The 115,343-nt window shown below is 52.4% G+C and carries 92 protein-coding genes, 1 tRNA gene and 1 pseudogene (1 of these 94 cut by a window edge); 72 read left to right on the top strand and 22 right to left on the bottom strand.

The window, feature by feature from the left end:
* Positions 1-570: 570 nt before the first annotated feature.
* The 6 genes from HMPREF2958_RS10450 to HMPREF2958_RS10425 all read left to right on the top strand — a co-directional run bounded on the left by HMPREF2958_RS10450 (position 571) and on the right by HMPREF2958_RS10425 (position 9,683).
* Positions 571-4,062, top strand: coding sequence for a bifunctional proline dehydrogenase/L-glutamate gamma-semialdehyde dehydrogenase (locus HMPREF2958_RS10450; RefSeq protein ID WP_070697926.1), 3,492 nt, complete (start codon positions 571-573; stop codon positions 4,060-4,062).
* Positions 4,063-4,355: 293 nt separating this feature from the next.
* Entirely contained in the window at positions 4,356-4,742 is a 387-nt protein-coding gene (gene gcvH, locus HMPREF2958_RS10445) for a glycine cleavage system protein GcvH (protein ID WP_004004367.1), read from the top strand.
* Positions 4,743-5,192: 450 nt separating this feature from the next.
* Positions 5,193-5,969 carry a transcriptional regulator FtsR gene (locus HMPREF2958_RS10440; RefSeq protein ID WP_070619856.1) on the top strand — a complete coding sequence of 259 codons (777 nt, stop codon included), beginning with the start codon at positions 5,193-5,195 and terminating at the stop codon, positions 5,967-5,969.
* A gap of 588 nt (positions 5,970-6,557) precedes the next feature.
* Positions 6,558-7,145 carry a MerR family transcriptional regulator gene (locus tag HMPREF2958_RS10435; protein WP_070524424.1) on the top strand — a complete coding sequence of 196 codons (588 nt, stop codon included), beginning with the start codon at positions 6,558-6,560 and terminating at the stop codon, positions 7,143-7,145.
* A gap of 189 nt (positions 7,146-7,334) precedes the next feature.
* Positions 7,335-8,147, top strand: a complete 813-nt coding sequence (locus HMPREF2958_RS10430; RefSeq protein WP_070523413.1) for a ParA family protein — start codon at positions 7,335-7,337, stop codon at positions 8,145-8,147.
* A gap of 99 nt (positions 8,148-8,246) precedes the next feature.
* The gene (locus HMPREF2958_RS10425) at positions 8,247-9,683 is read left to right on the top strand and encodes a mycothione reductase (protein ID WP_070697925.1); all 1,437 of its coding nucleotides are present in this window, start codon (positions 8,247-8,249) and stop codon (positions 9,681-9,683) included.
* A gap of 75 nt (positions 9,684-9,758) precedes the next feature.
* Here the strand turns inward: HMPREF2958_RS10425 and HMPREF2958_RS10420 are convergent, their stop codons facing one another.
* Both HMPREF2958_RS10420 and HMPREF2958_RS10415 read right to left on the bottom strand, forming a co-directional pair.
* Entirely contained in the window at positions 9,759-11,864 is a 2,106-nt protein-coding gene (locus HMPREF2958_RS10420; protein WP_070697924.1) for an AMP-dependent synthetase/ligase, read from the bottom strand.
* Positions 11,865-11,892: 28 nt separating this feature from the next.
* Complete coding sequence (locus HMPREF2958_RS10415) at positions 11,893-12,756, bottom strand: alpha/beta hydrolase (protein WP_070697923.1); 864 nt, start codon at positions 12,754-12,756, stop codon at positions 11,893-11,895.
* Between the two features lie 338 nt (positions 12,757-13,094).
* On the opposite strand from HMPREF2958_RS10415, the gene HMPREF2958_RS10410 reads away from it, so the two are divergent.
* Complete coding sequence (locus HMPREF2958_RS10410; protein WP_070627651.1) at positions 13,095-13,844, top strand: lysophospholipid acyltransferase family protein; 750 nt, start codon at positions 13,095-13,097, stop codon at positions 13,842-13,844.
* Between the two features lie 119 nt (positions 13,845-13,963).
* The gene (locus HMPREF2958_RS10405; RefSeq protein ID WP_013398830.1) at positions 13,964-15,325 is read left to right on the top strand and encodes a class II 3-deoxy-7-phosphoheptulonate synthase; all 1,362 of its coding nucleotides are present in this window, start codon (positions 13,964-13,966) and stop codon (positions 15,323-15,325) included.
* A gap of 80 nt (positions 15,326-15,405) precedes the next feature.
* Here HMPREF2958_RS10405 and HMPREF2958_RS10400 read toward each other — a convergent pair whose 3' ends face one another.
* Positions 15,406-17,070, bottom strand: a complete 1,665-nt coding sequence (locus tag HMPREF2958_RS10400) for a serine/threonine protein kinase (protein WP_070697922.1) — start codon at positions 17,068-17,070, stop codon at positions 15,406-15,408.
* Between the two features lie 197 nt (positions 17,071-17,267).
* On the opposite strand from HMPREF2958_RS10400, the gene HMPREF2958_RS10395 reads away from it, so the two are divergent.
* Positions 17,268-17,636 (top strand): Rv2175c family DNA-binding protein, encoded by a 369-nt coding sequence (locus tag HMPREF2958_RS10395; protein WP_013398832.1) that lies wholly within the window; start codon positions 17,268-17,270, stop codon positions 17,634-17,636.
* Positions 17,637-17,744: 108 nt separating this feature from the next.
* Here the strand turns inward: HMPREF2958_RS10395 and HMPREF2958_RS10390 are convergent, their stop codons facing one another.
* Positions 17,745-18,887, bottom strand: coding sequence for a polyprenyl synthetase family protein (locus HMPREF2958_RS10390; RefSeq protein ID WP_013398833.1), 1,143 nt, complete (start codon positions 18,885-18,887; stop codon positions 17,745-17,747).
* A 168-nt stretch (positions 18,888-19,055) separates the two neighbouring features.
* Here HMPREF2958_RS10390 and dinB point away from each other — a divergent pair, with 168 nt between their 5' ends.
* From dinB to nrdR, 24 genes and pseudogenes are all read left to right on the top strand, one after another.
* Positions 19,056-20,390, top strand: a complete 1,335-nt coding sequence (gene dinB, locus HMPREF2958_RS10385) for a DNA polymerase IV (RefSeq protein ID WP_070697921.1) — start codon at positions 19,056-19,058, stop codon at positions 20,388-20,390.
* 256 nt (positions 20,391-20,646) lie between these two features.
* On the top strand, positions 20,647-21,066 hold the full coding sequence (locus tag HMPREF2958_RS10380; RefSeq protein WP_004004380.1) for a DUF3040 domain-containing protein: 420 nt from the start codon (positions 20,647-20,649) through the stop codon (positions 21,064-21,066).
* 246 nt (positions 21,067-21,312) lie between these two features.
* Positions 21,313-21,744, top strand: a complete 432-nt coding sequence (gene mraZ, locus HMPREF2958_RS10375; RefSeq protein WP_004004381.1) for a division/cell wall cluster transcriptional repressor MraZ — start codon at positions 21,313-21,315, stop codon at positions 21,742-21,744.
* Between the two features lie 86 nt (positions 21,745-21,830).
* On the top strand, positions 21,831-22,910 hold the full coding sequence (gene rsmH, locus HMPREF2958_RS10370; RefSeq protein WP_256370927.1) for a 16S rRNA (cytosine(1402)-N(4))-methyltransferase RsmH: 1,080 nt from the start codon (positions 21,831-21,833) through the stop codon (positions 22,908-22,910).
* Positions 22,911-22,994: 84 nt separating this feature from the next.
* Positions 22,995-23,972 carry a cell division protein FtsL gene (locus tag HMPREF2958_RS10365; RefSeq protein ID WP_141755812.1) on the top strand — a complete coding sequence of 326 codons (978 nt, stop codon included), beginning with the start codon at positions 22,995-22,997 and terminating at the stop codon, positions 23,970-23,972.
* A gap of 50 nt (positions 23,973-24,022) precedes the next feature.
* Positions 24,023-25,870, top strand: coding sequence for a peptidoglycan D,D-transpeptidase FtsI family protein (locus HMPREF2958_RS10360; RefSeq protein ID WP_070697920.1), 1,848 nt, complete (start codon positions 24,023-24,025; stop codon positions 25,868-25,870).
* A gap of 127 nt (positions 25,871-25,997) precedes the next feature.
* A complete protein-coding gene (locus HMPREF2958_RS10355) occupies positions 25,998-27,716 on the top strand; it encodes a Mur ligase family protein (protein ID WP_070697919.1) in 1,719 nt (572 codons plus the stop codon).
* A 9-nt stretch (positions 27,717-27,725) separates the two neighbouring features.
* The gene (gene murF, locus HMPREF2958_RS10350; RefSeq protein WP_070697918.1) at positions 27,726-29,333 is read left to right on the top strand and encodes a UDP-N-acetylmuramoyl-tripeptide--D-alanyl-D-alanine ligase; all 1,608 of its coding nucleotides are present in this window, start codon (positions 27,726-27,728) and stop codon (positions 29,331-29,333) included.
* Between the two features lie 2 nt (positions 29,334-29,335).
* On the top strand, positions 29,336-30,541 hold the full coding sequence (gene mraY / locus HMPREF2958_RS10345; RefSeq protein WP_048754838.1) for a phospho-N-acetylmuramoyl-pentapeptide-transferase: 1,206 nt from the start codon (positions 29,336-29,338) through the stop codon (positions 30,539-30,541).
* On the top strand, positions 30,541-32,142 hold the full coding sequence (gene murD, locus HMPREF2958_RS10340) for a UDP-N-acetylmuramoyl-L-alanine--D-glutamate ligase (protein WP_070697917.1): 1,602 nt from the start codon (positions 30,541-30,543) through the stop codon (positions 32,140-32,142). The genes mraY and murD overlap by 1 nt, the downstream gene beginning before the upstream one ends.
* 102 nt (positions 32,143-32,244) lie before the next feature.
* A complete protein-coding gene (locus HMPREF2958_RS10335) occupies positions 32,245-34,221 on the top strand; it encodes an FtsW/RodA/SpoVE family cell cycle protein (RefSeq protein ID WP_070697916.1) in 1,977 nt (658 codons plus the stop codon).
* 133 nt (positions 34,222-34,354) lie between these two features.
* Entirely contained in the window at positions 34,355-35,449 is a 1,095-nt protein-coding gene (gene murG / locus HMPREF2958_RS10330; RefSeq protein ID WP_070697915.1) for an undecaprenyldiphospho-muramoylpentapeptide beta-N-acetylglucosaminyltransferase, read from the top strand.
* Positions 35,450-36,934 carry a UDP-N-acetylmuramate--L-alanine ligase gene (gene murC / locus HMPREF2958_RS10325; protein WP_070697914.1) on the top strand — a complete coding sequence of 495 codons (1,485 nt, stop codon included), beginning with the start codon at positions 35,450-35,452 and terminating at the stop codon, positions 36,932-36,934.
* Positions 36,935-36,936: 2 nt separating this feature from the next.
* Positions 36,937-38,157 (top strand): cell division protein FtsQ/DivIB, encoded by a 1,221-nt coding sequence (locus HMPREF2958_RS10320; RefSeq protein ID WP_246828132.1) that lies wholly within the window; start codon positions 36,937-36,939, stop codon positions 38,155-38,157.
* A 209-nt stretch (positions 38,158-38,366) separates the two neighbouring features.
* Positions 38,367-39,578, top strand: coding sequence for a cell division protein FtsZ (gene ftsZ / locus HMPREF2958_RS10315; RefSeq protein ID WP_070697913.1), 1,212 nt, complete (start codon positions 38,367-38,369; stop codon positions 39,576-39,578).
* A 94-nt stretch (positions 39,579-39,672) separates the two neighbouring features.
* The gene (locus HMPREF2958_RS10310) at positions 39,673-40,491 is read left to right on the top strand and encodes a purine nucleoside phosphorylase YfiH/LACC1 family protein (protein ID WP_070697912.1); all 819 of its coding nucleotides are present in this window, start codon (positions 39,673-39,675) and stop codon (positions 40,489-40,491) included.
* A gap of 54 nt (positions 40,492-40,545) precedes the next feature.
* Positions 40,546-41,367 (top strand): YggS family pyridoxal phosphate-dependent enzyme, encoded by an 822-nt coding sequence (locus HMPREF2958_RS10305; protein WP_048751954.1) that lies wholly within the window; start codon positions 40,546-40,548, stop codon positions 41,365-41,367.
* Positions 41,368-42,179: 812 nt separating this feature from the next.
* Positions 42,180-42,491 (top strand): annotated as a pseudogene (locus tag HMPREF2958_RS11200) (cell division protein SepF); the annotation flags it as partial.
* 3 nt (positions 42,492-42,494) lie between these two features.
* Entirely contained in the window at positions 42,495-42,797 is a 303-nt protein-coding gene (locus HMPREF2958_RS10295; protein ID WP_004004398.1) for a YggT family protein, read from the top strand.
* Positions 42,798-43,071: 274 nt separating this feature from the next.
* A complete protein-coding gene (locus HMPREF2958_RS10290; RefSeq protein WP_013398846.1) occupies positions 43,072-43,656 on the top strand; it encodes a DivIVA domain-containing protein in 585 nt (194 codons plus the stop codon).
* Between the two features lie 170 nt (positions 43,657-43,826).
* Positions 43,827-44,450, top strand: a complete 624-nt coding sequence (gene lspA / locus HMPREF2958_RS10285) for a signal peptidase II (RefSeq protein WP_070697910.1) — start codon at positions 43,827-43,829, stop codon at positions 44,448-44,450.
* 66 nt (positions 44,451-44,516) lie between these two features.
* On the top strand, positions 44,517-45,425 hold the full coding sequence (locus HMPREF2958_RS10280) for an RluA family pseudouridine synthase (protein ID WP_246828134.1): 909 nt from the start codon (positions 44,517-44,519) through the stop codon (positions 45,423-45,425).
* Between the two features lie 56 nt (positions 45,426-45,481).
* Positions 45,482-49,024, top strand: a complete 3,543-nt coding sequence (dnaE, locus tag HMPREF2958_RS10275; protein WP_013398849.1) for a DNA polymerase III subunit alpha — start codon at positions 45,482-45,484, stop codon at positions 49,022-49,024.
* Positions 49,025-49,275: 251 nt separating this feature from the next.
* On the top strand, positions 49,276-49,887 hold the full coding sequence (gene nrdR / locus HMPREF2958_RS10270) for a transcriptional regulator NrdR (protein ID WP_070697908.1): 612 nt from the start codon (positions 49,276-49,278) through the stop codon (positions 49,885-49,887).
* Between the two features lie 111 nt (positions 49,888-49,998).
* On the opposite strand, the gene ppgK is transcribed toward nrdR, so the two are convergent.
* The gene (gene ppgK, locus HMPREF2958_RS10265; protein WP_172461400.1) at positions 49,999-50,790 is read right to left on the bottom strand and encodes a polyphosphate--glucose phosphotransferase; all 792 of its coding nucleotides are present in this window, start codon (positions 50,788-50,790) and stop codon (positions 49,999-50,001) included.
* Positions 50,791-50,913: 123 nt separating this feature from the next.
* Complete coding sequence (map, locus tag HMPREF2958_RS10260; protein WP_048751947.1) at positions 50,914-51,810, bottom strand: type I methionyl aminopeptidase; 897 nt, start codon at positions 51,808-51,810, stop codon at positions 50,914-50,916.
* Positions 51,811-52,067: 257 nt separating this feature from the next.
* Here map and HMPREF2958_RS10255 point away from each other — a divergent pair, with 257 nt between their 5' ends.
* Positions 52,068-52,262 (top strand): hypothetical protein, encoded by a 195-nt coding sequence (locus HMPREF2958_RS10255; protein WP_004004406.1) that lies wholly within the window; start codon positions 52,068-52,070, stop codon positions 52,260-52,262.
* A gap of 106 nt (positions 52,263-52,368) precedes the next feature.
* Here the strand turns inward: HMPREF2958_RS10255 and panB are convergent, their stop codons facing one another.
* The 3 genes from panB to HMPREF2958_RS10240 form a co-directional block, all read right to left on the bottom strand.
* Positions 52,369-53,292 (bottom strand): 3-methyl-2-oxobutanoate hydroxymethyltransferase, encoded by a 924-nt coding sequence (gene panB / locus HMPREF2958_RS10250; RefSeq protein WP_070697954.1) that lies wholly within the window; start codon positions 53,290-53,292, stop codon positions 52,369-52,371.
* Positions 53,293-53,389: 97 nt separating this feature from the next.
* Complete coding sequence (locus tag HMPREF2958_RS10245) at positions 53,390-54,922, bottom strand: hypothetical protein (protein WP_070697906.1); 1,533 nt, start codon at positions 54,920-54,922, stop codon at positions 53,390-53,392.
* Positions 54,923-54,987: 65 nt separating this feature from the next.
* Positions 54,988-56,640 (bottom strand): hypothetical protein, encoded by a 1,653-nt coding sequence (locus tag HMPREF2958_RS10240; protein ID WP_070697905.1) that lies wholly within the window; start codon positions 56,638-56,640, stop codon positions 54,988-54,990.
* Positions 56,641-57,122: 482 nt separating this feature from the next.
* Here HMPREF2958_RS10240 and HMPREF2958_RS10235 point away from each other — a divergent pair, with 482 nt between their 5' ends.
* From HMPREF2958_RS10235 to HMPREF2958_RS11275, 4 genes are all read left to right on the top strand, one after another.
* Positions 57,123-58,463 carry a glutamine synthetase family protein gene (locus tag HMPREF2958_RS10235; RefSeq protein ID WP_004004410.1) on the top strand — a complete coding sequence of 447 codons (1,341 nt, stop codon included), beginning with the start codon at positions 57,123-57,125 and terminating at the stop codon, positions 58,461-58,463.
* Between the two features lie 27 nt (positions 58,464-58,490).
* Positions 58,491-61,880, top strand: coding sequence for a bifunctional [glutamine synthetase] adenylyltransferase/[glutamine synthetase]-adenylyl-L-tyrosine phosphorylase (locus HMPREF2958_RS10230; protein ID WP_070697904.1), 3,390 nt, complete (start codon positions 58,491-58,493; stop codon positions 61,878-61,880).
* Between the two features lie 110 nt (positions 61,881-61,990).
* Positions 61,991-62,956, top strand: coding sequence for a hypothetical protein (locus HMPREF2958_RS10925; RefSeq protein ID WP_141755811.1), 966 nt, complete (start codon positions 61,991-61,993; stop codon positions 62,954-62,956).
* 177 nt (positions 62,957-63,133) lie between these two features.
* Positions 63,134-63,301 carry a type II toxin-antitoxin system Phd/YefM family antitoxin gene (locus HMPREF2958_RS11275; RefSeq protein WP_371441430.1) on the top strand — a complete coding sequence of 56 codons (168 nt, stop codon included), beginning with the start codon at positions 63,134-63,136 and terminating at the stop codon, positions 63,299-63,301.
* 53 nt (positions 63,302-63,354) lie between these two features.
* Here HMPREF2958_RS11275 and HMPREF2958_RS10225 read toward each other — a convergent pair whose 3' ends face one another.
* Both HMPREF2958_RS10225 and HMPREF2958_RS10220 read right to left on the bottom strand, forming a co-directional pair.
* Positions 63,355-63,993: a hypothetical protein gene (locus tag HMPREF2958_RS10225; RefSeq protein ID WP_070697903.1), complete on the bottom strand. Its 639-nt coding sequence runs from the start codon at positions 63,991-63,993 to the stop codon at positions 63,355-63,357.
* A 119-nt stretch (positions 63,994-64,112) separates the two neighbouring features.
* Entirely contained in the window at positions 64,113-64,742 is a 630-nt protein-coding gene (locus HMPREF2958_RS10220) for a hypothetical protein (protein ID WP_070697902.1), read from the bottom strand.
* A 140-nt stretch (positions 64,743-64,882) separates the two neighbouring features.
* Here HMPREF2958_RS10220 and HMPREF2958_RS10215 point away from each other — a divergent pair, with 140 nt between their 5' ends.
* Positions 64,883-65,137 (top strand): type II toxin-antitoxin system Phd/YefM family antitoxin, encoded by a 255-nt coding sequence (locus HMPREF2958_RS10215; protein ID WP_070697901.1) that lies wholly within the window; start codon positions 64,883-64,885, stop codon positions 65,135-65,137.
* Positions 65,138-65,139: 2 nt separating this feature from the next.
* A complete protein-coding gene (locus tag HMPREF2958_RS10210) occupies positions 65,140-65,400 on the top strand; it encodes a Txe/YoeB family addiction module toxin (protein WP_070697900.1) in 261 nt (86 codons plus the stop codon).
* Positions 65,401-65,489: 89 nt separating this feature from the next.
* On the opposite strand, the gene hrpA is transcribed toward HMPREF2958_RS10210, so the two are convergent.
* From hrpA to HMPREF2958_RS10190, 5 genes are all read right to left on the bottom strand, one after another.
* Positions 65,490-69,929 carry an ATP-dependent RNA helicase HrpA gene (gene hrpA, locus HMPREF2958_RS10205; RefSeq protein ID WP_070697899.1) on the bottom strand — a complete coding sequence of 1,480 codons (4,440 nt, stop codon included), beginning with the start codon at positions 69,927-69,929 and terminating at the stop codon, positions 65,490-65,492.
* Between the two features lie 512 nt (positions 69,930-70,441).
* Positions 70,442-70,645 carry a hypothetical protein gene (locus HMPREF2958_RS11030; RefSeq protein ID WP_168165970.1) on the bottom strand — a complete coding sequence of 68 codons (204 nt, stop codon included), beginning with the start codon at positions 70,643-70,645 and terminating at the stop codon, positions 70,442-70,444.
* Between the two features lie 81 nt (positions 70,646-70,726).
* Positions 70,727-71,671 (bottom strand): NADP-dependent oxidoreductase, encoded by a 945-nt coding sequence (locus tag HMPREF2958_RS10200; protein WP_070697898.1) that lies wholly within the window; start codon positions 71,669-71,671, stop codon positions 70,727-70,729.
* Between the two features lie 222 nt (positions 71,672-71,893).
* Positions 71,894-72,415, bottom strand: coding sequence for an HXXEE domain-containing protein (locus tag HMPREF2958_RS10195; protein WP_246828131.1), 522 nt, complete (start codon positions 72,413-72,415; stop codon positions 71,894-71,896).
* Positions 72,416-72,465: 50 nt separating this feature from the next.
* Entirely contained in the window at positions 72,466-73,083 is a 618-nt protein-coding gene (locus tag HMPREF2958_RS10190; RefSeq protein WP_070697897.1) for a TetR/AcrR family transcriptional regulator, read from the bottom strand.
* A 116-nt stretch (positions 73,084-73,199) separates the two neighbouring features.
* Here HMPREF2958_RS10190 and HMPREF2958_RS10185 point away from each other — a divergent pair, with 116 nt between their 5' ends.
* Both HMPREF2958_RS10185 and HMPREF2958_RS10180 read left to right on the top strand, forming a co-directional pair.
* A complete protein-coding gene (locus tag HMPREF2958_RS10185; protein ID WP_070697896.1) occupies positions 73,200-74,444 on the top strand; it encodes an ABC transporter permease in 1,245 nt (414 codons plus the stop codon).
* Positions 74,441-76,222: an ATP-binding cassette domain-containing protein gene (locus HMPREF2958_RS10180; protein WP_070697895.1), complete on the top strand. Its 1,782-nt coding sequence runs from the start codon at positions 74,441-74,443 to the stop codon at positions 76,220-76,222. Before HMPREF2958_RS10185 ends, HMPREF2958_RS10180 begins: the two co-directional genes overlap by 4 nt.
* 218 nt (positions 76,223-76,440) lie before the next feature.
* Here HMPREF2958_RS10180 and HMPREF2958_RS10175 read toward each other — a convergent pair.
* A tRNA-Arg gene (locus HMPREF2958_RS10175) sits at positions 76,441-76,513 on the bottom strand.
* Between the two features lie 118 nt (positions 76,514-76,631).
* On the opposite strand from HMPREF2958_RS10175, the gene argS reads away from it, so the two are divergent.
* The 10 genes from argS (at position 76,632) to HMPREF2958_RS10130 (ending at position 89,659) form a co-directional block, all read left to right on the top strand.
* Positions 76,632-78,296 (top strand): arginine--tRNA ligase, encoded by a 1,665-nt coding sequence (gene argS, locus HMPREF2958_RS10170; RefSeq protein ID WP_210400895.1) that lies wholly within the window; start codon positions 76,632-76,634, stop codon positions 78,294-78,296.
* Positions 78,296-78,451, top strand: coding sequence for a hypothetical protein (locus tag HMPREF2958_RS11025; RefSeq protein WP_168165929.1), 156 nt, complete (start codon positions 78,296-78,298; stop codon positions 78,449-78,451). Before argS ends, HMPREF2958_RS11025 begins: the two co-directional genes overlap by 1 nt.
* A 27-nt stretch (positions 78,452-78,478) precedes the next feature.
* A complete protein-coding gene (gene lysA, locus HMPREF2958_RS10165; RefSeq protein WP_070697893.1) occupies positions 78,479-79,993 on the top strand; it encodes a diaminopimelate decarboxylase in 1,515 nt (504 codons plus the stop codon).
* Between the two features lie 206 nt (positions 79,994-80,199).
* The gene (locus HMPREF2958_RS10160) at positions 80,200-81,483 is read left to right on the top strand and encodes a homoserine dehydrogenase (RefSeq protein WP_070697892.1); all 1,284 of its coding nucleotides are present in this window, start codon (positions 80,200-80,202) and stop codon (positions 81,481-81,483) included.
* A 79-nt stretch (positions 81,484-81,562) separates the two neighbouring features.
* Positions 81,563-82,663 carry a threonine synthase gene (gene thrC / locus HMPREF2958_RS10155; RefSeq protein ID WP_013398873.1) on the top strand — a complete coding sequence of 367 codons (1,101 nt, stop codon included), beginning with the start codon at positions 81,563-81,565 and terminating at the stop codon, positions 82,661-82,663.
* 195 nt (positions 82,664-82,858) lie between these two features.
* Positions 82,859-83,839, top strand: a complete 981-nt coding sequence (gene thrB / locus HMPREF2958_RS10150; RefSeq protein ID WP_070662764.1) for a homoserine kinase — start codon at positions 82,859-82,861, stop codon at positions 83,837-83,839.
* Positions 83,840-84,224: 385 nt separating this feature from the next.
* On the top strand, positions 84,225-86,312 hold the full coding sequence (gene rho / locus HMPREF2958_RS10145; RefSeq protein WP_070697891.1) for a transcription termination factor Rho: 2,088 nt from the start codon (positions 84,225-84,227) through the stop codon (positions 86,310-86,312).
* 163 nt (positions 86,313-86,475) lie between these two features.
* The gene (gene prfA / locus HMPREF2958_RS10140) at positions 86,476-87,558 is read left to right on the top strand and encodes a peptide chain release factor 1 (RefSeq protein ID WP_004004426.1); all 1,083 of its coding nucleotides are present in this window, start codon (positions 86,476-86,478) and stop codon (positions 87,556-87,558) included.
* A gap of 17 nt (positions 87,559-87,575) precedes the next feature.
* Positions 87,576-88,517: a peptide chain release factor N(5)-glutamine methyltransferase gene (gene prmC, locus HMPREF2958_RS10135; protein WP_070697890.1), complete on the top strand. Its 942-nt coding sequence runs from the start codon at positions 87,576-87,578 to the stop codon at positions 88,515-88,517.
* A gap of 92 nt (positions 88,518-88,609) precedes the next feature.
* A complete protein-coding gene (locus HMPREF2958_RS10130) occupies positions 88,610-89,659 on the top strand; it encodes an L-threonylcarbamoyladenylate synthase (RefSeq protein WP_070697889.1) in 1,050 nt (349 codons plus the stop codon).
* A gap of 123 nt (positions 89,660-89,782) precedes the next feature.
* On the opposite strand, the gene HMPREF2958_RS10125 is transcribed toward HMPREF2958_RS10130, so the two are convergent.
* Positions 89,783-90,793 (bottom strand): NAD-dependent epimerase/dehydratase family protein, encoded by a 1,011-nt coding sequence (locus HMPREF2958_RS10125; protein ID WP_013398879.1) that lies wholly within the window; start codon positions 90,791-90,793, stop codon positions 89,783-89,785.
* 307 nt (positions 90,794-91,100) lie between these two features.
* Between HMPREF2958_RS10125 and HMPREF2958_RS10120 the strand changes: the two genes are divergently transcribed.
* The 13 genes from HMPREF2958_RS10120 to HMPREF2958_RS10060 all read left to right on the top strand — a co-directional run bounded on the left by HMPREF2958_RS10120 (position 91,101) and on the right by HMPREF2958_RS10060 (position 104,196).
* Positions 91,101-93,020: a glycosyltransferase gene (locus HMPREF2958_RS10120; protein ID WP_246828129.1), complete on the top strand. Its 1,920-nt coding sequence runs from the start codon at positions 91,101-91,103 to the stop codon at positions 93,018-93,020.
* Positions 93,021-94,931 carry a polysaccharide biosynthesis protein gene (locus HMPREF2958_RS10115; protein ID WP_070697888.1) on the top strand — a complete coding sequence of 637 codons (1,911 nt, stop codon included), beginning with the start codon at positions 93,021-93,023 and terminating at the stop codon, positions 94,929-94,931.
* A 151-nt stretch (positions 94,932-95,082) separates the two neighbouring features.
* Positions 95,083-96,189, top strand: a complete 1,107-nt coding sequence (locus HMPREF2958_RS10110; RefSeq protein WP_070697887.1) for an MraY family glycosyltransferase — start codon at positions 95,083-95,085, stop codon at positions 96,187-96,189.
* A 134-nt stretch (positions 96,190-96,323) separates the two neighbouring features.
* Positions 96,324-96,677 (top strand): hypothetical protein, encoded by a 354-nt coding sequence (locus tag HMPREF2958_RS10105; protein ID WP_239664734.1) that lies wholly within the window; start codon positions 96,324-96,326, stop codon positions 96,675-96,677.
* A 39-nt stretch (positions 96,678-96,716) separates the two neighbouring features.
* Complete coding sequence (locus HMPREF2958_RS10100) at positions 96,717-96,971, top strand: DUF2339 domain-containing protein (RefSeq protein ID WP_048751857.1); 255 nt, start codon at positions 96,717-96,719, stop codon at positions 96,969-96,971.
* A gap of 99 nt (positions 96,972-97,070) precedes the next feature.
* Complete coding sequence (gene atpB, locus HMPREF2958_RS10095) at positions 97,071-97,868, top strand: F0F1 ATP synthase subunit A (protein ID WP_004004435.1); 798 nt, start codon at positions 97,071-97,073, stop codon at positions 97,866-97,868.
* A 129-nt stretch (positions 97,869-97,997) separates the two neighbouring features.
* Entirely contained in the window at positions 97,998-98,189 is a 192-nt protein-coding gene (gene atpE, locus HMPREF2958_RS10090) for an ATP synthase F0 subunit C (protein ID WP_004004436.1), read from the top strand.
* Between the two features lie 50 nt (positions 98,190-98,239).
* Positions 98,240-98,797 carry a F0F1 ATP synthase subunit B gene (locus tag HMPREF2958_RS10085; RefSeq protein ID WP_013398885.1) on the top strand — a complete coding sequence of 186 codons (558 nt, stop codon included), beginning with the start codon at positions 98,240-98,242 and terminating at the stop codon, positions 98,795-98,797.
* Positions 98,797-99,612 carry a F0F1 ATP synthase subunit delta gene (locus tag HMPREF2958_RS10080; RefSeq protein ID WP_013398886.1) on the top strand — a complete coding sequence of 272 codons (816 nt, stop codon included), beginning with the start codon at positions 98,797-98,799 and terminating at the stop codon, positions 99,610-99,612. Before HMPREF2958_RS10085 ends, HMPREF2958_RS10080 begins: the two co-directional genes overlap by 1 nt.
* Before the next feature lie 152 nt (positions 99,613-99,764).
* Positions 99,765-101,390: a F0F1 ATP synthase subunit alpha gene (gene atpA, locus HMPREF2958_RS10075; RefSeq protein ID WP_037230835.1), complete on the top strand. Its 1,626-nt coding sequence runs from the start codon at positions 99,765-99,767 to the stop codon at positions 101,388-101,390.
* 79 nt (positions 101,391-101,469) lie between these two features.
* Positions 101,470-102,414 (top strand): F0F1 ATP synthase subunit gamma, encoded by a 945-nt coding sequence (locus HMPREF2958_RS10070; protein WP_070697885.1) that lies wholly within the window; start codon positions 101,470-101,472, stop codon positions 102,412-102,414.
* Positions 102,415-102,469: 55 nt separating this feature from the next.
* Positions 102,470-103,912 (top strand): F0F1 ATP synthase subunit beta, encoded by a 1,443-nt coding sequence (gene atpD, locus HMPREF2958_RS10065; RefSeq protein WP_013398888.1) that lies wholly within the window; start codon positions 102,470-102,472, stop codon positions 103,910-103,912.
* Between the two features lie 2 nt (positions 103,913-103,914).
* Positions 103,915-104,196 carry a hypothetical protein gene (locus HMPREF2958_RS10060; RefSeq protein WP_004004442.1) on the top strand — a complete coding sequence of 94 codons (282 nt, stop codon included), beginning with the start codon at positions 103,915-103,917 and terminating at the stop codon, positions 104,194-104,196.
* Positions 104,197-104,309: 113 nt separating this feature from the next.
* Here HMPREF2958_RS10060 and nucS read toward each other — a convergent pair whose 3' ends face one another.
* Positions 104,310-105,023 carry an endonuclease NucS gene (gene nucS, locus HMPREF2958_RS10055; protein ID WP_070524436.1) on the bottom strand — a complete coding sequence of 238 codons (714 nt, stop codon included), beginning with the start codon at positions 105,021-105,023 and terminating at the stop codon, positions 104,310-104,312.
* Between the two features lie 124 nt (positions 105,024-105,147).
* On the opposite strand from nucS, the gene HMPREF2958_RS10050 reads away from it, so the two are divergent.
* Positions 105,148-105,474 (top strand): ATP/GTP-binding protein, encoded by a 327-nt coding sequence (locus tag HMPREF2958_RS10050; RefSeq protein WP_070523535.1) that lies wholly within the window; start codon positions 105,148-105,150, stop codon positions 105,472-105,474.
* 66 nt (positions 105,475-105,540) lie between these two features.
* Positions 105,541-106,359 (top strand): alpha/beta hydrolase, encoded by an 819-nt coding sequence (locus HMPREF2958_RS10045; protein WP_070697884.1) that lies wholly within the window; start codon positions 105,541-105,543, stop codon positions 106,357-106,359.
* 82 nt (positions 106,360-106,441) lie between these two features.
* Here the strand turns inward: HMPREF2958_RS10045 and HMPREF2958_RS10040 are convergent, their stop codons facing one another.
* On the bottom strand, positions 106,442-107,677 hold the full coding sequence (locus tag HMPREF2958_RS10040) for an AI-2E family transporter (protein WP_070523541.1): 1,236 nt from the start codon (positions 107,675-107,677) through the stop codon (positions 106,442-106,444).
* A 300-nt stretch (positions 107,678-107,977) separates the two neighbouring features.
* Between HMPREF2958_RS10040 and HMPREF2958_RS10035 the strand changes: the two genes are divergently transcribed.
* The 5 genes from HMPREF2958_RS10035 (at position 107,978) to HMPREF2958_RS10015 (ending at position 114,200) form a co-directional block, all read left to right on the top strand.
* Positions 107,978-108,934: a co-chaperone YbbN gene (locus HMPREF2958_RS10035; RefSeq protein WP_070697883.1), complete on the top strand. Its 957-nt coding sequence runs from the start codon at positions 107,978-107,980 to the stop codon at positions 108,932-108,934.
* Positions 108,935-109,232: 298 nt separating this feature from the next.
* Complete coding sequence (locus HMPREF2958_RS10030; RefSeq protein ID WP_070697951.1) at positions 109,233-110,081, top strand: ABC transporter ATP-binding protein; 849 nt, start codon at positions 109,233-109,235, stop codon at positions 110,079-110,081.
* Positions 110,057-111,712 (top strand): transporter, encoded by a 1,656-nt coding sequence (locus tag HMPREF2958_RS10025; protein ID WP_070697882.1) that lies wholly within the window; start codon positions 110,057-110,059, stop codon positions 111,710-111,712. The genes HMPREF2958_RS10030 and HMPREF2958_RS10025 overlap by 25 nt, the downstream gene beginning before the upstream one ends.
* Before the next feature lie 160 nt (positions 111,713-111,872).
* Positions 111,873-112,172, top strand: a complete 300-nt coding sequence (locus tag HMPREF2958_RS10020; RefSeq protein ID WP_004004450.1) for a DUF3039 domain-containing protein — start codon at positions 111,873-111,875, stop codon at positions 112,170-112,172.
* Between the two features lie 237 nt (positions 112,173-112,409).
* Positions 112,410-114,200: a DEAD/DEAH box helicase gene (locus HMPREF2958_RS10015; RefSeq protein ID WP_210400894.1), complete on the top strand. Its 1,791-nt coding sequence runs from the start codon at positions 112,410-112,412 to the stop codon at positions 114,198-114,200.
* A gap of 28 nt (positions 114,201-114,228) precedes the next feature.
* On the opposite strand, the gene HMPREF2958_RS10010 is transcribed toward HMPREF2958_RS10015, so the two are convergent.
* The gene (locus HMPREF2958_RS10010) at positions 114,229-114,855 is read right to left on the bottom strand and encodes an isochorismatase family protein (RefSeq protein WP_070697881.1); all 627 of its coding nucleotides are present in this window, start codon (positions 114,853-114,855) and stop codon (positions 114,229-114,231) included.
* Between the two features lie 41 nt (positions 114,856-114,896).
* Positions 114,897-115,343 carry the end of a nicotinate phosphoribosyltransferase gene (locus HMPREF2958_RS10005; RefSeq protein ID WP_305793674.1) on the bottom strand. Its footprint extends 861 nt past the window's final position, so 447 of the gene's 1,308 nt are visible here — the last part of the coding sequence; its start codon lies off the right edge, out of view; it ends in the stop codon at positions 114,897-114,899.

The following is a 115,343-nucleotide window of genomic DNA, read 5'->3' as shown; positions in this document are numbered from 1 at the left end:
TCCTTAAATTAGCGCGGTCGTGGTTGGTTTAGTGGAGTAAGGGTGCGCTGTTCGCATAGGTCTTGCTGCCTCTCATTTTGCGGAGTACTAGGCTGCCTGATGCGGTATCTTAAACCACCTTAAGCTTTTCTTCATGGTATCGAAATAGGTACTTTCTGTGTCGCAGAAACGACGGACGCAACGATAAAGTTTTCATAAACATTTTGGGATGTCATTCTCTTGTAATAAATGAACTCTGTTCGTTTTGTCCAGTACTAAGTACTGTATTTTGATTGCAAACAAGTCGGGTTTAAGGCCGTAAATCTTTAAGATTTAAAGTGCTTGTTGAATGTTGGATGAGGTGGGGTTGGATGGTAGTTGTTTGGCTTGTAGTGCGCTCATGCCCTTCCGCCTATTTCATGGGGTTTAGTGGGGATTTGCGGCCGTCAAAAATATTTAGATATTCTAAAACATTATTGGCAAAAACATTCAGTTTTTCTAATGAGGTATTCAATACCCTTTTGTGGTGAAATAGAGACATCAATACGCTTCGTGTGCTTATAGCACACCGTAGTTAGTTAGGAGTCAAGGATGACGCATCCTTTCGCATCTGAGCATTACCAGAAATTGGCTCAGGACGCTCGTGCACTCGTTCGTCAATGGGTGACTGAGTCTCAGTCCATTAAGCCAACTTATGCTGCCAAGCAACTGGCTGGTGTTTTGAAAGACCCAAAGGGTCTGCCCTTTACCGTTGGATTTGTCGATGGCGTCATTCGCCCTGAGGACGACAACGTTTCGGGTCGTAACCTATCTCGTATTTCTGGTCTAGCTCCTTCCTTCTTGCCGTGGTACATGAAGTCCGCCGTTGGCTTCGGCGGTAAGCTGGCCGGTAAGGTGTCGTGGCCTACCGTTCCTGTGGCGCGTCGCGTATTGCGCGAAATGGTAGGTCACCTGATCGTCGATGCTTCCGAAGAGAAACTGGGAGATGCCATCGCAGAACTTACCAAGAGTGGTAACCGTTTGAACGTTAACCTGCTGGGTGAGGCAGTGTTGGGTGATAATGAAGCCGAGCATCGTCTCTCTGAGACTAAGCGTCTGCTCGCTCGTGACGACGTTGATTATGTTTCTATTAAGGTATCTGCTGTCTCTGGTCCTCATCAGCACTGGGCATTTGACGAAGTTGTCGAAGAAGCAGTTCGACGTTTGACTCCGCTGTATGAGCTGGCCGCATCCTCTTCCCCCAAGAAGTTCATTAACCTGGACATGGAAGAGTACAAAGACCTCGATATGACCATTGAGGTCTTTACCAAGATTCTGGATCAGCCTCATCTGAAGGATCTTGAAGCAGGCATCGTGCTTCAGGCATACCTGCCCGATACTCTCGCCGCAATGCAGCGGTTGCAGGCGTGGGCAGCGGAGCGCGTTGCTAACGGCGGTTCTTCCATCAAGGTTCGTCTGGTTAAAGGTGCCAACCTCTCCATGGAAATCGTGGAAGGTGTTATGCATGGTTGGCCTGTCACCACCTGGGACACCAAGCAGGCTGCAGACACCAACTACAAGCGCATCCTCGATTACGCACTGCGTCCCGAGCATGCGAAGAACATCCGCCTAGGCGTTGCCGGGCACAACCTCTTTGACGTTGCGTTTGCGTTGCTTTTGGCTGAAGACCGCGGCGTTAAGGATCGCGTGGAGTTCGAGATGCTGATCGGCATGGCCGAGCAGCAGGCAGAAATCATTCGCCGTCGTGTAGGACACCTGCTTCTGTATGTGCCCGTGGTGAACCCCAAGGAATTCGACGTTGCTATTGCATACCTGATTCGTCGCCTAGAAGAGAATGCATCTTCCGAAAACTTCATGTCGGGTATTTTTGATCTCGCAACTGACGAAGAAATCTTCAAGCGCGAAGAAGACCGCTTTATGCGCTCACTGAACTCGGTCACTGATGAGGTTCCGGAAGGCAAACGCCATCAGAACCGTCAGACTGAGAACGCAGATAACGTCTTCGTACCCGCAGGTCGTTTTGAGAACACACCCGATACCGACCCATCGCTGTCTGGCAACCGTGAGTGGGGTCGCGCAATCCTTGAGCGTTCCAAGACCACTCAAATCGGTATTGCTACTTTGAAGGAAAACGAGCTAACTTCTGCCGCTGAGGCTGAACAGCTTGTTGCTGATGCTGAAGCATCGGGTAAGGTTTGGGGTCGTCTCTCTGGCGCTGAGCGTGCTGCTGTACTGCGTAACGTTGGTAAGGAAATCGCCCTGCACCGTGCCGAGCTTCTGGAAGTTATGGCTGCTGAGGCTGGCAAGACTCTGGATCAGGGTGATACCGAGGTTTCTGAAGCTATCGACTTTGCCTACTACTACGCAATGCTTGCTGAAGACTTGGAAAAGATTGACGGTGCTCAGGTACAGTCGGTTGATTTGACCGTGGTTGTTCCGCCGTGGAACTTCCCGACGGCTATTCCCGCCGGTGGTGTTCTTGCCGGTCTGGCTGCAGGTTCGGCTGTTATCTTCAAGCCTGCAACTATTACTGCACGTACTGGTGCTCTGATTGCTGAGATCATGTGGAAAGCAGGCGTTCCCAAGGACGTTCTGAAGCTCGTCAAGGTTGTTGACCGTGAGGCTGGCAAGGTTTTGATCTCTCACCCCGAGGTTGATCGTCTGATCCTCACCGGTGGTTACGAGACGGCAGAGCTCTTCCGCTCCTGGCGCGATGATCTTCCGCTATTTGGTGAGACCTCCGGTAAAAACTCTATCATCGTGACCCCCAACGCTGACATCGATCTTGCTGTCAAGGATGTTGTATACTCGGCATTTGGACACGCAGGTCAGAAGTGCTCCGCAGGCTCTACCGTCATCTTGGTAGGCGCTGCCGCACAGTCCGAGCGTTTCCGTCGTCAGCTTCTTGACTCCGTCAACTCTCTGCACGTGGCACATCCGCAGGATATTGAAGCTCAGATGGGACCTGTTGCACAGAAGCCTGAAGAGAAGCTTCTGCGTGGTTTGACTACTCTAGGGCCGGGGGAGCGCTGGCTCATTCAGCCTAAGGAACTTGACGATACCGGTCGCCTATGGAGCCCTGGTGTTCGTGAAGGTGTTAAGCCTGGATCTGAGTACCATATGACCGAGTATTTTGGTCCGATCCTGGGCATCATGACCGCGGATACTTTGGAAGAAGCTATTGAGCTTCAGAACGCACCGGATTACGGCCTCACCGCTGGTCTGCATTCGCTGGATGCAGAGGAGCTTGAGCTCTGGCTCTCCAAGGTGCAGGCAGGTAACGTCTATGTGAACCGTGGTATTACCGGCGCTATCGTTCGCCGTCAGCCCTTTGGCGGATGGAAGAAATCCACTGTTGGTTCTGGTACCAAGGCAGGCGGTCCTAGCTATCTCATTGCACTGTCCGACTGGGAACGCACCGAGGCTACCGCAACCGCTGTTCCTCAGTCAGTTGCTGTACGTGAAGTTCTGGCAACAGCAGATAATGCCGATTTGTGCACCGCAGAAGATTTCGCCTTCCTGACCCGTTCGGCATCCTCGGATGCTGAAGCTTGGGAGAGCGAGTTTGGTTACGGCTACGATCCCTCGAAGCTTGGCGTTGAGCGTAACATTCTGCGTTACGTTCCCACTCAGGTTCTGGTACGTGCTGACGAATCCGCCTCTGTGGCAGATGCTGTTCGTGTGGTTCTTGCTGGCTTGGCTGCGGGTGCGCCGATGGCTCTGTCTGTGGGCAAGGATCTGCCGGTCGCTGTACGCGGTATTCTCGAAAACAAAGGCATCAAGTACTTGGTCGAGTCCGATGAAGCATGGCGCACATACTTGGCTTCTAACGCTAAGACTCCGGTTCGCGCTCTGGCTGGTACTCCGCTTGAAGGTACTCGTATCCGTTACATCGGTGATGACGTCAAGTCCGTGTACACGGCCCTGGGTGGTCGTCCCGATGTTGCTGTGTACTTCCACCCCGTGACCGAGGCTGGTCGTATCGAGATGCTCCCCTTCCTGCGTGAACAGGCCGTTTCGATTACCGCACACCGCTTCGGTAACCCGAACCCCTTCTCAGAGAGTGTTATCTCCTCTCGATAAGTGAGGTTCTAGCCTGAGTTGGGCTAAATAGAATGAGATGCCTCGTCTCTGCTATACGTAGAGGCGAGGCATCTCACTATATTCTGTCTGGTTTTCAGAGTGTGAAGTTTTAATGAGGTACGTTTTCAACCTTATAGAAATTGCTTCTAAGAACCCATGACACGATTCGGAAAAAACGTGCTCAACATTACGTATCTATGAGATAATTTGTGTATTGCCTCTCGTATCCCACACCGTGAGAGGTTCGCACAGAACCGTGCGTAGCAAGAACACACTGAAAGGAAATCGCTGCTATGAGCAACGTTCCCGCAGAACTTCTGTACACATCTGATCATGAGTGGGTTTCCCCCCTTTCGGCTGAAGGTACTGTTCGCGTCGGTATTACCGATCACGCGCAGGATGCGCTGGGTGACGTGGTTTATGTAGACCTGCCCTCTGTCGGTGACTCCCTCGATGCTGAGGGTAGCTTTGGCGAGATTGAGTCCACGAAGTCCGTATCCGATCTTCTGTCACCAGTTGCTGGTGAGGTTGTCGCCGTCAATGAGGCGCTGGCTGATGACCCTGCACAGGTGAACTCCGATCCTTACGGCGAAGGCTGGCTTATCGAACTTCGTCCTGAAAATGCTGATGATGTGGCAAAGCTTCTTTCAGCGGAGGCTTATCAGGCTGAGTTGGACTAATTACTGGTACCTAGGCGTAGATATATCCGGTGATTACCGCCAAAAAGACGGTAATCACCGGATAATTTTGTAAAATGTGACGAAAAATAAATACAAATAATTCTAAAAATTTATCAATACCTATACTTATATATCGCGTGGAAAAATAAGGGTTTTTGGATGAATTGGTATTGTTTTACTACTTGATGGTTAAAGTTTTGTAATCTTTCGGCATCGAAAATGCCGTTATTCGGCGGTTTTCTAATGGAATTCTGAGACGGAACACTATAAGATTGACTCAAAGGTTCAGTGTTTATCATTTTGTGATAAATTATCTGAACCTCACTCACTCACAATACAAAAGAACAAGTAACGCCGTCTGCGAAGAAGCCGATTAGGTACTATGCAGCACGCCGAGGCGGTCTGCGCATCGGCGTAACTTTGACGAGCACAATTTCTCAAAGGAATACTATGAACTCCCGCATTGATGACAATCTCGCTCGGGCAGAGGCTCTAGTAGAGAGCGCTGAACGTGGCAAAGATAGTCGTGACCCCCGAGATATTAAGAGCCGCACTATAGGACAGGTTTTAAGTCAACTGGATCTTGATTTTCCGGGGATCAGCGCCTCTAAGATTCGTTTTTTGGAGGAGCGTGGTTTGGTCCACCCCAAACGTACCGATACTGGGTATCGAAAGTACTCCCAAACCGACATCGAGCGCCTGCGGTATATCTTGACGATGCAACGCGACTACTACATGCCGCTCAAGGTTATTCGTCAGCATCTTGACGATCTTGAGGCGGGGCGCGCCATTAACTCTGTACCTGCACCCGTTTCGGACGAGATGTTGGATCAGGTTTTAGGATCCACCAACGTTGCGGAAGGGCGTACATACAGTATTCGTGAACTCGCAGAGTACTCGGGTGCGCCCGTTGAGCTTATTCGTGAGCTTATTGACTTCGGCCTTCTGGATGACGAGGCAAATGCGAAATATACTGAATATGATGTGCTTATTGCCCGAGCTAGCGCTGAACTTATGGGACATGGCATTCAGCCCCGTCATCTGAGAGCTTTCAAATCTGCAGCAGACCGTGAAATCTCTCTTGTTGAGATCGCGGTAGCTCCTTTAGCTTCGCGCCGTGACGCAGCTTCTCAGACGCAGGCTCAAGAGCGAGCCGATAAGATTCGCAAACTTTGTCTGCAGTTGCATGCAACCCTTGTAGAGTCTGCAATGCCGACGTATAACTAGGGCTTTCTGCGCGCATGTAGTTAGAAACTTGCGCTGGCTTCTGCGTCTGTCTACGAAGTAGGGGCTAGTCCTGCCAAGAAAAATATCACTCAATCTCAGTGTTGGATGCGTGAAAGTTTGATCGCTTTTGCGCATCCATTTTTAATGGTTTGTTGCGGATATAGTGCTCAATATGAGTGAGGTTTACCTGTTTCTATGACCGTATTCTAGGCGCGCTTAGACGTTGTATGGGCGGAGAATAATCTACTAAAGCTCAACTCCCACCCTGAAGATGTGCAAGTTTTATGCTAAAGGGAGAGATAGGTTAAACTATAAAGGCTGCCGTAGCTTTCAGAAGGCGCGGTTCCTCTTTTTATCCCGTAATGTATTTGCTCTCTAAACGTGTAAAAACTGCTGGAGCTTAGTGCCCGGTATTTCCGTGCATTTGAACGGGTAACAAGGTAGGATAACAAACAGAAGTAACCCGTTCGGCTACGGACATCGGATAAGAAGGAGGTATTGCCAATGGCGCGATACGGCGTCGGTGACAAGACCACACCAGGGAATACCTCAAAAACTGGATCTCGTTCTTCTGAGGCTTACCATGATATGCATGGTACAGCCGAGCAGCTAGAAGGGTTTGAAGTTCTTCTTCCGATGGAACCGCCTCCGCGTGGTGAACAGGGGGTTCTTTTTAAAGATCCTGTATCAATCGTCGACGAGAACCTAGGGTACCGCGGGTCTGTTGCCAGGAAAGCTGCCGGGATTAGCTATCGGCAGCTTGACTACTGGGCTCGTACGGAGCTTGTGGTGCCTACTGTGCGCTCCGCCTCAGGGTCTGGGACTCAACGGCTCTATAGTTTCCGCGATGTATTGGTTCTCAAGATCGTTAAGCGCCTTCTCGATACCGGAGTATCTTTACAACAGATTCGTACCTCTATTGACCATCTTCATACTCGGGGGATCGAGGACCTTGCAGGAATCACCCTGATGAGCGATGGAACCACCGTTTATGAGTGTACGTCGCCGAGCGAAGTTATTGATCTCGTACAGGCTGGCCAGGGTGTCTTCGGAATTGCTATTGGGCGAGTCTGGCGTGAGATTGAAGCGAATCTGAATGGGCAACCTGGTGAAGAGATGCAGACGGTATCGGACGCGGAAGACGAACTTGCCGCACGCCGCGCCCGTAAAGCCTGACGTGCACTAAAACCTCAATACTCTAGTAGAGTGGTTTTAAAGACATACGCTGTGGCACCACATATGCGTGATATACACGAGTGTAAAGATTATTGGGAAAACTTGCGATCGAGAGTTATCGAACGCAAGTAATTTCGATAAAATAAGAGTGCACTCATTCAATTGTTGAACTTATAACTTCGGAGCGCCATGCCTAGAATTGTCAGTGTTAGTAGCCTCAAAGGTGGCGTGGGTAAGACCTCCATTGTGTTAGGTCTTGCATCAGCAGCGTTGCACGGTGGGCTCAAAACCCTTGTCATAGATCTCGATCCCCACGGGGATGCTAGTACCGGACTTGCCGCAGAAGGTGGGTGCCCGGACATTGCCTCTATCCTGCTTACCCATGACACCGATGCGCTCACCCGCCTTGTGAGCCCGTCAGCTTGGAATAACCTGGTGGGTACACCTACGCTGCTCACGAGCAATCCTATAGAGGGCGGCGAAATTCATGTAGCTCGTGGTTCGGCGCGTTCGGCCCTTCTCGATACGAAAGAGCCCGCACCCTTCATTGAACGGTTGCAGAACCTTATCGAAAATACTGGGAGCACATACGACCTAGTCCTCATCGACTGCCCACCGTTTTTAGGGACCCTTACAGCAACTGGATGGGGCGCAAGTCAGCGAGTGCTTTCGATTGCGGAGCCTTCACTTTTCTCCGTGGCGGGTACTGAGCGTACCCTCCGTGCGATTGTTAGGTTCCAGAAGGACGAGAATAGTTCTGTTGAGGCTGCTGCCGTTGTCGTGAATAAATTACGTGCCGACGATCCCGAGCACAGCTATCGGTACGAAGAATTGAAGGCACTCTTCGGGCAGCTTGTTGCTGAGCCTACGTTCAACGAGGAAGCTGTTATTCAGCGTGCTCTTGGGGCAGCACATCCGATTCACTTCTGGCCCGACGAAGAAGCTGTGGAACCCTCCATACGATTTACACGTCTGCTTGCCGGACTCATGGCAGCACTGTAGAGCCTAGAGACGGATGTCCTGTCCCCGGAATAAAACCCGGGGTATAGCGTTGTAACGTACGTATTAAGACTCAGTAATCTTTATTGCATGTGAGGGACTATGAGTATCAAAGAGCTCGAAATTATTGATGGCGTAGCACAGTACGACCTTATCGTCATCGGCTCGGGATCGGGGAACACCCTGATAGGACCGGAATGGGATAACAAGAAAGTAGCGCTTATAGACGGTGGTACTTTCGGCGGAACGTGCCTGAACGTTGGGTGCATCCCCACGAAAATGTTTGTGTACCCGGCAACTACTGCGCAGAAAGCACGTGAGCTCAATAAGTTAGGTATTGAGGCTGAAATTACTGCGATTAACTGGGCACAGATACGCGATCGTATTTTCCCTCAGCGCATCGATAAGATTTCTGCTGGTGGGCGTGACTGGCGCGCTGGTCTGCCTAACGTGGATTACTATCCCGAATACGTTCATTTTGTTGATGCTCATACAGTGCAGACAGAGTCCGGGCAGAAACTTTATGGTCACCAGGTTGTAATTGCTGCGGGTTCGCGGGCGGTTCTTCCTGCGGTTCCCGGTATTGACTTACCACAGGTTCATACAAACGACACGATTATGCGTTTGGAAGAGTTCCCTCAACGTCTTGTGGTGCTTGGCGGCGGGGTTGTCGCCGCCGAGTTTTCGCATGTATTCTCTGCTTTGGGGGCACAGGTTTATCAAGTTGTTCGTTCTAACCGTATTCTCCGTGAGGTAGATAAAGAAGTTGTAGACCGGTTCGTGGAAGCCGCATCTCACCAGTGGAACATTCTCCTGGAACGCTCTCTTGTTGAGATTCGCGAGAACGGCGATGGAACCGTTACCGTCGTAGTTGAACACGATGGTGAGGTAGAGGAGATTGTTGCGGATGCCGTACTTGCCGCAACTGGTCGTCGTTCCAATAGCGATACTCTTAAGGCATCCAGTTTCTTTGACGTCGATAGCCGCGGGTTTATTGGAACCGATAAATACCAGCGCGTACTGTATAACGGTTCTCCCGTACCTGGAGTATTCGCGCTAGGTGATGTCTCCTCGCCGTTCCAACTCAAGCATGTGGCAAACCATGAGGCACGGACCGTTCAACATAACCTTAGCCATCCCGATAGCTTCGTTGCCAGCGATCATCGTTTTGTCCCTGCTGCGGTTTTCAGTAATCCGCAGATAGCAACTGTAGGGCTCTCGGAAGAGAACGCTCGGAAGCTGGGAGAGCGTGAGGGCTTCAAAGTTACAGTGAAGAGCCAGAACTACGGCGATACCGCTTATGGATGGGCTATGGAAGATTCCGTGGGACTGGCGAAACTTATTGCCCGTAAGGACACAGGACAGCTCTTAGGCGCCCACCTTGTAGGGGAAGAAGCCTCAGTACTGATTCAGCCGCTTATTCAAGCCATGAGCTTCGGATTGGGTGTGAAAGACATGGCCCGTGGTCAGTATTGGATTCACCCTGCTTTGACTGAAGTTATAGAAAATGCTCTTCTTGGGCTAGATGTAGATAACTAGTTTTCATATATAAAGCTGTGGAGGCTCTCACCAATCTTGGTGAGAGCCTCCACAGCTTTTAGCCTCTTTTCGCGTTCAAGAGCTACGATTCTTCCGAAGAGATTCGTGGAGCTTTTTGTTGTTTTCTAAATCTCCGCGCACGTGCTCTTTACCATCAGGGTATGTACGCTCTTCATCTGAAGGTGTGGCTCGGACTGGCTGATGCTGAGATAACTTTTCTGCCGCTTGTCCTTTAAACTCTTCAAGGCGTTCAGTCGCTTCGACCTTTAGATCATGAAGTTTTTCTGTCTTCTCTGTTTTGAACTCATGGAGCCTATCAGAAGCTTGCTCGGCGTAGCTTTGCAGACGTTCGAGTTTATTATTAGCGCTTTCCGAAACACGGCTATAGATGTCATCCACATAAGCAGAAAAATCCTGCAGAATCTTAGCCCGTTTGAGCTTTTGAGAAGGTGTTAAATAGCCGTCCGCCTCCGTCAAATCCTTACCCATAATGCGGAATTCGCGGATAGCTTCTGCGCGAGATACCAGTTGATTAGCCTCGTCAATAATGCGCTGGATCGCGGCACGCACGGCAGGATGCACGGCGGCCTCCGGCATGGAAAGGGAACGCGGAAGCCCCAAATGTTCAAGCTGATCGGGGAGAGTATCGGGATCGAGAGTAACTAAAGCCGCAATAAAGGGTTTCTGATCTCCCACGAGCATAGCCTGAGATACCAAGGGAGAAGTTCGTAGATGGTTCTCCGCAGTGCCCGGAATAACATTCTTGCCCCCGGCCGTCACGATGATTTCTTTTTTGCGCCCCACAATTTTGAGGAGCCCTTGATCATCGAAACGGGCTAGATCACCGCTCTTGAACCATCCATCGTCAGTGAAAGACTGGGCATTTTCAGCGGGGTTTTTGTAGTATTCCTTCATCACGCCGATTCCACGCAGTTCAAGCTCGCCATCTTCGGCAAGACGGCCTTGAGAACCTGGCAGAAGCGGACCAATAGCCCCGATCTGAAAATTGCTGATGCGCCCGGCAGCAATCGGCGCACATGTTTCCGTGAGACCATAACCCTCAACCACTCGGACTCCTACCGCATGGTAGAAATGATTCAACCGTGGGGAGAGAGGCCCGCCTCCGCAGACTGCGTAACGTAATTTACCGCCCATAGCGGCGCGCAATTTTGTGTAAACTAGCTTATCGTAGAGTGCATATTGTGCCGCCAACTTGAGGGGGAGTCGTCCAGAAACTTTAGCCTCAGACCAAGCGATGGCGACCTTAACCGCTCGCTTAAAAAGATTTTCGTTTATGGTTCCGCCACGAGCCGCCTTAGCCAATGCTCCCTCATAAATCTTTTCAAAGACACGCGGTACCACCAGCAACATGGTGGGCTTAAAACTATCCAGATCAGCCGCAAGATTCTTGATGGTAGGGGAGTGCCCAACAACAACCCCGGAATCCAAAGCAAGAACCTGAATAAACCTTGCCAGAACATGCGCTAAAGGTAAGAAAATAAGGGAAGAACTACGCGGATTAGCGATCTCCGGCTCCGCGATGCGCGTGTTAAGACTCAGATTAAGAAAGTTTCCGTGCGTGAGCGCACATCCTTTAGGCTTACCTGTTGTTCCAGACGTGTAGACGATGGTTGCAAGCGAATCGGCATGGGCATGTGTGCGGGCCGCTTCAAGTTCGGCATCGGAGACATCTAAACCTGCTCTGATGAGCATATCCAAATCCCCATCTTCAATAACCCAACGATTTTTAATATTGAGCGGGTGAAATTTATGCGCCTTATCAGTAATCTGAACCAGTTTATCGTTCTCCACAAAAATTGCTTGTGCCTCAGAATGCGATAAGGCCCAGGCAACTTGTGCGGGTGCGTTCGTCTCGTAGATAGGTACCGATATGGCTCCGGCATACCAGATAGCAAAATCTATTACAGCCCACTCAAAGCGAGTGCGGCTCATAATACCTACGCGATCACCAGGTTTAACGCCATGCGCAATGAGTCCCTTGGCTACGGAAACTACCATGTCATGAAACTGATGTGCGTGAATGTCCTGCCAATTGCCAGGCGACATCTGCCACCGATACAGCACGGGATTTGAGGTGTCGGAGGCATGGCGTTCCACAATACTGGTGAGATTCAACGCTGGATCTACCATAGCTTCTGCGGGTACGGAGACAATTTGCATACAAGGCCTTTCAACGCTGTAGCTTGGATTATGCTTCACAGTCAACGACAAAATCTTGTATCACGGATAAGACAAGTTCCGCGTCGTAGTCTAGAGTCGGCACATGGTAACTGTGAGTCAACCATTTAAAGTTTACCGGTGCTGAGCAGTGTTCTAGAAAATAGCGGTGCGAACTATCTGAGACAACATGATCGTGGAGGGAACGCAGATAAAGCACCGGAGCTCGTAGCAAGGGTATCAGCTCACGAGTCTCTCGGCCCAAAAGGTGAAGCTGCCGTACAGAAACGGTAGGAGTTCGCGGATATGCACCTTCATCAACTCCAGGACGGGCAATGTCAGATCCAACAGACTTGAGCGAAGGAAATATAGGGGCAACTCGGTGTGCCACTTTCATCATGGGGTTTACATCCACAAAATAGGGGTTAATGAGCACCATGCCTAGAACATCATGCCGAGCCGCTAAATTGGCAGCAATGCACCCGCCCATAGAAATACCGATTACGATAACCCGATAGCCTGCATTGAGGAGTTTCCAATATCCTTCATCGACACCATCAACCCACTCTTTATACTCGGTCGCCACCATGTCTCGCCAGTGTGTGCCATGCCCAGCAAGACGAGGCATCTCAACAGGGTAGCCGAGCTTAATAAAGTGATCTGCTATAGGTCGCATACTGTGCGGGGATCCTGTGAAGCCATGAATGATGAGAATGCCAACATCACCCTCATAGAGTTCACGGTCAGCCGGATGGGAAATAGGATCGTGGTTGAACTCCGACTCTAAAGAGCTTTGCGCACGCATTATTGAGGGCTGGATGGCAAGCTCACGACGCTGACGTGCCTGACGGCGGATGCGGCGCAACGGTTCACCTGCATTCTCGAAAATATTCATGGCTTCCTTTCAACAGTACGCTCTCACTTTGAGACTTGGAACCGTTCAAGAGCTGAATAGGTTCGTGGTCAATTATTACCTACAGCTCTGGGATAACACCGTCTGAGCTACGCTAAGAGCGCGAAAACGATAATATTCACAGATAACTATCAGACAAAAGTCACCTTGGCGTCGGGAAAGAGGGGATTTCGGCACGGTACTGCTAAAACCGTTACAATCTAATCACGTAGAGGTTTCGCATTGTTGCCGTCCTCTCGTGATATGTGCTCGCTAACCACATCCGTCATATACGGGTACGCGTGCCTATCCCGCATTTATTGTTTTATGACGGAAGAGTTATGACCCTCGCCTACAGCACCCTCAAATTTCTTAGTACGCCCATTCTGCATAGTCTCTATCGGCATGAGATTATCGGGCTTGAGAACATACCCCAGGGACCGGTCATTATTGCAAGTAACCACCTAGCATTTTGCGATTCAGTTTTTATACCTCTTGCGCTCGATCGCCCTATTAATTTCTTGGCGAAAAGTGATTACTTCACAACATCCGGTGTCAAAGGTCGCGCTATGGCTAAATTTTTTACAAGCATGGGTCAGCTTCCCATGGATCGTTCCGGTGGGGTCAAAAGTCAAGAATCTCTTGCCAGAGGCCTTCGGGTGCTAGAATCAGGCGGCATACTGGGGATCTATCCCGAAGGCACCCGCAGTCCTGACGGGCGTGGCTACCGTCCGAAAGTTGGAGTAGCAAGGTTAGCCCTTGAATCTGGAGTTTCTGTTGTACCAGTAGGGCAGATTGGTACGGACCTGGTGCAGCCGCTGGGAACAAACAGGCCGCACCTGCGCAATCGCGGACAAAAGATAACAATCCGTACAATTTTTGGAAAGCCGCTAGATTTCTCCAGCAGAAGTCACGAAGCGCATCTTTTCTCCGTACAGCGTGAGATTGCGGATCGTGTAGGTGTAGCTATTCGTGAGCTTAGCGGGCAAGAATATGTTGATGTGTACGCGGATGCGGTGAAAAAACTCATGGCGTCCGACAGCTTAACCGCCGAACAGGCTGTAAACCGTCTGTGTGCAGAGTGCCCATAAACTTATCTAAGACTGCGCCATATGCTCAGATACGGCATTTTAGGAAGGTACAATAATCTTTATCCTTGTAACGCCGCGTCAGCGTGCTGAACCATACAGAAATTCTGGAGTACACACCCATGAGCAACGCGAACCATAACCACCAGCTTGGCGCAGATTACGGGTTGGATACCTGGCGGAATCTGCATATAGATCAGCAGCCTACATGGGCAAATCACGCTGATTTTGACGCAACTGTTGCCGAGCTGAGCTCTCTGCCCCCGCTAGTTTTTGCTGGTGAGGTAGATTCTATGCGCGAACAGCTGGCGGAAGTAGCCGAAGGACGTGCGTTCTTGCTACAGGGCGGTGACTGTGCCGAAACTTTTGAAGGTGCCACAGCCTACAAAATCTCTGGTCGCATCAAAACTCTTCTCCAGATGGCGGCGGTTCTTACCTACGGCGCTTCGATGCCTGTGGTGAAGATGGGTCGTATGGCTGGCCAGTTCTCAAAGCCACGTTCCTCGGATACGGAAACACGTGGCGATGTTACTTTGCCTTCCTTCCGGGGCGAAACCGTCAACGGTTTTGAGTTCACGCCTGAAGCTCGTGAGCATGATCCTAAACGTATGCTGCGCGGCTACCACACCAGTTCCGCCACCCTTAACCTTGTGCGTGCTTTTACAAAAGGTGGCTTTGCAGATCTACGCGCAGTACATCAATGGAACCGTGGGTTTACTTCAAACCCAGCGCATGAGCGATACGAACAAACAGCTGATGAAATCGGCCGCGCCCTCAAATTCATGGAAGCCTGTGGAGTTGATTTTGATGCGCTCAAAACTACCGATATGTATGTGGGGCACGAGGCTTTAGTCCTTGACTATGAAAGGTCCCTCACCCGCATCGATTCACGAACCGACTTGCCCTATGACACCTCAGCCCATTTCTTGTGGATTGGTGAGCGAACTCGTGGGATTGATGATGCGCACGTGGATTTCCTCTCTAAAGTGCGTAACCCCATCGGCGTAAAACTCGGTCCCACAACCACCGCCGAAGATGCACTGGCCCTTATCGATAAACTTGACCCGAATCGTGAACCCGGTCGCCTCACTTTTATTACCCGTATGGGGGCTAAGAATATTCGAGAGAAGCTGCCTCCTATCGTCGCAGGGGTACAAGCTGCTGGTGCACAGGTTATCTGGGTAACCGATCCTATGCACGGTAACACAATTTCCGTTCCTTCCGGCTATAAGACCCGCCGTTTTGACGATGTACTCGATGAAGTTCGCGGTTTCTTCGAGGTACATGATGCTCTCGGCTCATTCCCTGGCGGTATTCACGTTGAGATGACCGGGGATGACGTTACTGAATGCCTAGGTGGCTCAGACGCTATTGATGAAGAAGCCCTAGCTGATCGTTATGAATCTCTTTGCGATCCCCGGCTGAATCACTCGCAGTCGCTTGAAATCGCGTTCTTGGTATCCGAGTATCTCAGGAACCGATAAGCAATCTAGTTTTAGCTTTATGCTGAAGGTCGCATAGAACTTTACAGAGTTTCTATGCGACCTTCGCATATGGGATTACTCTATAATCCGCCGAAAAGCCTGGAAAAATCTTGCCACCAGGCGGCCTGCAGCACTGATGTGGCGAGCATCCAGCCCGTAAAACCAGCCGCCATAAAGAGAACGACCACCACTAATGCAGCGAGGCTCCACGCTGTAGCTGAAGGTGGTTCGGCAAGAGACTCGGTAGGGAATCGAGGATCAAGAATGTGCCGACGTTCGCGCTCCTGCGTTTGAGAAATCCAGCTTTGTTCAGAGTCTAGAGAGGAATTTTGCTCCTGGTTTGCTTGGACAGGAACACTTGAATTCCGGCGATCATATATTCGTTGCGGATCTGCATAGGCAGAGAATGATTCATCATCCAGCTGCTCTTTGGACATAGACTTTTCTTGCTGAGGAACGTGCTGAGTGGAAGGTGATTCTGATCGTGGTACTGGCGATGGCTCTGGTTGTAGCGCGTTATGGAGATTCGCTGGTGCACTAGGGGTTGAAGATGGGGGAGATATTAGGCTCTCGTCGGGACCATGTGGTTCTGGACCAATACCGATATGCCCTTGTTCATGGACAGCAGGGGAGAGAGGGACACCAAAATCGTCAATTACCGAATTCTCTGCATCTACGTCGAGAATCAAATCTACCGCGCTGCCGTACGCGCTAATAGGAGTATCACGCACCATTTGCGCCATGCCGCTGCGCTCAGCAATATCACCCACCTCATCCCAAAGCGCAAGCTCGGGAGGTTCAAGATGCGGGGAACGCCATGCACGATCTTTAGGATTCAGCCGCTGGGCTATCTCGGATAAAGCAGTGAAAAGTTCCGTGGCGTCCTCGGGGCGTGCATCCGCTTGTTTACGTGTGCACCACCTGATAATCCCCGCTATATCGGGGTCGATTCCCGGAGCTACTTCCGTAATTGGAGGCATCTCAATGTTGGCGTTGTGGTAGAGAACCTGTTGATCGTTGTGTAAACCGGTAAACGGTAAACGACCGGAGAAAATACGGTACATCATAACGCCCAGCGCGAAAATATCCGCTGGAGCACCAACACGTCCTTGCGGGTCTAAAATTTCGGGCGCCACATAGGCGGGGGTACCCATAAGAACCCCAGAGTCATATTGGTCATTGCGGCGCGTAAGACCAAAATCTGCTAACTTAATGCGCCGCTGAGTATCTAAAAGAATATTCCCCGGCTTCATATCGAGGTGAACATACCGATGCGCATGCACCTCTGAAAGCCCCTCAACAACGGGAAGCAAAATTTCAAGACCTTCCCCCATAGACAGCGCTTGGCGAGAGCGAAGGAGCTGGCTGAGCGTACACCCATAAACGTACTCCAAAGCGATATACATAATGCGCTGCCCCTGAAGATACTCGGTACCTGAAGACAACACACCTACTGTGTGACCCCCGCCAATTTTACGCAGAGAGCTTTCCTCACGATGGAATTTTTGCCTGTTCTCCGCTTGTTCGGCAAGTTCGGGCGTAAGCACTTTAATAGCTACGGGATTATTCGACCACAAGTCAGAAGCGTAATAGACTTCACTCATGCCTCCGCGGGCTATCATTCGTCCCATGAGGTAGTGCTTTTCGAGCACTTGACCGGTTAACCGCAGCGGCTGCTTATGATTCGTTTGGGGAGCAGGACCGGGCACAGAGGAACCGGAATTAGGCTGTGGAGTATGACTCATAGTGATAAAAATTTTAGGCGATGCATTTGAATGATGCGACCCTATTTGTCATGTCGGAACCTAACCCTCAGCAGATTTTCAGGAAAGGTGTATACCTGTGATTTAGTCGTAGGCTAGATGAGCACGCTACTTGCAACACACCAGCTTGCGGTACGGAATAAGTGGTAATTGATTAGGCTCTCTGGCACTCTTAAAGGGTGACTAACGAAAATATTGCTCAGACCTTTGCCCTTGTAGGCGAGTGGGTCACTATTCCAGAGATCTCTGAGATCCTCGATCTGAAGATCACTCGCATACATAATCTTCTTTCTGACGGGTCTTTGATAGCCTTGCGCGATCCCGAAACCAACGTGCGTAAAGTCCCCGCACTCTTTTTGAATGGGAACCGCGTCTTGGAATCTTTAAAGGGAACTCTAGTCGTACTCAAAGACTCAGGGTTCAGCGATGAAGAAGCAATCGTCTGGCTGTACACGGATGATGACTCTCTTCCTGGGCGCCCTATTGATGCTTTGAAAGACGGACGCAAGACAGAGATCCGCCGTCGCGCGCAGGCGCTTGCCTGGTAAAACAAAACTAAGAAGAGTTTTTATCAAGATCGAGTTCCAACGGTACCCGAAAAATATATAGTTATGCGGCGCATCTAACAGCTTGGATGCGCCGCATCACCATCCTCTCTAAGCTTTACGGTGCAGCGCCTTAGCCGCTATCGCGCTGAGCGCGCAGCGTATCGGCTCGGATACCGGCAGCGCATGAAGAGCAGTATCTACAGCTTCTGACTTCTGAGCGATAAGCTCTTCGACATGCTCTAGAGCCCCAGAGCCTATCATAAGCTCTCGGATTTTAGAGATTTGCTGGTTTGTGAGTTCCGGGTTCCCTAAGGCGCCTTCAAGCATCCTGCGGTCTTCAGCAGAGATATTTTGTGTTGTTAGCGCTATGAGAACGGTGCGTTTTCCCTCACGAATATCATCTCCGGCGGGTTTGCCTGTGGCGCTAGGTTCTCCAAAGACACCAAGTTCATCATCACGAAGCTGAAATCCTTCTCCCAGCGGAAGTCCGAAAGCACGATATTTCCCAAGAATCGGGTGGTCTTGATGCGCGATTGCGGTGAGTGCTAAAGCCCCTCCTAAGACGAGTGGGTGCTCACAGGAGTACTTTGCGGATTTGTATTGAATAACACGGTGAGCACGAGCGAGGGCGTTCTCAGGAGTCTCTGCTGGAATAACTTCGGAAAGCACATCAAGGTATTGGCCAGCCATAACTTCGGTACGCATAGTATCGAAGATGTTTCGCGCTTCGGTGCCGGATAAAGCACCTTCTCCGATGGATGAGAACATCTGTTCCGACCACGAAAGGCACAGATCGCCCGCGATGATTCCACCGGTTAGGCCGTAGTTGAAAGTATCGCCCACCCATGAGTTCTGGATGTGCTGCGTTTCAAACTTTTTATGTACTGAGGGCTTTCCGCGGCGTGTATCAGAGCGATCGATAATATCGTCGTGAATAAGAGCCGCTGATTGAAAGAGCTCAAGGGCAGCCCCTGCTCGAATAATAGGGGCAGGAGCCGACCCTTCGAGTATGGAGTCTCCTCCAGCACCTCGCCATCCCCAATAGCTCAGAAGAGCCCGGAGACGTTTCCCCCCGGAAGAGAGCGACTCGATAGCTTCAAGAAGGGGCAGTGCATCGTGAGATATAGCGGTCAGCAGAGTGCGTTGTTGTGCGAAAAATTCTGACATAGTAGCTTCGACTGCGCGTAGGTAAGCTTCTTGCTCAGACTTAACGCCGTCGCTGAGATTTTCAGGTTTCGGCTGTTCTGCCATGTTTGTGTTCCTTAGGGGAGTGCGCGCGAATACTCCTCTAGAGTAAAGCACCGGTCGATATTTGCGAATATTATAACCTTCCTAAGGTCTGAGGTTTCTATAATGTAGAATACAAGTACTAATTATAGAATATATATGCTATTATATTGTGAATTGGGAAGGAGGGGTATGAACCAGCAGCAGGGACGCGTTGTTATGCATCTTGATATGGACGCTTTTTTCGTTAATGTGGAGCTTCTGGAGAGCCCCGAATTACAGGGTGCACCTATTATCGTTGCTCCACAGGGGCCTCGCGCCGTGGTGTGTTCTTCCTCGTATGAGGCTCGCATATATGGAGTTCGTTCTGGTATGCCCCTTTCACGAGCTCTTTCTCTATGTCCTGCTGCTGTGGTCATGCCTCTTCGCGGTAACTATAGGTATTATTCGCAGGCTGTTATGGATATTTTGCGTGCAGAAAGCCCGTTGGTAGAACAGGTAAGCGTGGACGAAGCTTTTGTGGATCTCACGGGTGCAGTTATCCATGGAACGAGTCCTGTAGATATCGCTCAGCGTGTGCGTTCACGAATTGCGGAGGAACTTCATCTACCAAGCTCGGCAGGGATTTCCGTCAATAAACTTATTGCCAAGATGGCTTCGACCGGTAGTAAACCTAACGGGCTATGGGTGGTTCCTCCCGCAAAAGTCCGTGAGTTTTTAGATCCACTTCCTGTCTCAAAGCTCTGGGGTGTAGGGTCTAAAAGTGCTGCAGCCCTCGGTAAATACGGTATTACAACAATTGCTGGTTTACGCGAACTCGACATAAGCTGGCTGCGTGCACGGTTCGGACGAGCTGCTGGAGAACACCTTTGGGCTACATCTCGTGGGATCGATAGCCGTGATGTTGTGCCCTATCGTGAAGAGAAAAGTATAGGCGCTGAGCACACATTCGGGACTGATACTACGTCGGGGTATGAGATTACAGATGCTTTGCGCTCGCTTTCGTTTAAAGTGGGTATACGTTTGCGCCGTGCACGTAAGCTGGCAGGTTCTCTCAGCCTCAAAATTCGGTATGAAGGATTTGAGACTCATACGAAATCTGTGCCGTTGTCAGTTTCTTGCGATTCAGGTATGGAAATTTATCGGGCATCTCATGCTGCACTGCGCGGGATGGGGCTTTTGGCCTTTTCTGCTGAGCAGTCTCAGGAGTATGCGACACGCGCTATTCGCCTCATTGGTGTTCGCGCCGAAAAACTTGAACGTAGTGAGCTCGGAGTGCAGTATCCACTCTTCGACGATGCAATACTGTTAGATTTAGAGGCAGGTTCTAAACATCTTGAAGATACTGTGGGTGATGATAGATTCAGGCCTGGTGCTTGGAATGGAATCCGCAATGCTCCTGACTGGAGCGCAGTGGAACATGCTCTCGATAGTATCCGTCAGAAGTTTACTGATGCAGCTGTTTCTAGTGCTTCTGATCTTTCATATATTCACAAGAGCAGCCCAGAAAAACAGAAAACTTCTTAGGGGAGCGCTCTGGAGTATAGGGGAGTAAAAAGTGGAGGGGATCGAAGAATCTGGGGTAGAAAAATCTGTCCTGAGGTGAATCTTCCCATAAAGAGCGTAAACAAGACCATATTTGGTTAGAGAAGAAAATTTTCACGCGAGCGAGCGGTAGGTATCTTAAAAAAGGATTGCGGGGTAGTATAAAAGCAACGGAGTGTTGTAGGTTTAGGATAGACGAATAAGCACTCATGTCACCGGTTCGTTCAAGGAGAATGAAATGGCACTTTCTGAGCGTGAACAGAAGGTTCTCGACCAGCTCGAAGAACTGATGAGCGCTGAGGATCCACATTTTGCGTCATCAATGTCATCAACGGGTAATACAGCTCCCGTATTTAGTGCCCGACACATGGCTCTCGGCATTTTGGGCGTGTTAGCTGGGTTGGGTATTATTATCGGTGCCGTTGCCTCAAAGATGATATGGCTGGGCATTATTGGATTTATTATTGCTGCCGGTGGTGTTTATTTGGCGACAACAAGTAAGAAGACTCCGGTGGATTCGTTCTTAGGAGACAAGGCGCAGGGAGCAACCCAAGCTCGCCAGGAAGGTGCGGGTTCTTCTGAAAAATCTACAAAGCAGTCGAAGTTCATGTCTCGCCTCGAAGAGCGTTGGGACGATCGTAACCGTGGTGAAAACTAACTTTTGATGATTTAAATTTTACTAATAAGTTTAAAGAAACGTCCGAGAGGGCGAGTGGTTTTTGATAAACCACTCGCCCTCTTTGGCGCTTAAAACTAAGGAAAAGCTGTGTTCTTCCTGAGAAAAATCCTCATGAGGTAGGAATAGTGGAGCAAAATGGAGTAAAGTGGAGGGGAAGATAGTTTCAGGGGTAGACATGCCTAATTGGAGTCGCGGGTATTCCGCTTGTCAGGAAAGGGGTGCCGCATGTTTCTTGGAACATATACACCCCGCCTGGACACCAAGGGGCGCATCATCCTGCCAGCGAAATTTCGCGATGAGCTATCAGCTGGTCTCGTGCTAACACGCGGTCAGGAACGCTGCCTATACGTGTTTCCTGTCGCCGAGTTTGAGCGTATCCACGAAACGATGCGAAGCTCTCCGCTTCCTGGGCGGCAAGCACGTGACTTTATGCGCATGTTCCTTTCGGGAGCTTCTGATGAGGTGCCTGATAAGCAGGGACGTGTAACGATCCCGCCTGTGCTGCGTGAGTATGCAGGTCTGTCGCAAGAGCTGACTGTGATTGGTTCAGGAAGCCGTGCGGAAATCTGGGACTCCAAAGCATGGGAAGAATATATGGCACAGACAGAAGCAGAATTTGCGTCGTTGGACGAAGATCCTTTCGCCCCGATTCTGTAATGACTATGTCACCACACAGTTTTGTTGCCCCAAACGTAACCTGTGATCCGCTGTGAACGACCGCTAGAGCTATGGGAAGGAGCATCATGAACGCCGAGTCTCACTCACTTACCGGCGTGGTTGCCCCAACGCACGATGTTTCGACATCCCCCAATGCTGTATCTGGCGACCCTGGATATCGGGAAGGGCTTTTGGGGCAGCTTTCACAACGACAGGCACAGGAACGCCATGTTCCGGTTATGCTCGATCGTTGCCTGGAGCTGTTGGAACCCGCTATTTCGCGCCAGGATGCGGTTGTCATTGACGGGACTTTGGGCATGGGGGGCCATACAGAAGCAATGCTTGAAAGGTTCTCCAACCTAACGGTTATCGGCATAGACCGTGATGCACAGGCGCATGCTATTGCTGCCGAACGTCTGGCGCGTTTTGGAGATCGCTTCGTGCCTGTGCACACCGTATATGACCATATAGAAGATGCGATGTCTGCGGCGGGAGTCACCTCTGTAGATGGCGTTCTTCTAGATCTAGGCGTGTCTTCGATGCAGCTGGACGAACGTTCCCGTGGGTTCGCGTATTCCTATGATGCACCTTTGGACATGCGCATGAACGGTGATGATGAGCTAACTGCCCGCATCGTTGTCAATGAGTACAGCGAGAATCAGCTGCGTCGCATCATCAAAAACTGGGGTGAAGAGAAATTCGCTGCCCGTATTGCCCAGCATATTGTGGAACAGCGAAGGCACACACCCTTCACCACGACTGGGGAACTGGTAGCTGCCATTCAGAAGGCTGTACCCGCTGCAGCACAGCGCAAGGGCGGTCATCCGGCTAAGAGAACTTTCCAGGCTTTGCGTATCGAGGTTAATCATGAGCTAGAAGCTCTTGAACGGGCGGTTCCTGCGGCTTTGGATGCTCTGAGACTCGGCGGTCGTTTTGTCGCTATGAGCTATCACAGCCTTGAAGACAAAATCGTCAAACGTGCTTTGACCGAGGCTGCTACGTCGAAGGCCCCTAAAGGCTTTCCCGTGGAGCTTGACGAACATCAGCCGACGATAAGAGTTATCACCCGCGGTGCAGAGCCGCCTACAGAGGCTGAAATCGCCGAAAACCCGCGTGCAGCAAGCGCTAAACTGCGTGCCGGAGAAAAAATCAAAGTATCCAGCTGACATCTCTAAGACAGCTTAATTTAACTCTCCCGGCACATCTACCTAATTGGCATAACAACAGATACAGACTTGAAAGAGCAGGATATGACCCCTCCGCAACACTCTCCGAGCGTTACCACTCCCGAAGCGCCGACTGTAACCGGCGTAGAGGAGACGCCCCGCACTGCCACTCAGCGCAGGGGAACTCGGAACGCTAATTTGCGTATTATCCCTGAGCATAAACCTGCTCAAAAACACCCAACGCGCCGGGGTGTACCAGGGCGGAATAAACCTGCGTCAAATGTGAAAAGCCGTGTTTCTCAAATCCAGGTTCCACGTACTTCTGTAACTTCTGATACGCACGCTCGAATTGCTCATCGTGCGCAGAACCGGTTGTCGGAACATGTAACCGCATACGCTGGTCCGCGCACTGGCGGTGCTCAGCATCCGCGTACTATCGGATACCCGGCGAAATCTGCATACCCAGCTCGTTCGATTGCGGCTAAGAGCTCACGAGTAAAAGCTCAGGCTCGGGAGACTCGTCGTGTACCGCTTGCCCTGTCACTGGTACGTCCGCGAAGCTGGAGTCCTGTGGCGTTGGTGGGTGTATTTGTTGCTATCCCGTTGACCTTGGTCTTTATCTTGATGCTCAATATCTTGATCGCAACCCGTCAATACGACCTTGTGGACTTGCGTACCCAAGAGCAAACACTGACCCAAGAGAACCAAGCCCTGCAACAAGAAATTGGGTACCAACAGGCCCCGCAAAACTTGGCGAACCGTGCAAGCTCACTGGGTATGCATGCGACGGATATTCCGGCAACTTTGGATATCAACAGCGGGCAGATTAACGGCACGGCTACTCCTGTAGCGAAGCCTAAAGATGATGCCCCGGGCGCTCGCAACCTCGTGGATGCCCCCGCCGTTCCCAGTCAGGGGAGCCGCGCTTCGACATCTGCAACACCGAGTGCAGCACCGTCTGCATCGGCAGATAAACAGCAGCCGGCTTCGAGTGCGTCTGCTTCATCGTCGGCGTCTGCAAAACCCTCGGCATCCACTAACCCTTCAGCATCTCAACGATAGTATATTGGTGGAGACTGGAACGAACTGTTTAAGAGTTTGAAAGGACACCTTTGAGCTTTCATGAGAATGCGCCCGTGCCGCCCGAGCCTCAACAGCTTGGGCGTCGCGGGTTTGTAGTGGGTGCTTTGGCTACTGGCGGCTTGGCCGCCGTGGGTGCACGGCTTCTCTATCTACAGGGGTTTGATCCACAGCATACTGCCGAGAAATCGCGTGAGAAACGCATGCGCTCTCAGACTGTTCCAGCGGTTCGAGGTCAGATTCTCGATATTAACGGAGTGGTGCTTGCTCGAAGCGTGCAGCGGTACAACATTATCGCGGATCAGACTATTGTTGCTTCGTATAAGCGCTACGATAATGATCGCGATACTAAGAGTGAAATCACTCCAGAACAGTTGGTGTATGAGCTAACCGACATTCTGCATACCGTTGACCCTACGATTACCGATGAGTTTATCAAGTCTAAGCTTGACGGAGACTCAAAATATGCCGTCGTGAAATCAAATGTCACCCCTGAGATATTTCGCCGTATTGATGCTCTAGGAGCCCCGTTCCTTTATGGGGAAGCCATCTCTGAGCGCCTGTACCCAAACGGACCCGTGGGTGGCTCTGTTGTGGGCCGTTACCGCATTGTTGATGAGGCAACCGGTAACGAGAACGAGACGATCAAGAAGAATTTATCTGTAGGTATTGAGCGCGTCTTTGAAAAAGATCTTGCGGGCGTGGACGGTCAGCGTACCTACGAAATTAGTGCCGATGGTGTGCGTATTCCTGTTACTAAAGAAGAGGCGACCGATGTAGAAAATGGGAAGAACGTACGTTTGACCATTAACCAGGACATCCAGTATTTCGCGCAGCAGATTGTCAAAGCGCGTGTGGACGAGCTCAAAGCGGAATGGGGCACCGCTATCGTTATGGATGTGCGGGATGCCTCGATTTTGGCGATGGCCGATTCTACGATGATGGATCCCGGCGCTGAGAAAGTTAAGAACGAGCAGGATACAAGCCCACGCGCTATTTCCCAGGTTGTTGAGCCTGGCTCGACTGAGAAGATTCTGACTGCATCAGCTTTGATCGAAAGCGGCATTACGACCCCTACCTCGGCGTATGATGTTCCGGAACGTTTAGTGATCAACGGGCAAACATTCACGGACGCCTTTGACCACCCCGCACAGCGCCGGACTTTTTCAGGTATTATCACCGATTCAATGAATACCGGAACGGTACTTGTCGGGCAGAAACTCCCCAAGGAAGACCGCTATAACTGGCTCAAAAAATACGGTATGGGGGATTATACGGGTATTGAGCTGACTGGCGAACAGCAGGGGTTAGTAACTGATTGGCATGAGTGGGACGGTCGTCAGGAATACACAGTTTTCTTCGGGCAGGGTATTGCCCAGACCCCTCTACAAACCGCCATGATTTTTCAGGCACTCGGCAATAACGGTGTGAAGCTTAAACCGCGCATCGTTGACGCTTTGATTGATGCCGATGGTACGGTGCATAAACGCGATGTGGAACCCGGCACCAGGATGGTGAGCGAAAAAACTGCTGAACAATGTCGAGAACTAATGGAGAATGTTGTACTTCAAAGCCATGCGAAAACAGCCTCGGTCGAAGGCTACCGAGTCGGCGGTAAGACGGGTACAGCTGAAGCTCCCAGCGATAAAGGCGGATATGACGGATACACCACATCCTTTATAGGGCTTGCGCCTATAGACAACCCGCAGTTTCTCGTAAGCGTTACTCTGCAGCGCCCTCAGGGTGATGTGCGTAGTGTGGGAGCAACAAGCCAGTTCTCACAGATCATGGAGAAAGTACTGCACACGTATAACGTGCCTAAATCCACCACAGATCCAGTAAAAATTCCTATTTTTGCGGATGGGAAATCTAACGGGTAAGTCACATGCGGTCACCCGACTGTGCAGAACTTATTACAATAGGAACGTACCTTGGCGTTGATCGAGGACGATAACAATAAAAATCTCGGCGGCAAGAAATGCGTATGACCGTCAGGAAAGAAGGATAATGGACAGCGAAACGCGCTTGGCTCAAGACGCTCGTCGCACCCCGCACTTGGGCGGCGATGCGCAGAGTCTGCGACCTCGGAACCCACGAGGGAGCACGGTTACTGAGCTCGTGGAGTATCTAGAGGCCTTAGGCGCGCATCCTGTTCTAGAACATCAAGGCTCTGAAGAAGATGTGCGAGGGATCAGCATGGATTCTCGCGCGGTTCGTCTTGCAGACCTATATGTTGCTCTTCCAGGCGCGAAAGCTCATGGTGCACAATTCGCGCAAAAAGTGCTGGAGGCCCAGGCTCACGCTATCCTCACGGATACTGCAGGCGCTCGGATGATTCGGGAGGCAAATCTTTCTTTAGATGGGTGCTCCCTGCTGGTCTGTGACTCTTTACGTCCTGTTATAGGATCACTCGCCGCTTTGATCTATGGGTCACAAGATTACAAGGGTCTGAATCGCTACGCTGTCACAGGAACCAATGGAAAAACGACGACTACCTACATGCTGGAGTCGGTATTCCGAACTGCTCTCAACGCTAAAACCGGTCTTATCGGTACTATCCAAATTCTTGTTGATGGTGTGAGCGTTCCTTCAGCTCTAACCACCCCAGAGTCTGTTCACGTTCATTCGCTCCTTGCGATTATGGGGGAGCGCGGTGTGTCTCATGCAGCAATGGAAGTTTCCTCGCATGCTATCGACTATCACCGCGTGGATGGTGTAGTTTATAAGGTTTCTGGGTTTACAAACCTCACCCAGGATCATTTAGATTTGCACGGCACCATGCAGAATTATTTTGATTCTAAAGCACAGCTTTTTACGCCCGAGCGGACTGAGCGCGCTGTCATCACTGCCGATGACGAGTGGGGCGAGAAGATGCTTCGCCACGCCCAGATTCAGCTGGGGACCGGTAATGCTGTTCGGCTTGTTACTGAGTACGGCATGGGTCTAGCCGAGGTTCCAGCTGAGTTCGGTCCGCTTGATTGGGCGGTAATCAACGTTGAACGTGATGGGTTAGGGCATCGTTTTACGTTGGCTAACGGCGCGGGAGACACTATTCCCTGTTGTACCCATCTTCCGGCAGATTTCAATGTCTCAAACGCCGCGCTCGCCGCGCTGATGGTATATATTGGTGCTTCTGAGGAAGAACGCATTATCCTACGACCTGCCCTAGCTGATGGCACGGCACTAACCCCTATAGTGCCCGGGCGTATGCAGCTTATTTCTCTGGCACCGCATACTATTGTCGATTTTGCCCACAACCCTGACGGGCTCACTCGGGCGCTTGAAGCCATGGACCGACCAGGTGGTGGGCGAGTCATTATTGTTTTCGGGGCAACAGGTGAACGCGATCATCTCAAACGTCCCCTAATGGGAGAAATTGCTGCACAGCACGCCGATATTGTGATTGTGACCGATGACGATCCGCACGGTGAAGACCCCGCCCCAATTCGTGAGGCTGTTGTTGCCGGGGCTGAACGAGCTAATGCCGAAGGTGCGCGAGCATCCCAAATCCTTAATCTTGCTCCGCGAGAAGTGGCGATTGCTCGGGCAATTGAACTCGCAGATGCGAGAGATGCTATTCTTATCGCCGGTCGTGGACATGAAACGGCACAGGATGTTGCCGGTACCGATGTGCAACTTGACGACCGCGTGGAGACCGCGAAAGCGCTTGTCTTCAACGACTTCGAAATTCTTCCGGATTATCGACGCATGCTTGAAGAAGCATAAGGAGCATAGATGATTAAGCTTTCCGCCGCCGAAATTATTACGGCAACAGGCGGCTCACCGCTCGGCTTAGCCGGGCGTGAGAGCGAGCTAGGTGCTACCTTCGCGACCACCGATTCGCGTGAGGTTATACCAGGCACCCTATTTGTTGCTAAGCCAGGTGAGGTGACCGACGGACACAACTTCGTGTCAGGAGCCTTCGACAAAGGTGCTGTCTTAGCGCTTGTCGAACGCCCTGTTAAAGATGAGCGGGGTATTCTGTACCCCAGCATCCAGGTTGATGATGTGGTTCTCGCCATGGGTAAGATCGCACAGTATGCTATTGAAAAGATGCGGTCTCTAGGCGATCTTACGGTTATTGGTATTACCGGTTCTGCGGGGAAGACTACCACAAAAGATTTATTAGCAGCGATCCTAAGTTCTCAGGGCGAAACTATAGCCCCTGTAGGTTCGTACAACGGCGAAGTTGGCGTACCTTTGACTGTATTCCGCGCTGACGAAAGTACTCGCTACCTTGTGATTGAGATGGGTGCCGATCATGTGGGGAATATCGAATACCTGGCAAATATTGTGCACCCTGACCATGGTGTGATTCTTAAAGTTGGCACCGCACATGCTGGCGAGTTTGGCGGGGTCGACAACATCGAACGTACTAAAGGGGAGCTTGCCGAAGGTATTCATACTGGCGGAACCTTGGTCCTCAATGCTGATGATGAGCGTGTTGCACGCATGTCAGCTCGTGCAAGTGTGCCGGTAACCTACTTTGGGGTGGGGGAGAAACCGCAGTACGAACGCTATGTTGCCGCTTTGGGGCTGCATACTAATGATGCTGGTTGTCCGGAATTTACTCTTCGCCTTCCCGACGCCAGCGAATATGAGATTTCCTCCAAACTCATTGGTGAGCATCATGTATGCAATATTCTGGCGGCTGCTACGGTAGCCTATAACGCTGGTGTTCCTGGAGACGCTATTGCGCATGCCCTTAATAACACCGGTGCGCTGTCTAAATGGAGGATGGCTCGCACAGACCGTGCAGACGGCGTGACTGTTATCAACGATGCCTATAATGCTAATCCCGAGTCAATGACAGCCGCTTTACGCACTTTGGCCCAACTGGGACGAGGCGCGAAGCCACGACGGACTTGGGCAGTTTTGGGGGCCATGCTCGAACTGGGCGAGGCCTCTTTGGAGGAGCACGATCGACTCGGTCGTCTGGTGGTACGCATGAATATATCAAAGCTTATTGCGGTTGGTAATGAGGCGAAACCAGCCTACAACGCCGCGCATCTTGAAGGTTCATGGGGTAACGAAGCTACCTGGGTAGAGACACCGCAAGAAGCACTAAATATTTTGCGTGCAGAGTTACGTTCTGGCGATATCGTGCTGTTTAAATCTTCAAATGGCGCTAAACTAGGTTCTTTGGGCGATGAGGTTGCCTTCTGCACCGAAACCTTTGGCGAGGCTCAAGAACAGGCTCCAGCTTGGCTGAGTGCTGGCGATTTTGTTGAGGTAACGGATTTAACGGGCGCCGCTCTGAGCACGGTATCAACTGGTAGTTCTGCAGCGCAAACCTCGACGACCGCCCTAGACCGTAGCCATCTTCACGAAGGAACACATTAACCATGATTACTGTGCTTATTGCTGGAATCCTAGGGTTTATTATCTCCTTCTCAGCAATACCGCTCTTCATCAAGCAGATGCAGAAGCTCAAGTTGGGGCAGCTGATTCGTGAAGAAGGCCCCGCCGCGCATCAGCATAAGGCGGGGACGCCCACGATGGCAGGTCTTATTTTTATCCCAGCCGCCGTTGTTGCCTACTTGCTTGCGTTGCTGATTAACGCTGCAGTTTTTGGAACCTCGCCGGTTCCTAGTGCGACGGCTTTATTGACCCTCGGGTTTACACTAGGAATGCTCGGAGTCGGGGCCGCCGACGATATTATGAAGTTCCGCAACCAGGGGAACGAAGGACTTACCGAGAACCAGAAGACTATTGGTCTGCTGGCGGTGACTCTTCCTTTTGCGTATTTGGTGTTTCAATTTCCTAATGCGGCGGGAGTGACCCCCGCCTCGACGGCGATTTCGTTTGTGCGTGATCTTCCGTTCGACTTCATGGCTGCCGGGGCTATAGGCGGTACTATTCTCATGGTGTTGTGGATTACCCTGATTTCTCTTTCGGGCACTAACGCCGTGAATTTCACTGATGGTCTCGATGGACTTGCGGGTGGCGCAACGATGACCATCTTTACTGGATACCTTGCCATGACTATCTGGCAATACGTACATGCCTGCAGCGGCGGGGCGGGAAACGCATGCTATGATGTGCGGGATCCAGGGTCGCTGGCGCTTATTGCAGCCGCACTTGTTGGTTCCCTCGCCGGGTTCCTATGGTGGAACGTTTCTAAGGCACAAATCTTTATGGGAGACTCTGGTTCTCTTGCTTTGGGAGGCGCGCTGGTTTCCTTTGCTATTTTCACCCGTACCGAGCTTCTGCTTCCCATTATCGCGCTTGTGCCGGTTCTGGAAGTGTTCTCGGTGATTGTGCAGAAAGTTGTCTTCAAAGTTAGCCGTAAACGTTCTGTATCTGTTGGCGATAAAATTCCTCATGCCTACCGTTTCTTCCGCATGACTCCTTTCCACCATCATCTTGAGAAAACCGGTGCAAACGGAAGATACTCCATAGATAAGAAGGGCCTTGTCCCCGGCTCTGTCAGCAGTGGTGAAGTGAACTCGGTATTCCGTCTGTGGATTGCAAATGCGCTTTGTGTGCTGGTTGCTCTTGCAATTTTCTTTGGAGATTGGTTCTCACAGACGTCTGGAGTGATTCACTAATGCCTGACGCTAAGAACTCGCAGCGGGCCTCCAAATATCAGGCACAGCGTGCCCAATATGCAGATGCTATCGCCGTCAATCCAGTCGTCAATAATCCTCGGCTTGCTGAGCTCACTACCTGGGACGGGCCTTGGGCGGGGCTGAAGGTTGTCGTGATAGGCCTCGGCACCAGCGGCGATGCTGCAGTGGATGTGCTGGCTCAGAAAGGTGCCCACATTACCGCTATTGATGCGCAAGATACGCAGGAAAAGCGAGAGCGCATCCGAATTTACCAAGAAGCCTATGGAAACGTGGCGGGTTTATTTGGTGAGGAATACATGGAATGTGTGCCTCGTGTCGATGATCAAGACCCGGATGTTATCGTGACTTCGCCAGGAATCCGTCCAGATAGCCTGGTCATGCTCGATGCTTATGAACGGGGTATCCAAATTTGGAGTGAAATCGAACTGGCATGGCGTCTGAATCAACGTCAAGGTCGGGTTACTCCAAAGTGGCTGTGCCTGACGGGAACCAATGGGAAAACTACGACCGTGGGTATGGTCGATTCGATTCTTAAAGCAGCCGGTAAAAAATCTCTGCAGGTTGGGAACGTGGGCATGCCAGCAGTCTACGCTGTTGCCGACGATGAACCCTATGAATTTTTTGCGGTAGAGCTTTCGAGCTTTCAGCTGCATTGGACTTCTTCACTGTCGCCATACGCTTCCGTGGTGCTTAACGTAGCGGAAGATCACGTCGATTGGCACGGTTCTTTTGAGGCTTACAAGTCCGATAAAGCACGTGTGTACGAAAATACTCAGGCAGCGTGTATCTTCAATACCGATCATGCTGATACTTTGCGTATGGTTGAAGAAGCAGATGTTATAGAAGGTGCCCGTGCCATCGGTATTAGCTCAACCGAGATCCCCTCAGTCTCCATGTTGGGCTTGGCGGAAAACATTATTGTTGACCGTGCGTTTTTGAAGAATCGATACAGCGAGGCACTTGAGCTTGGTGTTCTTGAAGATTTAGCGCCCGTTCCCGGTCAAGCTCCCGCACAGCACACCGTGGAGAATGCGCTAGCCGCTGCCGCATTATGTCGTGCTGCAAATATTGCTCCTGAGGCTGTGCGGGATGGACTGCGTTCTTATAAGCCTGGTGCGCATCGTAATCAGACGGTGCTTTACCGCGATGGAATCCAGTGGGTCAACGATTCTAAGGCTACTAACCCACATGCCGCTAACGCTTCAATGAGCGCTTATCCTTCGCTGATTTGGATTGCTGGAGGTCTTTCTAAAGGGGTGGAGTATGATGATCTTATAGCTCAGCATGCTTCACGTTTGAAAGCAGTATTAATCATTGGCACTGATACGGCGGGACTTAAAACATCTTTGGCGAAGTATGCAAGCCATGTTCCTACCTATAATATGACGGCTTCGGCGAATGATCCCTCTGACGGGGTTACTGTTATGGAAGCTGCCGTAGTCAAAGCAGAAGAGCTAGCCACTGAGGGTGATACAGTGCTCATGGCACCTGCCGCTGCTTCGATGGACCAATTTAACAATTATGCCGTTCGTGGTAACGCTTTTGTGGATGCGGTCAAATCTCATATTGTCGGTAACTGAAGGCATATTGATTGCTCTGAAACGATAAACGCCGTGTAGACTTTTCTGCTGTAGGAAAAATCTATTGAGTTTGTCGTGTTAAGACACAGAAGAGGAGAACGCATGAGTAATGCACCCGGTCAGACTCACTCGTCGGCCCGTGGAGGCGTAAGTCATGCACAGCGCCAGGGCAGGAACGGCTCAACGAGGCTCGGTTCTTTTCTGTATAACGCTATCTCGTCTCTTTATAAGCGTTCCGCATCGCGCGATTTAGCGGATGTGCCGCGACTGATTCTTTTAGTATGCGCTGGTCTCACAGTTTTTGGCGTGATCATGGTACTGTCTGCATCATCTGTGAGCATGATTTCACAGGGAATGTCCCCTTTCTCGCAGGTAACCCGTCAGGTAATGTTTGCCGCTCTAGGCGCCGCTGCATTAGGGGCTATAGCAGTATTGAAAGTACAGCGGTACCGCAAAATGTGGGTCGTTAATATCCTCTTAGCCCTGGCGATTCTTGCCCAGATTGCTGTTCTTGCTATTGGTACCGATATTAATGGCAACCGTAACTGGATTAGGTTCAGCGGCATTCAGATTCAGCCTTCGGAATTCTCTAAACTCGCTATTGTGCTGTGGATGGCGATGGTCATGACTCGGCAGGGCACTAAACTCAAAGAGAAGACATCTCGTGCAATTTTTCCCGCACTTTTTGGACTCTTGCCCTTGATGCTGCTTATTCTGGCAGGTAAAGATCTCGGTACCGTGATCGTCTACGCCTTTATCTTCTTGGGTATGGTATATATTGCGGGCGCAAACCGTAAGACTATGGTATGGCTTTCGATTATTCTGATCGTGAGTGCCATAGTGGGGTCAATTTCAAGTTCAAACCGTCGTGAACGACTGATGAGTGTTTTCGGTGTATGCACCGGTTCTGTCTGTGATCAATCTCAGGCTGGCGGGGTTGCGTTGGCAACCGGTGGGTTCTGGGGGGTTGGGCTAGGACAATCCCGCCAGAAGTATAACTATTTGCCCGAAGCACATAACGATTACATTTTCGCCATTATCGGCGAGGAACTGGGGCTTTTGGGTACGCTTACCGTGGTGCTTTTGTACCTGGGCCTGATCTATTGCGCATTACGCATTATTGCCCGAACAGCAGACCCGTTTATTCGTATTGCAACGGGCGGTATTATTGCGTGGCTTTCTACCCAAGCTATCGTGAATATGGCGATGGTTTCCGGTATTCTTCCCGTGATTGGTGTGCCGCTTCCCTTTATCTCATACGGCGGTTCATCCTTGATTTCATCAATGCTTGCCGCAGGGATGCTTTATGCTTTTGCACGTCAAACTCCACTTGTCGGCGGGCCTATACCAGCCGCCGATTTAACGAAACAGACACCTCGCGAAGTGCGACGCGCTAATGAAGACTGGAAGCGACGACTGTCTCTTCAAGCCATCGTTGAAGATGAGCGGCTTCAACTGCAAGAAGCCGGTGGAGCTCTTGGTAAAGATTACTGGGGTGGGGGCTTACTGCGTAGAGTCAAAGAACTGCCATCCTGGTTGGGCATAACCCAGCGACAGCGTGAGCATACTCGCAAGACGTATGAGCAGCGCGCTCAAGCACGCGCCGATCGTGCTGCTGAGCGCCGCCGTGAGGCGGAGCATCAGGAAGCTCTCGCTCATGAAGAGCAGCGTATTCAGCGTGAACGGCAGCGACTTCGTGAGCAGCGGTTCCAAGAGGAACATCCAAATGGATTGCATACCCATGAACGGGTTCCCCAATTGCGCCGTAAGGGAGATGTGCAGCCTACATCTCGTCCCTCGCAGGGCAGGCAACGGTCAACCCCAGCAGACCACGAAGATACGATTCCCCTGCAGAACCTGCAAAAGCGCACAAACGCCAATCGAGCGCGTCACCGCTCTTCGTCATCGGGACGTTTGCCAGCCGGGTTGCGACCTTTGCACCCTCAACCGGGCTCCCAAACATCCTCTTCAGGGCAGCCTCCTGCGGGATCCTCACGTCAGATACGTCGGCAGCAGCCTTCACAGAGTCAGCAGAACCCGCGAGGCCGTAAACCTGGTCAGGGTGGTTCACGCTCATAGCCTCTGAAATAGGGAAAGGAGGAATACCAGGCTCGGGACGTGGGTATATACCCGACTTCATATTCTTTCACTACGGGGTTAGTCCTGCTATGTCGTAAAATGAGGTGAATGTATTTGTTGGGAGTTATTATCTATGTCTAAGGCACCCTCTGTGGTTCTCGCTGGCGGCGGCACCGCTGGTCATATTAACCCGATGCTTGCTATAGCACGCGAAATCCGCCGGATTGAGCCGGAAGCTAATATTCTGACTCTTGGCACCAAGGATAAGATGGAAGCTCAATTAGTTCCTGAAGCTGGATTTGATATTGAGTTTATTCCGCGTGTAGCTTTCCCCCGAAGTCTATCGCTTAACGCATTAACCTTTTTCCCAAGATTCGCAAAAGCAATTTCGCAAACCCGTAAAATTCTCAAAGATGCGAATGCAGATGTTGTAGTAGGCGTAGGCGGTTATGTGTGTCCGCCAGCATATCTTGCCGCTTTTTTCTCCCGCATTCCTGTTGTTATTCACGAGGCTAATGCAAAGCCCGGTTTGGCAAATAAACTGGGTGGTCCTCTAGCGAAGTTTGTGGGTGTGGCTTTCTCCAACACCCCTTTCCCTCGTGCCAAACTTGTGGGTATGCCCATGAAAGATGAGATCGCGCATCTGAACCGTCGAGCGGCACGAGCACAGGCGAGGCATACTTTAGGTCTTGACCCCGATAAGCCCGTTCTGATCGTGACGGGCGGTTCCTTAGGCGCGCAAAGTCTTAATAATGCCGTCGCTGAGAACATTACGAATTTTGAGGACTGGGGTTTTCAGGTTTTGCATATTACTGGTAAAGGCAAAGCTATTGTGGATGATTCAGGCGAGCCCGTTACAGCCCCAAATTATCGTCAGATTGAGTTTAGCCACGGCATGCAGGATGTTTATGCCGCCGCCGATCTTTTGATAGTCCGTGCTGGAGCCGCAACCGTAAGCGAAGTTGCTGCGGTGGGTGTACCCGCAATTTTTGTTCCGCTCCCGTTTGGTAATGGTGAACAAAGTCTCAATGCTCGTTCTCTGGTTATGGCAGAAGCCGCGCTTCTCATCGAAGATAAGAAAATGACCGGGGCGTGGTTTGCCCGTGAAATTCCATCGTTGATGGCTGATGCTCAGAAGTTAAAAGAAATGGGTCGTCGAGCATATAAATTGGGCATTCGTGATGCCGCACATGTTATGGCTGAGGCAACCCTGAAGGTGGTTAAATAAATGTCCGAACTGATGAACCTTAACATGGTGCTTCCTGAGCCCCTGAACCCGCCGTTTCCCGCGCGCGCATCCCTGCAGGAGTTGGGACGTGTGCATTTTGTAGGGATCGGCGGTGCCGGTATGAGTGCTATTGCAACGTTGATGCTGAAAGCTGGTATTCCCGTAAGCGGCTCTGACCGAGCAGAAACGGCGACTATTCAGGCTTTACGCGAAGCGGGTGCTCGTGTTTATACTCCCCAAGATGCTGCGAATATTCACGATATTGATACCGTTGTTATCTCAACGGCCATTCATGAAGATAACCCCGAACTGATTGCGGCTCGTGCTCAGAACCTTCGGGTATTGCACCGCTCTGAGGCTTTGGCTGCTGCTATGGGCGCATCACAGGTTGTAGCGGTTGCTGGCACGCATGGTAAGAGCACAACCAGTTCCATGATTGCCGTCATGCTGGATAAGTTAGGGTTTCACCCGTCTTTCGCGGTAGGAACAGTTATTGCGGGATACGGCAGCAACGCGCGATTAGGGGCCACTGGTGAAGGCTCTTGGTTTGTAGCAGAGGCAGACGAATCCGATGGCTCTTTTGTCCGCTATCGACCCGCAATCGCAGTGGTTACCAACGTCGAACCTGACCACTTGGATTTCTACGAAACTCCCGAACGCGTGTATGAGGCGTTTAACCGTTTTGTTGCCTCTATGGCCCCCGGGGGCGTCTTGGTGACATGCTGGGATGATGAAGGCGCTCGTGCGCTTGCAGAACGTGCGCGCGATGCTGGGATTGAAGTGGTAACTTACGGTCAGTCTACTGAGGCTGATCTACGGGTTTCACGCATTACGAGCCACGGCTCGGAGTCTTCGGCAACACTGCGCTGGTCTTTCGAGTGCGCAAGTAAGCATTACGAAGGCGAGCAGGATGCTCAGCTGCGTGTACCCGGTATTCACAATCAGTTGAACGCAGCGGCAGCTTTTATTACCGCTCTTCTCGCTGGAGCACAACCTGAGGATGCGGCCACCGCGTTATACGGCTTCGTAGGAGCAGATCGACGTTTTACTCTGCGTGGTGACGTAGCGGGTATTAAAGTCTTTGACGATTATGCTCATCACCCAACAGAGGTATTCCGTGCGCTTGAGACCGGCCGCACGGTTGCCGATGGGCATAACCTCTATGTGGTTTTCCAACCGCATCTGTTCTCACGTACCCAAGAATTTGCCGCCGATTTCGCGCAGGCTCTTTCGAAGGCTGATCGTTCGTATGTACTGGATATTTATCCTGCCCGGGAACTTCCGATTGAGGGAGTCACGAGTGAACTTATCACCGGTGCTGGATTCTCTGAGGTACATTATGCGTCGGATGCAGCTGCAGCCATTGAAGATATTGCTATGTGTGCTGTTCCAGGCGATATTATTATGACCGTTGGTGCAGGTGATGTTACCGCATTAGGAGAGCGTATTCTGCATGAGCTACATGCCCGTTACCCTAAGGAGTAATAGTGGCTAAAGGACGTCAAGAGCGAAAACCGGGCACGGAAGCGTTTGCGACTTCACCGGTACGTACTCCGAAGTTACCGGTTGTTCGCGGCAAAAAGAAAGCTAAACCTGCTGAAGATACGTCAAAATCTTTTGAAGGTATGAGCCCTCAGAACCAGACGAATCCTGTTGAGCAAGAAACTCATACCGAAAGTAAGAGCCAGACGGGTTCTTCCCGTGCAACGTATTCTGAATCTTCAGAGCTCAAGGACCGTGGTATACGTCTGGATGCAGGGGAATCTGAACCGGATGAGTTGGATTCACAATCGGCGAAATCTACGTCTAGTACCTTTGGCCGATGGCGTCGTGAACGTGAGAAGGAACGTCAAACCGAGATAGCGCGGGAACAGGAGATCCGCGAAGAGCAGGGGCGTATCACCCAATTACGCAATGACCCTGGGCTCGACGGGCTTCTGGCAGAAGACCAAAGTAAGAGTCAGACTACGAAGCGCCGACGTCCGCTCACTCGCTTGCGGAAAATCCTTTATGGCGTTGGTGCGTTTATGTTTGCTGTGCTTCTATATATCGGTTTGGTCTTTTATTCTCCGCTGCTCTCTGTTCAGACTATTCGAGTTGAAGGCGCTTCGCTATTGGATAGCGTGCAGGTTGAGCAGAAACTGGAACCACTCAAGGGCACGCCGCTGACTCGTATTAATGATCAGAAGGTGCGTGAACTTATCGACCAGGAGCATGTACTGCGCGGCGTGCAGATTGAGGCGCATCCTCCGCATGAACTAGTTGTAACCCTCAAAGAGCGTACCCCTGTTGCCGTCATTCATCAGGACGGGAAATATGTGGTTGTTGATAGTGAGGGAATCAAACTTCGTGAAGTTGAGAATGCTGATGGAATCAATGTTCCGCTTGTCGATGTTGGACAGGAAGCCCCCCAGGACTCTGCGGCCTTCCGCACGGTTGCAAATGTGCTTTCTGCTTTGCCCTCGTCAATCCTGACGCAGGTGAAAGAGGCGCGAGCAAGCTCAACCTCAAACATTAACTTAACATTGAAGGATGGGGTTGTCGTGCAGTGGGGTACAGCTGAAGAGAGTGACCTTAAAGCTAAGGTTTTAACTAAGCTGATGGAGGCGGTACGTGAGGACCAGTCAAAGAGCGCACAACAAGGACAAGCCGCTAATAAAGTAAACACTTATGATGTTTCTTCGCCGCGTGTTCCGGTTACTCGTTAGCCTTTAACCTTATGGTTAAGCATCGGGTAAAAAGATAGATTTTTTATAAAAATCTATAAATAATGCACGTCAAATACCTCAGGCAACTAGGAACCTGGTGAAACTGTTGGTATCCTTGCAGATAAAGTCACTATGAGGTTAGGAAGACTAAGGTTCTACTTGAACCTTTGGGTTTTTCTAGAGATTTACACGAAATAATCGAGGGATAAATGGACGCTGGAACTCCCCAGAACTACTTGGCAGTCATCAAAGTCGTCGGTATCGGTGGCGGTGGCGTCAATGCAGTCAACCGTATGATCGAGGTTGGCCTGCGAGGCGTAGAATTCATCGCTATTAACACAGATGCTCAGGCACTTTTGATGTCTGACGCTGACGTCAAACTTGATGTTGGTCGTGAACTAACTCGCGGTCTCGGAGCGGGCGCAAACCCCGAGGTCGGTCGTCAGGCTGCTGAAGACCACGCCCAGGAAATCGAAGAGGTTATCAAGGGCGCAGACATGGTCTTCGTGACTGCAGGTGAAGGCGGCGGCACCGGTACCGGCGGTGCTCCCGTTGTAGCACGTATTGCACGCTCTTTGGGTGCCCTCACGATCGGCGTGGTAACTCGTCCCTTTACCTTTGAAGGTCGTCGCCGTTCGAACCAGGCGGAAACTGGCATCGCTGCACTTCGTGATGAAGTAGATACCCTCATTGTGATTCCGAACGATCGTTTGCTCTCTATCTCTGATCGCAACGTTTCGATGCTTGACGCCTTCAAATCGGCAGATCAGGTTCTTCTCTCCGGTGTGCAGGGTATTACCGACCTTATTACTACTCCGGGTCTGATCAACCTTGACTTTGCAGACGTTAAGTCTGTTATGCAGGGGGCTGGTTCGGCTCTGATGGGCATTGGCTCTGCCGCTGGTGAAGACCGCGCTGTTAAAGCCGCCGAGCTCGCTATCGCATCCCCACTTTTGGAAGCATCCATTGATGGGGCACACGGTGTACTCCTCTCCATTCAGGGCGGTTCCGATCTCGGTCTATTTGAGATTAATGAGGCTGCACGCCTGGTCCAGGAAGTCGCGCATCCTGACGCAAATATTATCTTCGGTGCTGTGATTGATGACGCCTTGGGTGATGAAGCACGTGTGACCGTTATTGCCGCTGGATTTGACGCCGTCAATCCTGAGACTAACACCAACGCTAACAGTTCAGCTTCGGCAAATACTCAGGCGCAGCGTACTCAGCAGGCATTCGGCGGCTCTGCGCAGGCCGCTCCTGTGGCTCCCGCATCAACCGGATATGGTTTCGGCGGTGCGCAGAATGGTACTCAGCAGAATGATGTTCCTGCCGCAGCTGGCTTTGATGTTGATCTACCGCCCGTCGTGGAAGAGTCCCCGGCACGGCGCGATACCCTCGATGTGCCCGACTTCCTGAAGTAAGTCGCACACATCCTTTTTAGACATAAGGGAGCCAAGGACATATACGTCCTGGCTCCTTTGTGTATGCTTTGACCTTATGACAGCAGAAAGAACCATGAGTACCCTCCTCAACCCGTTCTACTCCACAGGAACTTATACCAGCGGTCCATATACCGTGCATATCGGATTTACTTCACGGTCGGCCGGTAATTTGGGGCTTCATGTTAATGCGGGCGAGCCCCATACCGCAACGCTGAAAAACCGTGCTGATGTACAAAGTCTCTGCGGTTCAGCTCCTTTCCTCTACCTCAATCAAGTACATGGTGCAGATATTGTATGCGCCGATCATATTCTGACTACACAGATTTCTCCGAATGACGAGCGTGGGGTATATACGTTGAAACGTGCCGATCAATTACGCGAGCAGGCTCCGCAAGCAGATGCTGCCTACAGTACAACAGGTCAGCCTCTAGCTATTATGGTTGCTGACTGCATTCCACTCGTGTTCGTGGGAGAGAGATCTACCCCACATGACGTGCCCATTATTGCTGTGGCGCATGCAGGGCGTCCTGGGCTACTTGCAGGAGTTATTCAACGCACAGTTGCGACGATGCGAGAGCAGGGCGCAACACAGATTCACGCGTGGTTAGGGCCTAGTATATGCGGAAGTTGCTATGAGGTACCCGAAGATATGCGCGAACATGCGACACGGCAGATTCCTGAAACATACGCTCAGACAAGCCAAGGAACACCGGCTTTAGATTTGCCAGCGGGAGCGATTGCTCTCTTGAATAAGCTGAAGGTAGAGGTTTCTACCGACTTGGCAGCCTGCACTTATGAAAGCACCAGCCTCTTTTCGCATCGAGGATTTATGAATCGAGGTGAAGCACCCGGACGTATCGCTGGGCTCGTATGGGTGACGAAACCTTCCTAAGATCTTAAAATCGAAGAAAAGCTGAGTATGAGGGTATATCGGTAAAGGGGACTGATGATGAGCGAAGAACAGACATTGACGTACACCTCGGAACGCGCGCAACAGCTTGCGGATAACTACGCGCGGGTTATGGCGCGCGTCCGCGATGCTGAAGCCGATACCAGTGGTGTGCGCACCGAGCATAGCCCTGCAGTTCGCCTTGTCACCGTGACCAAGTTTTTCCCTGCCTCTGATGTAGCAGCGCTTTACACCCAGGGGGTACGTATTTTTGGTGAGAATCGTGATCAAGAGGCGGCTCCTAAAGCTCGTGCTCTTCGAGCCATCGAAAAACCTGCCGACCCCGCTTACTGGGCGTTTATTGGGCAGTTGCAAACAAATAAGGCAAAGTCCGTCGTAAAATATGCCCATCAGGTACAGTCCGTAGATCGTGCGTCTCTGATTGATTCTTTAGCAAAAGCCTATCGCAACCAAGTAGCTCGCTATGAGGCGGGGGAGCAGGACGCCCCAGCGGCTCTATCCCAAGGAGCTCTAGAATGTCTGATTCAGGTTTCGCTTGAAGCGCAGGCAACGGCCGGACATGCATCGGAAGGGGCGCGCGGTGGAACGGACCAAGACGAGATTTTAGAGCTTGCTGAGCGTATCGAAGCTCAAGAAGAATTACGCTGTGGGGGTATTATGGCGGTGGCGCCACTGGGTGCGAACCCTGACGAATCCTTTGAAAAACTCTGGGAATTGGCGCAGGGTCTGCGCGCCGAGTTCCCGCATGCAGATCAGATTTCGGCGGGCATGAGTGCAGATTTAGAAGCCGCTATTCGCTGGGGGTCTACGTGTGTGCGGGTAGGAAGCGACATCATGGGGAAGCGAGATTACCCCTAGATTTTTACCAGGTTTTGTTGTGCAAGGCATGCAGCAGATGAGAAATACGCTGATAGGATTTTCAAGCGCTGGTAGAATATACACCTGTGAGGGCTGGTTGACGTCGTCTTTAAGAATATGCATCATCGTCAATAAAGCCCGTGGGAATACCCCCAAAATTCTCTGTGAACATATATAATCGGTGTCGAACCGACAGCATGTGCGGTGCTATTTCCCACGTTAGAATCTCAGGTATCGGTGGAGCGAATCTCCCGCATATATGTGAATGTACGACTGCGAAACGAGAGTAAAGAATGGCGAAACAAGGCGGTGGCAAACTTGCCAATAGCCTCGGTTCTTTCTTCGGCGTGACTCGTTATGGGTCGGAAACTGAAGAATTATCGGAAGGTATGCAGGATGTCCATAGTCATGATTCGACGGATGAGGCATCTATTCCTTCCACTGAAACTCCCGCTCCATCACCTGGAATCCGGCTGAATGCATTACCCACACCAGCATCTGCTAACCCTGACACCGCAGCTATACCACAGGCAACGGGCGCTGCGGAGCCACTATCTGTAGAATCAGAATCGATTACGGCATCGTCTGCTTATCAAACTTCAGCTCAGCGGCAAGAAACCAACCAGTTTGCCGCGACTTACACGCCAATCCCACACCGGGAACAGAAAACTAACCGAGAGGAATACCAGGTGCAAAATCACTACGAGACCGACGAGTACCCCTACCCTTCCTCCGGCTACGATCAAGTTCATGAGCTTGATGTGAACTCTTACGGCATTGACGAGGGTCTTGGTGCCGGATACCCCTACGAGGAAGATGAGGACGAATTGCGCCGCATTACAACAATCCACCCCCGCTCATACAACGACGCCAAAATTATTGGTGAAGCGTTTCGTGAGAATATTCCTGTGATTATGAATGTCGCTGAAATGAGCGATTCGGATGCTAAACGTCTTGTGGACTTTGCCTCCGGACTCGCGTTCGGGCTCTCAGGTCGCATTGAACGTGTGACCGGGCAGGTATTCTTGCTAACCCCCGAAAACCTAGAGGTACTGGGGGCTGACACGACTCCGGCACCGGGCGCTTTTGAGGCTGAGGGCCCGTTTCCTTTTGACCAGGGGTAATGCATGGGGTACATCTTCGCCATCATTACCATAGCCCTGCACATTCTCTACATTGGGTTGCTCTTGCGGATGCTTCTGGACTGGGTGCGTGTCTTTGTGCCGGGGTGGCGTCCGCGAGGGATTGCCCTGCTGTGCGCCTCTGGAGTATATGCTCTGACGGACTGGCCTATGAACCAGCTTCGCAAGGTTGTACCGCCACTGCGTATTGGTAATTTCGCCCTTGATACTGGGTTTCTGATTCTGATTTTAGGCGTGGGACTTTTATTGTCAGTGATGACCTCTTTGACACTAACTTTTTCACGCTAAATAACAGTTATATTTCCTGGTCAAAGCATAAATTTTTCTGATATGCATAAAGATGTATGAAGCAATAACGGCGAGGCAGACTTTCCGTCAGGAAATACATTTACTATGATGGTAAGAGGTTCTCTGCGCCGAATTCCTGGAAAATCGGGTCTTGAAGTGTAGAGAAGAGTAGAATAATGGGCGGTACCCTAGCCAGCACCGTAAGTTTATTTAATAAATTTATGGGCATCCCAAAACCTATTCACAGATAACTTTATTCCAAAGGAGATAAGCTGTGGCTATCACCCCCGAAGATCTGATTAACAAGAGCTTCAAAATTGTGAGAAACGAATCCGGGTACGACCGCGATGAGGTTGATAATTACCTTGATGAGCTTGTTGTTGAGCTCCGCGCGCTGTACACCGAAAACGAATCCCTCAAGCGTAAGCTTGCAGCCGCCCAGTCTGGTTCGGCAACTCCGGCGACCAACAATACGTCTTCTTCGTCCGCAACGGCTAAGTCCGCTGCACAGGATAAGACCAGCACCCCAGCACCCGTTGCTGCTGGCGGCGCTCAGGATGCAGCAGGTCTGCTTGCCATGGCCCAGAAACTCCATGACGAATACGTCTCTCAGGGTGAAAAAACCCGTGCAGAACTCGTTGCTAAGGGTGAGAAAGAAGCTAAAGATCTGGTGGCAGCTGCACGTTCTCAGCGTGATGAGGTTCTTTCCAAGCTCACCGACGAGCGTGACAGCTTGGAAATCACCGTGGAATCCCTGCGTGGTTTTGAGTCGCGTTACCGTTCGAAATTGCAGGAACACCTCACCTCTCAGCTTGAAGAGCTGAAGACTCTTAAGTCCTTTGAAGCAGATGCTCGCTAAGCTCTAAGTTTCGATACCTTTTTATAAACACCGTCCGCATCCGTGGCAAGAAGAACTTTGCTACTGGCTTTGCGGGCGGTTGTTTATACCTGGCTTAAGATAAGCTAGAGGAGGGCGAATTCAGGTACAACATCCGCCGCCCCGCTCATTGCCCTTCACCGAGGAGATACATGGAATCTGAAGAGACCACTGCGTCTGCCGCTGGTTCAACAGCATCGCATAAATCTGTTACGCGCATACTCTCATCACGCGGCGCATGGGTAGTTGGGATTCTAACGGCTCTTATTATTTTTTTCATTGACCAGGGCACAAAGCTTCTGGTGGTTACCAAGATGCAGATTGGGGAGCGCATCCCCGTGATCGATGGTCTTCTGTGGTGGTATTCCATCAGGAATTCTGGAGCTGCCTTTTCTCTCGGCGAGAATGCAACCTGGATATTTACGGTTATTATGGCGCTTGCCGCTGCAACCGTCCTTTACCTTTTCCGAAGGACGCGGGCTCTGAAATGGACCCTTGCCCTTGGAGGGCTGCTGGGCGGTGTTCTCGGAAACCTTTTTGATCGTCTTTTCCGTGAGCCAGGATTCGGTATGGGACACGTGGTGGACTTTATTTCGGTGCCTAACTTTGCCATCTTTAATATTGCCGATTCGGCGATCTGCGTTTGTATGGCTTTAATCGTACTGCTTAACTTCCGTGGCATAACGCTGCTTGGTACACGTGCTAAATCCTCTGCGAAGAAGGCTTCCGCACTATCTACCCACGTGAAAACTCAGAAGATCTCCGAAGGGGAATAATTGACCGATAATGTTGCGCCAGCAGGCATAACCGCCGAGTTCGACGTTTCTGAGGCTTTAGTAGGTATGCGATTGGACGCTGCTCTCGCCGGTGCCCTTGAGATACCGCGTACCCGCGCATCCGGCTGGATTCGCGACGGGCATGTGCGTGTGGTTCAGCGTGGAAATGAGCTGAAAATCGGTAAGTCGCATAAACTGTCCGCGGGCGAGACTGTGTTTGTGAATGCGCCTGCTCCGCGTGACCTTGCCGATATTCAGCCCGAAAAGGTAGATGGCTTCGGCATAGTCTATTGCGATGACGATATTGTGGTGGTCGATAAACCTGCTGGTGTTGCCGCGCATCCTTCTCACGGGTGGCATGGGCCCACTGTTCTTTCGGCTCTTCTGGGAGAAGGCGTTACCGTGGCTACCTCCGGGGCGGCGGAGCGTCAGGGGATTGTGCACCGGCTGGACGTCGGCACTAGCGGGCTTATGGTGGTGGCGCGCAGCGAGCGGGCATATACCGAGCTTAAACGTGCCTTTAAGGATCGTACCGTTGAGAAGGTATATCATACCCTGGTACAAGGACTGCCGGATCCTCTCATGGGGACTATTGATGCTCCTATCGGCAGGCATCCCGGGCATGAATGGAAATTCGCCGTTATTGAGGATGGACGTTCTTCTATTACCCACTATGAAACTTTGGAATCTTTCGGGTCTGCCTCTCTTGTTGAGGTGCATTTAGAAACGGGACGGACTCACCAGATCCGTGTGCATTTCTCTTCATTACAGCACCCCTGTTGCGGCGACCTCACTTATGGAGCCGATCCCCGGTTTAGCGCCGAACTTGGCCTGACCCGGCAGTGGCTGCATGCGCATCGTCTAGGGTTCACTCACCCTACCACCGGAGAGCGCATTGAATTTGAGAGCCCCTATCCGCAGGATTTAGACTATGCACTTGAGGCGCTTCGCACCGGGAACATCACCAGAGCATGACTAAAACTCAGTCAGCACACTAAGAGACCAACAACCACAGCTAACGAGGAGAAAACGTGGCTAAGAAGGGCTTCGCGCATCTGCACGTGCATACCGAATATTCCATGCTGGACGGCGCTGCCCGCCTAGGCGACCTCTTTCAATACGCACGGGAACTCGGAATGGACTCGATGGCCACCAGCGATCACGGGTTCCTTTTTGGTGCTTTCGACTTTTGGCGTCAAGCGAAGGCCAATGACATTAAACCCATTATCGGTGTGGAAGCGTACCTGACTCCCGGAACCCACCGTACCGACCGTTCACGTGTGCGCTGGGGCGATGGCTCTCGCGACGATGTTTCCGGTGGTGGTGCATACACCCACATGACTATGTGGGCGGAAACCACCGAGGGCATGCACAATCTTTTCCGCGCATCATCTGTCGCCTCACTGGAAGGTCAGCTGTACAAGCCGCGTATGGACCGCGAAGTACTGCAAACCTACTCTAAAGGGCTCATCGCCACGACCGGATGTCCTTCCGGAGAAATTCAGACTCGTCTGCGTTTGGGTCAGTACCAAGAGGCAGTCGCAGCGGCAGCAGAATTCCGTGACATTTTTGGCAAAGATAACTTCTATTGTGAGGTCATGGATCACGGGCTTGATATCGAGCGTAATGTGCAAGCAGATCTGCATCGTCTGGCCAAGGAACTCAACCTGCCGTTTGTCGCGACGAACGATCTGCACTACACTCGCCAAGAAGATCACACCGCGCACGCTGCACTTTTGTGCGTGCAGTCCGGTTCGACCCTGACCGACCCTAAACGCTTTAAATTCGACGCGGACAACTTCTACCTGCGCTCGCCGGAAGAGATGTATCAGATATTTGGCGATGTTCCGGGTGCCTGCGAAAACACTCTTGAAATCGCCGAACGATGCAACGTCGAGTTCAATACCAAAGCGAACTATATGCCAAACTTCCCTGTACCCGAGGGAGAGAACGAAGAATCCTGGTTCGTGAAGGAAGTTGAACGAGGACTGCACTACCGATTCCCCAATGGCGTGCCCGATAAGGTACGTGAACAAGCCGAATATGAGGTAGGCGTTATTACCTCCATGGGGTTCCCCGGATACTTCCTGGTGGTGGCTGACTTTATCAACTGGGCAAAGAACAACGGTATCCGTGTGGGCCCAGGGCGTGGCTCCGGCGCAGGCTCGATGGTCGCCTACGCCATGCGTATTACCGATCTGAACCCGCTCAATCACGACCTGATTTTTGAGCGCTTCCTCAATCCCGACCGCGTGTCAATGCCCGACTTCGACGTGGACTTTGACGATCGCCGCCGTGCCGAAGTGATCGACTATGTGACCGAGAAATATGGCGAGGACAAGGTTGCACAGATCGTCACCTTCGGAACTATTAAGGCGAAGCAGGCGCTCAAAGATGCTTCTCGCGTGATGGATCAGCCTTATTCGGTAGGTGAGCGCCTCACGAAGGCGATGCCGCCGGACGTTATGGGTAAGAACATTGCACTTGCCAATGTGTATAACCCCGAAGATAAGCGCTACTCCGAGGCGGGCGATCTGCGTGCACTTATCGAGGATCCGGTCGATAAGATTTACGGCGAAGTCTTCGAGACCGCAAAAGGTCTGGAAGGTCTGAAACGTCAGTGGGGCGTGCACGCCGCGGGCGTTATCATGTCGAGTAAAAACCTGACTGACGTGATTCCTGTGATGCGCCGCGAGGCTGATGGACAGGTTATTACCCAGTTTGATTACCCCACCTGTGAAGGTCTGGGTCTTATCAAAATGGACTTCTTGGGTCTTCGCAACTTGACGATTATTTCTGATGCGCTAGATAACGTCAAGATGAACCGCGGCATAGAGATAGACCTTGAAAACCTAGAGGTTGATGACAAAGAGTCCTACCGCCTACTGGCGCGTGGTGACACCCTAGGTGTATTCCAGCTCGATGGCGGTCCAATGCGCAGCCTGCTTAAACTCATGGAGCCCGAAGAGTTCGAGCATATTTCCGCTGTGCTTGCCCTGTACCGCCCTGGACCTATGGGCGCGAACTCGCATACGAACTATGCCCTTCGTAAGAACGGTAAGCAAGAGATTCAGCCGATTCACCCCGAGCTTGAAGAGCCTCTTGCCGAGATTCTTGATACTACCTATGGTCTGATCGTATATCAGGAGCAGGTGATGGCGATCGCCCAGAAGGTTGCAAATTATACGCTGGGTGAAGCGGATCTGCTGCGTCGCGCGATGGGTAAGAAGAAGAAAGCTGAGCTGGATAAACAATATGAGGCTTTCCACGATGGCATGATTTCTAACGGGTACTCGGAGGGCGCAGTTAAGGCCCTGTGGGATATTCTGCTTCCGTTTTCCGATTACGCATTCAACAAAGCCCATACTGCGGCATACGGTTTGGTATCGTACTGGACCGCCTATTTGAAGGCGCATTATCCGCAGGAATATATGGCGGCTCTGCTAACGAGTGTGGGCGATAACAAGGATAAGCTGGCTCTGTACCTCAACGAATGCCGTGCCATGGGTATTACCGTGCTGCCCCCGGATGTGAACGAATCCACCCTGACCTTTGCGCCTGTGGGGAAGGATATCCGTTTCGGTATGGGCGCTATTCGTAACGTGGGCGCAAACGTGGTCGACGGTATGATTGCAGCCCGCGAAGAGAAGGGGCACTTCGAGTCTTTCAACGACTTCCTGAAGAAAGTGCCGCTGGTTGTGTGCAATAAACGCACCATAGAATCGCTGATTAAAGCAGGTGCTTTCGACGAGTTGAAACATACTCGCCGTTCGCTTTCGCTGGTACACGAGTCGGCAGTAGACGCGGCGGTCTCCGTGAAACGCAAAGAGGCAGCAGGTCAGTTTGACCTCTTCGGATCCCTGGGTATGGATGATGCACTCGGTGACGATCTTTCGGTGACAGTTCCAGATATTCCCGACTGGGAACGCCGCGAGAAACTGAATTTCGAACGTGAAATGCTGGGTCTGTACGTTTCCGATCATCCACTGCGCGGTCTGGAACGTGCGCTTTCGGACGCGGCAACCGCATCCGTGCACGATATTATCGACGAGGACTCGCATATTCGCGACGGCGAAGTGGTAACGATCGCGGGCATGCTCACGAGTGTTTCGCGGCGTATTGCCAAGTCAAGTGGTAATCAGTATGCCTCGGTAGAGCTTGAGGACTCATCGGGCGCTACCCTGACCGTCATGTTCTTTTCCCGTGCATATGAGACGATGGGCAACGCCCTGGCAGATGACCTGATTTGTTCTATTAAGGGTCGTATTCAGCGGCGTGATGACGGCAGCGTGAATATGAGCGCCCAGGAAATGCAGATTCTTGAACTGAGCGATGATGGTCGCGGCGCCCCGATTACGATTTCGGTGCCCGAGTACCACGTGACGGAGGACCGTCTCAAGGAACTGAAGGACGTTCTGCGTGATCATCGCGGGAATGTGGATGTTCGAATGCTCCTGCGCACTCGCGATAAAGAACAGCTGGTCCTTCTGGATTCGAGTGTGCGAGTCGATCCCAATCCCAGCCTCTTTGGTGAGATTAAGACGATTTTCGGTCCCAGCTGCATTCGCCGGTAGGGGAGAAGCCCTCAATATCTAGCGGTATGGGTAAGGCTTATTCAGGAGGGGTAATTCCCCTGGATAATCCTTACCGAACCGTTAGGTCAGCTCTTCAGAGATCTACACGGCGGGCTAAAACTGGGTGTTAAACCATCGTGGGCGTGGCTAGGATGGACATAAGCCTCTGACGGTTCTCTTGACGGCATCTGTAAAATAGGAATGATGATGCTCGACGCGGGTGCTGCACAGTGCCCACCTGAGGAGACACCATGTATTGCCCGTACTGCAAGCACACAGACTCTCGCGTAGTAGATTCGCGAACCACCGACGACGGCGCGGCTATCCGCCGCCGCCGCCAATGTACCGCGTGCAGTCGGCGTTTTACAACCGTCGAAACAACCACTATCTCCGTCATTAAACGCTCCGGCGTGACCGAGCCATTCGACCGTTCTAAGATTGCTGCCGGTGTGCGCAAAGCCTGCCAGGGGCGTCCAGTGGGCGAAGACGATTTGGCAAAACTCGCCCAAGAAGTCGAAGAACTTATTCGGGCCCGCGGACTCGCCGAAATTAACGCGCACGAAGTGGGACTTACCATCCTTGAACCGCTCTCCAAACTGGATGCGGTAGCCTACCTGCGCTTTGCCAGCGTTTACCAAGCGTTCGAGAACCTTGAAGACTTTGAATCTGCGATCGCTCTTCTGCGTGAGGACCGCGTGGGAGATGCCGAGCCTCCAGAGGACGCGGTAGCCTCTTCGGATAAAACTTCCCAAGACAAACGAAATAAAGACGCGAAGCCTGCGAAGAAAAATACCACCAAAACTACCAAGGCTCGCTCTGGGAAATCAAACGAGAGTAACCCGCTTCAGGGTACATTCCTCTAAAACTTCAACAGCTACTCCTCGCGAGCAGATAGTATTTTGACGAGCAGATAGCAATCAGCTATCTGCTCGTCAAAATACTATCTGCTCGCGCTTTATGAAGTTTTACAGGCTTTAGAGTTCGCCGCGCCGCTGACGTTCGGAAGGCATTCCGCCAGCCCAAAGCGCAGCGCCCACAATGCCTGCATTATTGCGCAGAGTCGCCATCACCATAGGGGTGCGAATCTCGTCCTCGAAGTAGGGCATAAATTTCTCGGGGTTCTTTGAGATGCCTCCGCCAATAATGAAAAGGTCGGGGGAGAACAACGCTTCAACATGCTGGAAATACCGGCGCAGACGCTTTTTAGCGTACTTCTTCCACGAAAGATCATGAACTTCGCGTGCTCGCGCGGATGCGCGGGATTCCGCATCGTACCCGTCAATTTCAAGGTGTCCGAGTTCGGTGTTCGGCACCAAAACCCCGTTGTTAATCAGGGCGGAACCAATACCGGTTCCTAAAGTGATAACGGCGATGAGCCCCGTCTTGTCTCGTCCTTGCCCGTAGGTGGCTTCGGCAAGACCGGCGGCATCAGCATCATTAATGCCGTAAACAGTCCTTGAATCCAGGGCGTCACTGATGAGCTGCTCAAGGTTAGTGTTAATCCAGGCGGGATCAACATTTGCAGCTGAGAAAACCACACCATTCTTCACGACGGCGGGGAAATCAACGCCGATAGCAGAATAAGGCTCTGGCGCTATCTCACGTGATTGAAGCTCATCAACAATCTGGCGTGCCACCTGTGCGATAGCCTGTGGGGTTGCTGGTTGCGGGGTGGGAATACGAAAACGCTCGGATACCAGATTACCGGTTCGCAGATCGACGATACCGCCTTTCATACCGGTACCGCCAATATCAATACCGATCATCAGATCTTTGGGAGTGGGCGCCGGAACATCGACGTATTCTACCGAGCCTTCGACCGGAGGAATTGCAGCAGTAGTCTCGTTCATAGGTCTCTCTTTCGTCGTGTCTGTGTTATTGGGAGGAAACTAAGGCAGGGTGAGAACATCCACGCCGTCTGCTGTGACAACCATGGTGTGCTCAAATTGGGCGGTACGTTTGCGATCACGGGTGACCACAGTCCAATCATCATCCCACAGATCCCATTCGATCGTGCCGAGGGTCAGCATGGGCTCGATGGTGAAGATCATGCCCTCTTTGATCTCCATATCATAGGCGGGAGCTGCATCGTAGTGAGGAATAATAAGGCCCGAGTGGAATTCGCGCCCCACGCCGTGCCCGGTATAGTCACGCACTACACCGTATCCAAAACGCGCCGCGTATTTTTCAATCACGCGACCGATAACGTTGATTTGACGGCCTGGTTTAACCGCCTTCATCGCGCGGTTGAGGGCTTCTTCAGTACGTTCTACCAGCAGACGGGATTCTTCATCGACATTACCCACCAGCAAAGTTTTATTGGTGTCGCCGTGCATTCCATCAAGGTATGCGGTGACGTCAAGGTTTAGGATGTCGCCGTCCTCAAGTACCGTGGAGTCGGGAATGCCGTGACAGATTACCTCGTTCAGCGAGGTGCATACCGATTTCGGGTAGCCGCGATAATCCACGGTGGAGGGGTAAGCGCCGTGATCGCAAATATACTCGTGGATCAGCACATCGATCTGATCGGTTGTCGTGCCCGGGACGGCAATCTTTGCCGCCTCCACAATAGCGCCTGCAGCAACCTTACCCGCTGCACGTACTCTCTCAACCTCTTCAGGGGTGTACATATTTGAATCGTTGCCCTCATTGGGGGTTTTCTTACCCACGTATTCGGGGCGAACAATATCTGCCGGTACAGTGCGCATGGGGGTAACAACTCCGGGGGTCAGGCACCCTATGGGTGCGGCACCCGGTTCTGCGGGAAGATTATGAGAAGTATCCATAAAATTATCTTACCGGCAGAACACAGGTGTATCGCTAGGTACCCCATACAAAACCCGAACCTTTTTCCATATACGCAGAATATTTTTCATCATGCGCGCACAAGCTCTAAAACGGCTATAGAGTAGTCCACGAAAAATAGTGAAAAACGGTACATGAGGATGTAAAAGATGTGTAAATACGTTACTGTAAAGGACATAGAAAACCCGCATAGTTTTCTGCCACCAAAGCACAAGCGTGGGCATGCTGAAGGAGAATAATGAGCATTACCGAAGACATCACCCCCGGTCCGCACCCGGTGCAGTACTGGTACAACACCTTTACTGGGCAGGTAGAAGAAGGGCAGCAGAGTAAGATTACCCACCTGTGGGGTCCTTATGCGACACGCGAAGAGGCCGAAAAAGCCATGGAGACGGCACAGAAGCGTAATGAAGAATGGGATAACCAGGACTAGCTGATTTCCGCGCAAATCTTAAGAGCCAGACTCACCGCGTGTGAGGCTGGCTCTTGTGCTTTGTAGATTTTCCACTGCTCCCTAAGACGGTTTTTCTGAGGAGATCCTACTCGAAAGTGTGCTCGTGTGCGGGGAATTCGCCCGAACGCACCTCGGCGCGGTAGGCACGTGCCGCGTCCTCAAGAAGCGAACCGATCTGCGCGAATTGTTTGACAAACTTGGGGAGTTTACCCTCGCGCATTCCCATAGCGTCTTGCCAGACGAGAACCTGGCCGGTAGTGACGTTACTTGCGCCGATACCGATAGTAGGGACTGCGCCCACCGCCTGATCAACGCGGCGCGCGGTCTCTGTAGTCACCATTTCGAGAAGCACGCAGAATGCGCCAGCTTCGGCGAGAGCGCGTGCATCCGCAACAACGGCATCGCTTTTTTCGCCGCGGCCCTGCACCCGGAAACCGCCGAGAGCATGCTCCGACTGCGGGGTGAAACCGACGTGTGCTACAACTGGAATACCTGCACGAACTATGGCGCGAACCCACTCGGTCATAGCGGCGTTAGCCTCGATTTTGATAGCGTGTGCCCCGCCTTCTTTCATGAGGCGCGCCGCCGATGCGACCGCTTGTGCGGGAGACTGCTCGTAACTGCCGAAGGGGAGATCGGCGACCACCATAGCGCGGGATGCGCCGCGTGCTACCGAGGCTACGAGCGGAATCATCTCGTCAAGAGTAACGGTGAGGGTGGACTCATATCCGTAGACGACATTAGCGGCGGAGTCACCGATAAGAAGCATATCGATTCCCGCGCGGTCAAAAATCTGGGCTGTTAAGAAGTCATAGCAGGTGAGCATTGAGAACTTTTCGCCCGCAGCTTTGGCTTGTGCGAGGTGGAGGGTACGCACTTTTTTCACCGCTTCAAGGCTGAAAGGCTTATCCCCGGTTCCTGTGGGTGCGGCGCTCGTCGCGTTGTGCGGGTGCTGTGTAGATGTGGCAGACGCGGATGGTGCGTAAGGGGCGTTTTCGTTCTCGCTCATGGGGTCTATTTTATCGTGGTTGCTCCGGCATTGCTGGGGAGCGGTTCGCTGATAGATAACGCCTGATGCTATGGCGGCCAAAACACCCATCATCTGGTTAGTACAGGGCACGTAATGGAGAGTAATTACCTCTGACCAGGGATTTTCGCCAGCCCCAGCGCCAACCGTGACGTTCTGCGTGGAAGAGGAAAACGGTATCCTGTGTGAGAGCAGGGGGCCAGTACACGAGTGGGTCGGTACCGGAGTCTCGTTTCTCAGCGGCGAGCGCATCGCATTGGAATTGTTCAAGACAGTGTTGTGCTTGGGCTTGCAGTTCGGCTGAAGACCGGGTCAGAGCCTCCGTTACAGTCGAGAGAATTTCTTCATGCGTAAAGGCTGAGAATTTTTCGTGATATTCAGTGCGGGCGCGATGGTGCAGCGCAGATGCGGATTTCATGAGGCGTTCACACTCGCGGACCATCTGGCTAAGCGACATCATCTCGTAGAGTTGGGGTACCTGAACATGTGCCTGAGAGAGGGCGGCGCGAAGCTCTGGGCTTATAGGCAGAAGGTGACCGAGTGTGTACACGTTGGTGCGGGCTAGATTAGCAGAGATAAGTGTTTCGGTAGTGGTGCTCAGGAGGGCTCGCGCATCGTTTTTAGTGTCTGCGGAAAATGCGTATCCGAGAGCTTTGACAATATCGAGAGTAAGCTGTGTTGCCTGTACTAGCACGGTGATGGGGTCTTGTGATGGCACCGCCGATTGTAGCTCGGTGAGCCTTGCACGATATTCGGTAAGTGTCTGAAAATGCTCTGATGCGTGGTCAGTATCAATCTGCTGAAGCAGACGCTCAAGGGTTTTCAGCGTTGGGCTCAGCTGTGATTGTGCGGAGTCGAATGCATCCATGAGCAGAGTGAGGTGTCGATAAATCGTCTGGGCACCTTGGAGATATCGGTCATGGTGTGTATTCTCGTGTAGCGTTTGGGCTAGGCGAAGGTGCCTATGTAGTACATCAAATGGGAATGAGACGATGGCTGGATAGCGTGTCTCAAGATCGTGAATTTGGCGCGATAAAGCCTGTTGGTGCTCCCGAGCACGGTCGACGATATGCGCGAGTTTTTCATCGTTGAGATAACTCTCGGGAACGGGTAAATAGGCGATGCTCAAGAGTACTCCGAAGGAACAGCTGAGAGACTGCGCTACGGCGGTTTTGAGGGCTTGATCGTCTCTGTGCACCGTAGTCGCGAAAGCATAATATACAGAGTGCATATTCTGGATGAAACTATCGGTATCTTCCAGATAGTCACGACTGACGGCTTTGCTGACTCGAACTTGGGCTATCTGCGCCCGTTCTCGTAGCAGCTGAAAATATTGGGCGGCGTATACAGCTTCGCGGTACCAGGCGGTGCATCTGTGCATGAGTTCCGCCTGCGATAGCTCGAAAATTGAGGGGTGAGCGTTGGCAGGGGCGAACCCTTGGGGAGAGAGTGCTACTGCCGAGAGCGCATACGGATCGGCCACGATAAACTCGGGCTCATAGACTCCATTGGGTAAAGGACAGGGCTCTTTGAAAGAAGAGATATAAGAAATAAGCCAGATGATACTGAACATAACGAGCATGAAGGCGCCGCTGAAAATAAGATACTCCACAATTATTCCTTCCTGGTTTTACGAAGGGCAGCTTCGCCACTTTATACGACGTGATGAACCGAGTATCAGACTTTCAGATAGTCCGGTCGTGGGTAGCCTGGCTCCTCCCACCCCTTGTGCCAGGGTACAAAAAAGTCATCCTTATACAGGGAATAATAAAACCAACTAGGGTTTTGCAGCATCCAGTAATGATATTCCTCTGAATCGGGCTGCAGTCTGCTGCGCTTATCGCGTTCGAGCATACGCTGGCATTCGTCATATGCCGCATACATTTCGGTGTCAGAGACAAGAAGCTCGTAGCTTAGCGCAGTCACAAACCGTTTTTGGCTTGGGGAATCTGGTGTCATATCGGGAAAGTAGAGGTCATATGTTTGCAGCATTTCCTCTCGTGTATGCCGTAATTGTTTTACCAGGTTTACCAGGTACTCTAAAGAACCCGATAGATCATCTTCACCCTCCAGAAGTATTTGGCAAGCATACTGATTCAGCATAGGCGTGCAGAGCTCATGTGCGTTCAGGGGAGCGTATTCTCCAGCGAGAAGGAGCTTCGTGTAACCGTATTCGCGGCGTATCTGCGTTATGCATAGGCGTTGAATAAGGCGCTCGCAGCGTGTATAAGATTCTTCTGAAAGTACCGGCTTCAACTCGGCAAGAAGATCTATGAAAAAGCTCGTTATGCGGTCTCGAAGCCCTTGACTTTGTGACAGATCAGCGTGTGCCTTGCCGGTTGTCGCTAGGAGTTCTTCGAGCTGTTCGGCACGGTGGCTAACAATTTGCCGATAAAAACGGTTGCGGCGTTCTTCGGCTCCGTGCTTCGCTGCTTCAAGAAGTTCAACGGCAGCCTGTGTTTCGGGGGCGGCACGGCAGTACTCCCTGTATGTGTCAAGGGCTTCTTGCAGCGCCGTCAATATAGTCCTAACGCCGCATATTGCACGCTGAATTTCGTGGTGCAGGTAAGTGCGTGCTGCATCCCCTCGAATATGCGGATGTTCGGCGAGTTTATGCTGCGCTGCCTCTAGAACCTGTGTTGCGGCGGCAAGCACCGCACAAGCAATCTGTTGGGGAAAATCACTGTTCTTATGCTGCGATAGTGTGGTGGAAAGATGCTGTTCGGTTTCATTACGGATGCCGTAAAGTTCTTGTACCTTAGCTTCTTGCCCTTTAAAGATTTTTGCGGATATATTTCGCGGTTCTTTCCAATCTCCAAGTATCAAACCTGTCTGACGTATAACACCCCGAGAGTATCCGAGAGCGTCGGTACTCGCCTGACGGAGTTTCTGCGGTTGAGGGGATTTAGCCTCTAGTGCGCGTTCGTACCTGTTTAAGGCCGTGTAGGCTCGCAGAAGGTCAACACGGACAGCTTCAGAGTAGGCATCGTCCAACGCGGGTTTTTTGAGGGTATCAGGGCGGATAGCGATATTGAGGTAAATACGATGCGCCCACCGTACGTACAGTTCATGCCGGTCGCGCAGTTGGCGAGGCGATAGAGCCCAGGTAATTTCGTCGAGTTTAAACGGGTTTTTGGGAGTCTCTGGAATCGGGGTGGGGTTTCGGTTGCGGAACTTGTCTATAACCCACAGGATTGGCGTGAGGGGTATAGCAAGAAGGGCGCATACGATAAATCCAGCGAAAATGAGAGCGGGAATTCCTAAAACGATAAAACATACGATGTACATGAACGCTATAGCTATCATTCTGCATATTTCTGCAATGCTCATGTGTATTTCCTCTGGAATGTATTCAGTGATTTCGTGGTTGGGCTGTACACAAAATTTTGAAGTGATGGGAGTCACCCAGCAACTTCTATCTTAGATGACTCGCCGGGCAGTCCAGCGTCCGTTAGCGTGAATTGAACATGAATTTTGAGGGAATAAACTACTGTGTGCATATGAAGCGGGCTTTTTGGTTGGGAACGAGAGAGAGGTCTACTTTCTCAGCCAAAAGCCCGCCTCTTGTGGTTCAGTTTTCAAAGGTGGGTAAAACGCGGAACATACAACAACTGAGCTACACCCGCCTACCTGACCCACAGAATTTACATAAACGAAACCTGAACATCGGGCGTTTGAGGGAAGAAACCGATAGTCTAGAAAGAGACATAAAACCGTGCCAGCGCACTCGCGTCTTGCGGCACCAACATATGCGTGAGCACGGCATCACTCACCGCCGAGTCAGCTACCGCCCGGAATACAGGGAGATATCTATGGACCGTCAACAGGAATTTGTACTGCGCACCATCGAAGAGCGCGACATTCGCTTTATTCGGCTGTGGTTTACCGACGTGGTGGGAACCCTCAAATCCGTAGCATTAGCCCCTGCTGAGGTTGAAAGCGCCTTCGAGGAAGGGCTCGGCTTTGACGGTTCCTCTATTGAGGGTCTTTCGCGCGTGTACGAATCCGATATGCTGCTTCAACCCGATCCCTCCACATTCCAGATATTGCCTTGGCGCGGGATTGAAGACCATACCTCCCGCATGTTCTGCGATATTCTTACACCTGATGGTGAGGCGAGCGCATCCGACACTCGCGGCGTACTCAAGCGAACCCTCAATAAAGCGGCTGAAATGGGATTCACGTGCTACACCTCGCCCGAAATTGAGTTTTATCTGCTCAAATCTGCTCAGCTGGGTGATGACGGTTTTCCGGTACCGGTAGACTATGAATCCTATTTTGATCACACACCCGGCGGGATTGTGCAGGATTTCCGTCGCAAAGCAGTGACCATGCTTGAAGAGGTTGGTATCTCGGTGGAGTTCAGCCACCATGAAACTGGTCCCGGACAGAACGAGATCGACCTGCGCCACGCTGATGCCCTGCAGACCGCCGATAATGTGATGACGTTCCGTACCGTTATCAAAGAGGTTGCGTACACGCGGGATCTTTACGCAACGTTTATGCCTAAGCCTTTCACCAAATATGCTGGCAGCGGTATGCACACCCATTTCTCGCTTTTCGAGGGCGATACCAACGCGTTCTTCGAGGCCGGGGCTGAGTATCGTCTCTCAAAGACGGCGCGGCACTTTATTGCCGGGGTGCTCAAGCATGCCCCGGAGTTTACCTCGGTCACCAATCAGTTCATCAATTCATACAAGCGGCTGTGGGGCGGCGGGGAAGCACCCAGTTACGTTTCATGGGGGCACAATAACAGGTCGGCGCTGGTGCGTGTACCGCTCTATAAACCGAATAAGATGCAGGCGGCGCGTATCGAATACCGCGGGCTTGATTCGGCCTCGAACCCTTACCTGGCATATGCGGTAATTCTTGCCGCAGGGCTCAAAGGTATTGAGCACGAGTATGAGCTCATGCCTGCCGTGACTGAAGACCTTGCCGCCATGACAACCGCAGAACGCCGCGCTATGGGCTACAACCCGCTGCCTGCTTCTCTGCGTGAGGCTATTAACCGTACCGAGGATTCCGAGTTCATGGCAGAGGCTCTGGGGGAGCAGGTTTTCGAACAATTCTTACGCAATAAGCGTGCCGATTGGGAACAATACCAGGCGCAGGTCACTCCGTATGAGCTCAAGCATAATCTGGGTATTCTCTAGCGGATAGGCGAGTTTCGGGAGGGGACCATGCCAGAGCAGCAACCTACTGAAGGAACAGAGGCGGTACCGGCGGATGCGGAACGTCAAGAACGCGCACGCAGGCGCAAGCGCATGGTTGCCGCCGGTTTCTATGATGCCGCAAAGAGCGAGCGCTGGCTTGATTCCCCCGAACTCGCCCAGGTTAATACGGATGCCCTCTTTGCCGGGCTGCGCTGGTCACCCTCGCCGGATATCGCATTACCTTCGCTGGTGAGGCTTATCGAAAAGCACCCCGCAACGGCGGAGCGCGCGAACCGCGGGGATGCCGAATTTAGCATGTTCCGGCTTTTGGGCTCTTCGCAAGCGCTGGGCGATTTTCTGTACCGCAACCCGCATTTAATCGACCATGTTCTCGACAGCCACGGACTAGACTCTGAACCCGAGCTTATCGCCACTCAAGAGCCTAGCACCGTTCAGGCGGAGGATATTGAGCCGCAGATAGACCCGCACGATGTTGAAGAAACCCCGCATATTCGCGGGTACAGCGGTACTGCCGGGGGTAAAAAGCTCGACGATATTGATGAGCCTACGGCCCCGCTGGCAACCGCATACCGTACGGAGCTGTTGGAAGCGGTGGGTGCAAACCCCGACGATGAGCGGCCGCGCGCATCACGTGAGATGACGAGTAAAGACGGGTATACAGCGTTGCGTGTGGCGTACCGTGCCGCACTCACGAAAATTGCGCTTGTTGATGTGTGTTCGCCCGATCCTGTGGAACTTATGCCCACGGTTGGGCGGCATCTTGCTGATCTTGCCGCCGCTGCGCTGGAAGGAGCGCTCGCGATAGCCCGCACCGAGGTTGCCGAGGGACTGGGCGGTGGACTGTGCGCGGCACCCGCGCGGGGCGCATCCGTAGATGCCCTGGATTTGGCGATTATCGGTATGGGCAAATGCGGGGCGCGCGAGCTGAACTATATTTCTGATGTAGACGTGGTGTATGTGATAGCACCCGTTCCCGCCAGTGAACTGCCCGAGGGAGTAGAACCCCTTACCGAGCAGGACTGTGCCCAGATCGGTACTGAGCTGGTGCACGCGCTGACGAAGGCGATCATGGCGCCTGCCTCCGAACCGCCGCTGTGGGAGGTAGACGCGAACCTGCGCCCCGAAGGCAAGGACGGGCCGCTAGTGCGCACCGTCGAATCCTATGTGCGGTACTACAAGCGTTGGGCTGAGAACTGGGAGTTTCAGGCGCTTTTGAAAGCCCGACCAATCGCTGGGTCTGCGCATTTGGGTGAAAAATATGCGCGCGCAATCGAGCCGTTCGTGTGGGAGTCAGCCGCTCGGGATTCCTTCGTGGAATCTGTGCAGGCTATGCGCGCCCGCGTGACCGATAATATTCCTGCCGCCCAGCTGGAACGTCAAATAAAGCTCGGCCCCGGCGGTCTGCGCGATGTCGAGTTCACAGTTCAGCTTTTGCAGCTGGTGCACGGGCGCACCGACCCCGCCGTGCGCACCAAATCTACTCTGGATTCGCTCGCTGCACTCACCCGTGCCAGTTACATTAGCCGTTCCGACACCGAAGCTTTCTCACGCGACTACAAGAAGCTGCGTCTGCTGGAGCACCGCATTCAGCTTATGCACCTGCGACGTACCCACCTGATGCCCGACCGCGCCGGGGAACAGCGTGCCCTCGCCCGCTCCCTGGTGCCCGCCGAACGTATGGGGACGCTCTCGACCGAGCAGATGCTCAAAGCATGGCAGAAACTCAAACGCAATGTGCGTTCCCTGCACGAACGTATTTTCTTCCGTCCGCTGCTGGCCGCGGTTTCAACGCTGAGCCGCGACGAGGTAGCGCTTTCTGACCAGGCGGCACAGGACCGTCTGGCTGCGCTCGGCTACCGCGACCCGCGCGGAGCCATGCGGCATATCGAAGCACTTACCAACGGAGTCAGCCGCCGCGCTGAGATTCAACGGCATCTGATGCCCGTGCTCTTGGGCTGGTTTGCGGAGGGCGTGGATGCAGACGCCGGGCTGCTGGGGTTCCGCCTGGTCTCAGAGTCTTTGGGCACCACGAGCTGGTACCTGCGTATGCTTCGCGATTCGCCCGCCGCGGCGGAGCGGCTGTGCCATATACTCTCAAGCTCGCGGTATATTACCGACCTGCTGGAAGACGCGCCCACCTCCATCACCTGGCTTGATAAGGTTGCCGACCTGCAGCCGCTGAGCGCGGGCGCTCTCAAGGCCGAAATTACCTCGCTCCTGTCACGACACGAGGACTCTGCGGACGCTATGCGCGCGGTACGGTACCTGCGCCGCCGCGAGATTTTGCGCATTGCGATGGGGGACGCCCTGAACCTGCTGAGCGTGCAGCAGGTGTGCACCGGGCTGGCGACCGTGGACGAGTGTACCATCGGTGCGGCGCTCGCCCTGGCGGAACGCGAAGAGATCAACGCAGGGGAGCGTGACGAGAAAACCGTGCCTCAGAAGAATGACGCACCGCAGCGCGATTCTCAAGAGGCAACGGGGAAGAAGAGCCCCGAAGACGAGCAGTGGAACCCGCTGCTGACCGAGATCACAGTAATTGCGATGGGTCGTCTGGGCGGCGCAGAGAACGGCTTCGGTTCGGATGCAGACGTGATGTTTGTACACCGCCCCGTGGAGGGAATCGATGAGAAAGAAGCCCAGGCGCAGGCAAACCGCATTGTGAACCGGCTGATGCAGCTGATTAAACAGCCGGTACGCCCTGCGATTCGTGCTGAACGCCCGCTTGAGGTAGACGCGGATCTGCGCCCGGAAGGTAAGCAGGGTGCGCTGGTACGCTCGCTGGATTCGTACCGCGCTTACTATGAGCGCTGGGCAGAGACATGGGAGTTTCAGGCGCTCTTGCGGGCTCGCCCGATCGCCGGTTCTGAGGACTTGGGGCGTGCGTTTGTTGAGCTGATTGACCCGTACCGGTATCCGCGTGAGTTCACGGTGGAACAGGCGCAGCAGGTGCGGCGCATGAAGGCGCGCGTGGAGCATGAGCGCATGCCGCACGGGGCAGACCGCACCCGGCAGCTGAAACTGGGGCGTGGCGGGCTCTCTGATGTGGAGTGGCTGGTTCAGCTGATTCAGCTGCAGCATGCCCATGAGGTGGAGGGGCTGCGTACTACCTCAACCCTGGAGGCACTGGATGCCGCCGTGCAGGCTAACCTGGTGGCTGCCGAAGACGCCGAGGTTCTGCGGGATGCGTGGCTGCTGGCGACCAAGATTCGCGGCGGCAATGTGCTGCGTGGCGTGCGTCAATCCGATCTGCTGCCCACCCTGCGCGATGCCCTGGAGGCGGTAGCCCGCTGGAGCGGCTACACCCCAGGCAGCGCCCGCCAGCTGGAAGAAGATTATTTAAGGGCTACCCGAAATGCTAGGAAAGTTTATGAGAGGCTTTTCTTTGAGGGGTAATTATTTGATATATAGAATGTATCCGTAAGATTACTTGATTAATATCTCAATATGTGGTTAATATATGATTTAGCTAGAAAATGATACATAACCATAGAAAAGGTGTTGTAATGTCCTCGTTATGGAGGCAGAGTCGGTCTCTAAAAAATGAGTCAAAACTATCTTCAGCCACCATAAATAAGTCTAAAGAACCTAAAGGTCCTGTCGGTATTTTTTTTGACTTCATAAAGCAGTGGTGGATTTTTATTACAATTGGGTCATATTTATTTATGGTTTCCGTTTTGGTTTATGCTTATACAGACATATTTTCAGGAGATATCGTTAATGCTACTGACTATGTTCAGTACTACGTTATAAATAATTCCTACCGTGTGATTCTATTCTTAGTTATTACTATAATACCGATCTCGCTATTTTTCTATCCCTGGTTTTCCCTGAGCTATATGGTTTATAAAGAACCCAAAAGCGAAAATAAGAACAAATTTGAAAAATTCTATAAATTAATAAATATGTATATTAAATCTTTTGGACCTATTTGGGTGATATCTATAGTACTTGCAATTCTCTATTATATATTATCATTATCTTCATATTCAACTAAATATCGAAATGGGAACCAAATACTTAGCTCGGATATTGAAAAAAATATGTCTTACATAGTCATTTTTATGGTGATAATATTCTTCCTTTCTTTAATGATTTTCGGATGTATGTATTTAACTCTTTCAGATTTATCAAATGGAATTATTTTTATAACAAGTTTCTTTTCAATATTATTATATATTGGTTCTATATTCCTTGTATTTAGAATGGTTATTTTTAGTTATAGTGGTGTTTCCTGTGTTGTAGATTCGTACAATTCTAAAAATAGTGGACGTACTTCATTGCCCGTATCTTACGATACAAGAGGAGTTCATGTTTTTACAGGGAACTATGATCCTGGTACTGGAAAATGGATAAACGTACACCGTGAATACTTGCAATTTGAGAAAGGTTATAAAGTTACCTCCGGTGTTTGTGAATCTAGTTCTAATGCGTCTTCAATATCTCCTCCGCAGGGGCAACAAATTCCGTAGTAAACAGGTCGTTAGATATTCATCTTTAAGAACTATTCTTACCCCCAATAGCGAGACGTCACCCTATGGAAACTTTTTCCTATAACGGTTCCGCCGAGCAGTTTACCGAAGTTATCGACTACGTCGAAGCGCATCCGTGAGGAAGCCATAATTACCCATGCTGGGCACAAACCCACTGTGGTTTTGCCTCTCTCCGAGCATGAATCACTCCGAGAAACTATGTACCTGGTGAGTTCTCCAGTAAACACTCGTCACCTTATGGATTCTATAGCCCATCTTAAGCAGCATATTCATAAAACGGGAGCGGTTTCTTTATCCAAAAGCGGTTCAAATGCTTTCGGATAAAGAAACCGCTCCCGGAATGGGCGACGACTCTATGTATATGTCCCTGCTGAACATTATGCCTGTTGACCGCTTAGATTTTGACCAACTGGGTTCTCCATAAGATATTGCGGAGCGGCTGCCAATGAGGCTTCCTGCACTAAAACCTGTTGATCCTCGGGGCTCGTTGGGGAAGGCCAGCGACCATTAATCTGACGAAATACCAGCGCACACATAACCCGTTCACCTCGCAGATACCGGGACGTAAATGCAATCTTACGCTTATCTGCTGTTTTGAGAACCAGCCATCCACCAGGGTGCCCTGAGCTATACGCATACGAATCAATCTCGTGAAAGGGGATGCGGGTAACTTTGCCATACCATGTGCACTGCTCTATGTAATCTACGCCGGTTTCAACATACTGACGTTGGCCCATGAGAATTGCCCAGACGCCAAACACTAAGCAGATTCCAATAACCCCAAACGCCATATATGGAGGCATTGGATTACTGCCCGAGATCAATGCTGGGGTGATAAGGGTAAAGAGCACTCCCACAGCAACAAGGAAGTAACCACAAAATCTATACCAACCGGGCAGCTTTGCCCTGATCGTCCCATCGGGTTGAGGCTTTACCTGTGCGGCATGTTTTCTATAGAAGTAGCCGCTAACCGCACCGATACACACCAGAAGAATCGCAGTAATAATAAAAGTCATATATCCATAATACGTGTTCAAAAACTGAGGAAGGGGAGACCAGATACGTGCGGGACCGATCTTAGAGCAAGGTTTTCTTGCCCACCTCCGAGTCTCTTGACGTTGTAGGCACTAATCCGTCACCTCCGCAAGCCCCGAGCTTTCGGAGTCTTCGCAAGGTACTGCTGAGCGGCTCTCAGGGATGATTCCTCTCCCAAGATTCGTTGTTCCTCCTGGTTGTATGGGGAGGGCCAGCGGCCATTAATCTGGCGAAACGCCAACGCAGTAATCACCCGTTCACCCCGTAGAAAACGAGAGTTAAACGCTATCCTGCGTCTATCCGCCGTCTTAAGAACCAGCCAACCGCCAAGGCCCGCTGGACTATACGAGTACGAGTCAATCTCATGGAAGGGAATTCGGGTCACTTTGCCGTACCAAGCGCGGCGTTCGATATAGTCCACGCCGGTTTCAATGTATTGGCGCTGACCCATAAGAATCGTCACGATACCAAGACCGAAGGTCATAGCGGGAAAGCCAATCGCCATGTTTAGGGGCATAGGATTGCTGCCTGAACTTAAAATAAGTGAAGCAAAGGCTAAGAAGACTCCTGCTGCAATGAGAAAATAACCAAACGCGATGTACCAGCCGGGCAGCTTCGCTCGGACGGTTCCATCAGGCTGAGGTTTTATCCGCGCGGCATGTTGTCTATAAAAATAGCTGCTTCCCGCACTAATACCTATCAGAAGAACCAACGTAGCGATAAAACTCATACCATCATCATACGTGTTCAAAACTTTCGGACTGGCGCAGAAATAACTGGAGAAACCAGTCTAAATGTATGGTAACCGAGCTTTATTGCTTTCCTGTCAAGCCCTCTGTACATTATACTGTACATAGAAAGAAGGTGTTTATGAAAACCATGTCTTACACCGAGTCTCGGGCTCGGTATGCTGAAGTACTTGACCACGTTGAAGACCACCGTGAAGAAATTGTTATTACTCGATCGGGGCACGAGCCAGCAGTTATCCTCTCCTTGTCTGAATATGAATCTCTTCAAGAGACTGCCTACCTTATGCGCTCCCCGGCTAATGCACGTCGTCTTATGGAAGCTATCTCTCGTCTTGAAGCTGGTCTTGGGTCTGAGCATCAGCTGGTTGAGGAATAGCCGTGAGAATTATTTTTGACGATTCAGCTTGGGACGATTATCTCTGGTGGCAGATGCAAGATCGGAAGGTTCTCAAGCGCATTAATCTACTGATCAAAGATGTTGAGCGAAATGGTAATGAAGGTATAGGGAAGCCTGAAGCTCTCAGACATCAATTTTCAGGCTGGTGGTCACGCAGAATTACTGATGAACACCGTCTCGTATACAAGCTTACTGATGACTCTATTGCCATAGCTTCATGCCGATATCACTATGGCGCGTAGAAGGGTTGGGTGTTGCCACAAGATTCAGAATCTTGTGGCAACACCCAACCCTTCGAGGAACGAAAACCTAGATAGAGCTCGCCGAAAACCTACCTTTTCACTTGCTCCAGCGCCTCGCGTTGCGCCTTGGTGATGCGCTTCTCAGAGACCGTGTACGCCGTGCCGAGTTCCTGGGCGAAGAAGCTCACGCGCAGCTCCTCAAGCATCCAGTTCACGCGGGCGAGCGCATCGGGAATAAGAGTCCCCTCGGGGAGTGACTTGACGGCGGAATCGTAGGAGTCTTCCAAATCCTGCACCGTGAGCATGAGCTGATTATCTCGGTTCAGGTTCGGCCCCAGCTTCGTCAAGCGTATCTGCGCGGCTTTCAGATAGCGCGGCAGGTGAACCAGCTGATCGTACCCGGTACTTGCCACGAATCCGGGGTACACCAGATTATCGAGCTGCCCCTTCACATCTGAGACGGCGTGCATGGTGCTCAGCGAGGTTGCCTTCTTAATGGCTTTGCGCAGCGCCGCCGCCTCTGAGAGGATTTCGGCAACCAGCTTGGTGACATCAAAGACGGTATCGATCAGCTCGGCGCGCACATGCTCGAACAGCTCACGGTACTCGACGCGCGTGAACACGGGCTTATGCGGAACAAGCTTGTCGAGTGCGGCAACCGTGCAGTCCCGAATCAGCTCGTCAATCGAGCCGTGCGGGTTCTGTGTGAACACAATCTTCTCTTTATTCGACAGGTGATCGCCCACGTACCGCTCAGGTGAGGGTACCTGCAGCTGCAGAAGACGAATAATACCGCGCCGCTGCGAATGTACCTGCTCGGCCTCGGTGGGGAAAATACGGATACCCACACTCGTTTTTTCGTCCACCAGCGCCGGGTATCCACTGACCGCCTGGGTAGCAATAATGCGCTGTACCTTGCGTGGAATCTCCTCGCCAGGAAAGTCGGTCAGACCCGTGGTCTCACGGATAGAATCTTGAGAATCTGCGCCCTGAGTGGCGGTTTTCCCGGGTTTTGCGCCCGATCCTGCGCTGTTTTTCTTCACGCCCTGCTGCGCCGAACCGGTTCGCGATGAGGCTCCCTGAGCGGAGTTCCCGCCTGCGAGCGCCGCCATCTTCGCCACCGTATCTTCAGAAGCGCCCAGCGAATCTGCTAGGGCTGAGCGAATCTGCGCATGGAGTTTTTGCTGCAGCTCACGAATATCTTTGCCTTCGCCCAGAATCTTATTGCGGGCATCGCGCACCTGGAACGTGAACTTCAGATGATCCGGCACGGAGTCCCAGTCGAAGGCATCCGGCTCAACCACCACACCGCGCAGACGGCGCAGCACCAGCGCGAACGATGGCAGAAGCTCGTCAGTCGCGGGGGAGTAGTCCGCCTCTAAAGACTCCAGCGCCATGCGTGCAACATCCGGGGCGGGCACAAAATTACGGCGAATCGCCTTCGGCAGCGACTTAATGAGCGCCGTTAAAAGTTCATGGCGCATCCCCGGAATCTGCCAGCGGAACGGCTCGGGGGTCAGCTGGTTCAAGAACAGAACCGGTACCTGAACCGCCACGCCGTCGCGTTTTGCCGCATCCGTGCGGGCACCGCCCAACCCTGCACCCGGGGCGTATTCGTACCGCAAATCCAGGGTAAGTTCACCGCCGTCGGTACGCTGCACCCACTGGCGCGAGAACTGCGAATCGTCATAATCGGCGGCATCCTCATTAATAAGGTTTTCCGGGTTGAAATCGAGCAGGTTATCGTTTTCTAAACGCGCGTGCTTCCACCATTTATCGAAGGACCAAACGTCCGTCACATGCTCGGGGATGCGCGCATTATAGAACTCGAAAAGCACGGCATCATCCACCCGCAGATCGCGGCGGCGCAGGCGGGCCTCAAGCTCCTCAACCTCAGCCAGGGCACGCAGGTTGCGCTTGTAGAACTTGTGCTGGGTGCGCCAGTCGCCCTCCACCAGGGCGGAACGAATAAAAATCTCACGTGCAGCGGCGACATCTACCCGGGAATACTGCACTGGGCGGTCGGCATAAATCGTCAGCCCGTACAGGGTACCTTTCGTATACGCCACGGCGGCACCTCGGCTTGCCGACCAATGCGGCTCGGAATACTGCTTCTTCAGCAGGTGCCCGCCCACTTCTTCAACCCATTGCGGCTCAATCGCGGCGTTTGTGCGTGCCCACAGCCGGGAAGTCTCTACAAGCTCGGCAGAAAGCACCCAGTCAGGGTTCTGTTTGAAAAGCCCGGAACCTGGGAAGATAGCGAATTTTGTGCCGCGTGCCCCCAGATATTCGCGCGGACCACGCGGGGCTTTGCCGTAGGTTTTCTCACGCTCCTCCTTAGCGCCCACATGCGAGAGCAGACCCGAAAGCAGGCTCTTATGAATCTCAACCTCACGCCCCGAAGCGTCAATATCGCGCCCGTTCGACACGCGGATATTCGCGGTGCGCCCCATCTCGCGCAGCTGGGCGAAAAGATCCTGCCACTCACGAATACGCAGAAAGTTAATAAACTCGCGGTGGCACATCTTTCGCAGCTGTGAAGAGGAAAGCTCAGCCTGGCGCTCATTAATGTACTGCCACAGCAGCAGGAACGACGAAAAATCAGATTTATCGTCCGTGAAACGGGCATGCATCTCATCGGCGGTGCCACGCACCTCAGCCGGGCGTTCCCGCGGATCCTGAATCGTCAAAGCGGCGGCAAGCACCATCATCTCTTTAGCACAGTCACGGCGCGAACCCTCAATAATCATGCGCGCCAAGCGCGGATCAACCGGGAACGCACTCATTGCACGCCCCGTAGCAGTCAGTGTCGAGGCAGCACGATGATGCTTCCCCCTCTTATCCGTGCGCGCCGGTTTTTCAGAAAGCGCCCCAAGCTCACGCAGCAGATTCACGCCGTCATTAATCGCGCGTGATGCGGGCGGCTGCACAAACGGGAAACGCGCAATATCGCCGGGCTCACGCACCACGCCGATCGCAATCATCTGCAAAATAACGGCCGCCAGGTTCGTGCGCAGAATCTCCGGGTCGGTAAACTCGCTGCGCGACGCGAAATCCTCCTCAGAATACAGCCGAATCGCAATACCATCGCTCACACGACCGCACCGCCCCGAGCGCTGGTTCGCGCTCGCCTGAGAAATCCGCTCGATCGGCAGACGCTGCACCTTCGTACGCGCCGAATACCGCGAAATGCGGGCGGTACCGGTATCGATCACATACTTGATACCCGGCACCGTCAGCGAAGTTTCCGCAACATTCGTCGCCAGTACGATGCGCGGCCGACTCCCCGGCGTAAACACGCGGTGCTGTTCCGCGAGAGACAGACGCGCGTACAGCGGCAGAACCTCATAGTTCATACGTGGGGACTTGGCGACCAAAGATTCCAAAGCATCGTGAGCATCACGAATTTCGCGCTCGCCCGAGAAGAAAATCAGGATATCGCCGGGTGCTTCCTTCGATAACTCCTCAACGGCGGCCAGGATTCCATCGGTTGGGTCACGGTCTTCGTCGCCTTCATCTTCATCAGCGTAGCCGTCCCCATCGAGCGGTCGGTAGCGAATCTCCACCGGATAGGTGCGCCCCGAAACCTCAATAATCGGGGGAGCGTCATCGGGAAGAATCTGCTCGGCAATCTCACGTTCCTCATCGCTAAGAGAATCGTCTACCACACCCTTACCGGGCACGAAACTCGGCGCGAAATGCCGCGCGAACCGTTCAGGGTCAATGGTTGCGGAGGTAATAATGACCTTCAAATCCGGGCGCTTCGGCAGAATCCGCTTCAGATACCCCAAAATAAAATCAATATTTAGGCTGCGCTCATGTGCCTCGTCAATAATGAGCGTGGAGTACTTGCGCAGCAACTTATCGTGCTGAATTTCGGCGAGCAGAATACCGTCCGTCATGAGTTTGATGGCGCTATTCTCGCCCACTTCAGAGGTGAAACGCACCTGGTAACCCACGGTCTCACCAATTTTCTGTCCCAGTTCTTCGGCGATGCGCTCCGCCACCGAACGCGCGGCAAGGCGGCGCGGCTGGGTGTGCCCAATCATGCCTTTTTCAGCAAGACCGAGTTCCAAGCACATCTTGGGCAACTGTGTGGTCTTACCCGAGCCGGTCTCGCCAGCAACAATGATGACCTGATGATCACGAATGGCCGACTTAATGTCTTCGCGGCGCTCGCTGACGGGCAGTTCTTCGGGATAGGTAATAACCGCAGGAATTAGCGGGTTGTAGGGACGCTGTTCGGGCCGGTCCCGGTGGTTCTTACGGTGCGCGCGTTTTTGCGGATTTTTGGAGTGTGAAGCGTTATTTTTACGCAAGGAATTCTTGTGGGCATTACGCCGTTTCGAGCTTGGCTCTGCCGTGGAGGTATCGTCGGGCTTCTCACCGGATATTTGGGATGTGCGCGCGGGCTTTTGAGGTGCGCGCATCGGCGCCACATGAATGGCAGCCGCCATGCTTGCCATACTGGGTGCGGTTCGAGCGGTCTTAGGAGTATCTGTGTGTTCGGTGGGTTTCTGCTCAGACATATTGTTACTAGTTTACTCTTCTGTATTTGGTGCCCAAGAAAGCCGTTTTTTCGGCGAAGTCTTGTGTAATCTTGGAGCAGATACTAATAATCTCAAACGCAAAGGCAGGTCATGAAAATAACACTGCGGGCTTGGCGGGAAGATGATGCCTCAATACTCTATGACATATACCGTGCAACGCCCGATCTCGTATACCAGATGCCAGCTCTCGGTAATGTAGAAGATGCGCGAACTCTCATCTGCGAAGAGCTTCTTCCATCTTCTGAACACATAGCATGGTGTTTGGAAGTTGATAACCAAGTTGCCGGATGCGTAGGTTTCAGATGTATGGGGCGCCAGCCTTCTGGAACCTAGGATAGAGCTTGAGTTTACTACTGGATCTCGGCAGAAACCCGAGGGCTCGGTATAACACGTCGATGCGTGCGTGCGGCGTGCGACTGGGCACAGAATATAGACATATCGAATGATAGCGCTGTATCACCCAGAAAACCTGCAGAACAAGCCAAGATCAGCTACGATTTCTCAGCTCTTACATCCGCAAGGTCCCCACGTGTTCGTCGTTTAGAGCTTGGGTACCGCACCAATAACCCGGCGTCAGCGGCAGTGGCGCGCCTGCGGGGTTCGTGGTTGAGGGCGTAGAACGTGAAAAGTTCTGCTACGACGGCGTGCTCTATGATGCCGCCATAGCTGCGCGCCTTCACAGAGACGTGGACCATGTGCTGGCAGCCACCTCATCGTCTGGAGCGTCGGCAGCCCTATAAAGATTCAGGTTCTTCTTCCAGAGAACACGTAGAATCCTAAGGAACAAGCACCACTTTGCCGCGCACATGACGGGAGCCCACAAGCTCATGAGCCTTCGCTGCCTGCTCTAGCGGGAAAGTCTGATCTACGTGAACTTTCACAATCCCCAGCGACATGAGTCGAGCAATCTCACCCAGCTGATAACGGTCGGGATGCACCGTCAGCCACTCTGCCGTAAACCCGCGCTCGCGTGCAGTCTCTAAAGGATCGGGGCTTGTGAGGGTCACGATTCGACCGCCCGGAACCAGTACATCCAAAGAATCTACGAAGGTTTGTGCACCCGTAGAATTCAGTATCACATCAAGGGTAGGACCTAGAACCTGTCGGAAATCCTGGGTTGTATAGTCGATAAATTCTGCGCCCAAAGACTGTATAAACTCACGGTTTTTCTCAGAAGCCGTAGCGTAAACTGTAGCGCCAGCGTCGAGGGCAAGCTGAATCGCGAGATGACCAACACCGCCTGCGCCCGCATGGATCAGCACGCGCTCCCCAGCGCTAAGGTTCGCAACCTCAAAAAGTACCTGGTATGCCGTCAAGGCTGCCAGGGGAGCGGCGCCCAGCTGTTCGTCGGGAATATCTGCAGGGGCGCGCACAAGCTGATGGGTAGGAGCCAAAACGTATTCGGCATATGTCTTACCCGGATGCGGAAACTGCACCAGCCCGAAAACCTTCTCGCCTGGCTGGAATCCCGTGTAATCGCCCGCCGTTTCACAAACCAAACCGGCAACATCCCATCCTAAAACGGCGGGTTCTTGGTCAAGATTAATCAATGATGCTGCAGGGCCCAATCCCTTGCGCGTTGTAAGGTCTATAGGGTTAACACCAGCGGCGGTAACTTTGAGAAGAACATGCCCGCGAAGGGGTGAAGGCATAGGAGCCTCTGCAAAATGCAGGTTCTCGGGCTCACCCCATACGGTGAGCTGTACCTGGTGCATGGTCATGGTGAACCCCTTCTGCCTTGACGATAACGGTTGGAAACATTCTCTCAAGCGCAAGTCACGGGGCAAAATAGCATGTCATAAAAGGCAACTCTCACACGTGCCGTTCTCATGACGAGTATGTGCATATCTAGCTAAATTGAAGCCCTATCAGTTCCTGTAGTAGAGAGATATCAGCGTCGTGAGGGCTTATTGTCTAACTATAGAAACCCGGGAAACCCTGTATTACGCGATCTTCTGAATGAACGTTTCAATCTTTCCCGATAGCCGGTAAAGCATCTGTAGGTTAATAAGAACTACAGCACTCAAGACCACGGTCAAAATAACTAATTTGAGGTAATCGATATGCTGGGTAGCAAAGATAGCGTATAAGGTAATAGCGTTAAGCGGCATCGTAAATACTGCGGTCCTGCTGCCCGGTGCCCATCCAGGAAAGATAAACGCCTCACGGATATGAAGGATAAGATGCAGGATATAAGCGATAAAGATAGCTGTGACGGTCTCAATGGAATCAAATATGACCCCGCTAAAAAGGATCAGACAAGCAACAATAAATTCCTCACCGATCATGGCGGCAATAGCTGCGGTTGAGGGGTAATGGTCTTGCCCCGCTATAAAGATTTCGTCGTGGTACCGGTTATCGCTGGAGTACTTCTCGATGTAGCGGCGCACGAAGATGATCTCCTCAAATTCGTGCACCATAAACAGCGCAATGGTGATAAAAGCAAAACCTCCGACGGTCATCATGGTGACCTCCTAGAATTTCCGGACTATTTTATGGTGGGTTGCTAATTAGGCTAGATTTCTAAATCGCCGCGCATATATCGGTCTAAGGTGGGTCCGATAAGCTGCGCCGTCTGCTCAATAGAGAGCTTGGTTAGGGGTGGGATTCGTAGGATGTATCGGGTATAAATAAGCCCAAAAATCTGGGTTCCGGCGAGCGCAAGCCGCGTTTCGGCATTTTCTATCTGAAGCTGTGAGGCGAGGCGATCTAGAAGTTCTTCGTTAACGAAGCGGAGAAAAACTTTTTGTGACTCTTCGTGGGTACCAAGGTTACGAATCAGCCCGGTGAAGGCGGTGCCCACAGTAGGGGTTTCGATAGTTGTCAGTACGGCACGTATGTAGTGAGTACCGGGTGAGTCCGCCGCATCGGGCTGGTAGTCCGAGAGAATGTCAGGCAGCCCGCGAGAACGGAATACCTCAGAGATAGCGGCGGTGAACAGGTCTTCTTTGGTGCCGAAATAGTAGTGAATGAGCTTTGCATCAACGCCTGCGGCCTTACCAATTTTTCGGATGGTGGTTGCCTGGTAGCCGTGTTCGCTGAAGAGCTCGGTGGCAATCTGCAGGATGTGCCCTCGTTCGACTCCTCCTGCTCTGGGCCCGCGGCGTGGTAGGGGGTTCTCTGATGAATTCACGGTTTTACCTTCCCGCTTTCTGGTGGTTTTAGCCTAACAGCGGGGAAGTGCTTGCACAACCGAAAAAGCGGCTGTATGGTTAATTTCATCAACTGATGAAATAGGGAGGTGGGGTAGTGCAAGCCCTGATCATCAAGGAATTTCGCGAGTTGGCGCGCGATCGCCGCACCCTGGCGATGCTGGTGGTTCTGCCCGTGATTCTACTAATTGTTTTCGGTTATGCGGCGAATTTCTCGGTGGACAAGGTCTCGGTAGCTGTCATTGGATCGGAAGCACAATCTGCCGCCGACAAGCTTGATGATTACGGTGCCGCACGTGACAAACTTGATATCACTCAGGTGGATCACAACCGAGGGGTGGAAGACGCAGAGCAACTATTGCGCGATCGAAAAGCCGATGTGGTCGTCGTCGCTGACCGACCGGGCACCTCAGACAAACCCATATCGGAGCAGATGCGGGTCTATGCGGACGGCAGTAACCTTTTCATAACGCAAACGGCGCAGGGCACCTTCGTGCAGCTTTCCGCCGAGGATGCACAAAACCGCATTGCCGCAGCAAAATCCGCATACCGCAACGCGGCCGAACAAACACAGCGTGAACCTGCACCCGTGGCGGCGCAGGATTCTGCTGCAAGCCCGCAACCACGTTCGGGGTCTGGCGCAGCACTACCGGACTTTACGAATATGGAGAGTCCCACGTTCAATCCTGACGATCTTGTTACGGTGTTGTTTAACCCCGAGCTGAAAACATCGTGGGTCATGGTGCCGGGGCTTATCGGGCTGATTCTCTTGTTTATTGGCACGCTCATCACGAGTATCGGGCTAGTGCGTGAACGAGAGACCGGTACGCTGGAACAGCTTGCGGTCATGCCGCTTCGCCCTGTCTCTATCATCATGGGAAAGATTGTTCCCTACTTTATGCTTGCCATACTCGATATGGCGGTGATTACCACGCTTGGGGTGTGGCTTTTCGGTGTACCTTTCAACGGCAGTCTATGGCTGTTCGGACTCGCCGCCTTTGTATTCCTTTTCGTCGTGCTCGGTATTGGCGTGTTTATCTCCTCGATCTCGCAAAATACCGGGCAGGCTATTCAGATGGCAATTCTATTTATTGTGCCGCAGACTTTGCTCTCTGGGTTGATTTTCCCATTGGATTCGATGCCGTTGGGTATTCGGTGGATCAGCTACGCTCTGCCCTTGACCTGGTTCCGCGAAATTGCCCAGGGTATTATGCTCCGCTCAGCAACTCTAGAGGGAATCTGGTTCCCGCTCGTCATCCTGATTGCTATGGCGATTGTTGTCTTTGGCGCCGCAACGGCGCGGATGCGGTACACGCTTACACACGGAGGGGCACGCTCATGAAAACGGCTAATATTCGCCTTGAGCAGGCCACGGTGCGTTTTGGTACTCATACTGCACTCGATAGCTTCACGGGTGAATTCACGCCCGGAACAGTAACGGCGCTTATCGGCGGGGACGGCGCTGGCAAAACGACGCTTCTGAAATTGCTCGCCGGGCGTTTGAAGATGCACGAAGGACACAGTGACAACCTTCCGTTTAATCGAAATAACGTGGGATATCAGCCTGCAGACTCGGGCGTATGGCGTAATCTCTCGGTCGCCGAGAATATCGAGTTCATCGCACATACCTACGGTCTTGATTCTATGCAGACCCGTGTCCGTTCGGAAGAGCTTCTGCAGAAAGCCGGGCTAGATCACGTGACCGACCGGCTGGCGGGGCGGTTATCGGGTGGGATGCGGCAGAAACTCGGGGTGGTTCTCGCCACGCTACACCGTCCCGGACTGGTACTGCTTGACGAACCGACTACGGGAGTGGACCCCATCAGCAGGGCTCAACTGTGGAATCTCATGGCAGCCACGGCGGCCGATGGGGCAACCGTCGTCTTCGCCACCACATACCTTGACGAGGCAGAACGTGCCACACGGTTGTTCCTGCTCAACGACGGGCACCTGCTGGGATCTGGTACGCCCGACAAGGTAATATCACGCGTTCCTGGTTCAATCTGGCAGGCACCGGTGAACCTAGAAGCCGCGCAACAAGTACTCACCAGCCCATCCGCGTGGCGTCGGGCTAATACTGTCTACCGCTGGGATAAAGATGCACACCCCGCCCATCCCAAGGGTTTTACTCCCGCCCCCAAAGACCTAGAGAATGCAAACATTGCGCTGCTGCTGGGGAAAACTTCGGACAGTCATGATTTAAATACCCTACCTGCTGAGGCAGAGCGCAGCGAAAAACACCGAATAGCAGATAGCCTCAGCAGCGATACCTTAGTGCTGGCGGATAACGTGATCCGCGATTACGGCTCTTTTCGGGCGCTGAACGGCGTATCCTTGAGCGTTAAACCCGGTGAAATCGTGGGGCTGCTCGGGGGAAACGGTGCAGGTAAGACCACACTCATGCGGGTTTTACTTGGACTGGAAACCGCAACCTCAGGGAAAGCGACGTTATTCGGAAAGAAACCATCGCTTAGTAGCCGACGATATATCGGATACGTGGCACAGGGGCTTGGGCTGTACCCGTCACTATCTGCCCTGGAAAATCTGGAGTTTGCGGCTTCCGTTCAAGGAGTCGCCCTGAATAGGCAGGCTCGTGCTTTCGCAGAACGCTATGGCCGCGCCTCTGTCGCGAACCTGCCTTTGGGTACTAAACGCACTCTTGCGTATCTTGCTGCAGTGGGGCATGACCCTGCCCTTCTTGTGCTTGATGAGCCCACCTCCGGCATGGATGCGCTCACCCGTGCACGTCTCTGGGAGAACCTGCACGCCTTGGCCGATCGCGGTACAGGAATTTTGGTGACGACTCACTATATGCAGGAGGCCGCGCAATGCGACCGCCTCGTCATGCTTGCCGCAGGTGAGGTGACCGGCTCCGGAACCGTTGATGAAATCATAGCCGGGCATAGCTCGCTCGTCGTCACCACAGAGCACTGGGATGAGGCGTTTAAATTACTCCAAGATGCCAGTATTCCCGCGCTTTTGGACGGGCGCACCCTGCGGTTGCCCGGCGCTCGGCGCGACCCTGTCATTAAGGCCCTTAAACCGCTCGGTGAGAGCGTGCACATTCAAGAAGGCTCCGCAACGCTCGAAGAGACCATGATGCTTGATGCGGACACCTAACGGTAGTCTGTCGTTAAATACTCTTCAACACATGTGGTCTGTCTAAATAGTATTTAGACAGACCACATGTGTGTCATTGATTTGTGCCCTTAAAGGCTGAGGGGAGGAAGGTTCGAGCGTGCGAGAACTAAAGAGTCGACCGAAGGCGCTAAGCGCAACCTTCGACTTTTGAGCATATATAAGGTCTACCCGCTGAAGCGGATAGGCCAATAAAAAAGTGCCCTTGAAAGGATTCGAACCTTCGACTTCTTGCTCCGGAGGCAAGCGCTCTATCCACTGAGCTACAAGGGCTGACATATGAAATTTTGGCGACCGCCTTGGCCCCTCGACCGAAAACTAGGCGTTTCAGCCGCATACGGCGCACAAGCGAACCTCTATATCCTATCAGATGTTGCTAGAATATGTAGCTATGACTCCCGAAGAATTATCAGCAGCAATTGCTCAAGAACTCGATAAAACTATCGCATCCGGTCAGCTTACCCTCGCAGATAACGCAGAGCTTCCCCTCGCGCGCGTGGAACGCCCGAAATCTCGCGAACACGGTGACTGGGCGACTAATATTGCGCTGCAGCTCGCCAAGAAAGTTGGCAAGAATCCTCGCGAAGTAGCAGCCGTTCTCGCCGATAAAATTGCCTCAATTCCGGGGGTGTCAACGGTAGATATTGCTGGCCCCGGCTTCCTCAATATAACCCTGGATGCGGCTGCGGCAGGCACTCTCGCCGCCACCATCGTTGAAGCTGGAAAAACATACGGAACCAGCGATAAATTCGCGGGAAAAACCATTAACCTTGAATTCGTCTCGGCTAACCCCACCGGCCCCATCCACTTGGGCAGCACCCGCTGGGCGGCCGTAGGTGATGCGCTCGCCAATATCCTCGAAGCCGAGGGCGCAAATGTGGTGCGCGAATACTACTTCAACGATCACGGCACCCAAATTGATCGGTTCGTAAACTCGCTTCTTGCCGCTGCCAAGGGAGAGCCTACCCCTGAAGACGGCTATGCGGGCGCCTATATTACCGATATCAAAGATCAGATTCTCGCCCAACGCCCAGACGCGCTCGACGCCGAAAACCCCGCAGAAGTTTTCCGTGAAATCGGAACCGAGCTTATGTTCGCACAGATTAAAGAGTCTCTGCACCGTTTCGGTACCGACTTTGATGTCTTCTTCCACGAAAACTCGGTATTTGAATCTGGCGAGGCCGACCGCATCATTGAGCAGATGAAACAGGATGGTCAGCTTTTTGAATCCGAGGGCGCGTGGTGGATGCGCACCACTGACTACGGCGATGACAAAGACCGTGTGGTCATTAAATCGGATGGTAATCACGCCTATGTTGCTGGAGATATTGCGTATTTCCGCAATAAAATGACCCGTCCTGAGAACCCTGCGGACATAGCCATCTATATGCTTGGTGCAGACCATAGCGGCTACGTAGGACGACTCAAGGCTATCGCTCAAATTTTGGGGTACCGGACCGAGCAGATTGAGGTCATGATTGGGCAGCTGGTGAACCTTGTCAAGGACGGCAAACACGTGCGTATGTCGAAGCGCGCCGGTAACGTCGTCACCCTTGAAGACCTTGTAGAGGCTGTGGGTGTGGATGCGGCACGTTACGAACTGATCCGCTACTCGGTAGACAGCACAATTGATATCGATCTTGATCTGCTGGTGCAGAAGAGCAGCGATAACCCTGTCTATTATGTGCAGTATGCGCACGCCCGCACTGCGGCTGTAGAACGTAACGCCATTGATGCTGGCGTGCATCTTGTCGATGGCGTGGACACAGGGCTTCTGAATACGCCCGCAGATACTGAGCTTCTTGCAGTGCTGGGGCAATACCCGGCAACCGTGCGTACCGCAGCGGAATTCTACGAACCGCACCGCGTGAGCCGTTATCTGGAAAACCTTGCGGCGGCCTACCACAGCTGGTACGGCCTCTCGCGCGTGGCTCCGAAGGGCGATGAGCCAGTGACTGATCTGCACCGTACCCGTTTGCTTCTCAACAATGCAACACGTCAGGTACTCGCCAACGGATTGGGTCTGCTGGGGGTCACCGCCCCCGAGCGTATGTAATGCCGAACCGACCGGAAGCTGCGTACCCCGCCAACACGATGACGGGGCACGCGGCTTTTGTCTATCGGTTCATCCGCTATCTGAACACCACCTATGAGCAGCATCGTGGCAGCAAGGCGTTCCGATATAGTGGTGATGGCATCACGAATCTGTGACCGTGACACAAGACCCGAGGACTATGCATGAGCGACGCACAATCCCTGTACGCCCCCGACTGGCTTACCTGCCCCGAATATCCGGCCGAGCTGAACCGTACCATCTGGACGGACTCATTTCAGCGTAATCATGGGGGAGAGCTAACCATCGACGGCATTGCAGCGAGTGAGCTTGTCAAAGAGTTCGATACTCCGCAGTACGTATTTTCGGAAGATACATTCCGAGCTAGGGCACGCGGGTACCGCCAGGCATTCGAGGATGCTTTCGCCCGGTATGGCGCGCAGGTGAGTGTCTACTACGCGGGAAAGTCATTCCTGTGCACATCCGTGGCGCGGTGGGCGCATGAAGAAGGTTTGTGTCTTGATACGGCATCGGGAGGGGAACTGGCGATTGCCCTGCGGGCTCAGGTTTCCGGGCAAAATATCGCGCTGCACGGTAATAACAAGTCGCGCGGCGAGATTGCGCGCGCCATCAAACACGGGGTAGGGCGTGTGGTGGCAGATTCCGTTGACGAGCTTAAACTCATCGCGGATGTGCATGCCGAGCTGAACGCAGAACGCGCCGCTGCGGGGCAGGAGCCGTATCCGGCGGTTCCCGTGCTCGTTCGGATTACGCCCGGTGTACATGCCTCCACCCACGAATCTATTGCTACGGCGCATGAAGATCAAAAATTTGGGATGTCGCTTCAGCCTGGAACCGCGCGTCTTGCCGGGTTAGAGACAGATGAACTTGAGTATTGGTCAACCACTGAGGACGAATCCTACGCGATGCTTGCCGCCGGTATCCTCACCGCCACAGACTCCATGGATTTTCGGGGGATTCACTGCCATATAGGTTCGCAGATTTTTGAGGCGCAGGGCTTCGAACAAGCGGCAGATACTGCCCTTACCTTTATGCATGCCGTGAACCAGAAATACGGTATCGGTCTGCCTGAGCTTGACCTGGGCGGCGGCTACGGTATCGGTTATACCGAGGCCGATACCCCGCGCAGTATTGAGCAGATTACTGTCTCGATTGCGGATGCGGTCGCGGCAACCTGCGAGCGTCTTGGCGTGACAATTCCGCATATGTCTTTTGAACCTGGCCGCTCGATTTCAGGCCCCTCAGGGGTGACGCTCTACACCGTCGGCACCATTAAAAACGTGAGTATTGAGGATGAACACGGTCAGATTCGAGTGCGCCGGTACGTCTCGGTGGACGGGGGCATGAGCGATAATGCGCGCCCGGTGCTCTATGACGCCGACTATGCGGTAACCTTGGCGAACCGCGCCCCGGCGGGAGAGCAGGTGCTTTCACGCGTGGTAGGTAAACACTGCGAATCGGGTGATATTGTGGTGCGGTATTGCTATCTTCCTGCTGACCTGCGTTCGGGGGATATTCTCGCGGTGCCAGCTACCGGTGCGTACTGTTATGTGCTGGGATCGAACTATAACTATCTGAGCCGTCCGCCGGTTATTGCTACGTCGGCGGGGGAGGCGGCGCATCCTATTATTCGTCGACAAAGCGAAGATGAGATGCTTGCTCTCGATACGGGCTTCTAGTACGGGCACCAAATCTTTTCCGCATGATGACCCCGCATGGCGTATGTTTGGGTAAGAAACTGCTTGTAATATAACGACACCCCCGTAAATGGCGGTAATGTTGGCGTCTTGACCGCGTCCAGGCGCCGCTCTCTTGATACAGTTGATGATGACGTCGCCCGTTCGTACAGGCGCGTTCACCACTCGGTCAAAATGTAGGAGATAACGTGACTGACACCATTAAGGTTGCTCTGCTCGGCGCTGGGAACGTTGGTTCTCAGGTAGCGCGTATTTTTAGTGAGGATAGCGCGGTTCTCAAAGAACGGATAGGTGCGCCTGTTGAGCTGATCGGTATAGCCGTGCGTGATACTGCGGCTAAACGCCACTGGGATGCCGACCCAGGGCTGTATACCACCGATGCAGACGCCCTGATTGATGCTGCCGACGTGGTGATTGAGCTGACCGGCGGTATTGAACCTGCACGAACCCGCATTCTGCGCGCTCTAGAGGCAGGTAAATCGGTGGTTTCAGGGAATAAAGCGCTCCTGGCAAAGCACGGTGTTGAGCTTCAGGCTGCTGCCGATAAGTCCGGTGCACAGCTTTCCTATGAGGCGGCGGTCGCCGGTGCAATTCCGATTTTGCGCCCCCTGCGCGATTCTTTGGCAGGCGATACCGTAACACGTGTGCTGGGCATTATGAACGGCACCACCAACTACATTCTGGACCAGATGGATACCACCGGCGCAACCTTTGCCGATGCGCTCAAAGACGCCCAGGAACTCGGCTACGCCGAGGCAGACCCCACCGCCGACGTTGAAGGCCACGATGCCGCATCAAAGGCTGCTATTGTAGCCTCATTGGCGTTCCATTCTGATTTCACCATTGATGACGTTCACGTTGAGGGTATTACCGCCGTAAGCGCCGATGACGTTGCCGCTGCAGATGCCGACGGCTACGTGATTAAACTCCTGGCTATTTGTGAGCGCGACGGTGATGGAGTCAATATTCGCGTAGCTCCTACGCTCATTCCACGGCAGCATCCGCTAGCAGGTGTCCATGGCGCATTTAATGCCGTGTTTGTACAGGCGCAGAACGCAGGCGAGCTGATGTTCTACGGTCCCGGTGCCGGTGGGGCACCGACCGCTTCTGCCGTTCTGGGTGATTTTGTGTCGTTAGCGCGCCGCTTGGTATTAGGTGGTCCGGGTGTGCCCGAGTCCTCTTACGCGCAGCTACCCGCTACCGGGCTGGGCAATATCGTGTCCCGCTACTCGGTAGGCATGCTGGTTGATGACAAATTAGGCGTGCTCGCAAATATTGCCCGTATTTTCGCCGAACACGGCATTTCGGTGGATTCTTTGCGTCAATCTACTCCGCGGGATGGCGCCGCACAGATTCGCCTTGTGACGCACTCTGCCAAAGACTCTGACCTGCGCCGCGCGATCGCGGTGATCGACGGTTTAGATACTGTGCGTGAGATTATTTCCGTGATTCGCGTCGAGTCCGGTAAATAGATCAGGAAGACTAGAATTTCAGCGCGGAAATTCTCAAGTCCGCGCGAGTAAAACCATCAGCAGAAAGTAGGAGAATCCCATGGCACATGTGTGGCAGGGCGTCATTAACGAATACCGCGACCGTCTTCCGTTCGGGGACGAGGTAAAACCGGTAACTCTAGGCGAAGGCGGAACCCCGCTGATTCACGCACCGGCGCTGTCAGCGCAGACTGGCAATACGGTATACCTCAAATTCGAGGGGATGAACCCCACCGGATCTTTCAAAGACCGCGGCATGACGAGCGCTATTACTGCCGCTAAACGCGAAGGTGCGAAGGCTGTTGTGTGTGCTTCGACCGGTAATACTTCAGCGTCGGCAGCGGCATATGCGCTTCAAGCGGGGATGCGCTGCGCGGTACTCGTGCCGGACGGTAAGATTTCGATGGGCAAACTCTCGCAGGCCATCGCCCACGGCGCTGATATTATTCAGATTGACGGAAACTTCGATAACTGCCTCGAAATTGCCCGTAAACTCAGCGAGAATTACCCAGTATTCTTGGTGAACTCGGTGAACCCCTACCGCATTGAGGGTCAGAAGACCGGTTCTTTTGAGGTCGTCGACACCCTGGGAGACGCCCCCGATTACCATCTGCTCCCGGTAGGTAACGCGGGCAATATTACCGCTTATTGGAAGGGTTACAAGGAGTATTCAGAACCCTATACGAACCGTGACGGCAAGGTCCTAGAGCCGGTTGCCACCAAGCGACCCATCATGTGGGGTTTCCAAGCAGCCGGCGCGGCTCCGATTGTTGCAGGGCACCCGATTGACACTCCCGAAACGATTGCGACCGCGATTCGTATCGGCAACCCTGCCTCATGGGAGAAAGCTGAGGCGGCACGCGACGAATCCGGCGGCGTGATTGAGGCCGTTACCGATGAAGAGATTCTTGAGGCGCACCGCTGGCTCTCTTCCCGCGAGGGCGTTTTCGTTGAGCCCGCATCTGCCGCTGGTGTTGCGGGTCTGCTCAAGAAACATCGCGCGGGTGAGGCTCCCGAGGGCAAGACCATTGTCATTACGGTGACGGGTCACGGTTTGAAGGATCCGCAGTGGGCGCTGGAACCGGTCAACGGTGCGAAAGTTGAACCGACCAAGGCAGCCTTCGATGTTGTGGCTGTGGCAGATATTCTTGACCTGAACTAACCACCCTATAGCCTGTTAACCGATAGGTCGATGCGCCCTTGTCCGAGAAAATTTTCTTGGGCAAGGGCGTCTTATTCTGTCCGTAACCCGCTCAATGCTAGGATAAATTCTCGTAAAGTAAGTGACATTAGTGTTGTTCCACCGCTTGAACAGCACAGTATGCGCTCCTAACATCCACATGTACCCGAGGTTTCCATGTCGAATTCCGATACCCCTATCACATGCGCAGATATTCCTGTCGGTAAAACCGTCACCGTCAAGGTTCCGGCATCAAGTGCTAACCTCGGGCCCGGCTACGATACCTTAGGGGTGGCTTTAGGGTTTTATGATGAACTTAGGGTTGAGTGTATTTCTGAAGGTTTAGAATTTGAGCTTTCCGGCGAGGGCAGTGAGGCCGTACCGCGCGATGAAACCCATCTGGTGATTCAGGCGATGCATGCCGCCTTCGAGAGGGGCGGGCTTCATGAGTTCCCCGCCCTCAGGCTGACGGCACACAACCGTATTCCGCATTCACGTGGCATGGGCTCATCTGCCTCCGCTATTGTTGCGGGCGTTGCGGCGGCTTCCGGGTTGCTTCCCGAGCACGCTCAATTGAGTCGTGACCAGATTCTTCAAGTAGCTTCAGACCTTGAAGGGCACCCCGATAATGTGGCGCCTTCGGTGTATGGTTCGCTGTCAATATCCTGGGGCGAACTGGGGGACTGGCGTTCGTTGGTCGTACCGGTTCATTCTGCCGTTGTACCTATCGTAGCGGTGCCCGATTATGAAGTTTCTACAAAACTTGCGCGTTCGCTGATTCCCGCCGAGATTCCGCATGAGCAGGCTGCGGCAAACTCAGGTCGTGCCGCTTTATTGATTCAAGCCCTTTCGCAGGCACCGGAGTATCTTATGGATGCGACCGTGGACTATCTGCATCAGGGCTACCGTGTACCTGCGATGCAGCCGAGTGCGGCGCTGGTTGCCTATCTGCGTGATCGGCAGCTTCCCGCCGTAATTTCGGGGGCCGGACCTACCGTATTAACCTTCTCCCGTAGCTGTGAAGAAGTCGCTGCAGCACAGCGAGCGATTGCTGAGTTTGAGGCTACTCATGAGGGGAGCGAATATGAGGGGCGTCGCCTGTCATGGCGCGTCATGCCCCTTGAAATCGATGCAGAAGGTGTTATAGTTACACAGTAAGGTGTTTTTCACCTGTATGGTTTATCGTGTTTGTTTTATCTCCCGGTCGCACGAAGAACCGCCACATCCGGGAATGGAAAGTATTTTCTTTGAACCACGTCTTTTTGTGTGTTCGCGTATGCTTCTTCTTCCGTGGGGAGCTCGCGAGGAAATATTTTTCTGTGGTTATGTATTTTTGCCTCACTTCACAAGGACTTTGCCGTTTCTTGACCTCACGTAACGACGGTTCGAAAGTGAGTGCCTCGGATATATGAGGCAATACAGCGTAGCGCGATACCGCACAGTATGCGGTATGTAGTTTCTACACTGTATGCATGATGAGAAAAACCCGATCCTCAATTCTGAGAGGATTTTCTGGGTGTCCCTGACTAAAAGGATAAATCGTTTGGCAAAGAACATTGTCGTGATCGAGGATAATGGCACCGGTTCCGGTGACGCCTTCTCCGAATTCAGCGGCTTGAAGGTCGCACAGCTTCGTACTCTCGCTCAGCAGCTCGGTATTCGTGGATACCTGAAAATGAAGAAAGCTGAGCTTGTGGAAGCGTTAACCCTGCATCAGCGCGGCGGCACCACCGAAGGTGCCGAGGCTGCCTCGACTCAAGAAAGCACGAAAACTTCTAAAAACACCCGCTCAAAGTCGCAAGATTCTCAAGCGCAGGATGAGACTCCGGCACAGAAGCGTGCGCGTAGTCGCAAGGCCGCTAAGGCAGCTTCTGAAGAAGCCGCTAAACCTGATGAGGCTTCCTCAACAAAGAAATCTTCCGAAGAAGCAGCATCTGGCGAGACTACCGAGACCCCCGAGCGCGAGGAACGTACCACTCGCCGCACTCGAAATTCACGATCTCGGAAAGACCGTGAAGCTAAGAACGGTCGCGGTCCCCAAGAGGGTAAGAATGCGGATTTGCCTCCCTTAGATGTGAAAGCAGAACTGGCTTCTGAAAGCATCGGTTCGCGTTCTGCACAGCGTGATCTTCCCGAGAATTCCGCCGATTTGAAAGCCACAACTTCGGACGGCTCTACTACCCTGGACTCCATTACGGCGGCTCTGGATATGACTTTCGGCTCTGAACCTGAGAAGCCGACTAAACGTACACGCACACGCGAGCGGAATAACCGTCGTAAGGGCGAAGAAGAGGCCGAAGAGCGCACTAGCCGCCGTAACAAGCGTGACCGTTCTGAGAAGAATGAGCGTTCCGAGAAAAACGATCAACGATCTGAAAAGAATCAGAATCGTGAGGAGCGCACTAGCCGCCGCAATAAGCGTGACCGCTATGAAAAGAACGATCGTCGTAACCGTCGTGGGGACTCCGATGAGCCTCAGGTGAATGAGGACGACGTACTGGCACCTATTTCCGGTGTCCTCGATATCCTCGATAATTATGCTTTTGTGCGTACCTCCGGCTATCTGCCTGGTCCGAACGATGTCTATGTATCCCTGGCTCAGGTTAAGCGTTACCACATGCGTAAGGGTGACCATATTCTGGGCGCTATTCGCGTGCCGCGCGAGGGAGAACAAAACTCGCGCCAGCGTTTCAACGCGCTTGTGAAAGTTGAAGCTATTAATGGGCAGCCTGTGGAAGAAGCTTCCAGCCGTCGTGAGTTCTCGAAACTTACCCCGCTGTATCCCAAGGAACGACTGCGCCTAGAGACCACCCCGAAGAAACTGGGTACCCGTGTTGTTGATCTGGTATCTCCGATCGGTAAAGGTCAACGCGGTCTGATCGTCTCGCCGCCAAAGGCCGGTAAAACCCTTATGTTGCAGTCGATCGCGAACGCTATTACTGCCAACAACCCTGAGGTTTACCTCATGATGGTTTTGGTGGATGAACGCCCTGAAGAAGTAACCGACATGCAGCGCACGGTCTCCGGCGAGGTTATAGCTTCAACCTTCGACCGTCCTGCTGAGGATCACACCACCGTCGCTGAGTTGGCTATCGAACGCGCTAAGCGCATGGTTGAGCTGGGCTACGATGTGGTTGTGCTGCTGGACTCCATGACTCGCTTGGGGCGTGCCTACAACCTGGCGGCTCCCGCCTCCGGTCGTATTCTGTCCGGCGGTGTCGATTCTGCCGCTCTGTACCCGCCGAAGAAATTCTTCGGTGCTGCTCGTAACATCGAAGAAGGTGGCTCGCTTACTATTCTGGCGACGGCTCTGGTAGAGACCGGCTCGAAGATGGATGAAGTTATCTTCGAAGAGTTCAAGGGCACCGGTAATATGGAACTGCGTCTGTCACGTCAGCTCGCGGATAAGCGTATTTTCCCGGCGGTGGATATTAACGCCTCCGGCACACGCCGCGAAGAGAATCTGCTCTCTCCGGACGAAGTTAAGATTATGTGGGGTCTGCGCCGTGCTCTGGCTGGTATGGAACCCGAGCAGGCTCTAAATATTCTTACGAACCAGCTTCGGAAGACTGAGAGCAACGTTGAATTCTTGCTGACCGTTCAGAAGAATGGGCTGCGCCTTGTGGATTAGCAAGGTAACCGTCTCGTAGCGGTTATCGCACAGCATTGTTCGCCCCGTACCGCCCAAAAGATTGTGCGGTACGGGGTGTGCGGTGCCTAGACCCTGTAATAATGAAGTGAAGATATACGCGAGTCCCGAAAATCGGCGCGTATACAAAGGTAAGAGAGCAAAAATGTTTGAGTCTATCCAGGTGCTCCTTGACGAGCACACTGAGCTTCAGGAGCAGCTGGCTGACCCCGCCGTTCAGGCAAATCAGGGGAAGGCTCGCCGCGTGGGGCGGCGTTATGCGGAACTCACCGGTATCGTGACCGCATATAACAAATACAAGTCTTTGGCGGATGACTTAGAAGCGGCGCGTGAAATGGCCTCAGAAGACCCCGATTTTGCGGCTGAGATTCCTACTCTTGAGGCCGAGCTTGAAGAAGCCCAAGAGAGGTTACGCCGTCTTTTGATCCCTCGTGATCCTGATGATGGCCGCAACGTTATTCTTGAGGTCAAAGCGGGTGCGGGCGGCGACGAGGCGGCTCTCTTCGCGGGTGATCTTTTGCGCATGTATCTGCGTTATGCCGAGCATAAGGGCTGGAAGACTGAGGTTATTTCCTCCACCAGTACCGATGTGGGTGGGTACAAGGATGCCCAGATAGCAATCAAGGGAACCTCCAACGAACCTGCCGAAGGCGTATGGGCACACATGAAATATGAAGGCGGCGTGCATCGAGTTCAGCGTGTTCCCGCGACCGAATCGCAGGGGCGCATTCACACGTCGGCTGCGGGCGTGCTTGTATTTCCTGAGGTTGATGAGCCCGAAGAGATCGAGATCAGTCAGAACGACCTGAAGATTGATGTTTACCGTTCTTCCGGTCCCGGCGGGCAGTCTGTGAATACAACCGACTCTGCCGTGCGTATTACTCACCTTCCTACGGGCATTGTTGTGGCTATGCAGAATGAGAAATCACAGCTGCAGAACCGCGAAGCTGCAATGCGCGTGCTGCGTGCCCGTTTGCTGGCGCATCAGCAGGAACAGATCGACGCTGAGAACGCCGCGCATCGTGCCTCTCAGGTGCGTACGATGGACCGTTCGGAACGCATACGTACCTACAACTTCCCCGAGAACCGTATTGCCGACCATCGTACCGGATACAAAGCATATAACTTAGACGCGGTTTTGGACGGCGACCTTGATCCAGTCGTGCAGTCTGCCATCGAAATGGATGAGGCTCACCGACTGGAACAGGTTGGCCAAGAGCAGGAATAATCCGAGGCGACGCAGAAGTGACAGGATTACGGGTCACCCCAACAGCACACCGCGGCGAAGGGCTTGATGAAGCCTTGCGCCGCGGTGCTGACGTACTGCGTCGCGCTGGGATAGAACAATATCGGGCAGACGCCGAACTTCTTGCCGCATATCTGTTAGGTACTGGCTCTCAAGGCATTCAGCGCGGTAGCTATGGGGAATCCTCAGTAACTCGTGCGGACGTGCAGCGGTTCGCCCTGATGGGGCGTAGGATTACCCCACAAGATTCAGTACGCTATACGGAACTGCTAGAGTGCAGAGCTCAGCGCGTTCCGTTGCAGCATATTACGGGGGTCGCACCTTTTTATCACCTGGAGATAAAGGTAGGTCCGGGTGTTTTTATTCCCCGTCCTGAAACTGAGCTTCTAGTGGAGGAAGCTCTGCGGGTCTTGGCGTCATACGAGTCTAACGCTCGCCCTCGCGTCGTGGATTTATGCACGGGATCCGGGGCAATCGCCGCAGCGATTAAAGAAGAGAATCCTCAAGCAGAAGTTTTTGCGGTTGAACTTTCCGAGCAGGCTCTCCTCTGGGCACGCAAGAATCTTGATCCTCAGAACGTACACCTTATTCCGGGCGATATTCGTACCTCGCTTGAAGATCTGCCCGGATACTTTGACTTGGTGCTTTCAAACCCTCCATATATTCCTCCCCACCGCAAACCCCAGGCTCCTGAAGTCGCCGAGTATGACCCGCAAATGGCGCTTTATGGCGGGGGAGAAGACGGCATGGAAATTCCTCGGGAGGTAATCGCTCGGGCTCACTATCTTTTGCGTCCCGGCGGTTTCTTTATGATGGAGCACGATGATTCACAAGAGACCCGAGTGGCTGAGACATTGGCGGCACAGGGGTTTGTGAGCATATACTCAATCCGAGATTTGAACGGCAAACCCAGACATACCGCAGGATATAAACCCCGGTAGAGAGCGGTATATTCGGGTGTGGCTACTCGCTTATTGCGTAACCTTGTCACGCCATCCACCGCCTCGTACCAAAACATGAGAGAATAAGGCACGTGAACGCAAAGCTGTACCCAGTAACGACTGATACCGAGACCACGGAGGCCGTCGAAGCCGCTCGTGAGGCATTGAATGCCCACGAAACTATCGTGATTCCTACCGATACCGTCTACGGCATCGCCTGTGATGCTTTCTCGCATCAGGGCGTTTCGAAGCTTCTGGCTGATAAAGGCCGTTCCCGTACCATGCCTCCGCCTGTGCTGATATTCGACCTTGCAGCTCTTGCGGGCGTTGCTGACGAAATCCCAAACGATGTTTATGATTTGGGCAATAAGTTTTGGCCCGGAGCACTAACGATTATTCTGTATTCCTATCCATCGCTGACGTGGGATTTGGGCGAAACCCAAGGGACGGTTGCTGTACGTGTTCCTGACGATAAGTTTGCGCTCAAGCTCCTGACTGAGCACGGTCCATTGGCGGTGTCTTCGGCTAACAAGACAGGACAGCCTGCGGCAGCTAATGCCGAAGAAGCGCTTAATCAGCTGGGTGAGGACGTCACGCTTGTTGTGGACGATGGTCCTCGTCCTGCACCACAGGAAGACGGAAGCGTTGGCGAAAGCAAACCGTCCACAATCCTGGACTGTACTTCGACCCCTTATGTTGTGGTTCGTGAAGGTGCTATTACCGTTGAAGAGCTTCGTGAGGTTGTGCCTTCAATTGTGACCCGTAGCGAGCTCAATGCTCGTAACGAGGAGAAGGATAAGCAAGAAACCTCTACTCAAGAAGATACTGAGCAGAAACCTACCGGTCAGGAAGACCTTGATGAAGCATATGACCAGTGGGACGCAGAGCATTCCGGCAGCGGCAAAGAACCGGAACGGGCAGCATCCCCGGTAGCCGGTTCCATCGCAGACATGCTGTTGGGAGCCGTTAATACCGCAACCTCGCTTGCTGCCGATAAAAAGCCTGAGTTTGATCAAAAACGTTCGCGCGGATACCGCAACAACACACCTCAGCCGGTCAAGACAGCGCAGGCTCCAGTTAAGCCGGTATCGACGGATGCTGCTCGCGCCCTTGTGCACGGCGAGGCGAAATCAGAATCTTAGAGGGCAGATAATTCTCACAAGAAAATACTGTTATTCAAAAATGGGTGAGGGAATCGAGATACTAATTCTCGAATCCCTCACCGTCGTTGCTTATGCTGTGTAGAAAAGTGTAAGGGCCTGTAGCTAGGCGTTCTTAAATCGCTTATCTTTCTTTTTACCGAGTGCAGTATGGGCATTGCGCAGCACTTCACGCACTCGCGGCTCGGGTAGAAGACCATTTTCACGAGCCCAGGAATCGTCGAGCTCCTGTCCAAACCACATGAGCTCGACTTTGCGAACGGAACCTTGGAACCTATCGTTCATCATTTCGGAGACCGTATACCCGGTCTTAACCGCCAGATTGCACAGCCATTCAGGCAGGTGCACGGGCTTGCGGCGACCAGCATCCGCCATGGTAGAGGCTACCGTCTCGCCTTCCCACGGCTGCAGCACAATAGAGGGCAGTTCACCCTTAAAGGAGCCGACTTTAACCACAAATTCAGCCAGCGCATATGAGCTCGATACGGGGGATTTGCGGGTTCCTGCACCTGCTACAGAAGCTAACGGGGAAGAGGCTATTTTGGCGAAGACCTCGGTAGTGCGGCGCCCGCGCCCCTGCACGCTGGTGGCACGCAGGATGCACAGCTCAACAGGTTCAGAGGTTTCGCCATGCGAGGCCTCGTGGAACGTATCTTGCAAGTCTAAAAGAGCTTCTTCACCCAAGGCTTTTGAAAAGGAGTATGCGCTAAAGGGAGCTGTGTATTCGCTCGCATCAAGAACAGATTTTGCGCCCTGAACTGCTGCCGAACTGAGGTGAATAACTCGGCGTACTCCGGTACGGTGTGCTGCTATAGCGATAACCGCCGGTAGCAGAGCATTAGCACCCACTAGCGCAGGTACGTCTTGCATATTGGGGGCAGCAAGACCTGCTGCGTTAACAACAACCTGAGCCCCGGCAAACGCATCCGCTAGGGAGTCGATGATGCCTTCAAGGAGCTGAGCTTCTTCGATAATAGTTCTTGAGTCGAGTGCTCGGGTTGCTAAACGGGGTGCCTCAATGGGATCTACGCTGATTCCTTCGGCATTTAGTCGTGCCACGATGGACGACCCCACGAAGCCACTTGCACCGATAACTTTCCATTTAGACTCGGACACGTCTTTTCACCTTTCTCACCCCAAACTGTTACGGAGTGTGTATTTCAACTTTCGCATATTCGGTGGTGTTTAAGAAACAGAAATAATGTTTTCGAGTAGTACTTCCGGGCAGAAGAGAGCTAAAGCATAGTCGTGGCACAGAAGCACGTGGCGGAACTAACTTTTTGGTCTCTAGTCGAAACTGAAGCTGGAACGTAATGTTTAGCTATAGAGCTTTCGACGGGTAGAATAGCTATCTTGGGATGTCTCATATATCCGTGTGTTTATAGGTCCGCCTGAAAAGTGCGTGCTGGGGGAGGAAGCGTCGATGCCTGATGAGAGCGAAAACTCGGTGAGTGCGCCTGTCTGCGGTGTGGCACAGCTCGGTAGGCCGCGTGTTGTAGCGGTTGTTGTGACCTATAATCGTCAAGATTTATTACCCATTACCCTTGCAGGTATCGCCGCAGGGCAGGTTGTGCCGGATGCCGTTGTCGTGGTTGATAACGCCTCTACCGACGGCACGGCCGAGTATCTAAAAAATCTAAGCTATTCGCTTCCGCTCGATATCATCACATTGTCTCAGAATATGGGAGGTGCGGGTGGATTCGCCGTTGGAATCGATCGAGCGTTAGCGCGCCACAATCCAGATCTTGTGTGGGTTATGGATGATGACACTGAACCAACCGAAAACACCCTGCATGAGTCTGTTCAAGCATGGGAATCATATTCTCCGGACCGCAGCCGTCGTCCCGCCTTGATAGCTTCACGGGTTGTGTGGACCAATGGGGAAGACCATCCCATGAATACGATGCGCACTATGTTCGGTGCTGGCTCCGGGCGGCATCGTCGTGCACAAGCGGTGGGGGGTCGGCCTATACGCAGCGCCTCCTTTGTATCTTTGGTGGTGGACGCCCAAGTTATTCGTCAGAATGGCGGCCTACCGATTGCGGATTTTTTTATCTGGAACGATGATTTTGAATTTTCGACCCGTCTTGCGCATCACCGAGATGCCATTGCTGTACCCGCCTCGGTGGCTCGTCACCACACGAAAACTTTTGGGACGACGAATGCGAAGCCGGGCCCACGATTTTATAACGATGTTCGCAATAAATTGTGGGTTTTCACGCGAGCCCGTACTCTGAGCCCGCTTGAGAAGTTGTTATATGGCGCGTCGGTAGCAAGACTTTGGGCTTCGACGGTTCTGCGTACGGACGAAAAATCTATCTATTTGGGGTATTTCCTGAGGGGTATCAAGGATGCGCTGCATGCCCCTCGCCTTAATCGTGATGTGCTTCGCGGAGTGTACGACCTTGAATTTCCGGGGCATTATGGCGCTCAAAAAAATTGTGGTTCCTTCGGCGCACCACATTCTCAGGCAGAGTTTTCTGTTCTGATGAGTGTTTACGCTCGGGAATCTGCTGATCATGTGGAGGCGGCTATTGCCTCGAACGCTCAGCATCAGACCCTTCGGCCTGCTGAACTGGTTTTGGTTCAGGATGGTCCGTTGCCTTCTGAAGTGCGCGCGGTCATTGACCGTTGGGTCGAACGTAGCAGGGCGGGGGAATGCGCTCCTATCGTCACAGTCAAGCTGCCTCAGAACGTGGGTCTTGCCGCTGCACTCAACGAGGGGCTGAATGCTTGTTCTTACGGCATCGTTGCCCGCGCGGACTCTGACGACATTTCGGAGTCAGACCGATTTGCAACCTTAATTCCGGCGCTTATCGAGAGCGATTGTGCAGTGATGGGCTCTGCCATGTACGAAGTTGATGCGCAGAATACCACAGTAGAGGCTACCCGCCAGACGGTAACTGACGTATCTCGGTTGGCTGACATGATGCCTTCGCGCAATCCCCTGTACCACCCAACGGTGGCTTTTTACAAAGACGTTGTTCAGCGTTTAGGAGGGTATGAATATGTACCCGGGGCCGAAGACTGGTGGCTGTGGTCGCGGGTTATCTCAGCCGGTTATAAGATTGGTAATGTGCCTGAGCCATTAGTCCGTTATCGTGCGGGTGCAGGTGCCTACACACGGCGGGGCGGACTTAACGCCTGGAAACAGGATTGGGCGATTCAACGTCGACTATATACCGGGCACGCGATCTCAAAGCTCGGGTGGATTAAGAATATGAGCGTTCGAACGGCGTACCGGTTTATTCCGGAGAGTACGCGCCGTAAGGCATTTCGAGCGCTCACCGATATACGGCCTAGTAGGAACGTAGAGAATAGTTTGCAGGGGAAGGACGCATAAGTGGAGAACTATCCCACGACTCAACCGATTGCGGTGGTGGATCGCCAACGCCCCTACACCCCTAAAAGCTGGTGGCTTCTCGTTCAGATTGCACTAGATTCCGTAGCCTGGATTATAGGGCTTGTCATCGCGTTTATGCTGCGTTACAGCCTGCTTTTGAACCAGAACTCTGTCTTTGATGTGATTGATCTTCAAAGCGTGGCGCTCAGTATGGGGTTTGCGATTATTCTGCAGATTCTTGTGGGCTACGGTATGAAGGTGTACCGCGGCCTGTATTCTTACGGTTCTTTCGAGGAAGTCTGGCGTGCGGGCGCAACCGTAGGTATCGTCTCGGTGGCGCTTTTCCTCTTCAGCTACGTAGATGAAGCTCTCGGACTAGTACATGTGCCTCATGGTGTGCCGCCTATCTCGGTGGGTATTACATTGCTGTTCATGGCGGCGATGCGCATGGTTAAGCGCATTTATGTTGAGCATAAGACTTTGCGTAATCTTGATGGTGAGCCTGTTATCGTCTATGGCGCCGGGTTTACGGGTCGCACAGTTATCGAAGCTCTTATGCATGATGACTCTGCATATATGCGGCCTGTTGCGGTGGTGGATGATAACCCTCAGCTACGTGGTATTAATATTCACAATGTGCCGGTTTATAACACCGGTAAAGAGCTGGATGCGGTCATCAGGCGCTATGCCCCTAAAAAAATGATTGTCGCTATCACCAACATGCCGCATGATCGTTTCGACCGGGTCTGGGCACGCATGCAAAAACACGGAGTCGAAGTAACTCGTGTAGCGAGCGCCAGCGAAAAGCTCTTCGGCAACAACGTGGTAGAAACCGACGATAACGAGCTCATGAAGCTTATTCGCGGTGAAATCAACTACGATGTCGATACTGAAGTTTTGCGCAGCTACCTTCAGGGTAAGCGGGTCTTGGTGACCGGTGCAGGAGGATCTATTGGTTCTGAGCTATGCCGTCAGATCCACGAATACGACCCTGAGCTGCTCATGATGCTCGATCGTGACGAAACCCTGCTGATGGAAACAAAGCTCTCGATCACTGGCGAGTCCAGCCTGGATGATGAGCGTATTATTCTCGCGGATATTCGTGAGGGGGAAAACCTGCGTAATATCTTCCTTGAACGAAAACCACAAGTGGTTTTCCACGCCGCAGCTTTGAAGCATGTTTCTGCACTGGAGGCATACCCTGAGGAAGCATGGAAAACAAATTCGCTGGGCACCCTTAACGTTCTATATGCTGCGCAAGCGGCGGATGTTGAAACGTTTGTGAATGTTTCAACAGATAAAGCTGCAGATCCTAAGACCGCCTTGGGGCAGTCAAAACGAACCGCTGAATGCTTAACCTCGTGGTTTGGACAGCAGACGGGGAAGGCTTATGTATCGGTTCGATTCGGTAACGTTTTTGGCTCGCGCGGCTCTATCAAACCTCTGTTTACGCAGCAGATTCTCAACGGCGGTCCCATTACACTTACTGATGAGAACGCTACCCGATACTTTATGCTCATCACGGATGCTTGCCTGCTGGTGATGCTGGCAGGGGCTATTGGTCATCCAGGTGAAGTTATGGTGCTTGATATGGGTGAGCCTGTATTTATCTACGATGTTGCACATGAGATGCGTAAAGCCTATGAGCGTTACGATGTTGATATTGTAGTGACCGGTCTGCGTCCTGGCGAAAAATTGGATGAAACCCTCTTTGGTGCTAATGAGCAACACACTCGAAGCACTCAAAACAAGTTTATTTCTCACTCGACGGCACCAGCTCTCAATCCTGAGGATTTGGATTATGAGCAGTGGATTCAGAATTATGAAGCGCATCGTTCTTATGAGCGTCATGGATTTACCCGCGTAGTAGATCCGCGTCAGGGTCGTCTTCTGGAAGAACACAGGAATTAGCCGTTTTTGAATATTGAACGATGAAATTTTGCCCCGTTAACGTCTACATAGGCGTGTACTACGTGATGAATTCGTCTTGTAGAACCAGCAGCGGGGAAGTAGAATCCCAAATTACACCCTGTTACGAGGTTTTACCGTCTAGAGGAGAGACATGAACCAGGCATCTCTGGTGCTTATACTAGCGTTTGTGTTAGGAGCGCTTCTGCCTTTTGCGGTACGCCCCCTGTTGCACGCGCTAAATATGGTTGATATACCCAATGAGCGTTCCTCGCATACGATTCCGACGTACCGGGGCATGGGGCTGGCAACCGCTAACGCTACCTGTTTGAGCTTCGCGGTCGCTACCCTCATGGGGGGGACTGTAAATCTCCCCATCTCGTTAACTTTTTTGGCAGGCGGCGGTCTTGCTTTGCTTTTGGGATGGACCGAAGATGTCTATGGGGTCAGCGTTGCCAAGCGTGCCGGGATGCAGCTTGTTATAGGACTCGGTATTGCACTTTCTCTCGCTATTATTCAAGAGGCATCATTGCTGTGGGTTCCTGTAGCAGGGATCTTTATTGCGGGGTATATAAACGTTACAAACTTTATGGACGGCATCAACGGTATCTCCGGATGCCATGGGCTGGTGGCTGGGCTTGCCTACGCCTATATGGGTGGCGTAAGTAGTTTGCCGTGGATGACGATAGGCGGTCTGGCAATTGCAGGTGCCTATACGGCTTTCCTACCTTGGAATTTACGCACGGGTCACAATGTTTTCTTAGGTGATGCTGGGTCTTATTTCCTGGGTGCCTCTCTTGGAACAATTGCTGTTGGTGCTTTCTATGCTGGAATTCCGTTCCTTGCGTCGATAGCCCCGCTTCTGGTTTATCTTGCAGATTCTGCGATGACTCTTATACGTCGTATGGCTGCTGGGGAGCAGTGGTACAAACCGCATCGAACCCATGTGTATCAGCGTCTGACTGACGTCGGATTGGGACATATCAGCGCAACAATTATGGTGAGTTCTGCGACTGCGATTGTATGGGCTTTTGTACTCTTTGCCTCAGATCTTTTCCTAACAGGTGCCTTTTTCGCTGGTGTTGGCGTTCTTGCCCTTGCTGTAGCTGTCATTGTTTTATACCTGCGGCTTCCCGAACTACTGGATACGCGTCTGCAGCCTGCCGAGCAGGGGCACGCTAATTCCAAGCAGAATATTGCAGATCTGAACACAGAGACGCATCCTGTGAGCGAGCGGAAGTCTGAGGGCTCACAGGAGTGAAACAACGGCGGCTAAATTCGATTCGGAGGGCTCTGCGGAACCCAAAATTTATCTATGGTATACGTAAGAAAGACAATAAGCAAAATAGGGTGCAAGGCTTTTCCTGGGGGCTTTTAGCCTATCGCGAGACCGTAGTGTCTGCACTGGTTTTAGTTCTTTGTTTACCGATTCTGGGAATCATATTGGGCATTCGCGGGTCGGCGGGATTTATGGTTGGGTTTCTGGTAGTCTATATATGTTTCACCATGGGCGTAGCAACTGCTTTGGGGGCACACCGTATAAAGATTGGGATTCCTCAGGCTTTGCTTGTAAGTTATGTGGTGAAGGTGTTACTCATGGCGATGGTGCTTTTACTAGTACCTATGCCAGAGGCACTTAAACACGGTTGGACGCTTGGTGGTGCCGTCATAGGAGCGGTACTGTGGTTAAGTGTCGAGGCTGTAACCATTATGAATTCAAGGATTTTGTACTTCGATCCTGAGTCTTAGCACACACAAAGGCTTACTCAGAAGTAGATAGGGAAATTTTTGACCGATTCTGAGAAGAAATGGTGGGACGGAGATAAGAAACTCCGTACCACAGGAGAACTGGTATCCGGCGGTGGACTATCCGGCGGCGTGATGTCTGTTTTGTATCTTATTATCGGCATGGCTTTTTGGGGATTGGTCGGCTTTGGAGCTGACTGGCTCCTCAATACCCGGTGGTTTGTATGGGTTGGTGTTCTGATAGGTGCTTGCGGAGGCATCTACCTGGTATATCTGCATACGAGTCGCTCTAAATAAATAGCCTAAAAATTTTAGGTTTTGCACACATTCCATCCAGTTAGTTGAGCATAGTTTTGCACCAGCAAGTAGCCAGCTAACGGCAAGAAAGGACTTGCTTTGAACGAGAACGGGTCTGTACTCGCAGAAGGCTATACGCCGCCGACACCGGCCGATATGCATCTGCCTGACTTCTTCCAGGTTGATTCTCTTGGGTTCGGCTTTGGTAAACAGATGCTGCTCGTCATCCTGTCTGTCGTAGTCGTTTCCCTATTCTTTATGATGGCTGCACGCAAGCGTGCAATGGTTCCGGGTAAAGCCCAGTTCATTGCAGAATCAGGCTATCTCTTCACCCGTAATTCACTTGGCAAAGACCTGATTGGTGCACAGCATTTCAAGCCTTTCGTGCCCCTGCTCTTTACTTCTTTCTTCTTTATTCTGATTAATAACCTTTACGGTTCAATTCCCCTTATTCAACTTCCTTCTTTTTCTCACCCAGGCAGTGCCTATGCATTGGCTATCGTCGGCTACCTTACCTGGGTCGGTGTAGGTATCAAGCGCAAGGGACTGGTTGGATTTTTTAAAGATCTGACGATGCCCTCCGGAGTTCCGGGGTGGGTGTACGTTATTTTGGTACCGATTGAGTTCCTCTCGAACCTTATTATTCGTCCCGTGACTCACGCGCTTCGTCTTTTCGCTACGATGTTCGGCGGTCACATGGCAATGATGGTGGCAGCATCCCTAACTCAGTTCCTAGTGATGAGCGTCGGCGGGGCTGCAGCTTTGGGCGGTATCGCCTCTGGGGCGTTGGGTCTATTCCTCTACTTCCTGGAACTGATGATTCAGGTAATCCAGGCTTATGTCTTCACACTGCTCCTCGCGGTATACCTGCAAGGGTCAGTTTCCGAAGGACATTAAAAATAATAGGTTTTCGTAACTGGCTATCCAGTTGCGAAGAAAGCAACCCGTTTTACGGGTCGAATACACATAAGTAGCTCTGTAACTTCGGTATTTTCACTGAAGCACACACTGTTGAAAGGAATCAACATGAACGTTATTGGTTACGGCCTCGCAGCTATTGGTGGCGGCATCGGCGTGGGTCTAATCTTCGCTGCCTACATGACGAGCGTTGCACGTCAGCCCGAGTCCCAGCGTACCCTGCAGCCAATGCTGTTCATGGGTTTTGCGGTGGTTGAGGCTCTGGCGATTCTGGGCCTCGTTCTGGCTTTCATCATCTAAGCTCAGATATAGCTGTTAACGAACCAACCTAAAGAACAGGAAATCCCTCAATGACTTATCTGGCAGAAGGAGGGGGCGCAGAGCACAGCTCTAACCCTCTAATTCCCAATCTCTGGGAATTGGGCATCACCGTTGTTGGGTTCGTGATTCTCTATTTCATCGTTCATAAATACGTTGTCCCGGCGTTCGAGAAGATCTACCAGGACCGTAAAGAAGCAATCGAGGGTGGTCTTGCCAAAGCTGAGAAAGCTCAGGCGGAGGCCGCAGCGGCTCGCGAAGAGTACAACCAGCAGCTTGAAAACGCTCGTTTGGAAGCTCAGAAAATTCGCGAGGAAGCGCGTACCGAAGGCGAATCAATTATCGCAGCGGCTCGTGAGCGCGCAACCGTTGAGGCTCAGCGTATTACTGATAATGCGCAGAAGACTATCGAGGCTGAGCGCCTAGCTGCTTCAGTATCTCTTCGTCATGAAGTTGGTACTTTGGCGACTACTCTTGCAGGAAAGATTGTGGGCGAAGCCCTTGACGATGATGAGCGATCGGCCCGCGTGGTAGATCGTTTTCTTGCTGACCTTGAAACCGAGCAACAGAATGCAGGTGCAACTCGGTAATGGCAGGAGTATCTACTGAATCACTGAGCAAGGTGGAAGCGGTTCTTGAAGCCAACGCTTCGTTGAACCCACTCAACCTAGCTAGCGAGCTTTTCGCCGTGGTCGATGTACTTGACCACGATGGCGGTTTACGCCGTGGTTTGACCGACTCTTCGCGTGAAGGGAAGGATCGAGAAAATATTGCGCAGGCTATTTTTAGCGGCAAAATTTCTTCTCAAGCACTCAAGGTGCTGACTACGGCGGTAGCACTGCGTTGGTCTCAAGAGCGTGATCTTGCAGACGCGCTTGAGAAGGCTGCGGTACTCGCATCCATCGCATCCGCTCAGTCTCGTGGTGGTGCTGATGCCCTTGAAGAGGTTACCAACGAGTTGCTGACGTTTGTGCGCAACGTTGATGGTACCCCCGAAGCGCAAGCGGCGCTGTCCGACAACTTGGCAAGCAAAGAAGCAAAGAAGAAGCTCGCTGTAGCATTAGGCGGTCCAGCCGTCACTGCGGAAGGCGTACTTCTCTTGGAACGAATTGGTAGCGAATCCCGTGGTCACCATGCCGCTCGCCTCGCTGATGAATTCGTGGAAATCATCGTCACGCGACAGAACCGTTACATCGCAAAGGTAACTTCTGCAGTAGCGCTGTCGCAGGCACAGCTTGAACGCCTGAGCCGGACCTTGAACAAGATCTATAATCGTCAGCTTAAACTCGACGTATCTATAGATACAGCTGTTCTAGGCGGTATGCGCGTACAGATTGGAGATGAGGTTATCGACGGAACCGTTGGTACCCGTCTTGATGATCTTGAACGTGATCTTCAAGCATAGAGATTAGCTGAACATTTCTGCGATACGTCGCAACGGTGATTTAGAAGATACCTTGGGAAGCAGACAAATTTTTAGAATATTGTTCCTTCCCACGAAGCAAGTTTCGGTTGTTCCGAGAGGTGCAACCACAATTAGGAGAGCAGGGACATAAGATGGCCGATTTGACCATCAACGCCGATGATGTCCGTAACGCGCTGAACGAATTTGCAGCGTCTTACGAACCCGGCAACGTGGAACGTGTTGAAGTGGGGCGCGTTGTAGCAGCCTCCGATGGTATTGCGCGCGTCGAGGGTCTGCCCTCGGTGATGGCGAACGAACTACTTCGTTTTGAGGATGGCACCCTTGGCCTCGCGCAAAACCTTGATACCCGCGATATTGGCGTCATTATTCTGGGCGACTTTACCGGTATCGAAGAAGGACAGCCAGTTCACCGTACCGGTGAGGTGCTTTCGGTCCCGGTGGGCGATGCTTACCTCGGTCGTGTAGTCGATCCGTTAGGTAACCCTATTGATGACCTGGGTCCTATTAAGGATGAAGGGCGTCGTGCTCTTGAGCTGCAGGCACCTGGTGTAACGCAGCGTAAGTCTGTGCATGAGCCCCTACAGACCGGTCTGAAAGCTATTGACGCTATGATCCCGATCGGTCGAGGGCAGCGTCAGCTTATTATTGGTGACCGTCAGACCGGTAAAACTGCGATTGCAGTCGATACGATTCTGAACCAGAAGGCTAACTGGGAAACTGGTGACCCCAGTAAGCAGGTTCGTTGTGTTTACGTGGCAGTTGGACAGAAGGCCTCCACTATTGCTGCTGTTCGACACACCCTTGAAACTAGGGGAGCGTTGGAATACACCACGATCGTTGCTGCCCCCGCATCTGACGCAGCAGGCTTTAAATACTTGGCTCCCTACACCGGTTCTGCCATTGGTCAGCACTGGATGTATGGCGGAAAGCACGTCCTGATTATCTTTGATGATCTTTCAAAACAGGCAGAAGCATACCGCGCCGTGTCGCTATTGCTTCGTCGTCCGCCGGGACGTGAAGCATACCCCGGTGACGTCTTCTACCTGCACTCTCGTCTATTGGAGCGTTGCGCTAAGCTCTCTGATGAGTTGGGCGCAGGGTCGATGACCGGTTTCCCCATTATCGAAACCAAGGCAAACGACGTTTCTGCCTTCATCCCGACCAACGTCATTTCTATCACTGACGGCCAGATCTTCCTACAGTCCGATCTGTTCAACGCTAACCAGCGCCCCGCCGTTGATGTTGGTATTTCCGTCTCTCGTGTGGGTGGTGCAGCGCAGACCAAGGCTATGAAGAAGGTCTCCGGTACCTTGAAACTGGACCTTGCTCAGTACCGTGCTATGGAAGCGTTCGCAATGTTCGCTTCCGATCTCGACGATGCTTCCAAGGCACAGCTGACTCGCGGTGCCCGCCTTACCGAGCTGCTTCGCCAGCCGCAGTACACCCCGTATGCGGTAGAAGAGCAGGTTGTCTCCATCTGGGCAGGTACCAACGGTTACCTTGATGATCTTGAGGTTTCTGACGTTCTTCGCTTCGAGGCAGAGTTCATTGACTATCTGCGTCACCGGACCTCGGTGTTGAGTGATATTGCCGCATCCGGCAAGCTTGAGGATGAAACCCTAGATGCCTTGAAAGCTGCCGTTGCAGATTTCAAGAAGGGATTCCGCTCGGAGGGCACCAGCCACCTTGTTGATGCAGGTCATGAGGAGCATAAAGCGGCTCAGGATCGTGACATCACTCAGGAAACCATCGGTTAGCGATTAGTCCTAGGTGTTAGCCCCGCTCTGAACTTTCAGAGTTATGGGCGGGGCAGATGTCCAGGAGAAAGGAAGCTCTATGGGAGCCCAGATTAGGGTTTACCGACAGAAAATTGCTTCGACATCGTCTATGCAGAAGATCTTCAAGGCGATGGAGATGATCGCGACCTCCCGTATTAACAAGGCGCGTCGAAGCGCTCAAACCACGGGTCCTTACGCAAACGCATTGACCCGCGTTGTGACTGCTTTGGCAACGCAACAGTCCGTGCAGCATCCTCTGATCCATCGTCCCGATACATTCGGCAAGCATGAGCATAAGCGCTCTGCAGTCTTGGTAATGACGAGTGATCGCGGTCTTGCAGGTTCGTATTCGTCGTCTGTGCTGAAGAAAACAGAAGAGCTTATCGAGAGGCTACGCGGCGAGGGGCGCGAAATACAGCTGTACTTGGTGGGGCGTAAAGCGAAGTCTTATTTTGAATTCCGGGAACGTCCCTATGAACGTGCTTGGGAAGGACACACCGATAATCCGCGTATTGATACCGCAGTTGAGATTCGCGATGTGTTCTTGGAGGAGTACGAAAAGGGACATGAAAACGGCGGGGTAGACGATCTGCATATCGTATACACCGAATTCAAGTCCATGGTGACTCAAGAGACCAAGATTCTTCGTTTGCTTCCCATCCACGTGGCAGAAGCAACTAAATTGGGCGAGGAAATCGTACCTGACGAAGAACTGTCTTCGGCCGATTATCAGCAACCCGCATCCTTTGAATTTGAGCCTTCTCCCCAGGAAGTATTGGATGCGCTGCTACCGCGTTATATCGCTTCTCGTATCTTCGCGTGCCTGCTCCAAGCCGCTGCAAGTGAACTTGCGTCGCGTCAGCGTGCGATGAAGACTGCGGGCGATAACGCTGAGACTCTGATCAAGAAGTACACTCGACTGATGAACAATGCTCGTCAGGCTGAGATTACTCAGGAGCTCTCTGAGATTGTGGGCGGCGCAGACGCTCTCGCCTCCTCTTAAGAACACTGCTAACTCGAAGCTATCTACTTTCAACTTTTCAAGGTAAGTGAGAAACATGACTACTACCACCACCCAGGGCGCGACGGGTCGTATTGCCCGCGTGATTGGCCCCGTGGTTGACGTTGAGTTCCCCGCTGGTCAGGTGCCGGATATCTACAATGCGCTGACCACTGAACTCACCCTCGACGGGAAAACCTACACCATCACCTTTGAGACTGCTCAGCATTTGGGTGATTCGATTGTTCGTGCCATCTCTATGCAACAGACTGACGGTCTTGTGCGTGGGCAGGCTGTTCTAGATACTGGTGCTCCTATCGCTGTACCCGTGGGCGATGGCGTGAAGGGGCATCTCTTCAACGTTCTTGGTAACGCACTAGATGTACCGAACTCCGATATCGATGCTGACGCATACTGGCCTATTCACCGCGCCGCTCCCGGCTTCGCAGAGCTAGAGGGATCGACCGAGATGCTAGAGACTGGTATTAAATCTATCGACCTGCTCACCCCTTACATTAAGGGTGGTAAGATCGGTCTGTTCGGTGGTGCTGGCGTTGGTAAGACAGTGCTGATTCAGGAAATGATTACCCGTGTGGCGCGCAACTTCGGTGGTACCTCGGTGTTCACCGGCGTTGGTGAGCGTACCCGTGAAGGTAACGACCTGTGGGTTGAGATGGAAGAAGCAGGGGTTTTGAAAGATACTGCCCTTGTCTTCGGACAGATGGATGAACCCCCGGGAACTCGTTTGCGTGTGGCACTCACCGGCTTGACTATGGCGGAATACTTCCGCGATGTGAAGAACCAGGATGTGCTGCTCTTTATCGATAATATCTTCCGCTTTACTCAGGCAGGTTCTGAAGTTTCGACTTTGCTCGGCCGTATGCCCTCTGCTGTTGGCTACCAGCCTAACCTGGCGGATGAAATGGGTCTGCTTCAGGAACGCATTACCTCGACTCGCGGTCACTCCATTACTTCAATGCAGGCAATCTACGTTCCTGCAGACGATTACACCGACCCTGCACCGGCGACAACCTTCGCACACTTGGACGCGACTACCGAGCTTTCGCGTGAGATTGCATCGCGCGGTCTGTACCCGGCAATTGACCCGTTGACCTCGACCTCTCGTATTCTTGATCCGCAGTACATTGGGCAGGAACATTACGACACGGCTATTCGCGTGAAGGCTATCCTGCAGGAAAACAAGGACCTTCAGGATATTATCGCGATTCTGGGTGTTGATGAGCTTTCTGAGGAGCAGAAGGTCGTTGTTTCACGTGCACGTCGCATTGAGCAGTTCCTTTCACAGAACACCTATACCGCAAAGCAGTTCACCGGCGTTGAAGGATCCACTGTTCCGTTGAAGGACACCATCGAATCATTCCAGATGATCTGCAATGGCGATGTAGACCATATTCCTGAGCAGGCGTTCTACAACATCGGCGGCATGGATGACGTGATGCGTCAGTACGAGGAAATCAAGGCACAGACCGGAGCCAAGTAATTATGGCACTAACAGTTGAAGTTGTTTCTCGCGAAAACGTTGTGTGGACTGGTGAAGCCTCCTATGTACGGGTGCGTACTACGAACGGCGATTTGGGCATTTATCCCGGACTTATTCCCACCTGTGCGCTTCTTGCGGAGGACGGAGAACTTCTGATTCGACCCGTCGATGGTGGCGAACTCACTACGCGTTTGCATGATGGGTTCTTGACCGTTTCAAACGATAAGGTAACGATCGCGGCAAAGCATGCCGAGATCGCTACCCCTACGACGGGTAAGAAGTAAACCGTTGATAAGGTAAAAGCCGGTACAACCTATTGTTGGTTGTACCGGCTTTTACTTTCTCGAATACTTGAGTTTTAGAGTCGCGAAGATCTCTACAGCGCATAAATATTGGCTTAGAAAAGCCGATCTGCAGCGTCGTCGATACCGCGCATCGCATCGTAATCGAGAGAGATGCAGCGAATACCGCGATCTTCGGCAAGAGTCCGTGCCTGGGGCTTGATCTTTTGTGCAGCAAAAACACCCTTCACAGGCGCTAGTCGTGGGTCGCGGTTGAGCAGATCGAGGTACCGGGTAAGCTGTTCCACCCCGTCAATATCGCCCACGCGCTTGAGCTCTACCGCAATGCTGATACCGTTGGAGTCTCTCGCCATAATATCTACAGGACCAATAGCCGTAGGGTATTCACGGCGTACCAAGGAGTAACCCTTACCGAGTGTTTCGATCTGCTCAGCAAGAAGACGCTGCAGGTCGGCCTCTACGCCGTCTTTGATAAGTCCGGGATCGACTCCTAAATCATGGGCGTGCTCATGAATAACTTCGTACACGCGGATAAGGAGGCGGTCATCACTTTTAGCGGCTTGTACCGTCCACAGCTGCTGCACATCCGTATCAAGATCTTCACGGGTGCTTTCTGGAATTTCGTCATAGTCTGCGACAAGGAGAGAGCATGGCGGGCTCATCCAGTTTAGCGGCTTATAGGAACCACCATCGGAATGGATAAGCACAGAACCGTCATTCTTCACCATAAGTAAGCGGGTAGCACGGGGGAGATGGGCACGCAAACGCCCTTCGTAATCAACAGAACAGTCAGCTATAACGATACGCACCCCATCTACTCTACCGAGGAAGAGTATGACATGCCAGCTGTAGAAACCGCTGACTGACGCATCATAGCGGATAAAAGATGGGTAACCGCATTGCGCAGTCAGACTGAACGCTAGAATAGAAAGCATGGCACGCAAGAATCACCCCGGTAAACGTTCCTCGGGCACAACCTCCAACAAATGGACGCGGTCTGCACCCGGTGGACGTGATATATCTCGTATTCTTGACCCGGCGCCGCGCATTGAACGTGACCGTTTTGGTGATTGGCTGGTGCAATACGTTCCCGCCGTAAATGCTCTGAAAACCTATACGTGCCCGGAATGCAACCGTCCAATTCCGCCAAGAACAGCGCATCTTGTTGTATGGCAAGAAAGCCATACACTGGGGCGTTCTCGCGCTATTGATGAGCGCCGCCACTGGCACCAACATTGTTGGCGTACCAGACGCGCTTAGAACTATTACGAAATCGGAATACCTATCGTGGGTGCGAAGACCTGTTAGAACGAAGAAAGTGACACTATGGCGACTGAAGAGTCCTCTGGAAAACTCCGAGAGTTTGATCCCTCACGGTATGTTTTCACCCAATCTGATCAGCCTGTTCTCATTAAATCTCGTACGGTACTTCCTGCGCGCCGAGAGAACTTTGAGGTCACAACCGCTGACGGAAAACGCCTTGTGGGTGAACTGGCACTTCCCGAAGGGGAAATTAAAGCTACTCTCGTGACTTTTCACCCGCTTCCAACGCACGGCGGATATATGGATTCGCATGTGTACAAGAAGGCTTCATTCCGTCTGCCAGCGCTGGCAAATATTGCGGTTCTGCGGTTTAACACCCGCGGTACTTCTTCGATCCGCGGTACAAGCGAGGGAGTGTTCGACGGAGGATTTGCCGAGAAAAAAGATTTTGACGCGATCCTACAATATGCCGTAGAACGCCAGCTGCCGAATATCTGGTTAATCGGGTGGTCTTTCGGTACGGAACTTGTACTCAAGTATGCCCCGGAACATGCATCAGAATTTGTGGGGGCTATTCTGCTTTCTCCGCCGCTGCACCGAGTGCATCCCGCCGAACTGGACGAATGGAATAAAATCTCAAATCCGCTCTATGCCTTTATCCCGGAGTTTGACGATTATCTACGCCCTACCGAAGCGCGCGAGCGTTTTAAATCAATAGCCCGCACTCAGGTCGTGCCTTTTGAGAACTGTAAACACCTTTGGGTGGGCGAAAAGTCAGTAAACAGCGTGATCAACGCCCTTGTCTCAGTGGTGACGGGCCAGCAGACCACACTTCCTACCGAATACAACGGTCCGGTCGCAGAAGAGATTACTGAACCATAATCTGTCTACTCCGTCTATATGAAGGATGCGCCTGCCGCTTTTCTCAACGGCGGGCGCATCCTTATTTCTAAGAAAAGGTTTTTTACCGATGGTCTTGGCGGGGAATAAAGACTTCCTTCACCAGAATCAGTAGCGATGCGGCGACAGGAATCGCGATAAGCGCACCCAAGACGCCCCACAGCGCACCGCCTGCAGCGACAGCGATAATAGCGACACCGCCGGGAACCGAAACAGCCTTTGACATAATACGCGGCGAAATTACGTATGCCTCAATCTGTAGGTAAATGAAATAGGCGATCGCAAATGTGACAGACATTTGCCAGCCCTGCGTCAAAAGAATGAGAGACACCAGAACAAGCGCCGCTACGCCGCCAACCAATGGGATGAAGGCCAAAATCAAGACGAACACAGCCACAAGTTGAGGGAATGAGAACCCCAAGATAATCATGGTGATAAGCGCGAAGGTTGCGTTGAGAACAGCGACAACTCCCTGCCCCATCACATAGTTACCAACGGCACCCGTGATACGTTCGGTAAGTTCCTCAACACGTTCCCGCTTGGAAGCCGGAGCCAAACGCGACCCCCACGCCTTAATAGTGCGCATTGATGAGAGGAAATAGAGCGAGAGGAACAGCACAATAATAGTGCCGGTCAAAATCTGCGCAATTGTGGAACCCGCAGTAATTAGGTTGCTCATGAATCCGCCGACCGCAGAGCTTGATGTAAGAGACTCTAGGAACTTTGGAACGTTGTTATTAACCCAATCGTTAACATGCAGAACGTCATCAATGCGTTTGAAAGTATCAGAATCGATGAAATCCTGATAAATAGCGGGTGCCCGATAGACAAAGCTGCTGGCCTGTGCGCTGATAATAGGCACAATCCACACCACAAGTCCGCTGATGATGGCTGCGAAGGAAAGAACCACAATCACCACACCTGCACTGCGTTTAACGCCGAAACTCTCAAGTTTACGAACAATGGGGTCAAGCCCAAGCGCGATGAAGATAGCGCCAGTGACCCAGCCGACAAGCGCGCCGACATTGGTAAAAGCGTAGTAAGCCAGCAGGGCCAGACCAACACCAACCGTCGTCAGGAAACCGAAAGATACAGGATTATGCAGCGGTGAGCTTTTCTCATAAATATGAAGTTCAGAAGCCTCATCGACTTTTGGAGCGATGCGGGGAGGAAGAGAAGCTTTGCGGCGTTGTGAGCGTGCCTGACTGATGCTATCGGTCAAATCGCTGATGGTACCCGTAATATGTGAAGTCAGGGATTCGCGCTTTGTAGACGATGCGGAACCATCCTGTTCAAACATGTGTTCTTTCTGCTCCGGCTTTTTCCGCGGAACCCGGGGAACTGGGGGAGGAGTCTGCTGGGCTTGCGGATTCGAGCTATCGGACATAGTCTGCCTTTCATAAAGCTTACCTGGCTATTCTACCGGGCATCTCTGAAAACTGTATGCGCTCGCAACATTCTTGAGGCAGAAAGCTACCGAGTAAGCCTATCTGAAATTTCGCGCACCTCGAACGATTACCGAGAATCCTGTAAAACAGCGGGTCGCGCGGGATAATTAGGGAGTACGTTAAATTTCTCTGAGGCTCGCAAAGGATTCTCGATGACAATTCCTCCCACCCCGAACCAACTGCCAACAAACCCCCAAAGCTCAGCAGAACAAATTCCCGCGTCGGTACGTAGCGCTCCAGTGCTTGGCGGTCACGATATCAGTACTTCTACACCCACTGCAGCACAAAGCAATTCGGCGAAAAGCTGGCGTTTCGATGTTGCAACACCTGAAGATTTTCAGAAGTACGTACAACTGTCTACTCAAGGCGCCGTGATCTTTGGGCTATATGCCCCGCATTCTCCAGCGTCGCTTGAAATGCTAGACGCCGTCGAAAACCTAGTCAATGCGGCGGAAGGTGCGATGCTGCTTGCCGCCGTCGATATTACGAAACTTCCGGAGGCTGCCCAAGCGTTTGGTATGGACGGCGTACCGGCAGGCGTGGCCGTTATCGCCGGTCGCCCGGCCCCTCTTTATAACGGCCAGATCAGCCCGCAGGATCTGTCAGAAATGCTGAAGCAGGTCTTGCAGGTTGCTGTGCAGTATCAGCTTCCCGGTGGATTTAAGCCTGCTCCTTCGGCTGAGGAAGAGAAAACCTTGCCGCCGCTGCACGCTAAAGCACTGGAGGCACTTGATGAACGCGACTATGAAGGAGCGCGAGCCGCCTACCGCGAGGCTTTGACAGAGAACCCAGGCGATCATGATGCTAAAGTTGGGCTTGCTCAGGTTGATTTATTAGCTCGCGTGGCAGATTTGGATCTTGCCCAAGAGCGTGAAGCAGCTGCATCCGACGCTCTCAACATTGAGGCTGCCTTTAATGTTGCCGATCTTGACGTTATAGGCGGGCATGTTGAAGATGCCTACGCACGACTGCTGCGACTTTTTAAATCTGTTTCTCCGGAAGATAAGACCCGAGTACGTGAACGTCTTGTGCAGCTCTTTGACGTTGTGGGTGCTACAGACCCGCGAACGGTCAAAGCACGAGCTGAGCTGACGACGGCAATTTTCTAGACCCATAGAAGAGAAAATAAGGTGGGATGTATGTAGTTTGTGACGCATCCCGCCTTATTCGCACCTTCAACGTGAAGGTAATAAAAAACACTCTAGTAATCCTTATAGTTCATGCTTTAAAAAGTTTAGAGAATTATTGGTGATATAAGCCCCAAATATGGTTCTGAAGTATTCCCAAACTGGTACCGTTGTATGTATGAAAGAACACAATTCTGTGCCTGGGAAGGCCCCTGAGGACTACGGCTATTCACCAGAGAATACACAAGCTGGTACACCGACGTATGATGTCGGTCAGTCAATGACCGATCAGAGTTATGCAAACGCGCAGCCGGGGAGCTTGCCTCAAGTCACCCGTGAGGCTCTTAGTCACCAGCCTGGTGCGCACCTTGTTAATGCCATCGAAATTCATGGTTTGACGAAGGCGTTCGGCATGACTGTTGCCGTTAATCGCATTAACCTTTCCATTCCTACCGGCTCTTTTTACGGTTTGGTAGGGCGCAACGGTGCCGGTAAGACGACGACTATCTCAATGGTTTCTGGTATGCTGCAGCCCACCGAAGGCGTGGCGTTGATTAAGGGAACCGATATGTGGCAGAACCCTTTGGAAGCCAAAAAGCACTTGGGCGTTCTGCCGGATGGCGTACACCTTTTCGATAAACTCACAGGTGAACAGCTTATTACCTATTCGGGGTACCTGCACGGTCTCGAACGTGACACTGTCGCCGAACGTACCAAGGATCTTCTGCAGGCTATGGATTTAACCGATGCAGCAGGCCGCGCGGTCGCCGACTATTCAGCAGGTATGACTAAGAAGATCGCCCTCGCAGCAGCGCTGATTCACGCCCCTTCAGTCTTGATCTTGGATGAGCCCTTTGAAGCGGTTGATCCGGTTTCAGCGGCTAATATTCAGGATATCCTCAAAGGATTCGTCGCCTCAGGCGGAACAGTTATTCTCTCCTCGCATGTCATGGACTTGGTGCAGCGTTTATGCGATCACGTCGCCCTTATGGATGAGGGACGGATTCTCGCTGCGGGTACGGTTGATGAAGTGCGTGGGGAATCTACTTTGGAAGAACGTTTCATACAGCTCGTGGGCGGACGCACCACCTCGGAAGGACTATCATGGTTGCGCACCTCGTCTCACTAAAATGGCGGTATGTGCTTGCTTCGCTCAAACGTAGTGTGTGGGCGATTATTGGTATTGCCTTTGGCGCCCTATATCTGCTTGGCACACTGACTGGTTTGGGATTCGCTTATGTTGGTTTAGGGATTGATGGTAGTTTAGATGGTCCTGCACTCGCCCTATTCCTCGGGTTTCTTGTATCTCTTGGCTGGGCTCTTATCCCCATTGTCTGGACTGGCCTAGACGGAACCCTTGATGAAAGCCGCTTCGTGTTATTCCCGCTAGAGGCTAAGACGCTGCAGAAGGGGCAATTTTTCGGTGGGTTTATAGGTCTTCCAGGTATAGCGACGATTATCCTCATCCTCTTGGGAACCCTCGGATTTATTGGTAATCCTGTGGGACTAGCAGCCTATCTGCTGAGCATAGTGTTGGGGCTGGCTTTGCTGATGACAGTGGCGCGCCTTGCCAATCAGCTTGGCGTTTATTTGAATGCTAACCCCCGTATTGATCTGATCTTCAAGATTATTCTGGGCGTGCTGTTGGTAAGCTCGGGCTTTATCTTCAGTGGAGCTATGTTCTATGTGATAGATCATTTCCAGGAGATCGCTCAGAACGTTCAATGGTTGGGGTATACGCCTTTCGGGTCTGCTTTTGCGATTGCATACCATGTGGCGGCGGGTAACTGGGCTCTAGCAGGTCTAAGTCTGGTACTTTCCCTCATATACCTGGGTGGTGCTTGGGTATTGTGGGGTCGTAGCCTCGAACGCTCAATGCGTAATGTCAGCGGCGAACAAAAACGGGGCAAGGCTAAGAACCTGACGGCAGGAGATATTGGTATTTTTGCGAGGTTCCCAAACACTGGTTGGGGTGCTGTGGCTGCACGTACCATTCATAGCTACTTCAAAGATACGCGCATGACTTTGCTGATCGCCATGACTGCCATGCTCTATGTACTCTTTGCTCTCGTGATGCCGCTCTTCACGGGCAGCATGGGGTCTCGTGGTGCGACGACGGGAATCCAGCTCGCTAATTCCGGGGCTGGACCTGAAACGCTCTTTGGCTTCTGGGTCTATTTCTGCAATGTCTTCACAGGATTCTACATAGCGTATATGGTCTCGTACGATAACACGGCTTTTAGTCTGCACGTGCTCTCGCCTCTGCGTGGGCGTGATGATAGGCTCGGGCGTGCACTCGGACATTCCATCGTAATGCTGCCGATCGTCGTGGTGATGTTCTTTATTATGTGCGCTGTCCACGGGCTTATAGCCTATTACCCGGTCGTGCTTTTGCATCAGCTGGGAGTCTACGCGGGCAGCGTAGGGTTCGGATTGTTGCTTGATACGGTGCTTTCACCGCCGGTCGCGCCTCCTGGAGCTAATCCCTTCAAAACGCCTAAGCAGCCAGATGGTTTTGCGAAGCAGCTTTTGCTGATGGGCAGCATGATTATCTGCATGCTGATCGCTCTTCCTGGTGGGATTGGCTCGTTCATCTACATCGTCGGCGGCAAGGATGACATGGTGCTGATTATCTCCGGCGTTATCCAGCTGGTTATCGGGGCTGCACTATTCATTATTGGAATTTCTGCAGGTGGTAAACTCTACGATCGCCATAGCTCGATGATGCTTCAGCGGGTTGCAAAGTTCAATACGAACTAGAGCCTATATAGAGAATATGGGGCGGCGTTATGGGACAGTTACACGTATGTTTCCAAGCGTCGTCCTTGTTCTCTATGGAATAACCATGCATCCCTTCCCGTTGTTACACTAGTCTCTACAATAGAACTAAGACGGCGAGAACATACTTGAAGGAGAGAACATGAGCTCCATTGAAGGCGTTGAAGATCCCTTCGGTCCCGAGACTGCGGGCGGTACCGCACTACTTGAGCGGGAAGAAGCCCAGCTTTCTGAGCCGGGCGACCATGAACGCTTCTCGCACTACGTGCGTAAGGAAAAAATCATGGAATCCGCCCTTACCGGTGAACCCGTTCGCGCGCTGTGCGGTAAGGTGTGGACTCCCGGACGTGATCCGCAGAAATTCCCGGTTTGCCCAACTTGCAAAGAAATCTACGAGGGTCTTAAGCCTGGTAAAGATAATTCGGATAACGGCGACAAATAACGGAAGTTTCGCTCCGGAATATGCAGAGTATGTGCCTATATCCCCATCATGGGGATATAGGCACATACTCTATTTTTGGACTCAAACAGACTTCGCACCGGGCAAAATAATTAAGCGAACCCTCGCGGACGTATCACGACACGGTGGTAGAATTTATAACCTGTGTTTCTGCAGGAGCCTTTGTACACGGGAAATACTGAAGCAGAGGTAAACCAGGAAAATATGGGGGAGAAGAGCATGAGCGAGTACGAAGAGCCTACATTGTTTGACAGCATGGTTAAGCCAAAGCTCTCCCCGGCATACCCTGACCGTGCACCCTGGGGTACTTCCGTCAGTCTGCGTGCCTGGCAGGCCGAGGCGATGAAAAAATATTTTGAGACGAACCCTCGGGACTTTATGGCTGTAGCAACCCCTGGTGCGGGCAAAACAACCTTTGCTCTCACCTTGGCACGCGAACTCTTCGATCGCGGGGTTGTGCGAAAACTTACCGTGGTAGCACCCACCGACCACCTCAAGAAACAGTGGGCGGATGCCGCTGCTAAGGTCGGTATTCCGATCGATCCTAATTTCAAAAACGCCGATGTTCACGTTGGACGCCAGTACAAGGGCGTAGCGCTCACATATTCGCAGGTCGCTAATAAGCCGCAGCTGCACGCCCGAAATACCGAAAATGACAAGACTCTTGTTATCTTCGATGAAATCCACCATGCAGGTGATGCTTTATCGTGGGGCGATGGTCTACGTGAGGCTTTCGATGAGGCCACACGCCGCCTTGCGCTGACCGGTACACCATTCCGATCTGATGCCTCACCTATCCCATTTGTTACCTATGAGCAAGACCATGAAGGTATTCGTCGATCGCGAGCCGATTACTCCTATGGTTATGGCCCCGCACTGAAAGACCACGTGGTGCGGCCAGTTATCTTCATGGCATATTCCGGACAAATGCGCTGGCGGACCTCCGCCGGAGAAGAAATGGCGGCGAATCTAGGGGAAGGATTCACTAAAGATATTACCGCCCAGGCATGGCGCACCGCACTTGATCCTCAGGGTGAGTGGATTCCCACCGTGCTCTCTGCGGCTGATAAACGACTCACCGAAGTGCGCCGCACTGTTCCTGACGCGGGAGCGCTCGTCATCGCAACTGATCATGCCGACGCCAAAGCCTATGCCGAAAAACTGCACAAGATCACGGGAGAGAAACCGACCGTAGTACTTTCTGACGATCGTGAAGCATCCGCTAAAATCGACGATTTTCGTGAAAGCAGCAAGCGGTGGATGGTCGCGGTACGCATGGTGTCCGAAGGGGTGGACGTACCCCGCTTGGCGGTGGGTGTGTATGCTACCAGCACCAGCACACCTCTCTTCTTTGCGCAGGCGATTGGTCGTTTTGTGCGCGCCCGTAAACGCGGAGAAACCGCATCTGTCTTCCTGCCGTCTGTGCCGCAGCTGATGATGCTTGCTAATGATATGGAAGTTGAGCGTGACCACGCTCTCGATCGCCATACCACCGACGACGATATCGATCCAATGACTGAAGGGCTGGACGATGAAGCGCTCGAAGAAGCAAACCGCGAGGAACGCGCTTCCGAACAACTAACGCGCGGTAAATTCGAGGCGATTGGTTCGCAAGCTTCCTTCCACGGCGTGCTCTTCGATGGCTCCGAATTTTCGTCAGGTGGTCTGGAGATCGGTTCGGAAGAAGAACAAGACTTCCTCGGTATTCCCGGTTTGCTGGACGCCGACCAGGTGGGTACTCTGCTTCGTGCACGCCAGCGTGAACACGCATCCCGCCGACCAGCGACAGCAGCTCCCGCGATCGTGGACCACCGCCAGCTCAAAGAGATGCGCAATAAACTGGCGAAAAACGTGGCAGCCTGGTCTATCCGTTCAGGCAAACCACACGGCGTTATCCATAATGAGCTGCGTAAAATTTGCGGTGGTCCTGCAGTTGCGCAGGCATCCGCGGAGCAAATTCAGGCCCGCCTGGATAAATTGGCGGACTGGTTCGTGGGCAGGGGATCGTAGAGTATTCTCGTGCTTAGGGTAAAGGTCACTAGAGAACTTCCGCGATGGTAATACCGTCGTCCTCCATATCGGCGATAATATCATCCAGTTTGTCTTCATGAACCGGCGCCGTGAGGTCAATCAGAACGCGAGTTTCGTACCCGGCATCTACTGCATCCTTTGCCGTCGCTAGTACACAGAAGTCGGTCGCGATCCCGACAATATCAACATCTTTAATATCATGTTCGTCGAGCCAATCGGCGAGCGGGGTGTTAGGTGCCTCATCTTCCAACGATGCTTCGGGATCGTGCTCACCGGTCATCACGGAATCTTCGGCAGCTTGAAGACCCTCGAAGCCCGAATATGCCGCCTCATACTTACCCTTGCGGAAATATGCTTCGATATAGTCGGTATCAAGATTCGGGTGAATCTCTGCCCCCTCGGTGTTGGCGACGCAGTGTACAGGCCAGGAATTCACATAATCTGGATTTTCTGAGAAATGATCGCCCGGATCAATGTGCCAGTCTTGAGTTGCCACAATGGCATCGTACTGGTGATGGTGTTCCTCAACGTATTCGCTAATTAGCGATGCCACGTTGGCGCCTTGCTGTGTTGCAAGGGCTCCGCCAGGGCAGAAATCATTCTGAACGTCGACAATAATAAGCGCTTTTGCCATGTGTATAGTCCCTTTCTTGGCAATATCTGGATGGGCTGTGGCTAGATGAATTCAGTGGGAATAATGGGTTCGCCTTCTGAAAGGCGACGAGCGGATTCGGGAAGTTCCGCTAGGGATGCGCTATGTCGTTCGGTTGCGTTGCGTACCGCCTCCTCGCCAGTAAAACCGGGCAGGAGCTCGCCAGAAACCACAAAATCGCGAATGAGGTCGCGAGTATTTTCGAGGGCAGCGGGGTTGTTCCCCGTTCCGATAAGCTCAGCAGTAGCGATGCCCAAGGAATTGTGGCGGCGCGCAGCTTGCTTTGCACCACCTAGAGAACGTTTGCCAGCAGAGGTTTTAGCGACGGGTTCCAGCTCGCCAGCAGTATTTTCACGTTCCACCAGCTTGTATACCATTGCGGAGGTAGGCGCACCGGAGCCGGTCACTAGCCTGGTGCCTACGCCATAGGAATCTACCGGCGCGGCGGCTAAGGAAGCAATAGCATATTC

This window comes from Rothia sp. HMSC036D11 (assembly GCF_001814205.1).
GTDB classification, from domain to species: Bacteria; Actinomycetota; Actinomycetes; order Actinomycetales; family Micrococcaceae; genus Rothia; species Rothia dentocariosa.
This window is presented reverse-complemented; position numbering and strand designations above follow the sequence as displayed.

What these genes read in the sequence shown, in the direction of transcription:
- HMPREF2958_RS10450 (WP_070697926.1), top strand. Translation starts at nt 571, where the DNA reads ATGACGCATCCTTTCGCATCTGAGCATTACCAGAAATTGGCTCAGGAC.
- gcvH (WP_004004367.1), top strand. Translation starts at nt 4,356, where the DNA reads ATGAGCAACGTTCCCGCAGAACTTCTGTACACATCTGATCATGAGTGG.
- HMPREF2958_RS10440 (WP_070619856.1), top strand. Translation starts at nt 5,193, where the DNA reads ATGAACTCCCGCATTGATGACAATCTCGCTCGGGCAGAGGCTCTAGTA.
- HMPREF2958_RS10435 (WP_070524424.1), top strand. Translation starts at nt 6,558, where the DNA reads ATGCATGGTACAGCCGAGCAGCTAGAAGGGTTTGAAGTTCTTCTTCCG.
- HMPREF2958_RS10430 (WP_070523413.1), top strand. Translation starts at nt 7,335, where the DNA reads ATGCCTAGAATTGTCAGTGTTAGTAGCCTCAAAGGTGGCGTGGGTAAG.
- HMPREF2958_RS10425 (WP_070697925.1), top strand. Translation starts at nt 8,247, where the DNA reads ATGAGTATCAAAGAGCTCGAAATTATTGATGGCGTAGCACAGTACGAC.
- HMPREF2958_RS10420 (WP_070697924.1), bottom strand. Translation starts at nt 11,864, where the DNA reads ATGCAAATTGTCTCCGTACCCGCAGAAGCTATGGTAGATCCAGCGTTG.
- HMPREF2958_RS10415 (WP_070697923.1), bottom strand. Translation starts at nt 12,756, where the DNA reads ATGAATATTTTCGAGAATGCAGGTGAACCGTTGCGCCGCATCCGCCGT.
- HMPREF2958_RS10410 (WP_070627651.1), top strand. Translation starts at nt 13,095, where the DNA reads ATGACCCTCGCCTACAGCACCCTCAAATTTCTTAGTACGCCCATTCTG.
- HMPREF2958_RS10405 (WP_013398830.1), top strand. Translation starts at nt 13,964, where the DNA reads ATGAGCAACGCGAACCATAACCACCAGCTTGGCGCAGATTACGGGTTG.
- HMPREF2958_RS10400 (WP_070697922.1), bottom strand. Translation starts at nt 17,070, where the DNA reads ATGAGTCATACTCCACAGCCTAATTCCGGTTCCTCTGTGCCCGGTCCT.
- HMPREF2958_RS10390 (WP_013398833.1), bottom strand. Translation starts at nt 18,887, where the DNA reads ATGGCAGAACAGCCGAAACCTGAAAATCTCAGCGACGGCGTTAAGTCT.
- dinB (WP_070697921.1), top strand. Translation starts at nt 19,056, where the DNA reads ATGAACCAGCAGCAGGGACGCGTTGTTATGCATCTTGATATGGACGCT.
- HMPREF2958_RS10380 (WP_004004380.1), top strand. Translation starts at nt 20,647, where the DNA reads ATGGCACTTTCTGAGCGTGAACAGAAGGTTCTCGACCAGCTCGAAGAA.
- mraZ (WP_004004381.1), top strand. Translation starts at nt 21,313, where the DNA reads ATGTTTCTTGGAACATATACACCCCGCCTGGACACCAAGGGGCGCATC.
- rsmH (WP_256370927.1), top strand. Translation starts at nt 21,831, where the DNA reads ATGAACGCCGAGTCTCACTCACTTACCGGCGTGGTTGCCCCAACGCAC.
- HMPREF2958_RS10365 (WP_141755812.1), top strand. Translation starts at nt 22,995, where the DNA reads ATGACCCCTCCGCAACACTCTCCGAGCGTTACCACTCCCGAAGCGCCG.
- HMPREF2958_RS10355 (WP_070697919.1), top strand. Translation starts at nt 25,998, where the DNA reads ATGGACAGCGAAACGCGCTTGGCTCAAGACGCTCGTCGCACCCCGCAC.
- murF (WP_070697918.1), top strand. Translation starts at nt 27,726, where the DNA reads ATGATTAAGCTTTCCGCCGCCGAAATTATTACGGCAACAGGCGGCTCA.
- mraY (WP_048754838.1), top strand. Translation starts at nt 29,336, where the DNA reads ATGATTACTGTGCTTATTGCTGGAATCCTAGGGTTTATTATCTCCTTC.
- murD (WP_070697917.1), top strand. Translation starts at nt 30,541, where the DNA reads ATGCCTGACGCTAAGAACTCGCAGCGGGCCTCCAAATATCAGGCACAG.
- HMPREF2958_RS10335 (WP_070697916.1), top strand. Translation starts at nt 32,245, where the DNA reads ATGAGTAATGCACCCGGTCAGACTCACTCGTCGGCCCGTGGAGGCGTA.
- murG (WP_070697915.1), top strand. Translation starts at nt 34,355, where the DNA reads ATGTCTAAGGCACCCTCTGTGGTTCTCGCTGGCGGCGGCACCGCTGGT.
- murC (WP_070697914.1), top strand. Translation starts at nt 35,450, where the DNA reads ATGTCCGAACTGATGAACCTTAACATGGTGCTTCCTGAGCCCCTGAAC.
- ftsZ (WP_070697913.1), top strand. Translation starts at nt 38,367, where the DNA reads ATGGACGCTGGAACTCCCCAGAACTACTTGGCAGTCATCAAAGTCGTC.
- HMPREF2958_RS10310 (WP_070697912.1), top strand. Translation starts at nt 39,673, where the DNA reads ATGAGTACCCTCCTCAACCCGTTCTACTCCACAGGAACTTATACCAGC.
- HMPREF2958_RS10305 (WP_048751954.1), top strand. Translation starts at nt 40,546, where the DNA reads ATGATGAGCGAAGAACAGACATTGACGTACACCTCGGAACGCGCGCAA.
- HMPREF2958_RS10295 (WP_004004398.1), top strand. Translation starts at nt 42,495, where the DNA reads ATGGGGTACATCTTCGCCATCATTACCATAGCCCTGCACATTCTCTAC.
- lspA (WP_070697910.1), top strand. Translation starts at nt 43,827, where the DNA reads ATGGAATCTGAAGAGACCACTGCGTCTGCCGCTGGTTCAACAGCATCG.
- HMPREF2958_RS10280 (WP_246828134.1), top strand. Translation starts at nt 44,517, where the DNA reads ATGCGATTGGACGCTGCTCTCGCCGGTGCCCTTGAGATACCGCGTACC.
- nrdR (WP_070697908.1), top strand. Translation starts at nt 49,276, where the DNA reads ATGTATTGCCCGTACTGCAAGCACACAGACTCTCGCGTAGTAGATTCG.
- ppgK (WP_172461400.1), bottom strand. Translation starts at nt 50,790, where the DNA reads ATGATCGGTATTGATATTGGCGGTACCGGTATGAAAGGCGGTATCGTC.
- map (WP_048751947.1), bottom strand. Translation starts at nt 51,810, where the DNA reads ATGGATACTTCTCATAATCTTCCCGCAGAACCGGGTGCCGCACCCATA.
- HMPREF2958_RS10255 (WP_004004406.1), top strand. Translation starts at nt 52,068, where the DNA reads ATGAGCATTACCGAAGACATCACCCCCGGTCCGCACCCGGTGCAGTAC.
- panB (WP_070697954.1), bottom strand. Translation starts at nt 53,292, where the DNA reads ATGAGCGAGAACGAAAACGCCCCTTACGCACCATCCGCGTCTGCCACA.
- HMPREF2958_RS10240 (WP_070697905.1), bottom strand. Translation starts at nt 56,640, where the DNA reads ATGAGCATTGCAGAAATATGCAGAATGATAGCTATAGCGTTCATGTAC.
- HMPREF2958_RS10235 (WP_004004410.1), top strand. Translation starts at nt 57,123, where the DNA reads ATGGACCGTCAACAGGAATTTGTACTGCGCACCATCGAAGAGCGCGAC.
- HMPREF2958_RS10230 (WP_070697904.1), top strand. Translation starts at nt 58,491, where the DNA reads ATGCCAGAGCAGCAACCTACTGAAGGAACAGAGGCGGTACCGGCGGAT.
- HMPREF2958_RS10925 (WP_141755811.1), top strand. Translation starts at nt 61,991, where the DNA reads ATGTCCTCGTTATGGAGGCAGAGTCGGTCTCTAAAAAATGAGTCAAAA.
- HMPREF2958_RS10225 (WP_070697903.1), bottom strand. Translation starts at nt 63,993, where the DNA reads ATGACTTTTATTATTACTGCGATTCTTCTGGTGTGTATCGGTGCGGTT.
- HMPREF2958_RS10220 (WP_070697902.1), bottom strand. Translation starts at nt 64,742, where the DNA reads ATGAGTTTTATCGCTACGTTGGTTCTTCTGATAGGTATTAGTGCGGGA.
- HMPREF2958_RS10215 (WP_070697901.1), top strand. Translation starts at nt 64,883, where the DNA reads ATGAAAACCATGTCTTACACCGAGTCTCGGGCTCGGTATGCTGAAGTA.
- hrpA (WP_070697899.1), bottom strand. Translation starts at nt 69,929, where the DNA reads ATGTCTGAGCAGAAACCCACCGAACACACAGATACTCCTAAGACCGCT.
- HMPREF2958_RS11030 (WP_168165970.1), bottom strand. Translation starts at nt 70,645, where the DNA reads ATGGTCCACGTCTCTGTGAAGGCGCGCAGCTATGGCGGCATCATAGAG.
- HMPREF2958_RS10200 (WP_070697898.1), bottom strand. Translation starts at nt 71,671, where the DNA reads ATGACCATGCACCAGGTACAGCTCACCGTATGGGGTGAGCCCGAGAAC.
- HMPREF2958_RS10195 (WP_246828131.1), bottom strand. Translation starts at nt 72,415, where the DNA reads ATGATGACCGTCGGAGGTTTTGCTTTTATCACCATTGCGCTGTTTATG.
- HMPREF2958_RS10180 (WP_070697895.1), top strand. Translation starts at nt 74,441, where the DNA reads ATGAAAACGGCTAATATTCGCCTTGAGCAGGCCACGGTGCGTTTTGGT.
- argS (WP_210400895.1), top strand. Translation starts at nt 76,632, where the DNA reads ATGACTCCCGAAGAATTATCAGCAGCAATTGCTCAAGAACTCGATAAA.
- HMPREF2958_RS11025 (WP_168165929.1), top strand. Translation starts at nt 78,296, where the DNA reads ATGCCGAACCGACCGGAAGCTGCGTACCCCGCCAACACGATGACGGGG.
- lysA (WP_070697893.1), top strand. Translation starts at nt 78,479, where the DNA reads ATGAGCGACGCACAATCCCTGTACGCCCCCGACTGGCTTACCTGCCCC.
- thrC (WP_013398873.1), top strand. Translation starts at nt 81,563, where the DNA reads ATGGCACATGTGTGGCAGGGCGTCATTAACGAATACCGCGACCGTCTT.
- thrB (WP_070662764.1), top strand. Translation starts at nt 82,859, where the DNA reads ATGTCGAATTCCGATACCCCTATCACATGCGCAGATATTCCTGTCGGT.
- prfA (WP_004004426.1), top strand. Translation starts at nt 86,476, where the DNA reads ATGTTTGAGTCTATCCAGGTGCTCCTTGACGAGCACACTGAGCTTCAG.
- HMPREF2958_RS10120 (WP_246828129.1), top strand. Translation starts at nt 91,101, where the DNA reads ATGCCTGATGAGAGCGAAAACTCGGTGAGTGCGCCTGTCTGCGGTGTG.
- HMPREF2958_RS10110 (WP_070697887.1), top strand. Translation starts at nt 95,083, where the DNA reads ATGAACCAGGCATCTCTGGTGCTTATACTAGCGTTTGTGTTAGGAGCG.
- atpE (WP_004004436.1), top strand. Translation starts at nt 97,998, where the DNA reads ATGAACGTTATTGGTTACGGCCTCGCAGCTATTGGTGGCGGCATCGGC.
- HMPREF2958_RS10085 (WP_013398885.1), top strand. Translation starts at nt 98,240, where the DNA reads ATGACTTATCTGGCAGAAGGAGGGGGCGCAGAGCACAGCTCTAACCCT.
- HMPREF2958_RS10080 (WP_013398886.1), top strand. Translation starts at nt 98,797, where the DNA reads ATGGCAGGAGTATCTACTGAATCACTGAGCAAGGTGGAAGCGGTTCTT.
- atpA (WP_037230835.1), top strand. Translation starts at nt 99,765, where the DNA reads ATGGCCGATTTGACCATCAACGCCGATGATGTCCGTAACGCGCTGAAC.
- HMPREF2958_RS10070 (WP_070697885.1), top strand. Translation starts at nt 101,470, where the DNA reads ATGGGAGCCCAGATTAGGGTTTACCGACAGAAAATTGCTTCGACATCG.
- atpD (WP_013398888.1), top strand. Translation starts at nt 102,470, where the DNA reads ATGACTACTACCACCACCCAGGGCGCGACGGGTCGTATTGCCCGCGTG.
- HMPREF2958_RS10060 (WP_004004442.1), top strand. Translation starts at nt 103,915, where the DNA reads ATGGCACTAACAGTTGAAGTTGTTTCTCGCGAAAACGTTGTGTGGACT.
- HMPREF2958_RS10050 (WP_070523535.1), top strand. Translation starts at nt 105,148, where the DNA reads ATGGCACGCAAGAATCACCCCGGTAAACGTTCCTCGGGCACAACCTCC.
- HMPREF2958_RS10045 (WP_070697884.1), top strand. Translation starts at nt 105,541, where the DNA reads ATGGCGACTGAAGAGTCCTCTGGAAAACTCCGAGAGTTTGATCCCTCA.
- HMPREF2958_RS10040 (WP_070523541.1), bottom strand. Translation starts at nt 107,677, where the DNA reads ATGTTTGAACAGGATGGTTCCGCATCGTCTACAAAGCGCGAATCCCTG.
- HMPREF2958_RS10035 (WP_070697883.1), top strand. Translation starts at nt 107,978, where the DNA reads ATGACAATTCCTCCCACCCCGAACCAACTGCCAACAAACCCCCAAAGC.
- HMPREF2958_RS10030 (WP_070697951.1), top strand. Translation starts at nt 109,233, where the DNA reads ATGACCGATCAGAGTTATGCAAACGCGCAGCCGGGGAGCTTGCCTCAA.
- HMPREF2958_RS10025 (WP_070697882.1), top strand. Translation starts at nt 110,057, where the DNA reads ATGGTTGCGCACCTCGTCTCACTAAAATGGCGGTATGTGCTTGCTTCG.
- HMPREF2958_RS10020 (WP_004004450.1), top strand. Translation starts at nt 111,873, where the DNA reads ATGAGCTCCATTGAAGGCGTTGAAGATCCCTTCGGTCCCGAGACTGCG.
- HMPREF2958_RS10015 (WP_210400894.1), top strand. Translation starts at nt 112,410, where the DNA reads ATGAGCGAGTACGAAGAGCCTACATTGTTTGACAGCATGGTTAAGCCA.
- HMPREF2958_RS10010 (WP_070697881.1), bottom strand. Translation starts at nt 114,855, where the DNA reads ATGGCAAAAGCGCTTATTATTGTCGACGTTCAGAATGATTTCTGCCCT.